Origin of the sequence: Staphylococcus hyicus (assembly GCF_000816085.1) — a bacterium.
Lineage (GTDB): Bacteria > Bacillota > Bacilli > Staphylococcales > Staphylococcaceae > Staphylococcus > Staphylococcus hyicus.
This window is the reverse complement of record NZ_CP008747.1, coordinates 1326446-1441788: the sequence shown is the minus strand read 5'-3', so window position 1 is coordinate 1441788 and position 115343 is coordinate 1326446. Positions and strand designations below refer to the sequence as shown.

General features: G+C 34.5%; 124 protein-coding genes, 1 pseudogene and 1 riboswitch (2 of these 126 running past the window's edge). Of the genes and pseudogenes, 13 read left to right on the top strand and 112 right to left on the bottom strand.

Going from position 1 to position 115343, the window contains the following annotated elements; all coding sequences use genetic code 11:
• The 3 genes in view from SHYC_RS06895 to SHYC_RS06885 are tightly spaced (each overlapping or abutting the next) and all read right to left on the bottom strand, a layout consistent with a single transcriptional unit that may run on beyond the window.
• Positions 1 to 305: the 5' end (the start) of a pseudouridine synthase gene (locus tag SHYC_RS06895; protein ID WP_039645669.1), read on the bottom strand. It extends 436 nt beyond the left edge of the window; only the first 305 of its 741 coding nucleotides appear in the window; the start codon lies at positions 303 to 305; its stop codon lies beyond the left edge, outside the window.
• The gene (gene scpB / locus SHYC_RS06890) at positions 302 to 847 is read right to left on the bottom strand and encodes an SMC-Scp complex subunit ScpB (RefSeq protein ID WP_039645667.1); all 546 of its coding nucleotides are present in this window, start codon (positions 845 to 847) and stop codon (positions 302 to 304) included. Before scpB ends, SHYC_RS06895 begins: the two co-directional genes overlap by 4 nt.
• On the bottom strand, positions 831 to 1565 hold the full coding sequence (locus SHYC_RS06885; protein ID WP_039645665.1) for a segregation and condensation protein A: 735 nt from the start codon (positions 1563 to 1565) through the stop codon (positions 831 to 833). The genes scpB and SHYC_RS06885 overlap by 17 nt, the downstream gene beginning before the upstream one ends.
• 97 nt (positions 1566 to 1662) lie before the next feature.
• On the opposite strand from SHYC_RS06885, the gene SHYC_RS06880 reads away from it, so the two are divergent.
• A complete protein-coding gene (locus tag SHYC_RS06880) occupies positions 1663 to 2166 on the top strand; it encodes a DUF309 domain-containing protein (protein ID WP_052257833.1) in 504 nt (167 codons plus the stop codon).
• A gap of 23 nt (positions 2167 to 2189) precedes the next feature.
• On the opposite strand, the gene xerD is transcribed toward SHYC_RS06880, so the two are convergent.
• The 3 genes from xerD to SHYC_RS06865 form a co-directional block, all read right to left on the bottom strand.
• Positions 2190 to 3077 (bottom strand): site-specific tyrosine recombinase XerD, encoded by an 888-nt coding sequence (xerD, locus tag SHYC_RS06875; RefSeq protein ID WP_039645663.1) that lies wholly within the window; start codon positions 3075 to 3077, stop codon positions 2190 to 2192.
• Positions 3078 to 3114: 37 nt separating this feature from the next.
• Complete coding sequence (gene fur, locus SHYC_RS06870) at positions 3115 to 3567, bottom strand: ferric iron uptake transcriptional regulator (protein ID WP_039645661.1); 453 nt, start codon at positions 3565 to 3567, stop codon at positions 3115 to 3117.
• A gap of 103 nt (positions 3568 to 3670) precedes the next feature.
• Positions 3671 to 4213: an NUDIX hydrolase gene (locus tag SHYC_RS06865; RefSeq protein WP_039645659.1), complete on the bottom strand. Its 543-nt coding sequence runs from the start codon at positions 4211 to 4213 to the stop codon at positions 3671 to 3673.
• Positions 4214 to 4291: 78 nt separating this feature from the next.
• On the opposite strand from SHYC_RS06865, the gene SHYC_RS06860 reads away from it, so the two are divergent.
• Positions 4292 to 5200, top strand: a complete 909-nt coding sequence (locus SHYC_RS06860; RefSeq protein ID WP_039645657.1) for an aldo/keto reductase — start codon at positions 4292 to 4294, stop codon at positions 5198 to 5200.
• A gap of 74 nt (positions 5201 to 5274) precedes the next feature.
• On the opposite strand, the gene SHYC_RS12030 is transcribed toward SHYC_RS06860, so the two are convergent.
• On the bottom strand, positions 5275 to 9609 hold the full coding sequence (locus tag SHYC_RS12030; protein WP_082021540.1) for a Cna B-type domain-containing protein: 4335 nt from the start codon (positions 9607 to 9609) through the stop codon (positions 5275 to 5277).
• Between the two features lie 343 nt (positions 9610 to 9952).
• On the opposite strand from SHYC_RS12030, the gene proC reads away from it, so the two are divergent.
• Positions 9953 to 10780, top strand: a complete 828-nt coding sequence (proC, locus tag SHYC_RS06850; protein WP_039645655.1) for a pyrroline-5-carboxylate reductase — start codon at positions 9953 to 9955, stop codon at positions 10778 to 10780.
• A gap of 223 nt (positions 10781 to 11003) precedes the next feature.
• Here proC and rnz read toward each other — a convergent pair whose 3' ends face one another.
• On the bottom strand, positions 11004 to 11921 hold the full coding sequence (rnz, locus tag SHYC_RS06845; RefSeq protein ID WP_039645653.1) for a ribonuclease Z: 918 nt from the start codon (positions 11919 to 11921) through the stop codon (positions 11004 to 11006).
• Between the two features lie 160 nt (positions 11922 to 12081).
• On the opposite strand from rnz, the gene zwf reads away from it, so the two are divergent.
• Positions 12082 to 13566 carry a glucose-6-phosphate dehydrogenase gene (zwf, locus tag SHYC_RS06840; protein WP_039645651.1) on the top strand — a complete coding sequence of 495 codons (1485 nt, stop codon included), beginning with the start codon at positions 12082 to 12084 and terminating at the stop codon, positions 13564 to 13566.
• Between the two features lie 101 nt (positions 13567 to 13667).
• Entirely contained in the window at positions 13668 to 14525 is an 858-nt protein-coding gene (locus tag SHYC_RS06835) for an effector binding domain-containing protein (protein WP_039645648.1), read from the top strand.
• A 42-nt stretch (positions 14526 to 14567) separates the two neighbouring features.
• Here the strand turns inward: SHYC_RS06835 and gndA are convergent, their stop codons facing one another.
• Positions 14568 to 15971 carry an NADP-dependent phosphogluconate dehydrogenase gene (gene gndA / locus SHYC_RS06830; protein ID WP_039645646.1) on the bottom strand — a complete coding sequence of 468 codons (1404 nt, stop codon included), beginning with the start codon at positions 15969 to 15971 and terminating at the stop codon, positions 14568 to 14570.
• A 77-nt stretch (positions 15972 to 16048) separates the two neighbouring features.
• Positions 16049 to 17161 (bottom strand): M20/M25/M40 family metallo-hydrolase, encoded by a 1113-nt coding sequence (locus SHYC_RS06825; RefSeq protein WP_039645644.1) that lies wholly within the window; start codon positions 17159 to 17161, stop codon positions 16049 to 16051.
• 170 nt (positions 17162 to 17331) lie between these two features.
• Here SHYC_RS06825 and prli42 point away from each other — a divergent pair, with 170 nt between their 5' ends.
• Positions 17332 to 17433: a stressosome-associated protein Prli42 gene (gene prli42, locus SHYC_RS12295; RefSeq protein WP_158260806.1), complete on the top strand. Its 102-nt coding sequence runs from the start codon at positions 17332 to 17334 to the stop codon at positions 17431 to 17433.
• 50 nt (positions 17434 to 17483) lie between these two features.
• Here prli42 and SHYC_RS06820 read toward each other — a convergent pair whose 3' ends face one another.
• From SHYC_RS06820 to SHYC_RS06725, 20 genes are all read right to left on the bottom strand, one after another.
• Positions 17484 to 18461 carry an aromatic acid exporter family protein gene (locus SHYC_RS06820; protein WP_039645642.1) on the bottom strand — a complete coding sequence of 326 codons (978 nt, stop codon included), beginning with the start codon at positions 18459 to 18461 and terminating at the stop codon, positions 17484 to 17486.
• An 11-nt stretch (positions 18462 to 18472) separates the two neighbouring features.
• Entirely contained in the window at positions 18473 to 18910 is a 438-nt protein-coding gene (gene brxB / locus SHYC_RS06815; protein WP_039645640.1) for a bacilliredoxin BrxB, read from the bottom strand.
• A gap of 77 nt (positions 18911 to 18987) precedes the next feature.
• Entirely contained in the window at positions 18988 to 20265 is a 1278-nt protein-coding gene (locus SHYC_RS06810) for a dihydrolipoamide acetyltransferase family protein (protein WP_039645638.1), read from the bottom strand.
• An 11-nt stretch (positions 20266 to 20276) separates the two neighbouring features.
• Positions 20277 to 21260, bottom strand: a complete 984-nt coding sequence (locus tag SHYC_RS06805; protein WP_039645636.1) for an alpha-ketoacid dehydrogenase subunit beta — start codon at positions 21258 to 21260, stop codon at positions 20277 to 20279.
• Positions 21253 to 22251 (bottom strand): thiamine pyrophosphate-dependent dehydrogenase E1 component subunit alpha, encoded by a 999-nt coding sequence (locus tag SHYC_RS06800; protein ID WP_039645634.1) that lies wholly within the window; start codon positions 22249 to 22251, stop codon positions 21253 to 21255. The genes SHYC_RS06805 and SHYC_RS06800 overlap by 8 nt, the downstream gene beginning before the upstream one ends.
• Before the next feature lie 23 nt (positions 22252 to 22274).
• Positions 22275 to 23693, bottom strand: a complete 1419-nt coding sequence (gene lpdA, locus SHYC_RS06795; protein WP_039645632.1) for a dihydrolipoyl dehydrogenase — start codon at positions 23691 to 23693, stop codon at positions 22275 to 22277.
• A gap of 12 nt (positions 23694 to 23705) precedes the next feature.
• A complete protein-coding gene (gene buk / locus SHYC_RS06790; protein WP_039645630.1) occupies positions 23706 to 24764 on the bottom strand; it encodes a butyrate kinase in 1059 nt (352 codons plus the stop codon).
• Positions 24765 to 24816: 52 nt separating this feature from the next.
• Positions 24817 to 25719: a phosphate acyltransferase gene (locus tag SHYC_RS06785; RefSeq protein WP_039645628.1), complete on the bottom strand. Its 903-nt coding sequence runs from the start codon at positions 25717 to 25719 to the stop codon at positions 24817 to 24819.
• Positions 25720 to 25733: 14 nt separating this feature from the next.
• Positions 25734 to 27407: a DNA repair protein RecN gene (gene recN / locus SHYC_RS06780; protein ID WP_039645626.1), complete on the bottom strand. Its 1674-nt coding sequence runs from the start codon at positions 27405 to 27407 to the stop codon at positions 25734 to 25736.
• Positions 27408 to 27419: 12 nt separating this feature from the next.
• Positions 27420 to 27872: a transcriptional regulator AhrC/ArgR gene (gene ahrC / locus SHYC_RS06775; protein ID WP_039645624.1), complete on the bottom strand. Its 453-nt coding sequence runs from the start codon at positions 27870 to 27872 to the stop codon at positions 27420 to 27422.
• A gap of 242 nt (positions 27873 to 28114) precedes the next feature.
• Positions 28115 to 29983, bottom strand: a complete 1869-nt coding sequence (gene dxs, locus SHYC_RS06770) for a 1-deoxy-D-xylulose-5-phosphate synthase (RefSeq protein WP_039645622.1) — start codon at positions 29981 to 29983, stop codon at positions 28115 to 28117.
• 35 nt (positions 29984 to 30018) lie between these two features.
• The gene (locus SHYC_RS06765) at positions 30019 to 30900 is read right to left on the bottom strand and encodes a polyprenyl synthetase family protein (protein ID WP_107633047.1); all 882 of its coding nucleotides are present in this window, start codon (positions 30898 to 30900) and stop codon (positions 30019 to 30021) included.
• The gene (locus tag SHYC_RS06760; RefSeq protein ID WP_039645618.1) at positions 30881 to 31105 is read right to left on the bottom strand and encodes an exodeoxyribonuclease VII small subunit; all 225 of its coding nucleotides are present in this window, start codon (positions 31103 to 31105) and stop codon (positions 30881 to 30883) included. The genes SHYC_RS06765 and SHYC_RS06760 overlap by 20 nt, the downstream gene beginning before the upstream one ends.
• The gene (xseA, locus tag SHYC_RS06755; protein ID WP_039645616.1) at positions 31095 to 32435 is read right to left on the bottom strand and encodes an exodeoxyribonuclease VII large subunit; all 1341 of its coding nucleotides are present in this window, start codon (positions 32433 to 32435) and stop codon (positions 31095 to 31097) included. The genes SHYC_RS06760 and xseA overlap by 11 nt, the downstream gene beginning before the upstream one ends.
• Before the next feature lie 8 nt (positions 32436 to 32443).
• Positions 32444 to 32836 carry a transcription antitermination factor NusB gene (gene nusB, locus SHYC_RS06750; RefSeq protein ID WP_039645614.1) on the bottom strand — a complete coding sequence of 131 codons (393 nt, stop codon included), beginning with the start codon at positions 32834 to 32836 and terminating at the stop codon, positions 32444 to 32446.
• 18 nt (positions 32837 to 32854) lie between these two features.
• Entirely contained in the window at positions 32855 to 33232 is a 378-nt protein-coding gene (locus SHYC_RS06745; protein ID WP_037567708.1) for an Asp23/Gls24 family envelope stress response protein, read from the bottom strand.
• Between the two features lie 21 nt (positions 33233 to 33253).
• Positions 33254 to 34609, bottom strand: a complete 1356-nt coding sequence (gene accC / locus SHYC_RS06740) for an acetyl-CoA carboxylase biotin carboxylase subunit (RefSeq protein ID WP_039645611.1) — start codon at positions 34607 to 34609, stop codon at positions 33254 to 33256.
• A gap of 1 nt (position 34610) precedes the next feature.
• Positions 34611 to 35066, bottom strand: coding sequence for an acetyl-CoA carboxylase biotin carboxyl carrier protein (gene accB, locus SHYC_RS06735; RefSeq protein ID WP_039645610.1), 456 nt, complete (start codon positions 35064 to 35066; stop codon positions 34611 to 34613).
• A 286-nt stretch (positions 35067 to 35352) separates the two neighbouring features.
• Entirely contained in the window at positions 35353 to 35910 is a 558-nt protein-coding gene (gene efp / locus SHYC_RS06730) for an elongation factor P (RefSeq protein ID WP_037567705.1), read from the bottom strand.
• A gap of 28 nt (positions 35911 to 35938) precedes the next feature.
• Entirely contained in the window at positions 35939 to 37000 is a 1062-nt protein-coding gene (locus tag SHYC_RS06725) for a M24 family metallopeptidase (RefSeq protein WP_039645607.1), read from the bottom strand.
• Positions 37001 to 37094: 94 nt separating this feature from the next.
• Here SHYC_RS06725 and SHYC_RS06720 point away from each other — a divergent pair, with 94 nt between their 5' ends.
• Positions 37095 to 37697, top strand: a complete 603-nt coding sequence (locus SHYC_RS06720) for a hypothetical protein (protein ID WP_039645605.1) — start codon at positions 37095 to 37097, stop codon at positions 37695 to 37697.
• Between the two features lie 21 nt (positions 37698 to 37718).
• Positions 37719 to 37934 carry an SA1362 family protein gene (locus tag SHYC_RS06715; RefSeq protein ID WP_039647635.1) on the top strand — a complete coding sequence of 72 codons (216 nt, stop codon included), beginning with the start codon at positions 37719 to 37721 and terminating at the stop codon, positions 37932 to 37934.
• Positions 37935 to 37996: 62 nt separating this feature from the next.
• Here the strand turns inward: SHYC_RS06715 and SHYC_RS06710 are convergent, their stop codons facing one another.
• Positions 37997 to 38827: a lipoate--protein ligase family protein gene (locus SHYC_RS06710; protein ID WP_039645603.1), complete on the bottom strand. Its 831-nt coding sequence runs from the start codon at positions 38825 to 38827 to the stop codon at positions 37997 to 37999.
• A 138-nt stretch (positions 38828 to 38965) separates the two neighbouring features.
• On the opposite strand from SHYC_RS06710, the gene SHYC_RS06705 reads away from it, so the two are divergent.
• Positions 38966 to 39352 (top strand): rhodanese-like domain-containing protein, encoded by a 387-nt coding sequence (locus SHYC_RS06705; protein WP_039645601.1) that lies wholly within the window; start codon positions 38966 to 38968, stop codon positions 39350 to 39352.
• A gap of 135 nt (positions 39353 to 39487) precedes the next feature.
• On the opposite strand, the gene gcvPB is transcribed toward SHYC_RS06705, so the two are convergent.
• The 24 genes from gcvPB to SHYC_RS06585 all read right to left on the bottom strand — a co-directional run bounded on the left by gcvPB (position 39488) and on the right by SHYC_RS06585 (position 59703).
• Positions 39488 to 40963 (bottom strand): aminomethyl-transferring glycine dehydrogenase subunit GcvPB, encoded by a 1476-nt coding sequence (gene gcvPB / locus SHYC_RS06700; protein WP_039645599.1) that lies wholly within the window; start codon positions 40961 to 40963, stop codon positions 39488 to 39490.
• Positions 40953 to 42302, bottom strand: coding sequence for an aminomethyl-transferring glycine dehydrogenase subunit GcvPA (gene gcvPA, locus SHYC_RS06695; protein ID WP_039645597.1), 1350 nt, complete (start codon positions 42300 to 42302; stop codon positions 40953 to 40955). Before gcvPA ends, gcvPB begins: the two co-directional genes overlap by 11 nt.
• Positions 42303 to 42313: 11 nt before the next feature.
• Positions 42314 to 43405, bottom strand: coding sequence for a glycine cleavage system aminomethyltransferase GcvT (gene gcvT / locus SHYC_RS06690; protein WP_039645594.1), 1092 nt, complete (start codon positions 43403 to 43405; stop codon positions 42314 to 42316).
• Between the two features lie 73 nt (positions 43406 to 43478).
• Positions 43479 to 43573, bottom strand: a riboswitch (glycine riboswitch).
• A complete protein-coding gene (locus SHYC_RS06685; protein WP_039645592.1) occupies positions 43560 to 44090 on the bottom strand; it encodes a shikimate kinase in 531 nt (176 codons plus the stop codon). Its footprint overlaps the riboswitch before it by 14 nt.
• Positions 44068 to 44265 carry a hypothetical protein gene (locus SHYC_RS06680; protein WP_039645590.1) on the bottom strand — a complete coding sequence of 66 codons (198 nt, stop codon included), beginning with the start codon at positions 44263 to 44265 and terminating at the stop codon, positions 44068 to 44070. The genes SHYC_RS06685 and SHYC_RS06680 overlap by 23 nt, the downstream gene beginning before the upstream one ends.
• Positions 44249 to 44731, bottom strand: coding sequence for a competence type IV pilus minor pilin ComGF (locus SHYC_RS06675; RefSeq protein ID WP_039645587.1), 483 nt, complete (start codon positions 44729 to 44731; stop codon positions 44249 to 44251). The genes SHYC_RS06680 and SHYC_RS06675 overlap by 17 nt, the downstream gene beginning before the upstream one ends.
• Before the next feature lie 192 nt (positions 44732 to 44923).
• Entirely contained in the window at positions 44924 to 45355 is a 432-nt protein-coding gene (comGD, locus tag SHYC_RS06670) for a competence type IV pilus minor pilin ComGD (protein WP_231912771.1), read from the bottom strand.
• Positions 45345 to 45665, bottom strand: coding sequence for a competence type IV pilus major pilin ComGC (gene comGC, locus SHYC_RS06665; protein WP_039645583.1), 321 nt, complete (start codon positions 45663 to 45665; stop codon positions 45345 to 45347). Before comGC ends, comGD begins: the two co-directional genes overlap by 11 nt.
• A gap of 11 nt (positions 45666 to 45676) precedes the next feature.
• Entirely contained in the window at positions 45677 to 46744 is a 1068-nt protein-coding gene (gene comGB, locus SHYC_RS06660; RefSeq protein WP_039645581.1) for a competence type IV pilus assembly protein ComGB, read from the bottom strand.
• Positions 46713 to 47687 (bottom strand): competence type IV pilus ATPase ComGA, encoded by a 975-nt coding sequence (gene comGA / locus SHYC_RS06655; RefSeq protein ID WP_039645580.1) that lies wholly within the window; start codon positions 47685 to 47687, stop codon positions 46713 to 46715. Before comGA ends, comGB begins: the two co-directional genes overlap by 32 nt.
• Before the next feature lie 55 nt (positions 47688 to 47742).
• Positions 47743 to 48366 (bottom strand): MBL fold metallo-hydrolase, encoded by a 624-nt coding sequence (locus SHYC_RS06650; RefSeq protein WP_039645578.1) that lies wholly within the window; start codon positions 48364 to 48366, stop codon positions 47743 to 47745.
• Between the two features lie 14 nt (positions 48367 to 48380).
• Positions 48381 to 48692, bottom strand: coding sequence for an MTH1187 family thiamine-binding protein (locus SHYC_RS06645; protein ID WP_039645576.1), 312 nt, complete (start codon positions 48690 to 48692; stop codon positions 48381 to 48383).
• A 1-nt stretch (position 48693) separates the two neighbouring features.
• Entirely contained in the window at positions 48694 to 49680 is a 987-nt protein-coding gene (locus SHYC_RS06640; protein WP_039645573.1) for an ROK family glucokinase, read from the bottom strand.
• A complete protein-coding gene (locus tag SHYC_RS06635; RefSeq protein ID WP_039645571.1) occupies positions 49677 to 49880 on the bottom strand; it encodes a YqgQ family protein in 204 nt (67 codons plus the stop codon). The genes SHYC_RS06640 and SHYC_RS06635 overlap by 4 nt, the downstream gene beginning before the upstream one ends.
• A 1-nt stretch (position 49881) precedes the next feature.
• Positions 49882 to 51321 carry a rhomboid family intramembrane serine protease gene (locus SHYC_RS06630; RefSeq protein ID WP_039645569.1) on the bottom strand — a complete coding sequence of 480 codons (1440 nt, stop codon included), beginning with the start codon at positions 51319 to 51321 and terminating at the stop codon, positions 49882 to 49884.
• Between the two features lie 17 nt (positions 51322 to 51338).
• Positions 51339 to 51878, bottom strand: coding sequence for a 5-formyltetrahydrofolate cyclo-ligase (locus tag SHYC_RS06625; protein ID WP_039645567.1), 540 nt, complete (start codon positions 51876 to 51878; stop codon positions 51339 to 51341).
• 112 nt (positions 51879 to 51990) lie between these two features.
• Positions 51991 to 52155 (bottom strand): 50S ribosomal protein L33, encoded by a 165-nt coding sequence (gene rpmG, locus SHYC_RS06620; RefSeq protein ID WP_257053265.1) that lies wholly within the window; start codon positions 52153 to 52155, stop codon positions 51991 to 51993.
• 55 nt (positions 52156 to 52210) lie between these two features.
• Positions 52211 to 52858, bottom strand: a complete 648-nt coding sequence (phoU, locus tag SHYC_RS06615) for a phosphate signaling complex protein PhoU (protein ID WP_039645564.1) — start codon at positions 52856 to 52858, stop codon at positions 52211 to 52213.
• 4 nt (positions 52859 to 52862) lie between these two features.
• Positions 52863 to 53636, bottom strand: coding sequence for a phosphate ABC transporter ATP-binding protein PstB (gene pstB / locus SHYC_RS06610; RefSeq protein WP_218958476.1), 774 nt, complete (start codon positions 53634 to 53636; stop codon positions 52863 to 52865).
• Between the two features lie 128 nt (positions 53637 to 53764).
• Positions 53765 to 54643, bottom strand: coding sequence for a phosphate ABC transporter permease PstA (gene pstA, locus SHYC_RS06605; RefSeq protein WP_039645560.1), 879 nt, complete (start codon positions 54641 to 54643; stop codon positions 53765 to 53767).
• Position 54644: 1 nt separating this feature from the next.
• On the bottom strand, positions 54645 to 55571 hold the full coding sequence (pstC, locus tag SHYC_RS06600) for a phosphate ABC transporter permease subunit PstC (protein ID WP_039645558.1): 927 nt from the start codon (positions 55569 to 55571) through the stop codon (positions 54645 to 54647).
• A gap of 81 nt (positions 55572 to 55652) precedes the next feature.
• Positions 55653 to 56618, bottom strand: coding sequence for a PstS family phosphate ABC transporter substrate-binding protein (locus SHYC_RS06595; RefSeq protein ID WP_039645556.1), 966 nt, complete (start codon positions 56616 to 56618; stop codon positions 55653 to 55655).
• 195 nt (positions 56619 to 56813) lie between these two features.
• Entirely contained in the window at positions 56814 to 58850 is a 2037-nt protein-coding gene (locus tag SHYC_RS06590; RefSeq protein ID WP_039647634.1) for a peptidoglycan D,D-transpeptidase FtsI family protein, read from the bottom strand.
• A gap of 253 nt (positions 58851 to 59103) precedes the next feature.
• The gene (locus SHYC_RS06585) at positions 59104 to 59703 is read right to left on the bottom strand and encodes a superoxide dismutase (RefSeq protein ID WP_039645554.1); all 600 of its coding nucleotides are present in this window, start codon (positions 59701 to 59703) and stop codon (positions 59104 to 59106) included.
• A gap of 392 nt (positions 59704 to 60095) precedes the next feature.
• On the opposite strand from SHYC_RS06585, the gene ispG reads away from it, so the two are divergent.
• Complete coding sequence (gene ispG, locus SHYC_RS06580; protein WP_039645551.1) at positions 60096 to 61202, top strand: flavodoxin-dependent (E)-4-hydroxy-3-methylbut-2-enyl-diphosphate synthase; 1107 nt, start codon at positions 60096 to 60098, stop codon at positions 61200 to 61202.
• Between the two features lie 30 nt (positions 61203 to 61232).
• On the opposite strand, the gene SHYC_RS06575 is transcribed toward ispG, so the two are convergent.
• The 5 genes from SHYC_RS06575 to SHYC_RS06555 form a co-directional block, all read right to left on the bottom strand.
• Positions 61233 to 61643, bottom strand: a complete 411-nt coding sequence (locus tag SHYC_RS06575; protein WP_039645549.1) for a Fur family transcriptional regulator — start codon at positions 61641 to 61643, stop codon at positions 61233 to 61235.
• The gene (locus SHYC_RS06570) at positions 61606 to 62493 is read right to left on the bottom strand and encodes a metal ABC transporter permease (RefSeq protein WP_039645547.1); all 888 of its coding nucleotides are present in this window, start codon (positions 62491 to 62493) and stop codon (positions 61606 to 61608) included. Before SHYC_RS06570 ends, SHYC_RS06575 begins: the two co-directional genes overlap by 38 nt.
• Positions 62490 to 63260, bottom strand: a complete 771-nt coding sequence (locus tag SHYC_RS06565) for a metal ABC transporter ATP-binding protein (protein WP_039645545.1) — start codon at positions 63258 to 63260, stop codon at positions 62490 to 62492. The genes SHYC_RS06570 and SHYC_RS06565 overlap by 4 nt, the downstream gene beginning before the upstream one ends.
• Positions 63261 to 63497: 237 nt before the next feature.
• Positions 63498 to 64391 (bottom strand): deoxyribonuclease IV, encoded by an 894-nt coding sequence (locus SHYC_RS06560; RefSeq protein ID WP_039645542.1) that lies wholly within the window; start codon positions 64389 to 64391, stop codon positions 63498 to 63500.
• A gap of 13 nt (positions 64392 to 64404) precedes the next feature.
• Entirely contained in the window at positions 64405 to 65745 is a 1341-nt protein-coding gene (locus SHYC_RS06555) for a DEAD/DEAH box helicase (RefSeq protein ID WP_039645540.1), read from the bottom strand.
• Between the two features lie 187 nt (positions 65746 to 65932).
• On the opposite strand from SHYC_RS06555, the gene SHYC_RS06550 reads away from it, so the two are divergent.
• A complete protein-coding gene (locus SHYC_RS06550) occupies positions 65933 to 66901 on the top strand; it encodes a 4-hydroxy-3-methylbut-2-enyl diphosphate reductase (RefSeq protein ID WP_039645538.1) in 969 nt (322 codons plus the stop codon).
• An 85-nt stretch (positions 66902 to 66986) separates the two neighbouring features.
• Here the strand turns inward: SHYC_RS06550 and SHYC_RS06545 are convergent, their stop codons facing one another.
• The 6 genes from SHYC_RS06545 to SHYC_RS06520 form a co-directional block, all read right to left on the bottom strand.
• Positions 66987 to 68087 (bottom strand): Nif3-like dinuclear metal center hexameric protein, encoded by a 1101-nt coding sequence (locus tag SHYC_RS06545; protein WP_039645537.1) that lies wholly within the window; start codon positions 68085 to 68087, stop codon positions 66987 to 66989.
• Positions 68077 to 68760, bottom strand: coding sequence for a tRNA (adenine(22)-N(1))-methyltransferase (locus SHYC_RS06540; RefSeq protein ID WP_039645535.1), 684 nt, complete (start codon positions 68758 to 68760; stop codon positions 68077 to 68079). The genes SHYC_RS06545 and SHYC_RS06540 overlap by 11 nt, the downstream gene beginning before the upstream one ends.
• Before the next feature lie 122 nt (positions 68761 to 68882).
• A complete protein-coding gene (gene rpoD / locus SHYC_RS06535; RefSeq protein WP_037565382.1) occupies positions 68883 to 69992 on the bottom strand; it encodes an RNA polymerase sigma factor RpoD in 1110 nt (369 codons plus the stop codon).
• Between the two features lie 17 nt (positions 69993 to 70009).
• Positions 70010 to 71794, bottom strand: a complete 1785-nt coding sequence (gene dnaG, locus SHYC_RS06530; protein WP_039645533.1) for a DNA primase — start codon at positions 71792 to 71794, stop codon at positions 70010 to 70012.
• 63 nt (positions 71795 to 71857) lie between these two features.
• On the bottom strand, positions 71858 to 72688 hold the full coding sequence (locus SHYC_RS06525) for a pyruvate, water dikinase regulatory protein (RefSeq protein WP_039645531.1): 831 nt from the start codon (positions 72686 to 72688) through the stop codon (positions 71858 to 71860).
• Positions 72689 to 72703: 15 nt separating this feature from the next.
• A complete protein-coding gene (locus SHYC_RS06520) occupies positions 72704 to 73327 on the bottom strand; it encodes a transcriptional regulator CcpN (protein WP_107633010.1) in 624 nt (207 codons plus the stop codon).
• Between the two features lie 422 nt (positions 73328 to 73749).
• Here SHYC_RS06520 and SHYC_RS06515 point away from each other — a divergent pair, with 422 nt between their 5' ends.
• Positions 73750 to 75141 carry a glycine--tRNA ligase gene (locus tag SHYC_RS06515; protein WP_039645527.1) on the top strand — a complete coding sequence of 464 codons (1392 nt, stop codon included), beginning with the start codon at positions 73750 to 73752 and terminating at the stop codon, positions 75139 to 75141.
• A gap of 237 nt (positions 75142 to 75378) precedes the next feature.
• On the opposite strand, the gene recO is transcribed toward SHYC_RS06515, so the two are convergent.
• The 19 genes from recO to lepA form a co-directional block, all read right to left on the bottom strand.
• The gene (recO, locus tag SHYC_RS06510; RefSeq protein WP_039645525.1) at positions 75379 to 76152 is read right to left on the bottom strand and encodes a DNA repair protein RecO; all 774 of its coding nucleotides are present in this window, start codon (positions 76150 to 76152) and stop codon (positions 75379 to 75381) included.
• Between the two features lie 20 nt (positions 76153 to 76172).
• On the bottom strand, positions 76173 to 77069 hold the full coding sequence (gene era / locus SHYC_RS06505; protein WP_039645523.1) for a GTPase Era: 897 nt from the start codon (positions 77067 to 77069) through the stop codon (positions 76173 to 76175).
• Position 77070: 1 nt separating this feature from the next.
• Positions 77071 to 77475 carry a cytidine deaminase gene (gene cdd / locus SHYC_RS06500; RefSeq protein ID WP_039645521.1) on the bottom strand — a complete coding sequence of 135 codons (405 nt, stop codon included), beginning with the start codon at positions 77473 to 77475 and terminating at the stop codon, positions 77071 to 77073.
• Between the two features lie 12 nt (positions 77476 to 77487).
• The gene (locus tag SHYC_RS06495; RefSeq protein ID WP_039645519.1) at positions 77488 to 77826 is read right to left on the bottom strand and encodes a diacylglycerol kinase family protein; all 339 of its coding nucleotides are present in this window, start codon (positions 77824 to 77826) and stop codon (positions 77488 to 77490) included.
• The gene (ybeY, locus tag SHYC_RS06490; protein WP_039645517.1) at positions 77823 to 78287 is read right to left on the bottom strand and encodes an rRNA maturation RNase YbeY; all 465 of its coding nucleotides are present in this window, start codon (positions 78285 to 78287) and stop codon (positions 77823 to 77825) included. Before ybeY ends, SHYC_RS06495 begins: the two co-directional genes overlap by 4 nt.
• Positions 78287 to 79234 (bottom strand): PhoH family protein, encoded by a 948-nt coding sequence (locus SHYC_RS06485; protein ID WP_039645514.1) that lies wholly within the window; start codon positions 79232 to 79234, stop codon positions 78287 to 78289. The genes ybeY and SHYC_RS06485 overlap by 1 nt, the downstream gene beginning before the upstream one ends.
• A gap of 243 nt (positions 79235 to 79477) precedes the next feature.
• Positions 79478 to 80098, bottom strand: a complete 621-nt coding sequence (locus tag SHYC_RS06480; RefSeq protein WP_039645512.1) for a hypothetical protein — start codon at positions 80096 to 80098, stop codon at positions 79478 to 79480.
• A 12-nt stretch (positions 80099 to 80110) separates the two neighbouring features.
• A complete protein-coding gene (gene floA / locus SHYC_RS06475) occupies positions 80111 to 81109 on the bottom strand; it encodes a flotillin-like protein FloA (protein WP_039645510.1) in 999 nt (332 codons plus the stop codon).
• Between the two features lie 14 nt (positions 81110 to 81123).
• Positions 81124 to 81837: an NfeD family protein gene (locus tag SHYC_RS06470; protein WP_039645508.1), complete on the bottom strand. Its 714-nt coding sequence runs from the start codon at positions 81835 to 81837 to the stop codon at positions 81124 to 81126.
• Between the two features lie 180 nt (positions 81838 to 82017).
• Positions 82018 to 82194 carry a 30S ribosomal protein S21 gene (rpsU, locus tag SHYC_RS06465; protein ID WP_002471046.1) on the bottom strand — a complete coding sequence of 59 codons (177 nt, stop codon included), beginning with the start codon at positions 82192 to 82194 and terminating at the stop codon, positions 82018 to 82020.
• Between the two features lie 130 nt (positions 82195 to 82324).
• Positions 82325 to 83671, bottom strand: a complete 1347-nt coding sequence (mtaB, locus tag SHYC_RS06460) for a tRNA (N(6)-L-threonylcarbamoyladenosine(37)-C(2))-methylthiotransferase MtaB (protein ID WP_039645505.1) — start codon at positions 83669 to 83671, stop codon at positions 82325 to 82327.
• Between the two features lie 18 nt (positions 83672 to 83689).
• On the bottom strand, positions 83690 to 84439 hold the full coding sequence (locus tag SHYC_RS06455) for a 16S rRNA (uracil(1498)-N(3))-methyltransferase (RefSeq protein WP_039645502.1): 750 nt from the start codon (positions 84437 to 84439) through the stop codon (positions 83690 to 83692).
• Between the two features lie 5 nt (positions 84440 to 84444).
• Positions 84445 to 85374, bottom strand: coding sequence for a 50S ribosomal protein L11 methyltransferase (gene prmA, locus SHYC_RS06450; RefSeq protein WP_039645501.1), 930 nt, complete (start codon positions 85372 to 85374; stop codon positions 84445 to 84447).
• Positions 85375 to 85377: 3 nt separating this feature from the next.
• Entirely contained in the window at positions 85378 to 86508 is a 1131-nt protein-coding gene (gene dnaJ / locus SHYC_RS06445; RefSeq protein WP_039645499.1) for a molecular chaperone DnaJ, read from the bottom strand.
• A gap of 117 nt (positions 86509 to 86625) precedes the next feature.
• Entirely contained in the window at positions 86626 to 88449 is a 1824-nt protein-coding gene (dnaK, locus tag SHYC_RS06440) for a molecular chaperone DnaK (RefSeq protein WP_039645498.1), read from the bottom strand.
• A 64-nt stretch (positions 88450 to 88513) separates the two neighbouring features.
• Complete coding sequence (grpE, locus tag SHYC_RS06435; RefSeq protein ID WP_039645495.1) at positions 88514 to 89143, bottom strand: nucleotide exchange factor GrpE; 630 nt, start codon at positions 89141 to 89143, stop codon at positions 88514 to 88516.
• 36 nt (positions 89144 to 89179) lie between these two features.
• Positions 89180 to 90163, bottom strand: a complete 984-nt coding sequence (gene hrcA / locus SHYC_RS06430) for a heat-inducible transcriptional repressor HrcA (RefSeq protein WP_039645493.1) — start codon at positions 90161 to 90163, stop codon at positions 89180 to 89182.
• A 101-nt stretch (positions 90164 to 90264) separates the two neighbouring features.
• A complete protein-coding gene (hemW, locus tag SHYC_RS06425; protein WP_039645492.1) occupies positions 90265 to 91386 on the bottom strand; it encodes a radical SAM family heme chaperone HemW in 1122 nt (373 codons plus the stop codon).
• 66 nt (positions 91387 to 91452) lie between these two features.
• On the bottom strand, positions 91453 to 93276 hold the full coding sequence (lepA, locus tag SHYC_RS06420; protein ID WP_039645490.1) for a translation elongation factor 4: 1824 nt from the start codon (positions 93274 to 93276) through the stop codon (positions 91453 to 91455).
• 240 nt (positions 93277 to 93516) lie between these two features.
• On the opposite strand from lepA, the gene rpsT reads away from it, so the two are divergent.
• On the top strand, positions 93517 to 93765 hold the full coding sequence (gene rpsT / locus SHYC_RS06415; protein WP_037565423.1) for a 30S ribosomal protein S20: 249 nt from the start codon (positions 93517 to 93519) through the stop codon (positions 93763 to 93765).
• A gap of 149 nt (positions 93766 to 93914) precedes the next feature.
• Here the strand turns inward: rpsT and holA are convergent, their stop codons facing one another.
• The 27 genes and pseudogenes from holA to SHYC_RS06280 all read right to left on the bottom strand — a co-directional run.
• Positions 93915 to 94892, bottom strand: coding sequence for a DNA polymerase III subunit delta (holA, locus tag SHYC_RS06410; protein ID WP_039645487.1), 978 nt, complete (start codon positions 94890 to 94892; stop codon positions 93915 to 93917).
• Positions 94893 to 94969: 77 nt separating this feature from the next.
• Positions 94970 to 97108 (bottom strand): DNA internalization-related competence protein ComEC/Rec2, encoded by a 2139-nt coding sequence (locus tag SHYC_RS06405; RefSeq protein ID WP_158484656.1) that lies wholly within the window; start codon positions 97106 to 97108, stop codon positions 94970 to 94972.
• A gap of 93 nt (positions 97109 to 97201) precedes the next feature.
• Entirely contained in the window at positions 97202 to 97669 is a 468-nt protein-coding gene (locus SHYC_RS06400; RefSeq protein WP_039645485.1) for a ComE operon protein 2, read from the bottom strand.
• Positions 97670 to 97758: 89 nt separating this feature from the next.
• Positions 97759 to 98400, bottom strand: a complete 642-nt coding sequence (locus tag SHYC_RS06395) for a helix-hairpin-helix domain-containing protein (RefSeq protein ID WP_039645484.1) — start codon at positions 98398 to 98400, stop codon at positions 97759 to 97761.
• Between the two features lie 49 nt (positions 98401 to 98449).
• Positions 98450 to 99172 carry a class I SAM-dependent DNA methyltransferase gene (locus SHYC_RS06390; RefSeq protein WP_039645482.1) on the bottom strand — a complete coding sequence of 241 codons (723 nt, stop codon included), beginning with the start codon at positions 99170 to 99172 and terminating at the stop codon, positions 98450 to 98452.
• Complete coding sequence (gene rsfS / locus SHYC_RS06385; protein ID WP_039645480.1) at positions 99172 to 99528, bottom strand: ribosome silencing factor; 357 nt, start codon at positions 99526 to 99528, stop codon at positions 99172 to 99174. The genes SHYC_RS06390 and rsfS overlap by 1 nt, the downstream gene beginning before the upstream one ends.
• Positions 99529 to 100112: pseudogene (gene yqeK, locus SHYC_RS06380) on the bottom strand (bis(5'-nucleosyl)-tetraphosphatase (symmetrical) YqeK).
• Positions 100105 to 100674, bottom strand: a complete 570-nt coding sequence (gene nadD, locus SHYC_RS06375) for a nicotinate (nicotinamide) nucleotide adenylyltransferase (protein WP_039645476.1) — start codon at positions 100672 to 100674, stop codon at positions 100105 to 100107. The pseudogene yqeK and the gene nadD overlap by 8 nt, the downstream one beginning before the upstream one ends.
• 2 nt (positions 100675 to 100676) lie before the next feature.
• Positions 100677 to 100970: a ribosome assembly RNA-binding protein YhbY gene (gene yhbY / locus SHYC_RS06370; RefSeq protein ID WP_039645474.1), complete on the bottom strand. Its 294-nt coding sequence runs from the start codon at positions 100968 to 100970 to the stop codon at positions 100677 to 100679.
• Positions 100971 to 100979: 9 nt separating this feature from the next.
• Positions 100980 to 101786, bottom strand: a complete 807-nt coding sequence (aroE, locus tag SHYC_RS06365; protein ID WP_039645472.1) for a shikimate dehydrogenase — start codon at positions 101784 to 101786, stop codon at positions 100980 to 100982.
• 12 nt (positions 101787 to 101798) lie between these two features.
• The gene (gene yqeH / locus SHYC_RS06360) at positions 101799 to 102899 is read right to left on the bottom strand and encodes a ribosome biogenesis GTPase YqeH (RefSeq protein ID WP_039645470.1); all 1101 of its coding nucleotides are present in this window, start codon (positions 102897 to 102899) and stop codon (positions 101799 to 101801) included.
• A gap of 3 nt (positions 102900 to 102902) precedes the next feature.
• On the bottom strand, positions 102903 to 103427 hold the full coding sequence (locus SHYC_RS06355) for a YqeG family HAD IIIA-type phosphatase (protein ID WP_039645468.1): 525 nt from the start codon (positions 103425 to 103427) through the stop codon (positions 102903 to 102905).
• Positions 103428 to 103493: 66 nt separating this feature from the next.
• Positions 103494 to 104186, bottom strand: a complete 693-nt coding sequence (locus tag SHYC_RS06350) for a 5'-methylthioadenosine/adenosylhomocysteine nucleosidase (RefSeq protein WP_039645465.1) — start codon at positions 104184 to 104186, stop codon at positions 103494 to 103496.
• A 177-nt stretch (positions 104187 to 104363) separates the two neighbouring features.
• Positions 104364 to 105602, bottom strand: a complete 1239-nt coding sequence (locus SHYC_RS06345; RefSeq protein WP_039645463.1) for an NRAMP family divalent metal transporter — start codon at positions 105600 to 105602, stop codon at positions 104364 to 104366.
• A gap of 3 nt (positions 105603 to 105605) precedes the next feature.
• The gene (gene pxpA, locus SHYC_RS06340; RefSeq protein WP_039645461.1) at positions 105606 to 106367 is read right to left on the bottom strand and encodes a 5-oxoprolinase subunit PxpA; all 762 of its coding nucleotides are present in this window, start codon (positions 106365 to 106367) and stop codon (positions 105606 to 105608) included.
• Positions 106360 to 107724, bottom strand: coding sequence for an acetyl-CoA carboxylase biotin carboxylase subunit (locus SHYC_RS06335; protein WP_039645459.1), 1365 nt, complete (start codon positions 107722 to 107724; stop codon positions 106360 to 106362). Before SHYC_RS06335 ends, pxpA begins: the two co-directional genes overlap by 8 nt.
• A 13-nt stretch (positions 107725 to 107737) precedes the next feature.
• Positions 107738 to 108181, bottom strand: coding sequence for an acetyl-CoA carboxylase biotin carboxyl carrier protein (locus SHYC_RS06330; protein WP_039645457.1), 444 nt, complete (start codon positions 108179 to 108181; stop codon positions 107738 to 107740).
• Positions 108172 to 109197, bottom strand: coding sequence for a 5-oxoprolinase subunit C family protein (locus tag SHYC_RS06325; RefSeq protein WP_039645455.1), 1026 nt, complete (start codon positions 109195 to 109197; stop codon positions 108172 to 108174). The genes SHYC_RS06330 and SHYC_RS06325 overlap by 10 nt, the downstream gene beginning before the upstream one ends.
• Complete coding sequence (gene pxpB / locus SHYC_RS06320; RefSeq protein WP_039645453.1) at positions 109187 to 109918, bottom strand: 5-oxoprolinase subunit PxpB; 732 nt, start codon at positions 109916 to 109918, stop codon at positions 109187 to 109189. The genes SHYC_RS06325 and pxpB overlap by 11 nt, the downstream gene beginning before the upstream one ends.
• Before the next feature lie 364 nt (positions 109919 to 110282).
• Positions 110283 to 110759, bottom strand: a complete 477-nt coding sequence (greA, locus tag SHYC_RS06315) for a transcription elongation factor GreA (protein ID WP_039645451.1) — start codon at positions 110757 to 110759, stop codon at positions 110283 to 110285.
• Between the two features lie 27 nt (positions 110760 to 110786).
• Positions 110787 to 111413, bottom strand: a complete 627-nt coding sequence (gene udk, locus SHYC_RS06310) for a uridine kinase (RefSeq protein ID WP_037565447.1) — start codon at positions 111411 to 111413, stop codon at positions 110787 to 110789.
• Positions 111414 to 111417: 4 nt separating this feature from the next.
• A complete protein-coding gene (locus SHYC_RS06305) occupies positions 111418 to 112683 on the bottom strand; it encodes a peptidase U32 family protein (RefSeq protein WP_039645447.1) in 1266 nt (421 codons plus the stop codon).
• 37 nt (positions 112684 to 112720) lie between these two features.
• Positions 112721 to 113650 (bottom strand): peptidase U32 family protein, encoded by a 930-nt coding sequence (locus SHYC_RS06300; protein ID WP_039645445.1) that lies wholly within the window; start codon positions 113648 to 113650, stop codon positions 112721 to 112723.
• Positions 113643 to 114287, bottom strand: a complete 645-nt coding sequence (locus SHYC_RS06295; protein ID WP_039645444.1) for an O-methyltransferase — start codon at positions 114285 to 114287, stop codon at positions 113643 to 113645. Before SHYC_RS06295 ends, SHYC_RS06300 begins: the two co-directional genes overlap by 8 nt.
• A gap of 264 nt (positions 114288 to 114551) precedes the next feature.
• The gene (locus SHYC_RS06290; protein WP_039645442.1) at positions 114552 to 114872 is read right to left on the bottom strand and encodes a DUF1292 domain-containing protein; all 321 of its coding nucleotides are present in this window, start codon (positions 114870 to 114872) and stop codon (positions 114552 to 114554) included.
• A gap of 14 nt (positions 114873 to 114886) precedes the next feature.
• On the bottom strand, positions 114887 to 115315 hold the full coding sequence (ruvX, locus tag SHYC_RS06285; protein WP_039645440.1) for a Holliday junction resolvase RuvX: 429 nt from the start codon (positions 115313 to 115315) through the stop codon (positions 114887 to 114889).
• A protein-coding gene (locus tag SHYC_RS06280) for an IreB family regulatory phosphoprotein (RefSeq protein ID WP_039645438.1) crosses the window boundary here: on the bottom strand, positions 115308 to 115343 show its 3' end. 237 nt of this gene lie beyond the right edge of the window; the window shows 36 of its 273 coding nt (coding positions 238-273); its start codon lies beyond the right edge, outside the window — the gene reads right to left on this strand; it ends in the stop codon at positions 115308 to 115310. The genes ruvX and SHYC_RS06280 overlap by 8 nt, the downstream gene beginning before the upstream one ends.

Here is a 115343-nt window from a genome sequence, read left to right as displayed (position 1 = left end):
CCGACCGGATATATACGCGTTTCTAAATCGTCAAAGTAATCTGTTACAACCCTTCTTCCCCTATCGTCAGAGACGCTTGTTATCACTTGCGTCGGTTTATAAAACAAAATATATAATTTATCTTCAAGTTCTAATGGAATTCCTTCCACACTTACACGGTCTGAAGGTCCAACTTTTGTACCTAATTCTGTGACGACTTTACCGTTTACTTCTACTTTACCTTCTAATATTAATTTTTCGGCTTTTCGTCTTGATGTATAGCCGCTGTTTGCGATGCGTTTTTGTAATCGTTCAAATTGTGTCATTCTGTTGCTCCTTTCTGATTAACGAGCTCACTAAAAAAGTTTTCTATTTCTTCTTCATCTTCGTCCGTCGTTGGAAGTGCTTCTAACGATTGAAGACCAAAGACATTTAAAAATAAATCTGTCGTAAACAACTGTTGACCACGTGTTTCAGGATGCTGTTTCGGTTCGACTAATCCTTTGGCGATTAATGTTTTAACAGGTCCATCGGAATTAATTCCACGGATCATTTCAATATCACTTCTTGTCATCGGTTGATTGTATGCAATAATCGCTAGTACTTCCATTGCTGCTTGTGAAAGTTTTGTTTTCCCTTTATTAACGATGAGTGCTTCTATATATTGTTCTGCTTCTTCAGTTGTTGTTAAAACCAATGTTTCACCAAACTGATGCAACGTTAAACCAGCAATATGAAAGTTTTGAATATATTGTTCTAATTGCGTTTCATCAACTTCTAATATTTCAGCCAATTGTTTACGTTCAATGCCATCTTCGCCGACAGTATAAAGAATGGCTGTCATGATTTCATTATGATTTAAAGTCATAGTTGACTCCTTTTGTAATATTAAAATTGTCAAAGGCTTGTGTTTGTTGAATTTGTATCATTCCCGTTTTTGCCATTTCGAGTAGTGCTAAAAAATGTGTGACTACATGTTCAATGGTTTCATTAAAGGTAAACAAGTCAAAAAATGTGATAGATTGTTGGTGTTGTAATTTGGAATGAATATGCGCTGTAGATTGTTGAATCGTAAATGTCTCTTTTTTGATGTGAACTTTTGTAGGTTTCTTTAAAGCCACCCTTGTTTTCATTTTTTGATATGCCACAATTAACTCGGTTAAATCAATCGTCGTATCTTCAGGCATACGCTCTGATTTTTCATAATGAGACAAATCAGAAGGTGTTTTCGTATAAAAATGAGCACGCGCTTCTTTTTTTGTTTCTAACAGCGAGGCATAGGCTTTAAAATTTTGATATTCAATCAGTTTTTCTACAAGTTCCTCACGAGGATCCTCGTCATCATCATCTGTTTGCGCAATATCGGGTAATAACATACGGCTTTTAATCATTAACAGTTCACTTGCTACAACTAAATATTCACTCGCTACATTTATTTCAAGCTGATTCATGGCATGAATATATTGCATGTATTGTTCTGTTAATGCTTTCATTGGAATATCATATATATCAATTTCAAATTCTTTGATTAAATGGAGTAATAAATCTAAAGGCCCATTAAAGGCTTCTAATTTCACCTCATACATGCGTGTTTTGCCTCATTTCTAATTGCAAGTTGGATGCATTGTATCCCAAAATATTATAGCATGTTTATGAGTAACAATAAATTTTGGAGTGATAATTTTGCATCAACAACTTATAGAATTTTATGTACAGTTTCATCAAAAACAACATTACTTCTTATGTCATGATATATTGGAAGATGCATGGAAAGCGCAAGCCTCGTTTACAAAAGAAGACCCTGTCGTCGCCCTTATTCTTATTGCAACAGGGTGTTATCACCACCGCAGAGGTAATTTTGCTGGCGCACATCGGTCTTATAAAAAAGCTTTAAACACCATTCGCCAACATGATGAAGCAACATATAAAGATTTAGGAGTAAAATATCATCAATTTGAAGTTTTATTAATCCAGTTAATAGCAAGTACTGAACGAAAACAATGCTTTACACCTATCGTCATACCACTCACTCATAAAATGTTAGAAAATATTTTAACCCATTACCCTAACTATCATATACTCACAACAGTAACCGCATCACCTTATATTCTGCATCATCACAAATTACGCAACCGAGATGAAGTCATTGAAGCACGTATGCAAGCATTACAAAATAAAAAACGTTAGCTTAAAATAAATTAAGTTAACGTTTAAGCACGTGGATGGTATTCTTGATACATTTTCCTAATTTGTGTTTTTGAGACATGTGTATATAATTGTGTTGTAGAAATATCAGAGTGTCCTAACATTTCTTGTACCGCCCGTAAATCGGCACCATTTTCAAGTAAATGCGTTGCAAATGAATGTCTTAACGTATGAGGCGTGAGCCGTTTTTGAATACCGGCTTTTTGTCCTGTTAGTTTGATCATTTTCCATATTCCTTGCCTTGTTAAAGGCTTGCCATGCATATTTAAAAATAGCGTGTGTGTTACATGTTTTTTTAATAATTGGGGGCGCACAGTTTCCATATAGTTTCGTAGAAAATCAATGACTGTTTCGCCGAGCGGCACAATGCGCTCTTTATTTCCTTTTCCGAACACTTTCACAAAGCCCATCATCAAGTTAATGTCTTCTACCTCAATACTTATCAGTTCTGATACCCGCATGCCAGTAGCATATAAAAGTTCTAACATTGTTCGGTCACGATAGCCGTTGTTTTTTGAAATGTCAGGCGTACAAAGTAAAACATCAATTTCCTCTACAGATAATACATCCGGTAACTTCCGCTCATATTTAGGCGTTTCAATAAGAACGGTTGGATCGTTAGATGAGAATTTTTCGCGTAAGGCAAATTGATGAAAACTTCTAATAGTCGAAGTGAAACGTGCAATCGATTTCGTTGAACGGCCTTCATCATGCAACACGCCAAACCATTGCTGTAATGTTTGACGGTCAATAAAATCAAGGTGTGTGATTTTGCGCGTTTGTAAATAATTTAAATAATGATTTAAATCTCGACGATATGCTGCAATTGTATTTTCTGACAATCCTTTTTCAAGTTGAATAAATCTTAAATATTCATCGATAGCGTCTTGCATGTAATCACCTTCATTTCATATTAAAAGGTTAAGTGATTTATTTAGCTTTATTATTATTTTGACATGATTCGCAAATGCCATGAAATGTCAAACGGTGATCCAGTATTTTGAAATTAAATTCCCGCTCTACACGCTCTTCTACTTGTGGTAATAAATCTTCATCAATTTCATCAACGCGGCCACACTCCATGCAAACTAAATGATGATGGAAGTGTTCAGATCCTTCTTTACGCAAGTCGAAACGGGCCACGCCATCTCCAAAGCTCACTTTGTCTACAACTTTTAAGTCTGCGAGTAGCTCTAACGTACGGTAAACTGTAGCAAGTCCTATCTCAGGTGCTTTTTCTTTTACCTTTAAGTAAACATCCTCTGCACTTAAATGGTCAGCTTCGTTTTCAATTAATACTCTCACTGTCGCTTCCCTTTGCGGTGTGAGTTTATATGAAGATTGTTGTAATTGTTGCTTCACGCGATTTAATCGTTCTTCCACGGAAGCTTCACCCCTCTACTGAAATTTAAAATCATTTTAATGTGTATGAATTACTTGTATTAAATTAACAGTAATTGAGAAAAAAAGCAACCCTTCCAGCATTTTATTTAGAATGATTATAATGTGATAATAGATACTGGAACGCTATTAATGTTTTAGCATCCTTGATTTCACGGCCTTCAACTGCTTTTTTAACATCGTTCATAGTAAAATAGATTTTCTCAACAAATTCATCTTCATCTAACTGCATCTCCCCTTTTTTCAGATTTTCTGCAAAATAAATTGAGATTAACTCATTGGCAAAACCAGGTGTTCCGTAAACTTCACCTATGAGTTCAAGATCGTCTGCGATGTATCCGGTTTCTTCTTCAAGTTCTCTTTTGGCAGCGGAGATTCGACGTTCACCCGGTTCTAATTTACCAGCTGGAATTTCTAATAATGTATCCTCTAACGCTTTTCGATATTGTTTAACTAAGATAACTTCATTTTCAGGAGTCAAAGCACAAATAGCGACAGCACCGTTGTGTTTAACGACTTCACGGTAGGATGTTGCTTGATTGGGGAGTTCTACTAAATGTTTTTCAACCGTAATGATTTTACCTTCATATATTGTATTTTTTGAAATTGTTTTTTCTTGAAATGACATCTTATGCCTCTCCTTTTCATTTATCCCATAGGTTTGCTAGAATGAATATGATTAAATTTTAACGGAAGGTGTGTACCGATGCAAAAGAATACGTTAAAAAGCGGGCTTCAATTATCTGAAATGGGATTGGGATGTATGAGTCTTGGAATTGATTTTAAACAAGCGCAAGCCATTATAGAGACGGCGTTAGACTCAGGTATCACATATTTTGACACTGCAGATATATATGACAAAGGCATCAACGAGGAAATTGTAGGAAAAGCATTAAAACCCTATCAAAACCGAGACGATATCGTAATTGGTACTAAAGTGGGAAATCATCTAAAAGAGAATGGCGAAACATTTTGGGACCCTTCAAAACAATATATAAAAGAAAACGTCAAACAATCTTTACGGCGCCTCCAACTAGATTATCTGGATTTATATATGCTCCATGGAGGAACGATAGACGACCCATTGGATGAAACGATCAGTGCTTTCGATGAATTAAAAAAAGAAGGTCTGATTAAAGCGTATGGCATATCATCTATTCGGCCAAATGTGATTCAATATTATTTACAACATAGTCAAATTGAAACGATTATGTCCCAATTTAGTTTAATTGATAATAGACCGGAAACGCTTTTAAAAGATATAGAAGCTAAAGGTGTTAAAGTGTTAGCAAGAGGACCTGTGTTTAAAGGACTACTTACAGATAACTATGATAATGTCTTAGCAAAGAAATTTAAAGATGGTATTTTTGATTATTCATACGATGACCTTAAAAAGACTATAGACACCTTATATGAGTACGAACCTCAACTTACCGCATTGTCCTTCAGTTATTTAAAGTCCTTTGATGTGTTAGGGTCAATCATTTCAGGCGCGAGTTCACCCGAACAAATAAGAGAAAATGTGAAACAATATGAGCTGAATATTTCAGAAGATAAAATTCAGCATGCGCGTCAATGCGTTAAAAATATTGAATACGATCAACATTTAAATTAATATACAAAACCCCCGATACGCGATGAGTTGCATATCGGGGGTTTATAATGATTGTCTTAGTTTAATCGTATTGGCTATTTTCTTTTTCTAAAGATGAAGTAAATTCCTAGAACGATACACCCTATTACAACCCATGTTATCCATGATTGCATTAACGCTTTACCTGTGTTTGGTAATTCACTAATGAATTTCGGAATGCCTGGTTTCGGCTGTTCTGATGTTTTAGGATTTTCAGAAGGTGTACCAGGTTCATTTGGTTTCTCTTCTTTTGGATTATTTGGTTCCGATGGTTTTGTAGGGTCAATAAATGTATTTGTAATGATTAAATTCCCCATATCATCGTTATTTACAGATACATGATAATGCTCAAGTTGCGTACGCTCTTTCACAGTATAAGTGATGTTTTTACCTTTCGCTTTTTCTTCAAGATCTTTCCACGTATGTGTCCATTTATTTTTATCATTTAAAGAAACAGTTTCACCAGTAGCTTTACCATCAGCCAGTAACTCCACTTCAATTGATTCAGGACGTTGTTTATTCATATTTTGATGATCTTCCCAATGCTTCGTCACCGTTGCAGAAGTTTTACCAGGTGTATACGAATTTGTAATGGTCGTGCCATCAATTGATGTTGAATAATGATCGACATGATCTTCTGTTACGCTGTAATTGATTTCTTTACCGTTTTCATATTTCGGCAATTGATTAAATGCGTATGTCCAGTCTGAAGTTGCATCCACCGTTGTCGAATCAACTTCTTCACCATTTTTCAATAAATTTACTTTAATTTGATTAGGACGTTTACCATCTTGGTTGTCATTGTCTTTCCATACCTTTTTGCCTTCAACTTTTGTCGTTTCTGGCGTATAAGCATTTGTAATGACTAAGTTTCCAATATTGTCATTGTTAACTGAAGTTTCATATCCTTTAACTGCAGTTGTTTCTTTTACTGTATATTGAATAGTTTTGCCATTTGATTTTTCATCAAGATCTTGCCATGTATGTGTCCAATCATTGTCAGATTCTAACGTTGCAGTTTTACCAGTAGCTTCACCGTTCGCTAAAAGTTCTACATCAATAGACTTCGGTCGATGACCATCTTGGTTATTATGATCTTCCCAATTTTTAGTTACGGTTGCAGACGTCTTACCTGGTGTATATTGATTTGTAATTGTCGTGCCATCGATAGTAGTTGAATAATCTTCAACGTGATCTTCCGTGACAGTATATTGAACTTCTTTTCCATTGTCATATTTTGGTAAATGATCAAATGAATAAGTCCAATTTGAAGAAGCATTTACAGTTTGCGATTCAATTTTTTCTCCGTTTTTGAGTAAATTGATCGTCACTGATTTAGGACGTTTGCCATCTTGATTATCTTTATCATCCCAGACTTTTTTACCTTCTACCTTAGTTAATTCGGGTGTATGTGTATTCGTAAGTATTACATTGCCGATATTGGAATCATCAATTTTAGATGTATATCCTTTTACGTTAGAAAGTTCTTTTACAGTATAAGTGATGTTCTTACCTTGTGTTTTTTCATCAAGATCTTGCCATGTGTGAGTCCAATTGTTACTTTCAGATAATGTAGCTTTTTGACCTGTGGCTTTATCATTTGCGTATAATTCCACTTCGATTGATTCAGGACGATGACCATCTTGATTGTTAGCATCTTCCCAGTTTTTAGTGACCGTAGCAGACGTTTTCCCCGGCGTATACGTGTTCGTAATTGTTGTGCCATCGATAGTCGTTGTGTAATCAGAGACGTGGTCTTCTGTTACTGTATAATCAACCATTTGTCCATTTTCATACTTTGGTAAATCGGAGAATGCATAATGCCAATTAGATGCGGCATTAACATTTTGAGAATCGACTTTTTCACCATTTTTCAATAAATTAACAGTTACAGATTCTGGACGTTTACCATCTTGATTATCTTTATCGTTCCAGACTTTTGTACCGTTTACTTCTGTAGTTTCAGGTGTATAGTGATTCGTAATAATCAAGTTACCCATATTACTATTATCAATAGATGAAGTATACGCATTGACCTTAGAAATTTCTTTCACAGTATAAGTAATCGTTTTACCTTGTGCTTTTTCATCCAGATTTTGCCATGTATACGTCCATTCATTTTCTGAATTTAATGTTACTGTTTTTCCAGTTGGCACGCCATCTGCTAGAAGTTCAACTTGAATGTTAGCTGGGCGCTTGCCATCTTGGTTGTTAGCATCTTCCCAGTTTTTAGTGACCGTAGCAGACGTTTTGCCAGGTGTATATTTGTTTGTAATTGTAGTATCGTTAATCGTAGTCGAATAATTCTCAACATGATCTTCTGTAACTGTATATTCTATCACTTTACCATTTTCATACTTTGGTAAGTTAGTAAATTCATACTTCCAATCGGTATCTTTCGTAACAGTTTTAGACTGTACTTTTTCACCATTCGCAAGTAAATTAACGGCTACAGAATTTGGACGTTTACCGTCTTGATCATTTTTGTCGTCCCATACTTTTTCACCAGTAACTTTAGTTGTTTCAGGTGTGTAATGGTTCGTGATTGTTGTACCTTCAACTGTAGATTTATAACCCTCTACTGCCTTTTCAGATACTTTGTAATCAATGGTTTTTCCATTTTCTTCTTTAGGTAAATCTTTAAATTCATATGTCCACCCATTAGCGGCAGAAGCTTCAGTTGTTTTAATGACTTTTCCGTCTTTAAGTAAATTAATTGTTACAACATCGGGACGTTTGCCGTCTTGATTGTTTTTATCGTCCCACTTCTTTTCACCAGAAATTGAAGTCGTTTCAAGAGGCTTTTCAGTATTTGTGACTGTTAAACCTTCTTCTTTTTTAGTATAGCCCTCTGGTGTAGTGTCGTTACCTTGCGCGTCAACTTCTTTTACAACATAGTCTATAGCTTTACCATCTTTATCTACTTCTGGTAAACCATTCCATGTTACTTCCGTTGTTCCGTTTTCTAATGTTTTAACTTCTGTATTTGGAACAGCTGTTTCTCCACCATTCGTGTCTTTTTGGAATAATTTAAAATAAACAGTCGGATGATTCGCTTTAGTATCTTTCCAAACTTTTTTAGCTGTTACGTCTTTCGTTTTCTCTGCTGCTTTAGAGTTGTCTATTTGAATAAAATAACCTTTAGTATCCGAATCTTTTAATTCAAAAGGATATGTTTGATTTTTATCAAAGGTATAAGGAGCTGGGGCATCAATTTCTTTAATAATATAGCTTCCGCTAGGTAGTTCTTTTATATTTGCTATACCTTTATCGTCAGTTGTTAATTCAATAGACGTTTGTCCATTTTTAATAACACTTCCATCCGATTTTGCTAAGGTAAATTTAACATCTGGAATCGGTAATTTAGTATCTTTATCAACTTTTTGAATTTTTAATTCACCTTTAACGGTACCTTGAATACCAGCATTAGCGCTAATATTCTGAACTGAATAATCAAATGATTGACCCGCTACCTCTGGTTGATTGTGTTCTTGATACCAAGCTTGTGTTTTATTTACAAACTCAGGTTGTGTTTCATTTGTGATTTTTGTTTTATAGCTTACTATAAAGTTGTTTTTTGAAGCATACCCTTGGGGTATAAAAATGTTTATTGTATTATTACTCTCGTCTACTGTTAAATTTGATCCTGGGTATTTTTCTTGAAATTCCTTTATAGCTGTTGGGCCAGTTATATTATTAGGATGAGAGCCTTCCACTTGTATATTTAATGTACTTAAATCAATTTTTTGACCACCTTGTATTTGGTCATGAATCGTTAAATCTTTAATAACATAAGCCTTTTGAGTATTGATATTTAAAAACCATCTAACATAATCAGGCTCACTTGGTTGCATATCTCCCGTTTTATAATAAAAGACTCCTCCTGTTCCCGCTTCACTTTTTGTTACTGATAATTCCGCACTTTTAGTACCAGATGTAATAGACCCGTTTTGGGTATTCTGCTGTGTTGTATTAGTTAGATTACGTCCTTGAACTTCAAATTCAGCAAAACCAGAGACATCTTTTAATTTTTCGACATTTTGATTAAAAGTAATGGTGGCCCCATCAGAGTTTATTAGCACCTGTCCAACCACTTGTTCATTAACAGTTAATGGTAATGATTTAATGTATCCTTCGACTTTTAAATTACCTGTAGTTGGCCATGAAACTGTAATTATATCACCATTTTTGATAGGACCATTTGTGTCACTAAAATCTACCCTTACTTTAGTATTTCCACCATCATTTATTTGCGATGGAGATACAGTTAAACTTGTAACGTTTGTAGAAGAAATGTCACTTGCTGCTGTAACGTTACTACTTTGAAATATTGGTGCTAAAACATTTAATAATAGTACAAAGACCATAAATACCAATATTTTTTTGTTCATCATATTCCCCCCATTTTTCAAAAGATTTAGTAATTCAAATATTACTAACCAAATTATATACTATACCACTAAATAAAGGAATATAATTTTAATGTAAATTTTGTTTGTTTTTAAAGACAAAGTTTTGATGGCACAAAATTGTGGTTGTTAATACTAACTAAAATTTCAACAAACTTGAAAAATTTATACTTTTAATCCCTCAATGATGTTTAATATGCCACTTTAGGGAATGTATTACTATAAGGTTATAAGAGTGGTTTAGATGTTCACCCTCTTTTCATGAGCACAATTTGTTTTATGTTAAAATAAATGTAAACTAATCATTTAGGATGTGACACGCTTTATGAAAATCGTATTTTATGGTGCTGGTAACATGGCAAATGCGATATTTAAAGGAATTATAAATTCAAAACTGATTCCTCCAGAAAATATTTATGTAACTAATCGCTCAAATCAACAGATGTTAGAAGATTATCATCGGGAATTAGGGGTTCATTATAGTTACGATGATGAAGCCTTGTTGAAAGATGCTGACTACGTTTTTTTAGGGGCAAAACCGCATGACTTTGACCAATTGGCTGATAGAATTCGCGGTTATATAGATGAAAAGAACAAATTCATTTCAATTATGGCTGGTTTATCAATCAGTTATTTACGTGAAAAACTGAACCCTCATAACCCTATTGCACGTATTATGCCTAATACGAATGCACAAGTGGGTCATTCAGTAACTGGTGTCAGTTTTTCTCGCAATTTTGGACCGCGTTCAAAAGATGAAGTGTTATCGCTAATTAATGCATTTGGCTCAGCAATTGAAGTTAAAGAAGATCACTTACATCAAGTTACTGCGATTACAGGAAGTGGTCCGGCATTTCTTTACCATGTTTTTGAAAAATATGTGAATGCGGGGACAAAATTAGGACTGGAAAAATCAGAAGTTGAAGAATCGATACGCGAACTTATCATTGGTACAGGTAAAATGATTGAACGTTCAGATTTAAGTTTGGAACAGCTTAGAAAAAACATTACGTCTAAAGGTGGCACTACGCAAGCAGGCTTAAACAAACTATCAGATTATGATATTGAGGGTATTTTTGAAGATTGTTTAAATGCGGCTGTAAATCGAAGTGTTGAATTGTCTGCTAAAGATGATAATGATAGTGAAGGATGACATGAACCATTAGCGTTAAGTACGGAGGCATTTTACTAGTTTGTTTTCTTTAAATTACCATCGTCCTTAAACGAGACTTGTTTGTCGTATTGAAACAACCGTTAGCTAGACGTGTCTATAATGGGATGATCACAGTGTAACGCCCTATGTATTCAAATGAATTTTAGTGATTAATTAAACGTCCACCGATCTAATGTCGGCGGACGTTTTATATTTGTATGCTTTAAAAGCGATAAGTATCATAGTCCTTCACAAATTGAAATGAGCGATTTGTAGTTTCATGAAGTTGTGTTTCTATTTGCGCGATATCATCTAACGTATATCGATTACTTAAATGTGTAAGTAATCCATGTTTGACATTTGCATCATTTAAAAGTTTTAGCACATCCTCTATATGACTGTGGTGATAGTTATTTGCCCGTATTTTATCACCTTCAATATACGTGGATTCATGAACAATGACATCAGCATCTTGTGCTATTTTAATTTGATTCACGCAAGGTTTTGTATCGCCAAAAATCCCAATGACAGGGCCATGTTTGTCTGGGCCCTTAAATGGCGCGGTATCGTATATTTTGCCTTCATATTCAAATGTGTCTTGTGTTTTAATGTTTTGATAAAGTGGGCCAGGTTGTATTCCTAAGGCTTTTAATTTATTTACATCTAATTTACCTGGTGTACTTGGTGCTTCGATTCGAAAACCGTAACACGGTACGCCATGATTTAACGGATAAGCTTTAACTTGAAATTGATTAAAAGTGAGATCAATTTCTTGATTAAGTTCAATAATATGTATGGGATAATTTAAATGTGAATGTGTTAATGCCATATTATATTCGATAAAATCTTTAATCCCTGATGGCCCTACTACCGTTAATGGTTTTGCTTCTCCACCTTGGAAAGAACGACTCGTTAACACACCGGGTAGACCAAAAACATGATCTCCGTGCATATGTGTAATAAAAATATGGCTTACTTTTCCTAGTTTTATTGAATGATGCAAGATTTGATGTTGTGTGGCTTCCCCCACGTCGAATAACCAAACATCAGTATCATACGGTTCCAATGATAAAGCGATTGATTGTGTGTGACGTTCTTTAGTGGGCAACCCAGCACTCGTTCCAAAAAACGTAATTTCCATGGTGTGCGCCTCCTTAGCGTTATAGTATCATAAAAATGTGTTGAAGCGGGACATAAAATATTAGAATATGTATATAAATAATGCAGATTGTATGACCTAAATGTGTTGAATGTTTTATAATAACAAATATGATATAAATTAAGAATTGAGGTTTTGAATCTTGAATAAGTCAAAAAAGCAAATTCCAGCATTGATTACTATCTTCGGGGCGACAGGTGATTTAAGTCACCGCAAATTATTCCCATCCCTATTTCATTTATTTCAACAAGACAACTTAGATGACCGTATTGCGGTTATTGGGATTGGTCGACGTCAATTGACTAATGATGATTTTAGAGCGCAAGTAAAAGCTTCGATTCAAGCTCATGTCCAAGATACGAAACATTTAGATAAGTTCATGCAACATGTTTTTTATCAACCTCACGATGTCAATGATGAAGCAAGCTATGCGGATTTATTACAATTAAGTGAAACACTTGATCAAGAGTTTTCTCTTGAAGGCAATCGCCTCTTCTATTTAGCGATGGCACCTCAATTTTTTGGTACAGTAACCGATTATTTAAAATCTTCTGGTCTTACGCGCACAAAAGGTTTTAAACGCTTGGTCATTGAGAAACCTTTTGGTAGCGATTTAAAATCAGCGGAAGAATTAAATCAGCAAATTCGTCGTTCTTTTAAAGAAGAAGAAATTTTCCGTATTGATCATTACTTAGGTAAAGATATGGTTCAAAATATAGAAGTTTTACGTTTTAGCAATGCTATGTTCGAACCGTTATGGAATAATAAATACATTTCAAATATACAAGTGACTTCATCTGAAATATTAGGTGTAGAAGATCGTGGTGGATATTATGAATCTAGTGGTGCATTAAAAGATATGGTTCAAAACCATATGTTACAGATGGTTGCCTTGCTTGCGATGGAGCCACCGATTAGCCTACATAGTGATGATATTCGTTCGGAAAAAGTTAAAGTTCTAAAATCATTACGTGTACTCCCTACTGAAGACGTTAGGCATCATTTTGTTCGTGGTCAATACGATGCTGGTGAAATTAATGGCCAGGATGTAATAGCATATCGCGATGAAGATAAAGTGGCATCGGATTCGGTGACGCCAACGTTTGTTTCTGGTAAAGTCCTTATCGATAATTTTAGATGGGCAGGTGTTCCATTCTATATCCGTACCGGAAAACGTATGAAACGCAAATCCATTCAAGTAGTGGTAGAATTTAAAGAAGTACCAATGAATTTATATTATCAAAGAGATAAACATTTGGATTCTAATCTTCTTGTGATTAATATACAACCAAATGAAGGTGTATCGATTCATTTAAATGGTAAAAAATACGTCCAAGGCATTGAAACAGAACCCGTTCAATTGTCCTATGCGATGAGTGCACAAGATAAAATGAATACTGTAGATGCATACGAAAATCTTTTATACGATGCATTAAATGGCGATGCGACAAACTTCACACATTGGGAAGAACTCAAATCAACTTGGAAATTTGTTGATTCTATTTCAGATGCTTGGTCTAAATTTGAACCTGAATTTCCGAATTACAAGGCAGGTACGAATGGCCCACTTGAAAGTGATCTACTTTTAAGTCGAGATGGCCTAAAATGGTGGGACGACATTCAATAAATTTTTGAGCTAAGTATGTTTTGAATGCTACTTAGCTCTTTTTGATTTATAATAGAATATTAAGTAATGCTTTTTGTTAAAGTAATTTAGGAGTGACCCTTTTGGACGTTATCAAACACATTCAACAAGCGATTATTTATATTGAAGACCATCTGTATGAATCGTATGATTTACAACATTTAAGTGATTACGTTGAAATGTCACCTTATCACTTATCACAATCTTTTTTAATGATTACCGGACAAACACCGGAAGATTATTATAAAGCGAGACGTTTATCATTAGCTGCAAAAGAATTAAAACAGAGCAATGCACGTTTAATTGATATCGCTAAAAAGTATCATTACACTGATGTGAATGCTTTTGCACATGATTTTAGTGATTATCATGGTGTTTCACCGCTTCAAGTTAAAACGAAATCTGATCAACTAAATATGCAACCACAACTCTATTTAAAGCTAACAACCACAACTAAGCCTACACCACCGTATAGAAATGAACATATCGGTGATTTTGGGATGGTAGGCTATTCACGTTTTATCCCAAGCCAAGATTTAGAGGAGCCATTTTTAGTACCAGATTTTCTCGAAGATTTAAAAGCTGATGGCCGTATAGATGATTTAATTCACTATAATGATTGCAGTCCACATGATTTGTTCGTCGTGAGATGTCCGCTTGAACACGGTCTTGAATTATTTGTGGGTGTCCCGAGTGAGCGTATGCCATCGCATTTAGAATACCGTTATTTAGAGCGTCGCCAATATGCAATGTTTAATTTACAAGGCGAAATGGATTATGCAGTGACTGAGGCGTGGCACTATATTGAAACGACATTACAATTTTCAATACCATATGAGAAAGACACGTTGTATTTAGAAGTGTATCCGTTCGACTTTTCATTCGATCATGAACATACTAAAATACAATTAGGTATACCACTCTTAAATGATGACATATAAAAACACAAGGTCATAATACGTTGACCTTGTGTTTTTTGGTTATTATTCTGTCCATTGAGTATGGAAAACGCCCGCTTTATCTTTGCGTTCATATGTGTGTGCACCGAAATAATCACGTTGTGCTTGAATAAGGTTAGCGGGTAAATCAGCTGTTCGATAACTATCAAAGTAATTGATACTCGATGCAAACCCAGGGATTGCAATGCCATTTTGAACCCCAGTTGCTACAACTACGCGTAATGCATCTTGATATTCATTGACGATTGATTTGAAATAGTCATCTAATAATAAATTTTGTAAGTTGCTATCTTTGTCATAAGCATCTTTAATTTTTTGAAGGAATTGTGCTCTAATGATACAGCCTTCTCTCCAAATCATTGCTAATTCACCTAATTGTAAGTGCCATTCATTTTCTTCACTTGCGGCTTTCATTTGATCAAAACCTTGTGCATAGCAACAAATTTTACTCATATAAAGTGCGCGTCGAATTTGTTCTAAGAAGACATCTTTATCACCATTAAATGATGCTTTTGGACCAGATAATGATTCAGATGCGTGCACGCGTTGTGTTTTTAAAGATGAAATAAAACGAGCGAATACTGACTCTGTTATAATTGTTAACGGCGCGCCAAGTTCTAATGCATTAATTGACGTCCATTTACCTGTTCCTTTTTGGCCAGCTTTATCCATAATTTTTTCAACTAAAGGTTCACCAGATTCATCTAATTTAGTGAAAATGTCACCAGTGATTTCAATTAAATAGCTTTCTAATTCACCAGTATTCCACGATTTGAATGTTTCAGAGATTTCTTCATGTGACATGCCTAAAAGTGATTTCATCATAAAATAACTTTCAGCGATTAACTGCATGTCCGCATATTCAATACCATTGTGAACCATTTTAACATAATGGCCGGCACCATTTGGTCCAATGTATGTGACACAAGGTGTACCGTCTTGTGCTTTTGCAGCAATTGCTTCAAAAATATCTGCCACTTTATCATAAGCATCGCGTTGACCGCCTGGCATCATTGAAGGACCTGTTAATGCGCCAACTTCTCCACCGGATACACCCGTACCGATAAAGTTAATGCCACTTTGTGCAAGCGCTTGATTACGACGCATTGTATCTAAATAATTCGTATTTCCACCGTCAATTAAAATATCGTCGTTATCTAATAACGGTAAAAGGCTTTCAATGGTTTTATCAGTTGCAACACCTGCTTTAACCATAAGTAAGATTTTACGTGGTTTTTCTAAAGAATTTACAAATTCTTCTAATGAATAGGTTGGAACAATGTTTTTACCTTCTGATTCTGCAACCATGATGTCTGTTTTTTCAGATGAGCGGTTATATACAGATACTGTATAGCCTCTTGATTCAATATTCCAAGCCAGGTTTTTACCCATTACCGCTAATCCTACTACACCTATTTGTTGTGTCATTATTATTACCTCTCTCAATATAAATTACGCCCTCATTGTACCATATTATGAAACGATAAACACTTAACGACTTTTATTTAAGCGTTTTCAATGATTTTCAAAACATATCGCGCTAGGTCAACTAATGATTGTTTCGAAATACGTTCTTTCGTCGTATGAATATACTCGTAGCCTACACCTAATATCACTGTTGGAATTCCAAAGCCATTTATAATATTCCCATCAGATCCTCCGCCACCAATGGAGGAATTTGCATTAAAACCTAATGTTAATGATGCTTTTTTTGCGACTTGATAGACTTTTTCATCTTCATCTATTTTAAAACCAGGGTAAGACAACTCAGATTCCACTTCAGCACTTGCGTCATAATTTTCCGCAGCTTCAATAAAGGTTGCTTTCATGTGCTCTGTTTGGGCATCTATTTTTGCTTTTGAATGTGAGCGTGCTTCAGCCCAAATATGTACGAGATCGGTGACCACATTTGTTGGTCCCCCACCATTGAATGAACCGATATTGGCAGTCGTTTCATTGTCAACTTGTCCAAGTTTCATTTGACTGATAGCTTTTGCTGCAATATTAATCGCACTAATTCCTTCTTTTGGTGTACTGGCATGTGCTTTTTTACCATGAATCGTTGCATGCATCTTCATTTGATATGGCGCACCTATAGTAATGTCTCCAACAGGCACAGAAGCATCTAATGCATAACCGTAATCTGCATCTAGAAGTGAGGCATCCAATACTTTGGCACCGACTAAACCAGATTCTTCGCCAACTGTGATTACAAATTGGAGTTGTCCATGAGGGATTTCATTAGTTTGAATCACTTCAAGCACTTCTAAAATAACAGCTAAACCTGCTTTATCATCTGCCCCGAGTACTGTCGTACCGTCAGAATATATATATCCATCTTCTTTGATTATTGGTTTCACATTCTTTCCTGGTTCTACGGTATCCATATGAGATGTGAAATAAATTTTATCGCGGTTTTCATCTGTTGCTTTTAACGTACATATTAAATTATTAGCACCAAAATGAGTCAAAGCTTTGGCATTATCTTCTTTAACATCAAGTCCTAACGCTTTAAATTTCTCTTTTAATATTGGTTGTATTTCATTTTCACGACCAGTTTCTGAATCAATTTGAACGAGTTGTAAAAATGTTTGTATTAAGCGTTGTTGATTTATCATAAAGCACCCTCCCTATAAACGTTATCTTCATTTTATAGTATTTAAAGTACAATGCAAATTGATTGTTTGACGATATTTTGTAATAAAAATAGTGTTGAGATGTGTGTTTTGACAGTGGTATAATTTTCTTTACGAATATTAAACTACGTATCAGTATGGAGGCAAAAGTTGTGTTAAATGAAAAAGTAAGAAAAGTATTACTGATTGTGATGCTTGTTGCGATTGTCATTTCATTAATTTTAACTGGTGTAGCACCAATTTTAAGTATGTAATAAATATAAACACCTTCACGCTCTGATGTTTGAGTGAAGGTGTTTATATTTTATACTTCATGATGCATTTTTAAATTGCCGAACTTAGATTTAATTGTTAAATACTCTTCTGTATCATATAACATCTGAATCATACTTGACCGTGTATGTAACGCTTCGTGTGTTGTAGGTAAAGGCTCTTGATCAATTTCAAGCCTCACTTGATACACCATATGTAAGCGTTGGGCAGTATAGTTATTTTCATTTACATTTTCGGCCATTTCTTTAAAAACGTCTGCGACACGATGTGAAATCGGATCATCAGCATCAATATGTTGAATGTGATGATACATTCGTTTTAAAATCTCAACTTGATTTTCTCTCATGTCAAAATAATGATAATAACTATTTTCATTTCGTACAAAATGGTTTTTAACATCTCTAAAGGCAATTGACTTCGCTTTTTGAATAGAAAGATTGAGCGGTTGAAACGTGATTTTAAGTTGGTTATTATGTGTGGCACAGGCTTTACTATATTGATAGAAAATATCTTTAATCTGATTTTCAATATCGTGCTTATATTTTTTTAAATCGTTATCTAAACTAGGCATAATGGCATTCATTAAAAATGCAATTGTGAGCCCAATGATGATTAATAAGATCTCATTGATGACTAAGTCCAGATTGATGTGAGTTGCATTAAAAAAATGTAATAAGATGACGATACTTGTGACAACGCCCTCTTGCATATTTATAACAACGGTAAGTGGTATAAATAATAGAACAATAAGACCTAAAACGAGCGCGTGTTGGCCAAGTAACGGGAAGATTAATGCACCAAATCCAATTGCGATTATACAAGATACAAAACGCGATATAATGGCATGTACCGAATGCATTTTTGTGTCTTTGATACATAACACAACCAAAATAGCACTAGATGCATAATTATCTAAACCTAATAGCTTAGCAATAATAACGCCTAGTGCCATTCCGACCGCTGTTTTAATCGTTCTAAATCCAATTCGATAGGGATTTAAACGTATCATTTAACGGCTCCTTACTTTTCTTCACAATATTTATCAAATAATCGTTGTAATTGCGTAATAACATCCATAACGTCATGACCTTCTATTTGGTGACGTTCAATCATCTCGGTAATTTTACCATCTTTCATTAATGCGAAAGATGGACTTGATGGTGCATAACCTTCAAAATAATCTCTCGCGCGTTGTGTTGCCTCTTTATCTTGGCCTGCAAATACAGTGACTAGACGATCAGGTAATGCATCATAATGTAACGCATGAGATGCTGCTGGACGCGCAATGCCACCCGCACAACCACATACAGAATTAATCATAACTAAAGTTGTACCCTCTTTTGAAAATACGCTATCTACCTCTTCTGCTGTTGTTAATTGTTCATATCCAGCATTTTCCATTTCTTGACGTGCTTGTTTTAACACATCATTCATATATAAATCGAAATTTAAATCCATATCACCATACCTCCTAAGATAATTTAATTGTACTAAAGCCAGAACTTCAATTCAATAAATCAATTTTTGAAATGAGCTTAATAAATTTGTGTATTTTCAAGTGTGTAACGTTCAATTCGTGATTTTACGTCATTTAAAAATTGTCCAGCCTGTAAACCATCTAGTATACGGTGATCAATCGATAAACAAAGGTTGACCATATCACGAATGGCAATCATATCATTAATTACTACAGGGCGTTTAACGATAGATTCTACTTGCAATATAGCAGCTTGAGGATGATTAATAATTCCCATTGAACTTACTGAACCAAAACTTCCAGTGTTATTTACAGTAAATGTGCCACCTTGCATATCTTCATTTGTCAATTGATTTTGGCGTGCTTTTTTAGCGAGGGTAGCTATTTCTTTCGCAATGCCTTTTATTGATTTTTCATCTGCATTTTTAATGACAGGTACAAATAATTTATCTTCAACTGCTACAGCAATTGATAAATTAATCTCTTTATGCACATGAATTTCATCGTTTTGCCATGAGCTATTTAACATAGGATAGTGATGTAATGCTTCAGCGACCGCTTTAACGAAAAAGGCAAAAAATGTTAAATTATAGCCTTCTTGTGTCTTAAATTGACCTTTATAATGATTACGCGTCTTGGTTAATTCAGTTGCATCGACTTCCATTTTCATCCATGCATGTGGAATCTCATGAACACTTTGCACCATTTTATTCGCAATTTGTTTACGTACACCTTTTACTGGAATAACCGACGCTTGTTCGACAGCTTCCGTTTCATTTTTTGTGACGTGTTGAGAAACTGGTTGCTTTTCAGATGGTGAAGCGGATACTTGAGGTGCTGATTGAAGATGACCAGATGTAATGAATGCTTCTATATCTTTTTTTGTGACCCGACCCTCAAAACCTGTACCAGGAACATCCTCTAAATTAACATTATGCTGAGATGCGATTTTAAACACTACAGGAGAAAAACGCCCATTATTTTTTGGCTGATTTGTGATAGATGCCTGTGTTTCTTTTGTCGATGTTGTCCGTTTTTCTCGTTGTGTAGTGGTATGTGTTTCTTCAGGTGAAGGTGAGGATGCATCTGTATTGACCGTACTTCCTTCTACTTCCATCTCACAAATGACAGAACCGACAGAAACGGTTTCTCCGGCTTCAACGTTGATTTTAGTGATTTTACCTGCATATGACGATGGCACTTCTGCTGTGACTTTATCTGTGATAACTTCGCACAATGGATCGTATTCTTCAACTGTATCACCAACTTGTACTAGCCACTGTTCAATTGTACCTTCGTGGACACTTTCACCTAATTTAGGCATTTTAATTTCCATAATGGTCCTCCTTAAAATGTTGCGAGTTCACGCATTTTATTTTTGATTTTTTCAGGATTAATCATAAACTCATCTTCTAAAGGTGGCGCAAAAGGCATTGCAGGAACATCTGGACCAGCGAGACGCATGATTGGTGCATCTAAATCAAACAGACAGTTTTCAGCAATAATTGCTGAAACTTCTGACATAATACTACCTTCTTTATTGTCTTCAGTAATAAGTAAACATTTTCCAGTCTTTTTCGCTCGTTCAATAATTGTTTCTTGATCTAATGGATAAACAGTTCTTAAGTCTACTACTTCGACATCGATACCTTCTTCTGCTAAAAGGTCAGCAGCTTGAAGTGAATAATTGACTGCTAAACCATATGTGAATACAGTGATATCGCTACCTTCGCGTTTCACATCTGCTTTATATAAAGGGACAGTATAATAGTCTTCAGGAACTTCTTCTTTTAACAAACGATATGCTTTCTTATGTTCAAAGAAGAGCACGGGATCATTTGAATTGATGGCTGACAATAACAATCCTTTAGCATCATAAGGTGTAGATGGGATGACAACTGTTAATCCAGGCGTAGATGCAAACACACTTTCAATACTTTGCGAATGATATAACGCACCATGAATACCTCCGCCAAAAGGTGCGCGAATGGTTAGCGGCACATTCCAATCGTTATTCGAACGGTAACGCATTTTCGCTGCTTCACTCATAATTTGATTGGTAGCAGGTAAAATATATTCAGCAAATTGAATTTCGGCAATTGGTCGTTTACCTACCATCGCAGCACCAATTGCGGAACCGACGATGTTTGATTCAGCTAAAGGTGTATCTAAAACACGGTATAAGCCATACTTTTCTTGGAGTCCGGCTGTTACGCCAAACACACCACCTTTTTTTCCTACGTCTTCACCCAAAATAAAAGTTTGATCGTCTTTTTCAAGAGCTAAATCTAAAGCATTTTTAATCGCATCTAAGTATGTTAATTTAGGCATTTTTTTCACCCTCCTGGTCATAAACATGTGTATATGTCTCTGAAGGATCAGGGTAAGGTGATGCTTCAGCTTGTTTTGTTGCTTCGTGTACACGTTGTTTATTCTCTTTTTCTATTTCTTCAAACCAAGTTGTGTCAATATGTGCTTCATCGATTAAATATTGTTTGAATTGAAGATTACAATCGTGCTTTTTATTAAAAGTTTTTTCATCGTCAGTTCGGTAACGATCATCGTCATCAGATGAATGTGCTGTAAGTCGCGTACACATTGCTTCAATCAATGTGCTACCTTCACCTTTGACACCACGCTCTCGTGCGGTTTTCACCGCCTGATAAACAGCAATAGGATCGTTACCATCTACAGTTTCACCAAACATGCCATATCCTTTAGCACGGTCTGAAAGCTGTTCAGCACCATATTGCAATTCTTTAGATACTGAAATTGCATATTTATTGTTTTCAATTAAACAAATGAATGGTAACTTGTGCACGCCAGCAAAATTGAGGCCTTCATGAAAGTCTCCTTGGTTAGAACTTCCCTCACCTAAAGATGTTAATGAGATTTGTTGTTTGCCATCCATTTTTAGTGACAAAGCAGCACCAACGGCGTGTAACACTTGTGTTGCAACAGAAGAGCCTTGCGACATAATCCCTACTTCTTTTTTACTAAAATGTGAAGGCATTTGCTTTCCACCAGAACTAATATCATCACGTTTCCCAAACGCTGAATTCATTGTTTCTAGTGGTGTCATTCCTAAATACGTTACAAATGCAAGGTCACGATAGTACGGTGCGGTATAATCACCTTTTTCAAGCGCATAGGCTGCACCAATTTGTGTTGCTTCTTGTCCTTGGCAACTAATGACAAAAGGAATTTTACCAGCACGGTTTAATAACCACATGCGTTCATCTAATTTTCGTCCTAAATCCATAGCTGCGTACATATTTTTTAAATCTTCTATTGTGAGATTGGCTTCTCTATAATCTTTCATTGCCTTCTCCTCCTCAAAGGTTACTAGATGTGAATGGATTGGTTTTCAGCTTTCAAACCAAGTTCCATTAATAATTCAGATATTGACGGATGTGCATGTGTTGCATTTCCGAGTTCTAAAGCGGATCCGTCCATGAAGCTAAGTAACGATAACTCATTAATAAGTTCTGTAACGTTCGGACCTATCAGAGCGGCACCTAAAAACGTTCGTATCTCTTTATCGAATACGAGTTCAGCAAAGCCATCTGGATTGTGTTGTGAAACAATTAACGCTTTTCCATTAGCTTTAAATGGTGCTTTTACGATTTTTGTTTCGAATCCTTGATTTTTTGCTGCTTCTGCTGTCAACCCAATTGAAGCCACTTCAGGATGCGTGTATATACAACGTGGCATGTGGTCGTAATCTATGCCCACTGGGTTTTCATTAAACATATGTTCTACAGCAATGACGCCTTCTTTAGCAGCAACATGTGCCAGTTGAAGTTGTCCAATTACATCTCCAGCTGCGTAAATATGTTGATCAGCGGTTTGCATAAATGTATTGGTTTCAATTGTTTTTTTATCAGTTAAAATGACTTTTGTGTTGTTTAATCCTAAATCATCAGTAATCGCTTGACGTCCAACGGCGACTAGCACCTTATCTACGGTTAAAGTATCTTCTAAATCAAACGTTACATTATGATCAGTAATTGTTACAATGTCTTCTGTGACAGCAGTGTTTTCTAATATTGTAATCCCTTGTTTAGACAACTGTTGTTTCATTTGACGACTCAACGTCTCTGATTCATTGATTAAAATGCGTTGAGCTGCTTCAATAATGGTAACTTCTACACCAAATGTGTTTAAAAGACTAGCAAACTCTAATCCTATGACACCGCCACCAATAATTGCCATACGTTTAGGTAATTCTGCTATTTCCATCATATCGTTACTACTTAAAATGACGTTGTGATCAAATGGAAGCATCGGTAGCTCAATTGGTTTAGAACCGGTAGCAATCAACACATAATCATTTGGAAGTAGTTCAGACTCACCATTTTCATATTCTACTGACACTGTCCCACTTTGTGGTGTGAAAATTGATGCTCCCAACAGGCGTCCAGTACCGTGAAATAAATCAATTTTATTTTGTTTTACAAGGTGTTGAATGCCTCGGTACATCGTTTCAACAATTCGTGATTTACGTTCTAAAATACCTTTAAAGTTCACTGCTGCCCCTTCAACGGTTAGGCCAAAGTGGTCTGCATTTTGAATATATTGATAGACTTCAGCTGATTTTAAAAATGATTTTGTTGGGATACAACCACGGTGTAAGCATGTACCGCCAACTTTATCTTTTTCAACTAAAGCAACGGATTTGCCGAGTTGACTGGCACGAATAGCAGCAGAATAACCCGCAATACCGCCACCTAAAACGACTAAATCATATTTTTCTTTTGTCATTGTATGATTCTCCTAACTATAAGTCTTCACAGGAATTTGTTTATGTAAAGCTTGAAATGCATTTTCAGCTAATGCATGCATTTCAAATTCACCAGGATACACAGATACTGGTGATATCCATTCAATATATGGTTTTAATAATTCAATGAACAACGTACTATGACTCATTCCTCCAGTAAACACAATTTGATCCACTTGTCCTTTTAATACAGCGGCGCGTTCACCTATCGCTTTAGCAATTTGAACGGCGAATGCATCAACAATGTGCTGAATGTGTGTATCTTGAGTATATTGATCCATTATCCATTTAAAGTCGGACGAACCCAAATGTGCTTGTAAACCCGTTTGAGATGATAACAACCGTTTCATTTGTTTGGTATCCATTAGATGATCATTTTGATATGCGATAAGTGAATCATTTGGTACAGAACCAGAACGATTTAAAGCCATAGGACCTTCGCCATATAGAGCTTCATTGACATCTATAACTAATCCTTTCTGGTGTGCAGCCACACTTACGCCACCACCCATGTGGATGATAATTAAATTCAAGTCCTCGTATCTTTTTTGAATGTTTTTTGCAAACTGACGTGCTGTCGCTTTATGATTTAAAGCATGAAATACACTTTTTCTTTGTACACCGGGTATTCCTGTAATTCTTACTTCATCAATCAGTTCATCAACAACTACAGGATCAGTGGTGAAAACAGGAATATGCTGCGAAGATCCTAACTCAAAACCTATAATTGCACTTAAATTCGACGCATGTACGCCATACTGGAATGATTTTAAATCGTTATATAATGCACGGTTGACAGTATATGTTCCACCTACAATAGGCTTTAACAATCCGCCTCTACATGCGATTGCATCAATAGAAGAAATTGGAACTTCAATCTCTGTAAGCCATTGCTGAATAAATAACTGGCGTGAGTCTTTTTGTTTAAGTAAATCCAAATGTATGATACTGTCATCGTGAACTAAATTGGTCTTGTGCGTCATTTTTTCGCCATCATAAATGGCTAACTTACTGGACGTACTTCCTAAATTAAGTACTAAAATGCGGACCATCGTATCCTTCCTCTCTTGATTGTTAAGTGATATGTGACTTGAAAGATTCAGGTCACGCGAGTGTTTTTAAAGCAAGTAAAACAGATTTTGTTTTATTGGCCACTGAATCGGCTCTTGATGTGAGAACTATCGGATAAGGTGTACCAATCATGAGACTTGCAACTTTAGCGTGTCCAAAATAAGTTAACGATTTATATAAAGCATTGCCAACATCAAGTTGGGGAACAATAATCACATCAGCATCTCCTGCAACTGGTGATGTGATTCCTTTGAGCATCGCACTTTGCTTGTCAATGGCATTGTCTAAAGCGAATGGTCCATCAACGATAACATTATGCTTATCATCTTGTTGCTTATAGAATTGCTTCAATTGATTAGCTTGAACAGACGATGGTATTTTATCTGAAACGCTTTCGACGGATGAAAGTAATGCTACTTTTAAAGATGTGTAACCCAACTGTTTTGTGAATTGCGCAATATTTTTAATCATTTTTTGATGTTCTTCTATTGTAGGATGAATATTTAAAGCAACATCAGAAATGAATAGTAATTTGTGATATTGTGGGATATCACAACAAGCGATATGATTTAAAAAATATTGTTTTCCATTTGTATGACGTAAATGGCGAAGTACAGCTGAAAGTATTTGGTTTGTAGGTATTAATCCTTTCATTAACACATCAACTTTGTGGTTATCTAAATCTTTTAAACATGCTGCGAGTGCTTCGTGTGTTTCATCAAAAGTATGGATGTGAATACGCTTCAACATTGAGGCTGGTAGTTCAAATGATCGAATCAATTCTGAAACATCCTGAGTATTGTATAACGTGAACGTGGCATTCGTTTGTGCCAATACATCTTGAATAACTTGAACAGAAGATTCATTCACTGCATTGACAATTGCGATATTACCTTTTAAGTCATGTGTATTATGAAATAATGACGAAAATGACAAAGTGACACACCCCTTTATCGTTGATTTTGTTCAATCATTTCCTTTGCATTTTTCAACGTGAGTTCAGTAACTGTTGCACCTGAAATCATTCGGGCTACCTCTTCCACACGTTCATCATCTTTTAATTCTTTTACGTGAGTAGTCGTTCGATCGTCTTTCTCACGTTTTGAAATATATAAGTGATGATCGCTCATTGATGCAACTTGGGGCAAATGTGATATACATATCACTTGAATTACCGAAGCAATTTGTTTCATTTTTTCTGCCATTTTTTGTGCGGCTTGTCCAGACACACCGGAATCCACCTCATCAAAAAGAATTGCTGTTTGTCCTCTCGCATTCACAAAAATACTTTTTAGCGCGAGCATAATCCGAGAAAGTTCCCCACCACTCGCAATTTTATTTAAGCTTTTTAGAGGCTCCCCTTTATTTGGGCTGATTAAAAATTCAACACGTTCTAAGCCATCTTGTTGAGGCGTTTCATACAAAGTAAATGCGATTTCAAGATTTGCATCTTTCATTTGTAAATTTTGTATCTCATCTACTATATGATCTCTTAAAGTTCGTGCGACTTTACGCCGCTCTTGAGATAAGACCTTACCGTCAATTTGAAGTTGTTCTGAGAGCTCAGAAATTTCATTTCTTAATTGTGACGTACTCTCTTCGTAATTTTCTATTTTATTAATTTCATCTTCTATTTTTAATTGATAAGCAATGAGGTCAGGGATATCTTTACCATACTTACGCTTTAAATTATTGAGAAGATTCATACGAGATTCAAGCTCATTTAAATATTGTTCGTCAAATTCAGTTTGGTTAATTTCGTCATACAATTGATGTTTTGCATCTTCTAATGTGTAATAAAATTGATCTACATCTTCTTTAAGTTTTATATACGTATTTGGAAGTATTTGATCTATTGCCTGTAATTGTGTACTAAGCTCATACAAGCGATCTGTAATGGCATGTTCATCTGTTAACGTCGTGTACGCAGCATTTAAAGCATGACTCAGATTTTCCGAATTTTGAATGCGTTTAATATCTGCTTCAAGCTGTTCCATTTCTTCTTCTTGTAAATGGGCATCTTTAAGTTCTTCATACTGAAATTTCATGAGGTCCAATCGCTGTAATAATGCTTGATCAGCGCTTTCAAGTGCTTCAAGTTCTTTTAATTTAGACTTATGTTGTTCAAATGTTTTGTCATATTGACGCAAAGCATCTTCATATGTACCTTCAGCATAACGATCTAAAAGTTCGATGTGATATTTTTGTTTTAACAAAGATTGTGTCTCATGTTGGCCGTGAATGTCTAACAATTGTTGCATCACTTTACGTAAATCTTGAAGTGTGACGGTGGTATTATTAATCCGACACATACTTTTCCCAGAATTAAATATTTCACGCTTGACGATGAGAAAGTCCTCGGATAAATCGATGCCAATGTCTTCTAAAACATAATGTGCATCTTTCGCATTGTCAATGTCAAAAACACCTTCAATAATGGCTTTCTTTTCGCCATGTCGCACAAAATCTGATGACGCACGCATTCCTATCAATTGGCCAATGGCATCAATAATAATAGATTTACCAGCACCAGTTTCACCACTTAATACCGTTAAACCCTCACCAAATTGAATTTCAAGTTCATCTATTATCGCGAATTGTTTAATTGAAAGACTTTGTAACATATCATCTCTTCCTTATAACATATTAAATATACGTGATTTGATTTCTTCAGCGTCTGAGTGTGTACGACATATGATAAGGCAAGTATCATCACCGCAAATCGTGCCTAATACTTCATCCCAATCAATCTGGTCTAAAATCGCACCAATAGACTGTGCATTACCAGGCAACGTTTTTAAAACTAATAGATTGTCAGTACCGTCAATTTTTACAAATGAATCCATGAGGTAACGGCCTAATTTTTCAAGTGGATGATATCTTCTATCGTTAGGTAGGCTGTATACGTATTGACCCGTTGGCGCAGGGACTTTTATTAATTGTAATTCCTTAATATCGCGAGATACAGTTGCTTGTGTGACATTCATTTCATAATCATTTAAACGTTTGACTAATTCATCTTGGGTTTCGATTTGTTCATTTGAAATAATTTCTCTGATTTTAATATGTCTAACAGATTTTTTAGGCATAATGGACACCTCGTAACGAATATTTATACATCGATTTTACCACACTATCATCTATTAACCTAGTTATGACCTATTTCAAATGTTTCATCTCAAGTACTGCAATTGTATAAAAATGATGCTAATTTCTTATAAATTCTAAAATTACAATAAAAATAACCTTCAAAATTCATGAAAGAGATGAACTTTGAAGGTTTTTGAATGGCTTATTTAAATTTAAAATTGTTCAACTAACAATTGGAGTTTCATTTTAAAAGGTTTTCAGCAATTTTAACAATGGGATTTGTCGCTAAATTCAAGTCGTCTAATATACGGTCTACATTACCGTGCTCTATATATTCATCGTCTATACCGATACGTTTAATTGGGTTGTTATAACCATTTTCGATAAGAAACGTTGCAATTTGACTACCTAAACCACCGTTTAACATGCCTTCCTCTGCAACAATGACAGGCTTTTGTGATGCGCCAATTTTGTGTAACAAATCAAAATCCATTGGTTTGATAAAGCGTGCATTAATTACAGATGCAGAGATTCCTTTTTCACTTAGAATTTGAGCAGCTTCTGTCAATGTATGAACTGTAGGCCCGTAGCTAATAAGCGTGATGTCATTTCCAGACTGGAGGGTTTCCCATGATCCAATGTTAAGTAATTTTTTCTCATCTGTTAACGCAACCCCGTAACCATTTCCACGAGGGTAACGGATTGCGAATGGTCCTGAATGCTCTTGCATTGCAGTATAGACTAAATGACGGGCTTCATTTTCGTCTTTTGGCATACTTACTGTAATATTCGGGAATTGAGATAAAAATCCTACATCAAAGACACCTTGGTGTGTTTCTCCATCGGCACCAACTAAGCCAGAGCGATCAATACCAAAAATAACATTTAAATTTTGGCGATCTACATCATGCAAAACTTGATCATAAGCACGTTGTAAAAATGTAGAATAAATGGCAACATAAGGTTTAAATCCTTCTATTGCAAGCCCTGCAGCCATCGTAACAGCATGTTGTTCAGCAATGCCTACATCAAAAAATTGTTCTGGAAGTTCAGATTGAAAGCGTGTTAGTTTAGAGCCTACTGGCATTGCTGGTGTAATGGCAACAACACGTTTATCTTTTTTGGCATAAGACAATATTTCATCACTCATAAATTGACTCCATGATGGCCCAATAGGTTGTCCTTTAATTTGTTCGCCGGTTTCTAATTTATATGGTCCTAAACCATGCCAAGTCCCAATCTTGTCGTTTTCAGCAGGATGATAACCTTTTCCCTTCTTTGTCACTACATGTACGAGAACCGGTTTGTTAATTGAGTCTGCGGTTTGTAATGCATTTTCAAGTTCGTCAAAATTATGACCGTCAACCGGACCAATATAACGAATACCTAATTCTTCAAAAAAAGCACCATCGACAACAAGATATTTAATGCTATCTTTAATACGATCTGCAGATTCTCGTATTTTACTGCCTCCTGGCAAGCGACTCAAAACAGCTTCTGCATCTAATTTGAGTTTATTATAACCTTGGTTCATTCGAATACGACCGAGCATGTTATGCATTGCACCAACATTAGGGGCAATGCTCATTTCATTGTCATTTAAAATAATCGTCATATTCGTTCGATCATGACCGATGTTATTTAAGGCTTCAAGTGCCATCCCCCCTGTAAGGGCACCGTCACCAATAACCGGAATCACATGATGGTTTTGTTTAAGAATGTCACGTGCTTTAGCCATGCCCATTGCTGCTGATAAAGAAGTAGAGCTATGACCTGCTTCCCATACATCATGTTCTGATTCTCTTAATTTAGGAAACCCACATAGTCCTTTATATTGACGTAGCGTATCAAATTGATGCCCTCGTCCAGTTAATATTTTATGTATATAACTTTGATGTCCAACATCCCATAAAATCTTATCCGTAGGGCTGTTATAATGTTTATGAAGCGCGATTGTTAACTCAACAACGCCTAAATTGGCACCGATGTGGCCACCAGTTTTAGCACACGTTTGAATTAAAAATTGTCGGACGTCTTCACTTAATGCTTCTAATTCTTTAACACTCAAATTTTTTAAAAATGAGGGGTCTTTAATTTCACGTACATCCATTTATATCACCCTAGATTAATATATAACCAACACACTTACTTATGGCGTTGGTAAAATAATTTTAATAGTTCGTTTAACTGAGTAACATCATATTCAGAAGCCAATGTATTTAGAATGTCTTCTGCTAGATGAATATGGTTATTGAGCTGTTGTTCAGCTTCAGATTTTCCTAAAAGTGATACATACGTACTTTTATCGTTTAGTATATCACTTCCAACAGGTTTACCTAATGTTTCTTGATCGCCGTACACATCGAGTAAATCATCTTTGATCTGAAAGATTACACCTAAATGAGTTGCAAAATCTGATAACAATTTTTTTACGTGGTGTGGTGCTTCAGCAATAATGCTTGCACCTTCTATTGCAAATTGTATGAGTGCTCCGGTTTTAAGTGTATGAATGGTTTCAAGTTGAGATAAAGTTAAGTGTTGCCCTTCACTTTGCATATCAAGTGTTTGGCCCCCCACCATACCTAAGTGACCACTTGCTTGAGCTAAAGATTGTATCAACTGAATTTGTACTTCAGGTTTTAGTTCTTTTTGTGAAGCAATTAACTCAAATGATTTTGTTAAAAGCGCATCACCAGCTAAAATGGCCAACCATTCTCCATAAACTTTATGGTTAGTAGGTTTACCACGTCTAAAATCATCATTGTCCATAGCAGGTAAGTCATCATGAATTAAGGAATACGTATGAATCATTTCTAAAGCAATTGCAGGTCCAATACCTTTATGATATTCTTCTTGACTTAACATATCTAGCGTAGCGAGTAGTAGTAATGGACGTATACGTTTACCACCAGCCTCTAAAGAATAACGCATACTTTCTTCTAAAGCGGTGCTTGTATGTGACTTAGGAATACTCTTGAATAAGGCCTCATTAAACGTATCTAATAGGTTATTGAGTTTCGGAGTCATCATTAGAAACTTCCTCATTTTCCATTAATTTAGACACTTTTGCTTCTGCTTTTTTTAACGTTTCTTCACATGACTTTGAAAGCGCCATACCTTTTTGATATAAATCCATACTTTCTTCTAAAGAGATTTGATCATTGTCTAATTTATTGACGATAGCTTCAAGCTCTTTCATCATATCTTCAAAGTTTTTATTTTTAGTCGTCATTTTGACACCTTACCTTTTCAATTATTGCCTCGACGCTACCATCTTTCATCAAAATTTCTATCAATTCGCCTTGTTGAAGATGGCGGGGACTTGTAATGATAGCATTATCTTTTTTTACAATTGAATAACCACGCAACATCGTTTGTGTTGGGCTCAATGTATTTAGACTTTCTATTTTTTGGATGAGTTGTTGCTCTTTTTGTTTTAAAGTTGATGACATTAGTTTAGAAAGTTGTATTTTAAATTGTTCCGTGGCATCTTGTTGTGAGATGACATATTGATAAAAATGCTTTAGATGAAACCGTTGTTGAATCATCGTTAAATTTTGGCGTTCGACCATAAAACGTTTTTTCAAAGCCTCATGTAAATAGCGCTCTAATTCGTCTCTTTTTTGAATATGTTGCTCATATAATAGTGTAGGTTGTTTAAATTTATAATACGTTGTGTATTGCGACACATATTGCTTAGCGTGTTTCAAATATTGTTTCATAAAACGCGACATAAAAATACGACTTTGCAAAATTGCTTGCAGCAATTCATGTTGATCGGGCGTCGCTATCATAGCGGCTTGTGTTGGTGTTGCTGCACGTACGTCAGCTACATAGTCACTTAAAGTTGTATCCGTTTCATGACCTACAGCAGAAATTATCGGCGTTTTACAATGGTAAATCGCTTTAACGACATCTTCTTCATTAAAATTCCATAGATCCTCTATTGATCCCCCACCTCGTCCAATAATGATGGTGTCAACATTAAGTGAATCTGCATAGTTTAATTTTTCAATAATATCTGCTTTGGCTGCTGTTCCTTGTACAAGTGTACTGATTTTGATTTGTTCTGCTAATGGATAACGATTTGTAAGTGTATTTTGTATATCACGAATCGCAGCACCAGTTTCCGCTGTTAAAATTGCAATTCGCCCAGGGTATTTAGGAATAGGCTTTTTATGTTCTTCTTTAAAATACCCTTCTTTTGTCAATTTAACTTTTAATTGCTCAAATTTTTGATAAAGATTTCCGATACCATCTAGCTGCATATTTTGAACATAAATTTGATAACTCCCGCGTTGTTCGTATACAGAGACACGTGCTTCAACAAGGACTTGATCGCCTTCTTTGGGTTCGAAATCAAGTTGTGCAGCTTGTGCTTTGAACATCATTGCGTTAATCAAACTATTTTTATCTTTGATTGCGAAGTAAAGATGACCACTACTATGCTTTTTGAAATTTGATAGTTCACCTTTTAACAATACTGATTGAAGATGTGGGTCTTTATCAAATTTATATTTAATATATTTAGTTAATGCAGAGACAGTTAAATATGTTGTCATAATATCACTCAATCTTTATTTATATTACTTAAAACACCATTGATAAAGCGGTAATGATCATCATCACTATATTGCTTGGCAAGTTCAATCGCTTCATTCATAATAACCTTTTTCGGCGTATCACTATGCAACATTTCGAAAGTTGCCATTCTTAATATGATACGATCGGTCTTTAGTAGTCTCGGAATCGTCCAACCTTTGAGGTGCGGTGAAATTGTTTCATCTAAAATCGTTTCGTGATCTTTCACACCTGAAACTAGCCAATAGATAAAATCAAAATCAAGTTCTGGATCTTCTTCTTTAATGAACCGAATGGCTTCTTCAATCGTAAGTTCTGAGTTTTTTGTTTCTAATTGGAATAATGTTTGAAAAGCTTGACTTCTTGCTAGCTTTCTACTCATTTCATCTTCTCCATTTCATCATTTATGCGGTCCGTTATCGCTCATTTCTAAATGAGTAATATGGACGTTAATTTGTTTAGGGGTTAAAGCAGTCATATTTTTAATTGCACTATGGATAGCTTCTTGAATTTTTAAAGCAGTTTGAGAAATTTTTGTACCATATTTAAGTGAGCAATATACATTGAGATAAATTTCATTATCAATGATTTCTACTTTTACACCTTTACTCAAATTTTTTCGTCCCAGTCTTTCTAATGTTTGGTTACGTACATCAGTAAACATTCCACGAACACCATCAACTTCAGACACCGCTATACTTGCGATGACTGAAATAACTTCGGGTACAATTTCTACTGTTCCAAGATTCGGATTAAAATTTTCAACTGATTTAGCCATACGCTATCGCCTCCATAATGATTATGCTTCGTCGTTCATGATATCGTAAATCTCTAAAAACTTAGTGCTAAAAAATCCTTCTTTAAAAACTGGATGGCTTAGAAGTCGAATATGGAATGGAATGGTTGTATCGATACCCATTACTACAAATTCATTAAGTGCACGCAATCCAGCCATAATGGCCTCATCACGTGTAGGTTGATGTACAATTAATTTCGCTACCATTGAATCATAATATGGCGGAATCATATAATTCGTATAACATGCTGACTCAATACGTACCCCGTAACCACCTGGTGTTAAATATTGAGAAATTTTTCCGGGAGAAGGCATGAAATTTTTATAAGGGTTTTCGGCATTAATACGAAATTCAATCGCATGACCATTAATTTTTATATCTTCTTGTTTATAAGGTAACGTTTCGCCCATAGCAACCTTAATTTGTAATTTAACTAAGTCAACACCAGTGACCATTTCGGTAACAGGGTGTTCAACTTGAATACGTGTATTCATCTCCATAAAATAGAATTTATCTTCATCTAAATCATAAATAAATTCAATCGTTCCCGCATTGAAATAATCTACAGCCTTTGCTGCTCTAACAGCTGCGTCACCCATTTCTTTACGCATCGCGTCAGATAAGATTGGAGATGGGGCTTCTTCAACTAGCTTTTGCATACGGCGTTGAATCGTACAATCACGTTCTCCTAAGTGAATTACATTACCATGTTCATCACCCATAATTTGAATTTCAATATGACGGAAGTTTTCTATAAATTTTTCTAAATATAAGCCACCATTACCAAAAGCAGTTTCAGCTTCTTGTTGTGTCATTTTATAGCCATTGATGAGTTCTTCCTCGTTACGTGCAATTCGAATCCCTTTACCACCGCCACCAGCAGTAGCTTTAATAATAACAGGATAGCCGATGGATTTTGCGGTTTCAACAGCACTATCTATACTTTCTACTAACCCATCGCTACCGGGCACAACAGGGACATTCGCACGTTTCATTTCTTCCTTAGCAATATCTTTAATCCCCATTTTTTGAATTGCCTTATAACTAGGACCAATGAATTTTAATTGTACCGCTTCACATAATTCAGCAAAGTCCCCATTTTCTGCTAGAAATCCATAACCAGGGTGAATCGCGTCACAACCTGTTGATGTTGCGATTGACAAGATATTTGGAATATTTAAATATGAATCTTTAGATTGTTTAGGACCGACACAATAGGCTTCATCGGCTAATTGAGTATGTAATGCTTCTTTATCGCCTTCTGAATAAATCGCTACTGTTTGAATCCCTAATTCGTGGCATGCACGGATGATGCGTACAGCAATCTCACCACGGTTCGCAATTAAAATTTTCTTCATATTATTTCACCTTAAATAAAGCTTGGCCATACTCAACCATTTGTCCATCTTCAACAAGAATTTCAACAATTTCCCCTGATACTTCAGCCTGAATTTCATTGAATAATTTCATCGCTTCTAAAATGCATACTGTTGTATTTGCTGAAACTTGGTCTCCCACTTGTACATATGGATTTTCTTCTGGAGAAGGTGATTTATAAAATGTACCTACCATAGGGGCTGTGATGGTTTGAAGATTGTCACTTTGAGAACCCTCGTTATTAGTAGGTGCTGATGCTGGCGCCGCTTCTTGAACTGGTGCGGCAACAGGTGTTTGAGAAACTTGTGCAACCTGATGTGTTACAACTTCTTTCTCTTTTTTTAAGTTAACGATTGTCCCTTTATCTTCAATATTTATTTCAGTTAAATTAGAGCCATCTAAGATTTCAATTAACTCTTTAATCTCTTTAAAATTCATAATGTTTCTCCCTTATGATTGAATTATTTCTATCTTACTATTTTACTTGAGGATATTGACCAATTCAAGCAAATACCTATTTGCAGAATACAGTTAAAAAGGCTGGGACAACTTGTGTCCTAGCCCCTATATGCGATTCATGGACATGCGAAATGACAATGAACTCACAAATGGTTTTGTCACACACGGTGTCACATTATTCTGTTAAACGCACATCATTACTAATGGTGCGTTATGACACATCTTGAATAAAGATTGAATCAACATGTGTGCGTATAATTTGTCATTATGCTCTAGATACATAGCTGCCATCAGTTGTGTTGATGACTAACGTATCGCCTTCATTAACAAACAATGGCACATTTAATGTATAACCTGTTTCAACTGTAGCTGATTTAGTCGCACCAGTTGCCGTATCACCTTTAATACCTGGTTCTGTTTCAGTTACTTCAAGTTCAACTGTTTTTGGAAGTTCTACACCTATTGTTTCACCTTCATATGTTTGAATGTGAACATCCATATTCGCTTTTAAGAATTTTAATTCATATTCTAAATAATCAGTTGTTAATTCTGTTTGTTCGAAAGATTCATTATCCATAAACACATGATTATCACCGTCTGCATATAAGTACTGCATGCGACGGTTTTCAATCATCGCAGGTTCAACTTTTTCGCCTGCACGGAATGTTTTTTCTTGAATTGCACCTGTTCGTAAGTTACGTAATTTAGATCTTACAAATGCAGAACCTTTGCCTGGTTTAACGTGTTGGAATTCAATAACTTTCCAAATGCCATTATCTACTGAAATTGTTAAACCTGTTTTGAAATCATTTACTGAAATCATGAATTTTCCTCCTCAAGTATCACTCTTCTTATAAAATAATAAGGTCTTTTGTACAATTAGTAAAGCGTCTGCCACCATTTTCTGTAATTAATATGTCATCTTCTATTCTAACGCCGCCTAAACCTTCTACATATATACCTGGTTCTATTGTTACAACATGATTAGGTTCCAATATAAAATCGGATTTTTGAGATAAGTTTGGATACTCATGCACATTGAGTCCAACACCGTGACCTAAAGAATGTCCAAAGTGTGCGCCATAACCAGCTTGTTCAATAACATTTCTGGCGATGGTATCAATTTCTTTACCAGATAATCCAGGTTTAATTTGACTTACTGCTGTTGTTTGGCTATTTAAAACAATCTCATAAATTTCTTTCATTTGAGCAATGGGTTCACCTACTGCAAAAGTACGCGTAATATCAGAAGCATAACCATCATAATATGCACCATAATCAAGTGTCACCATATCCCCTTTTTCTATTACCTTATCCGATGCAACTCCATGGGGTAAAGCGCCGCGATATCCAGACGCCACAATTGTGTCAAATGATGTTTTTTCAGAACCGAGATGTAACATTTTACTTTCTAAGTGAGCTTTCACTTCCTTTTCAGTCATCCCAGGTTCAACGATTTTTAAAATGTGATAAAAAGCTTCATCAACAATTTGTGCCGCTTTTTCTATGGCTTTTATTTCGCTTTCATCTTTAACCATTCGTATACGTTCAATTTCATTACCTAAAGATATAAGATCATGTTTCCCTTTATCTAAAGTTAAAAATGTTTCATATGACACGAGATGGCTTTCAAATCCAACATGACATAAACCGGCTTGTTCAATTTGAGAAAGCAAAGCATCGTACAATGGTTGTGTGTGTTGTATAATTTTAAATAATGGCGCTTGTTTAGTGGCTTGCTCAATATATCTGAAATCGGTAATTAAAATATTGTCATTATTTGTAATCAAAAGTGCACCACTTGACCCTTTAAAACCAGAAAGATAACGTCTATTTAAGTCAGAAAGTACGATAATACCATCAAGTTGTTTTTGTTGCATAACTGCTTTAATTTTAGAAATTCTATTTTCCATATTGAAATTCCCCCTTATTTATTTGTGATTACGTCTATGATACCGTAAAATAAATAATTGTATAAAGAAAAACATTGAATTATAGGAGTCGCGTATGAAAAAGGTAGGATTAATATTTATAGCATCATCAATTTTTTTGGCAAGTTGTGGAAGTCAAAACTTATTACCTTTAGAACAAAAAAGTACAAAATTAAGTGATGAAAATCATGATCTCAAATTAGAAAATCAAGAATTAAAAAGTGAAATCTCAAAAAAACAACAAACATTAAAAGCGTTAAATAAAGATAACCAAAATAAGGGGCAAGCACAAAAAAATCAAACGATGTCTAACTATTTAAACGTGTCATCAGAGTATTATAAAGAACTTACTCAACTTATAAATGACTATAATAAGATAGATAGTGATATTTTGAAAAATAAAAAAAATAACGATATTAGTGACCAACTTGATGCTATTATAAGCGACCATGATGACGCAGTTAAGACTTATGAAGACGGTTTAGATGACAAAGCACTCAAAAAAGATAAAGAAATGAAAAAACAGGATGATGCCTTAAAAAAATTACAAAAACAAATCAATTCTGCATTTAGTAAAATTAAATCGGGTTATAATCATAAAGATGAAAATAAAATTAGTGAAGGTCGTCAAACGTTAATACAATTAGAAGTTAATGTGAAACCACCAGAAAATCAATAAAGGAGTAACGAAATGAAGTTAATACAAAATATGATAATCGGCATTGTATTTGCAGTCGCATTGATTGGACTTCTTTTTAATATAGATTCAGTTATTTTTAGTCTTGTTAATACATTACTGATGTTACTTATTATAGTAGGAATCATTTTTGCAATTTACTATTTTTATTTTTTAACACCGGACCAACGAAAATATAAGAAAGCAGTATGGAAAAATAAATGGAAGCGGAGACGCTAATTATATGATTTACCCGTGTAATGTCACTCTGGTCAATTTTATCAGACATTACACGGGTTTCTTTATTTTCTATATAGAAAGTCGTGAGATTTATATTTTTCACACAATGTATCGATTTCTCGATATTGAGCTTCTGTTAATTCTAACGGTTTGAACGTAATATCAAGTCCTTTTTTAAATCCTTCTTTAAAGGCTTCTTCCATGTCGGATATAGTGACATGTTTGTTAGATAAATCATTAATCGCAATTGCTTTTTCTACAAAAGCATCTTTCATTTTATTTTTCAAACGCTCATTTTTAAAGATAAACATATCAAAAAGGTCATCGATATCTACATCTTGGAGGATAGAACCGTGTTGTAATATAACTCCTTTTTGACGCGTTTGTGCACTTCCGGCAATTTTTTTACCTTCCACCACAAGTTCATACCAACTCGGGGCATCAAAACAAACAGAGCTTCGTGGTTGTTTAAGTTTTTCGCGTTCCTCTTTAGACTTTGGTACAGAAAAATAGGCATCAAATCCCAATAGTTTAAACCCTTCTAATAAACCTGTAGATATAATGCGATACGCTTCTGTAACTGTTTTAGGCATGCGTGGATGTGATTCTGGTACGATGACGCTATATGTTAATTCTTTATCATGTAGTACTCCACGGCCACCAGTTTGTCGCCTAACTAATCCATAACCTTTTTCTTCCACTTTAGGAATATTAATTTCTTTTTCAAGTCTTTGGAAATAACCTATTGAGAGTGTAGGTGGATTCCAAGTATAAAAGCGTATAACTGGATCAATCTCACCACGCGAAACGAAATTTAACAAAGCCTCATCAAATGCCATATTATAAAACGGATCGCGTCGTCCTGTATTAATAAAATGCCATGTTTCAGTCATACGTATCTTTCCCCCATTACTTCATATAAAATAAATTTATGAATAGTGATATGCAGTAAAATATATCGTTAAAAAATTTTGATAAATTCCCTCATCACCTTTATAATAATAATATCGGTATTTTAGGGAGGATGCAAGATGAGTAATATTATGACTATTACCATAATCGTCCTTGTAGCTGTCATCGCATGGATGTTATTAAACTTCTTCTTGAATAAAAAAGCGGTTAAAGAACTTAATCAAGATGAGTTTCAACAAGGTTTGCGTAAAGCGCAAGTGATTGATTTACGAGAAAAAGCAGATTATGACTATGGACATATCAATGGTGCACGAAACATCCCGATGACAATGTTTCGTCAACGTTATCAAGGTCTGCGTAAAGACCAACCCATTTATTTAATTGATGCAAATGGGATTGCAAGCTATAGAGCGGCACGTTCATTGAAGAAAAAAGGCTATAAGGATATTTATATGCTTAAAGGCGGCTATAAAAAATGGACGGGGAAAATCAAATCAAAAAAATAAGCTTTAAAACAACGTGAGTATTTATAGGTCTCACGTTGTTTTTATGTAGATGGAATCTTTAAACTTAATTTTCATAGATATGTAAAAAGGACTAGAAGGTTTATATGTGTTCTAGTCCTTTATATTTAATGTGATTTACGCTTTTTCAGCTTTTAAATTTTCAAATTTTAAAATTGGTTTACGTGCTGCTGTTGTTTCATCAAGACGGTCGATAATTGTTGTATGTGGTGCTTCTAACACTTTATCTGGATCTTCTTCTACTTCTTTAGCGATTTGTAATAAAGCATCGCAGAAATAGTCTAAAGTTTCTTTAGATTCCGTTTCAGTAGGCTCGATCATCATACCTTCTTCAACGTTTAATGGGAAATAAACTGTTGGTGGATGTACACCAAAGTCTAATAAACGTTTCGCCATATCTAAAGTACGAACACCAAGTTTTTTCTGTTTAGATCCACTTAAAACAAATTCATGCTTACAGTATTGATCAAATGGAATAATAAATGCATCTTTTAAACGCGCTTTAATATAGTTCGCATTGAGTACAGCTGCTTCAGATACTTCTTTAAGGCCTTTATAACCCATTGTTCGAATATAAGTATACGCACGTAAATAGATACCAAAGTTACCAAAGAATGGTTTGACGCGTCCGATAGAATGTTCAATATCATTGTCATACACAAAACGATCGCCATCTTTTACAACAAGTGGTTTTGGTAAGAATTGGCGTAATTCTTTCTTAACACCGATTGGGCCTGAACCTGGACCACCACCACCATGTGGACCAGTAAATGTTTTGTGTAAGTTAAGGTGAACGGCATCAAAGCCCATATCTCCTGGACGTACTTTATCCATGATAGCATTTAAATTTGCACCATCGTAATATAATAATCCCCCAGCTTCATGGACGATATCACGAATTTCCATAATATTTGTTTCGAAAATACCGAGAGTATTTGGATTTGTTAACATGATGGCTGCTGTTTTCTCACTTACTAATTCTTTTAAGTGATCGATGTCTACTTCGCCTTTTTCATTTGATTTAACCGTAACAGCTTTAAAACCGGCAAAATGTGCTGACGCCGGGTTTGTACCATGAGCAGAGTCAGGGACGATAACTTCGTCACGCTCAGTATCACCATTTTTTATGTGATACGCTTTGAAAATCATGAGTGCTGTCCATTCACCGTGCGCACCAGCCGCAGGTTGAAGTGAAATTTCATCCATACCTGTAATTTCTTTTAATTCTTCTTGTAGACTATAAATGATTTCGAGCGAACCTTGAACTTGATTAACATCTTGTAATGGATGTGATTCAGAAAAGCCTGCTAAACGGGCTACTTTTTCGTTGATTTTAGGATTGTATTTCATCGTACATGAGCCTAATGGATAGAAACCATTATCCACCCCGAAGTTTTTGTTGGATAACTCTGTATAGTGACGAACTAAATCAAGTTCAGACACTTCAGGAAATTCAGCTTTATTTTTACGAATGAATTTTTGATCTAAAATTTTCTCTGCCACACCGTTGTTGATTTCTTTTGGTGGTAATGAATACGCAAATCTTCCTTCTTTAGAGCGTTCGAAAATTAATGGACTTGATTTACTTACCATTGAGCTCACCTGCTTTCTTAACAAATGTATCAATTTCATCTTTAGTACGTAATTCAGTTACGGCTACTAACATATGGTTTTCAAATTGCGCATCTACAACACTTAAATCAAAACCACCGATGAAGCCTTCATCTAATAACTTTTTATTAATTTCTTCAATAGGTTGATTGAATTTAACAACGAACTCGTTGTAAGATGTGCCGTCTAGGACATCAAACCCATTTTGTTTGAATTGGTCTTTGGCATAATTTGCATTTTCAATATTTTGAATTGCTATGTCTTGAAGACCTTGTTTGCCTAAAGCTGACATTGCAATTGAAGAAGCAAGTGCATTTAAAGCTTGGTTAGAACAAATATTTGAAGTCGCAGTTTCACGACGAATATGTTGCTCACGCGCTTGTAATGTTAAAACAAAACCTCTGTTACCATGGTCATCTTGTGTTTGTCCAACTAAACGTCCAGGAATTTTACGCATTAATTTTTTTGTAGTTGCAAAATAACCGCAGTGTGGGCCACCAAATTGAGAAGGAATACCAAATACTTGCGTATCACCCACAACGATATCAGCACCAAATTCACCAGGAGGTGTAAGTAATCCTAAAGCTAAAGGATTCGCATATACAATAAATAATGCTTTTGTTCCTTCAATGAACGATTTTATTTTTTCTAAATCTTCAATTGAGCCATAGAAGTTTGGATATTGTACTGCAACTGCGGCTGTATCTTCATCAACGACTTCTTCTAATTTAGATAGATCAGTGATAGTGCCATCTAAGTCAACTTCAACAACTTCATATTGTTCACGAATGTTAGAATACGTGTGAAGCACTTGTAATGCTTGATAATGCATTCCTTTGGAAACTACAAGCTTTTTCTTTTTGGTTTTATCCCAAGCTAAAATACAAGCTTCAGCAAAACTTGTTATGCCATCATACATAGATGAATTCGCAACATCCATTCCTGTTAATTCGCAAATCATTGTTTGGAATTCAAAAATAGCTTGTAATTCTCCTTGTGAAATTTCGGGTTGATATGGCGTATAAGCAGTATAGAATTCAGAACGAGAAATCATTGCATCTACAACTGATGGTGTATAGTGATCATAAACGCCTGCACCTAAGAAACTTGTGTGCGTTTCTTTAGTGACGTTTTTGTTAGCCACTCTATTTAAACGCTTTAAAAGTTGTGTTTCCGGTTCTGCATCAGCGATATTTAAATCTCTATCAAGATAGACGTTTTTAGGTACGTCTCCAAATAATTCTGAAATAGAATTAACGCCGATGGTATCTAACATTTCTTTTTTGTCTTTTTCAGTTAACGGTATATAACGATGACTCAATGTCTCCACCCCTATTTTTCAATTTGGTTTTTCTTAACAATTTGCGCTTTTACTTTACGTTTACGCACTTGAATAACAAGTTCTTTCCCCATTTCAAACTCGCTACGTTCAATAAGGCCTAATCCAATAGAATGACCTGTTGATGGGGATTGAGTTCCCGATGTAACGACTCCCACTTCTTTTCCTTCTGCATTTAAAATGGTATAACCTGTACGAGGAATACCTTTATCAATCATTCGTAAGCCAACCGTACGTCTAGGTGCCCCATTTTCTTTTTGTTCTTTTAATACTTGTTTGCCCACAAAGTCATCTTCAATAAGTGGTTTCACTGCAAAGGCAATGCCGCCTTCATAAGGTGTAATGTCTTCGGTTAAGTCTTGACCATGTAAAGGAAGGCCGGCTTCTAAACGCAACGTATCACGTGCACCTAATCCACAAGGTGTTACAGATTCTTTTAAAAGTTCTTCCCATAAAGTTGGTGTATCCTCAGCATTACAGTAAATTTCGAAACCATCTTCACCTGTATAACCAGATTGCGAAAGTATCACTTTTTTTCCAAAAAGTTCAATATTTTGTTTAAATTCAAACATCTTCATTTGACTTAAATCTTCAGACACATGTTTTTGAATGATTTCGCGTGCCGTTGGTCCTTGAATCGCTAATTGCCCAAATTGTTCAGAAACATTTTGAACTGTAGCATTGAACTTCGATGCATGTTTTTGAATCCAGTTGAAATCTTTTTCTGTATTTGCTGCATTAACAACGAGTAAATATTTATTGTCAGATAATTTGTAAGCAACTAAATCGTCGATAACGCCACCTTTTTCATTACATAATGTTGTATAATGTGCGTTTTGTGTAGTAAGTAATGTGACATCATTTGTTAATACATATTGAACTAAAGCTTCTGCTTGTTCACCTTCAACTAGAATTTCCCCCATATGACTAACATCAAATAAGCCAGCTGCTGTACGTACAGCATTATGTTCTTCTTTAATACTTGAGAATTGGACAGGCATTGCCCAACCACCAAATTCTACAATTTTCGCACCTGCATCAACATAATGTTGATATAATGGTGTTTGTTTTAAATTTTCCACCATGTTACACCCTCCTCTTAATAATGAAAAAAACAGGGGAGTATAAAACTCCCCTGTTGCGATACCTTCAGGAATGCGTCACAATATTATCCTTTTGCCTGAGAGATTCATAATCCTTGATTACTTGCTCCTTCGGCGATGGTGTAAACCATTCTCTCTAATATTGATCATTCGCAAATAGTGCTTTATTAATTTCATTAAGTATGTCCCTTGAAGTCTTAGCTGTATTGACCTTAATGAATGCGATTTCATTATATCTTGAAATACGACTTGAATACAAGTTTTTTAAATCTGAATACGATTTATTGCGCGCGTTCGGACGATTTTCATCATTTACTATTCTTTCATATAAATTTTCAAAGGATGCGTCTAACCAAATAATTGATGATGTGTATTGTTTTAACATTGTAAAACTTTCATCATGTTCGATAATGCCTCCGCCAGTGGCTATGATTTGAGGAGATGTAAGATGCTTTTTAAGTTGTTCATATTCAAGTTTACGAAATTCTGTTTCACCTGATGTTTCAAATATTTGAGGTATTGTTGAGTGAGTCATTTCAACTATTTTAGCATCAAGATCAACGAATGGCAGATTTAGGCTCTCTGATAATATTTTACCAATCGTTGTTTTGCCCGATCCCATAAAACCTATAAGTAAGATGGGTTTATTTAGAATGCGCAATTTCATTCTTCCTTTCAATGATTAATGTTTTTAATTCTGTATCGTAGTAATCGTTTAATGTATCTAATGCATTTAATTTTAAACCATATATAACCAAATAAAAAGATGTAACTAATAAGTATATACTGAATAATGCAAAAACAATAGGAAGTGTGAACCCTTTTTTATAATATAACTTCATGCGTACGTGTATCATTTCCTTCTTTGAATTTTATTTGCATAATTACGAAGTGATGATTTCTATAAAATTTCATTTGCATTACATGATTAAATATTGTGATATTTCCTTTGCCATTTATAGATTTAACGACTTTAAAGTTGTCAAATGAATACGTGACGGTTTCATTTTTTAGAGGTATAGAAATTTTGTTCGGATGTACGGTTATTGATTGATGTTCCACAGAGTGCACGGTTTGTCCTATTTCTTTAATCATCATCTCGAAGATAAATGATTTATCATTGACCAGTAATGATTTAAATTGTATAAGGATTACAATGCATATTGGCACTAATGAAATAATAAGTGTAAAGATTGAAAAACCAATAAGCGTTTCGATAAGTGTAAACCCTTTATTTCGTGATACAAAAGCTTTTACTAATTTTACTATCAGTAATACAGTACTGTTTCGAAGTTTCTTTAAAGTCATAATGATTAATTCGTAACAACTCCCCTGAAGGTTTATTTTTTATAACGAAAAATAACGTCCGCTTAAGTGTGAGGTTATGAATAGATTGTATATATGTGGTTTCAAGTTGGTGAATAAGTGGAACAAATGAAAAGCAAATTAACATAATAATCATCATGCTAAAAAGAGATTCTAAAAAAATAAATCCTTTATTTAATTTTCGAAAGATATACGATACCTCCCTTGCTCTATATGAAATATCAGCGCAAAATGGGTGTGCTGATATGTAAAGTGCAGTGTTCCAAATTTTGAAATTTGACCTTTCGAATTAAATTGTAAATAGTCTAAATTTGAACGGTTGCTCAAAATGAGTGGTTTGAGTGAGATGAAAATGGGCGTTTTATGACCTATTTGGACTTTCATATCATTATGATAAGGTCTGAATAACAATAAGACAGGTTGCTTTTGTTTAATAGCTAATGATTGATAGAAATCAATTCTACTTGTTAATAATGAAATGTGAGATTCGATATCTGTTGGGTGAAGATTTTCAGTGTGATTCACAACTGTTAAAAAAACGACGAAAGAAATAATTGTGAGTACGAGGATAAATTCAACTAAAGTAAACCCTTGTTTATGAGACAACAGCTTCGCCACCACGAATTGTGATAGTTTCCCCACTTTTACAGTTTTTTTGATTATCTTTAATATATCCTTCTTGAATTAGCTCATCAATTGATGTTGGCTTACGGTTGTATTTTAAAGTGTAAGCTTCAATTTGACTGTCTACGAGTTTAAGTTGTGCCGCGCATCCAGTCTTTTGAATGTGCTCAGATTGTTTGGCTATATTAGGAATTATTAATATTAATAAAACACTAATGATGAGTAAAACCAATAACATTTCGATTAAAGTAAACCCTTTTTTGTTTTTTAATATATTAATGATCTTAAGCATATAGATTCCTCCTAATTTTGTATCGTTTGCATCATATTGAAAATTGGTAACATCATGACTAAATATACAGACAATATTAATAAGCCGATTAATACAAACATAATGGGTTGAATATAACTTATGTGTTTTTTTATGAATTTCTCAATATGGTCCATTAGGAATTCAGAATATATCAAAAGCTCTATATCTAATTTGTCACGTTTTTCCCCTTGCTCAATATAGGAGATGAAGTTCGGTTCAAAACACTTGAATTGGCTCATGACTTCTGAAAGCGTTGCACCATGGTGTAACGCATTTGAAATGCTAGCCCCTAAATATTGAAGAAAATGATTTTTGTTTTGTTGACTATAAATATATACAATTTGATTAAATGTAATGCCATTTTTAAAAAACAATGCAAATTGATTTGTTATTTGGTACGTAGTAAATAATCGATAATATTTATGGAACAATGGGATATGGGATAAAATTTGGATTTGCCTAGAAATTTTCTGTTTGCTTAACCATCTTTTAAATAAGTAATAATTGGTAAGAATAATTATGATAAGAATAATAAAAGCAGTAGGAAAGTATTGTATACTTTTTCTCAATGTATATTGAAGGGCGTCTTCTTTTAAATTCATTGATTGATACATCGATTGAAATTCTGGCATCACTGTTTGATTTAAAATGACGATTAAAATGAGAAATATGCTGAGTAAAATAATAGGATATTGTAGGCTTTTATAAAATTGCTTCATTAATTTTTGATTTTGTTTATAGTAGGTGTGGCATTGTTTCAAAGTATTTGGAAGTGCGCTATATTGTTCGGCGAAATAGAGTTGCATTAAGACGGTTTCTGGAAATCTTAAAAATTTAAATAATTCATAGCAAGTACTGCCTTGCTGGAGTAAGTGGTTGAAACGTGCATTGATATTTATATTTTTAATATTAAGTTGACTGTATAAGAATCGCATTGCTTCGACTAATGTAAAGCCATGTTCAAGTAATGCGTGCAAGCGGATCATTAATGTTAAATGATTTTTTTTAATGTAATACAAGCTTATTTTATTTTTGATATTTTCGTAATGTGACGTCATCTATCTCTCCTTTCTTTTTTAGCTCAGTCAGTTTGTCATTAAGACTTTCAAAGTGTTTAGGTAGTACAAAATTATGGTCCAAAAAGTACCGTATATCATCTTGAGACATTAGTTCATAAACGAGTTTCCTTGAATTGTCATTTGTCGTAATTAAACGCTGATTTACTATAAGATTAAGTGCTTGTAATAAATCTTGTTTCGTAATTCCCATTTCAATAAGGCGTAATAATACGCCTTTGCAATCATTTGCGTGTATAGTCGATAAAACTAAATGGCCACTCAAACTTGCTTGAATGACATCTTTTGCAATTAAACCATCTCTTATTTCACCAATTAAAATTACATCTGGATCACACCGTAATATTGCTTTTAATGAACTTCCATAAGTAATATCAGCTTTTTCATTTACAGATATTTGTGTTACTCCATTTAGCAATTGTTCGACTGGATCTTCTATTGTAATGATATTTAAGTTGAGTTTTTCTTTAGCGTATACCACCATTTGATACATTAATGTACTTTTGCCTGCACCTGTTGGACCACTAAATAATATTAATCCTTGTTTCTTTTCCATGGTTTTTTGTATGTCATAAGCGGTTTGATTAATATCAGTGTGAAACAATTGCGGGGTAATGCGAATGACACAGCTTTCATTGCCTAAATTTAATGGTAGTGTTGAAACACGTAAATAATATAATGTCTCATATTCGTAGATATAACGCCCACTTTGTGCTTTATGTCTAGAAGATACATCAAGTCCAGCTTTGAATTTTAATAATGTTAACATTTTTTGATACGTCTCTAAATTTAATGTGTCAAAAGGTTTTAAATAATCTTTAATTCTTAGCTTTACATCGACTTGTGATGAATTCGGAATAAAATGAATGTCCGACGCTTCATGTGTTATGGCATATTGTACGACATGGTCAATTAATAATTGCATAAAAATCACCTCTCACATGTATACACGTAAGAGGTGGTTGATTTACTTTTAATTTTTAGCCATTTATATATGGATTCATCAGTTCATTTTCAATGGTAGTACTTGGACCGTGTCCTGGATAAATAGTCATCGTTTCATCGAGTTCAAAAAGTTTATCTTTAATAGAATCTATCAATGTTTCGAAATCACCTTTATATAAATCTGTGCGTCCAATACCGTTATTAAAAAGTGTATCACCTACAACTGCAAAATCATTAAAGACGTAAGACAAGCTTCCAGGTGAATGACCAGGGGTAAATAAAACTTTAATATCAAAACCATGTAGTTGCATATGTCCTTCATCTATAAAGTGTGGATTAGCGTGACTAGTGATAATGGGAAGACCCAATTCTTTGAACTTTTTAGAACCATTTTTTTCAGGGTTTGTAAGAAAATCTTGTTCATTTTGATGCATATAAACAGGAACAGGGTGTACATTTAATATATCATCTAATGCTGCAATATGATCAAAGTGTGCGTGTGTCAATAATATGGCCTTAAGCGGTTTATTGATTGATTTTATTTTGTTTAGAATTTTATGAGATTCGCCTGCTGGATCAATAATTAATAATGATTCATCGTTTGTAATGAAATACGTATTTGTACTTACAAACCCTAGTGGTAAATATGAAATCTCCATAATCAAAACTCCTCTTAAGATAAATGTTTTTGTACCGACGTTATTTTGTCATTCATTTTTCGCTTCTTATCACGTCTATCATCAATACGTATATTTGTACAAACACGATCTAAACCTTTATTGAATGGCAATTCATGTATCACTTTAATAACATGTAATAAATCTTCAAGTTCACCCTCAATTAAAGTATTCATAGGTGTAAGTTGATAATCAATCGTACCTTGTTTTTTGAATTTTTCTAAAGCTGTTTGTATTTCTGCGATGTATTGACTTACACTTGGTCCCTCTGTTCCCACTGGAATGACGACAACGTCTACAATTGCCATTTTAAATTCGCTCCTTTTGTATGACATACGTTTTTATTAATCCTGCTGCACCGGTAATACCAGCATCATTACCTAATTCAGCTCGAACAATTTCAGTGTTTTCTTGTGCTGGAGTGAATGTAAGGTGGCGATATTCTGTTTTAATATTTTCCACTAAAATATCTCCAGCTTCAGACATGCCTCCGCCTAATATAATGTACTTAGGGTTTGTTGTTACACTGATTATACTTGCTAAATAGGCGATATGATGCGCGACACGTTCTGTTATAAATATGCAGAATTGATCCCCCTGTTTAGCTGCATCAAAAACTGCTTTGGCAGTGACTTTGTTCTCTTTAATGAGATGTAATATAGATGATTTGAAAGTGAGCTTAGGGTAATAAAAGTTGACTAAATTTACAACACCTGTAGCTGATGCCACTGTCTCAATACATCCTGATTTACCACAATTACATTTAAATCTTTGATCATGATCAACACGAATATGCCCTAATTCAGCACCTGAGCCGTTATGTCCATGTACAATTTTTCCATTAGAGATGATACCGCCACCTAAGCCTGTTCCTAATGTTATTGCGACTACATCATCCGCTTGTTTCCCTGCACCGCAGTGTTTTTCACCTAATGCTGCGACATTTGCATCATTGTCAACATATACAGGGAAATCTACAAATTCAGACATAATCGCATGTACATTGACTTTGCCTGGCCAATTTAAATTCACTGCACCATGAATGATCCCCGTCTCAAACTCTACAGGGCCAGGAATGCCGATGCCCATTCCGATAATACGATTCATGTCAAAATTAAGAGATTCGCATTTTTTCACAAACGCGTTATAAATTTGTTTAAGAAGTTTACGTCCTGTAGGATCTGATATATCTGTTTCTATAGACCATTTTGTGAGACGTTCTAATTGATCACTAAAAATGCCTAACTTACAAGTTGTACCGCCTACATCGGCTGCTAAAATTAAATCTTTTTTCATCCACGTTTCATCCTTCTTTGATTAATTAACAATTTTGATTGCATGAACGTTTCATTGCTGATTAGTCCATGTTTATAAAGCGTTCTAATCTCTTGCTCTATCATCTCTAGCATATCATCTTCATCATCAAAGTAAACAATGAAACCAAATTGTTTTAATAATTGTAAAACATCATAAAATGTCCGGAGGTTTGTCTGCATGTTAATCATCCAGTTCTTTTTTTAAATTACGTGCATTTTTATTTTGGGGATTCACATCTAAAACTTTTTTAATAAATTTCTTAGCGCTTTTGTTATCGCCTAAGGATCGATTTGCAATAGCCATTTGATAATTTAATATTGGTGAATTAGGGAATGCGCGTAACCCTCTTTCCCATTCGGCTATCGCTTCAGCTTTAGAATCTTTTGCTGCAATTACAAAACCAGAAAGATAGTACGTTTCATCGTTTGCATAATCTTTTTTTACAGTTTCTTTAATCATATGCTTAGCTCCCGATAAATTACCATCGTTCATCTGCTTTTGAATGATTTTATTATATATATTCACATCTTCAATTAAAAAGATACGTAATAGTAATCCTATTATTAATACCGCTGTAATAATCACTAATATATTAAAGCCTTTTTTATATGTTTGATAAAAGTGACCGAGATACACAATGAGAGCGCCCGCCAATAAACCGCCTAAATGTGCAACAATATTAACATTACTCATAAATAAAGAAATCACTGCCATAATGACTGTTGCAATAATAATTTGTAGCATCATTTTTTGTGTGAACTGCTTACTAATTAGCATAATTGCTACAATTGAACCCAATAATCCAAAAATCGCCCCACTTGCACCAAGTGATATGTTGTCATTTAAAAATGCAAGTGTAAAGAGGTTGCCTAGAATACCTGAGAAAAAATAAATAACGCCCATTCGCCAACTTCCTACTAAAGATTCAACAATTTTACCGAATATGAAAAGCGTTAACATATTAAATAATAAATGCTCGAAATTTAAGTGTAGGAAAATCGACGAAATTAATCTATATATCTCCCCATGAACAAAATTAAAATGAGATAACGCACCGATGTTAATAACTTCTAAATCGGTCTTGTGGGGAACAAAAAACAGAATAATAAGCCAAATGAGGACATTTATTGCAATTAAACTATAGGTTATAGGCGCGAATTGATACATTGCATGTTCAACCGGATTTTGGTTCAATGTGCGTTGTTTAAAATATGTACTTGTTTTCGTGTCTTTTTGACTCAATTCCCTTTTTAATAAAGGATGTTTTATATTTTTTATAAATGCTTTGCGAGAATCAAAATGGTGAAATTTAATTTTAATAGGATGATGCTCAGTGAAATGTTGCACATCAATATTTTTATCATTAAAGACGTACACATTATAATTTCTTACATTAAAAGATAAAAAAGCGTCAATGTCTTCTTTATGCTCTTTTAATCTCTCGTGAGTAAAACTAAGTTCTTGTGATGTAAACTCACCAAATTTAAAAATAACAACATGTTGTTTTTTATGATTAGCAAGCCAAATTTCATTCTTTTCTTTATCATAATGAACACATTTATAGTTATAATATTTTATCCATAAAAATGTGGCTTTCCATTGAAATTTTTCATCAATCATATCGTGCCTCCAAAGTGCTATGTTTTTGCAATAATAAGTTCTTGTACGGGATAGTCATGAGGCTCAACTGGTATTTGGTCTGATAATTGAATGTCATATACAAGACTAATTGTTTTAGGGTGATATTGAGATAAGAATTGATCAAAATATCCGCCACCATAACCTATTCGATATCCAGCATGATTAAATACTACTCCCGGGACAATGACGAGGTCCAGTTCGTTTTTTATTTGAGTTTCAGTTGGTACATACCGGATTGATTTTTCATCAATTTCAACGTGATTTAAATCTTCTAATTGTTGAAACTGCATTTTGTGCAATTGGTAATTTGTGGAAGGTACAAAAACAGATTTATGATGTTCAAGTGCAAACCGTATTATTGGATCTGTGTGAACTTCGTGAGGCATGGATAAAACAATACCTATGTTTTGTGCATTAACAAATTTTTCATGCTCAATGAGCTGTTGAAACAAAAAATGGTCTGCTTTAGATTTAGCCTTTTTGTTCATTCCACGCATTAAGGCAAGAGTGGTTTTGCGCATTTCATTCTTACTCATTCTCATCCCTCCTCTTAAATCTATGTATATTATAGCGTGCCCAATGACTAATGTCATGAAAATCAAGTTAAAAAAATGGCCAGAACACAATGTGTTCTAGCCCAAGAAAAAACTATTTAGTTTCACGATGTAATGTGTGTTTATTTTCACGAGTACAGAATTTTTTCATTTCGATACGTTCTGGATTCGTTCTTTTGTTTTTAGTAGAAATATAGTTACGATCTCCACATTCTGTACAAGCAAGAGTTACGTTGACACGCATATTAACCCTCCTCATCTTTCTTAAAATACGACTTTATTATCATACCATCTTCGTACGTAAATGGAAAGGGTTAATTATTGTAGGATTCATATCTTTCACCAGTAATAAAATAGTATATATGTTCAGAGATATTTACAATGTGATCGCCAATACGTTCCAAGTACCTTGCCACTAAATGTGCTTGACCTGATACGAATGGATCATTATCTATTAAATAGGTTGAATTTACTATTTGCTTATATAAATCATCAATATCATTGTCTCGATCAATAATTTCTTTTACAAGATCTAAATCATCGTTTTTCGCAGCATCATTTAAATCTTTCAACATTAAAAGTGCCAATCTACCCATAGTTTCTAAACGCATAACTAAATACTTATCTGTAAATTTAGCGCGTGTACGGATTTTAGCAATATTTGCAGCGTTATCAGCCATTCTTTCAAATTCTGAAGCGATTTTTAAAGTAGACATCATTAGCCGTAAATCTTTAGCCATAGGTTGTTGCTTTGTGATTAACATTACTACTTTTTCATTAATATCAAATTCTAATTTATTTATTTTTTTATCGTTATTGATAATTTCTCTAGCATGTGTAATTTGGCTATCTGTTAAAACTCGAATCGACTGATCAATCATTGAATACGTATGAAGGCCGAGTGTGCGAATATCTTTAAATAATTCATTTAACTGACCTTCGTATCTTTTTCTAATTACCATAGTATTAACCAAAACGTCCCGAAATGTAATCTTCAGTTTGTTTATCTGACGGATTAGAAAATATTTTATCTGTATCGTCGTATTCGTTTACATAGCCATTTAAGAAAAATGCAGTTTTATCTGAAACACGTGCAGCTTGTTGCATATTGTGCGTTACGATAATAATAGAATAATCTTTTTTCAAATCTTGAACTAATTCCTCTACTCGTAAAGTCGAAATAGGGTCTAACGCTGATGTTGGTTCATCCATGAGAATTACATCTGGCTCAATTGCGAGGCAACGTGCGATACACACACGTTGTTGTTGTCCGCCTGACAACCCATATGCATTTTGATTTAGTCGATCTTTTAATTCATCCCAAATCGCTGCGCCACGCAGTGATTTTTCAACAATTTCATCTAAGGTTTTCTTATCTTTAATACCATGAATTCTAGGTCCATATGTGATGTTATCATATATAGATTTAGGGAATGGGTTCGGTTGTTGGAATACCATGCCAACATTTGTACGTAATTTTTCTACTGGATAGTTTTTGTCAAAAATATTTTGATCACGATAAAGAATTTTTCCCGATGTTTTAACAGTTGGGACGAGTTCGACCATTCTGTTCAGGGCTTTAACATAAGTTGATTTGCCTGATCCTGAAGGGCCAATAATTGCTGTAACATTTTTTTCTAAAATATCTATATTCACATTTTTTAAAGAATGTTGTTCGCCATACCATAAATCTAAATTTTGTGTAGAATAAACTACACGACGTTGATCATCTTTAATCATGTCTTTTTTCTTAGATTGATCAACGGAAGTATAGTGCGTATGACTATGGTCATTTACTTTCTCAGTGTGCTTTTCAAGTTCTTTAATATTATTCATAAGAAACCCTCTTTTCACTCTCACTACTATAATTAATATTTCTTTGAAAATTTATTTCGAATTAACACGGCAACCGTGTTCAAAATGAGTAGAATTAATAATAAAACAATAATTGCTGCTGATGATAAAGCTTGAAAATCTAAACCTGGTTTACGTGCCCAGTCGTAAATTTGTAAAGGCAATGTTTGAAATGAATCTAATATACTATTAGGTGTACGTAACAGAATTGTAGGTATGCCAATCGCTACTAATGGTGCTGTTTCACCTATCGCACGGGAAATGGCTAAAATTACACCTGTAACAATACCAGGAATTGCGGCAGGTAAGACAACATTTTTTATCGTCTGCCATTTATTTGCACCAAGACCGTATGATGCTTCTTTAACTGAGTTGGGTACTGCGCGAATTGCTTCTTGGCTAGCGACTATAATGACAGGCAATATAAGTAATGCCAATGTTAAAGCTGCAGCAATTACTGAGTTTCCTAATTTTAATAAGCCTACAAATATTGTGGCTCCTAATAACCCGTATACTATAGATGGCACAGACGCTAAATTAGAAATATTAATTTTGACAAATTTCGTAAACGCGTTATCTTTTGCATATTCTTCAAGATATATTGCACTTCCAACACCTAATACTAATGCGATTGGAATGAGTGTCATCATTAACCATAATGTACCTATTAAAGCCCCTTTGATTCCGGCAGTGCTTGCGGAAGAACTTGAAAAATTTGAAAAAAAGTCTGTTGACGTTAAAGGTAACCCTTTTCTTAAAATATCAACGATTAAAATGGTCAATACGATTAAACCAATCAATGTACACATTAAAAACAATGCTTTGAATACTTTATTTTTTGTCATACGACCAGAGAGCTTTTTCTCTACTGCAACTTGATCTATTAAATTCATTTTAATACTCCTCTCTGAAGCGTTTCGTAATCCATTGTGAAATAAAGTTCATTATCAATGTAAAGATAAAGAGTGTAAAACCTACGGCATAGATACTGTAATATAGGTCAGATCCATTCGTAGCATCACCTTGCGACACTTGAACGATATATGCAGTCATTGTTTGAATAGAATGTGTTAAATCTAAATCAAATGACGGGCTTGAACCTGCTGCCAATGAAACAATCATCGTTTCACCAATGGCACGTGAAATGGCAAGAACAATGGATGCCATAATCCCTGACGTAGCAGCTGGTATGATTACCTTAAAAATCATTTCTAATTTTGTAGAACCTAATCCTAATGCGCCTTCGCGAATTTTATTGGGTACAGAGGACATTGCATCTTCACTCATACTTGCAATCATCGGAATAATCATCACACCAACAACTAAACCAGGACTGATTGCGTTAAAGCTTGATATACTTGGAAAGAGTGACCTTAATATTGGCGTTACAAGAGTTAATGCAAAAAAACCATAAACTATAGTGGGAATACCCGCTAGAATTTCAAGAATAGGCTTAATAATTTTTTTAGTGCGTTTTGATGCATACTCACTCAAATAAATGGCTGCACCTAATCCAACAGGAACTGCAAAAATGGTAGCAATTGCTGTAATTTTCAAGGTTCCTAAAATTAATGCCCAAATACCATACTTGGGATTTGAACTGAATGGATTCCAGTCTGTTTCTAAAAAGTATTTAGACATGGGCACTTTTGTAAAAAAGGTGATTGTTTCGGTTAATAGTGTCACTACAATACCGATTGTAGTTAAGATAGAAATAGCTGCAATAGCCGCTAAAATGATCGGCATGATTTTATCACTTTTAGATGACCCAATATTACTTTTATTTTGAATCATTTCACGAACATTATGCTGTGATTTCATACATGTATGCTCCTTTACTTAAAAAAGGGACTTAGAAAATCAAGTCCCTTTCATTCCCTTTAATGCTTATATGCACGTTCATTATTTTTCACTTTTACCTGTAATTTTTTCTAATTTAGAAAGTTGATCTTTATAGTCTTTTTCAGGTAATGCTACATAATCAACGCCCTTAGCTTCGGCAGCTTTACCTTTGTTATCTAAAGTGAATTTGATGAATTCTGCAAATGCTTTATTATCTTTAAGTTTTTTGTTATTAGCATAGATGAATAATGGACGACTTAAAGCGTATGAACCATCTTGAATTGTTTTAGCATCTGGCTCAATTGCTTTACCATCTTTGCCTTTAATCTTAACGGCTTTTAGATTATCTTGATTTTCTTTATAGAAGTTATATGCGAAGAACCCAATACCCTCTTTATTGTCTTGAACCGATTTAACGATTACATCGGTATTTTGGTTTTTCTCAGCTTTGATGTCTTGTTTATTCATTACTTCTTCACTAAAGAAATCATACGTACCATGTGATTGGTCTGGTGAAAAAGCTTTAATCGGTTTTTTTGGATATTTAGGATTTACATCAGACCAGTTTTTTGCTTGTCCAGAGTAAATTTTCTTTAAATCATCTAAAGAAAGTTCTTTAACAAAGTCATTATCTTTATTTACAGCAATTGTTAATCCGTCTTTAGCAATTTCGAATTCTGTATAGTCAATTTTCTTATCTTTTAATTGTTGTTTTTCTTCATCTTTTATAGGTCTAGAGGCATTTGAAAAATCTGTTTTTCCTGCAATAAATTGCTTGAATCCATCCCCTGTACCTGAAGTAACGTTTTCAACTGTCGCTTTATCATATTTTTTTGAGAACTCTTCGTTTAATTTTTCGATAATTGGTGCAACTGTTGATGAGCCATTCCCTTTTACAGTGCCCTCAACATTTGAATTTTCTCCTTTATTCCCACTATCGCTACCTTGTTGTCCAGCGCCTCCGCAGGCTCCTAGTAATAATGATGCACCTACGACTGTAGTACCTAATACTTGCCATTTCTTCATTGAAACATCCTCCTAGTAATAGAAATCACTACTTTTAATTACATTCTTAGCATACTAAGTAATTGTTAACCTCCAATAAATTGAATGTAAATTTTGTGTTAATATTAAGGAATTGTGTATATTTACAAAATGCATAAAAAAACACACACCGATTATTGATGTGTGTTTAAAAAAGGTATTTTAATTAATATATCATTAACCAAAGAAGTAATTAATGACATCACGACCTAAATCACCACCATTAAGCCAAGGTTCTGGTACAGGTTGATTTGTATAAACAATAGAAAATGATAATTTAGGGTTATTAGCTGGTGCATAACCAACATAAGTAGAATTCACTCGTGGTTCACCATCTTGAAATACCTCAGCTGTACCTGTTTTACCTGCTGTACGTACTTTTGTTTTGCTGAAGCTTGCATATCCTGTACCTTTCTCTTTGTTAAATGCCATATCAAATCCATTTTGAACTTGTTTAATTTCTTCGGGAGAGTTATTGATTCGGTTCAATACGCGCCCTTGTATTGTTGTTTTGATTGGTCCTAATGCATCATCTGGAGTTGCGTGTCGTATTTCTTTAGCGATATGTGGTTGAATCCTTACACCATTATTTGCGATTGTTGAAACATACTGTGATAGCTGTAAAGGTGAATACGTATCATATTGACCTATTGCTAAGTCTAAGTAATTTCCTGGATTATCTTTTAAAGGCTCGATTTGCCCAGTTACCTCATTCGGTAAATCTATTCCAGTTTTAACGCCTAAACCAACTTGATTAAGCCCTTTTCTTAATTTTTGACCGGGTAATGTAACATCATTTGGAAGCGCCATGTTATTTGAATATTCTAATCCAGCCATTTTTAAGGCAGTTTTAAACATGTATACGTTTGATGAATGCATTAAAGCTTCGCTATCTGAAATGCGAATTTGATTGTTTTTGTTAAAATAGGAGCGCTTAGTCCCACCATCTTGAAAATGTAACGGTTCATCAATCATCTCTTGACCTACTTTAATAGCATTATTTTGATAACCAGCTAGCAATGTAGCGCCTTTTACTGATGATCCAACCGCATATTGTGTTGTAAATGTGCCGATATCAAAATCTGTTAGCGCACCACTTTTATCGATTTTTTTCCCCACCATAGCTAGAATATCTCCATTACGTGGATCTTGAATCACCATCATTGCACTATCCATATCTTTAGCGCCTTCTGAGCGTAATTTAGAGATTTGTTTTTCTAAATAAGATTCTGCTTTTTTCTGCAAATTAATGTCGATAGTTAATACTAAATCATCACCACGTGCACCGTCTTTAATTACTTTTGAATCAATAACTTCACCGGATTTATCTGTTGTATATTGAATCTCTTTTTTCTCGCCACGTAACACATTTTCATATTGTCGCTCTATATAGGATTTACCGACACGATCATTACGGGAGTAGCCTTTAGATAAATAGTCATCAGTTAATTCTTTAGGTAAGCCCTCTTCAGACGTTGATACTTGTCCAAGTATACCTCTCAATGTACTTCCATATGGATATTTACGATCCCAATCCATAGTGGTATTAATACCAGGAAGATCGGAAAGTTGTTGAGAGACTGCCGCATATTCCTCATCAGATACATTATCTTTTTTTATTGTTCGAGGACTTAATGTTGTGCCTTGTGACATTTCACGATAAATGGCTAAAACTTGCATATCTTCTTTAGAGAGTTGCTTTAAATCTGTATCCGTAAGTTTATGCCTTAAAGTTTCATCATAGGCCTCCTGTGAAATATCCCCACCTTCTAGCATCGTTTGCTCTTTTTTCATAAGTGATTTTACTTTTTCAGGATATTTAATAATCCAATAATCTTTTTTATCACGTTCTGTAATGCGATCTGTTTTCATTGTAATGATCTTTGAAAGTTTTTTCGCAGTGGTTAAAATTTCTTTCTGACTCGTGTTTTTACCGCGGGTATATGTAATGGCTTTTTTCGAAGCATTATCTACAATGACATTGCCATTTCGATCTAAAATTCGACCGCGTGGAGCAGATTCATTCACTGTCACATTCTCACTTTCACGAATCATTTGATTAAAGTGTGCACCTTGGGCAATTTGTAAATAACCTAACCTTAATACTATTAAGACAAATGCTAAAATGATTACAATAAATATAAAATTGATACGATGATCCATTGTTTGGCGCATTTTTTCATCATTTGTTTTTTCTTTTAATCGTTTTAACAACACAACCTACCTCTATTCCGTCATACTACTAAAAATGATATATGAAAATGATGAATTTTGCTAATGTTTTATGAGAGATTGAAGTATGAAATTGTAAGATTAAGCAGTGAATGATTACATCCATAGAATTTAGTATAAGTTACAATCTAAATAACTGTTAAACACATTCATTGAATAAAAAAAGGTCGAGACGTGATAACATCTCGACCGTAGACCATCTTTTAATGAAGTATTTCTTTAATCAAATCGTAGTTTATTTAGCTGCAGCGTAAAATTCGTCAACTTTTTCCCAGTTAACTACATTCCAGAAAGTACTGATATAATCTGGACGTTTATTTTGATATTTCAGGTAATATGCATGTTCCCAAACATCTAGAGCGAGTATTGGTGTCTTACCTTCTGATAATGGGCTATCTTGGTTTGCTGTTGTAACAATTTCTAATTGACCATTATTTACTACAAGCCAAGCCCAGCCAGATCCAAATCGTGCTGCTGCTTTATCTGAGAATTCTTTTTTAAATGCGTCTAAAGAACCCCATTGTTCTTTAATTTTGTCAACAACTTCACCTTTTTCTTCAGATTCTGGGGATAAAAATTGCCAGAATAAAGAATGGTTAAAGTGACCGCCACCATTGTTACGAACCGCAGTCTTTTTATCCTCAGGTAATTGGTCAACATTCGCGATAAGCTCTTCAATAGATTTATCTTCTAACTCTGTACCTTTTACAGCGTCGTTTAATTTTGTTACATAAGTGTTATGATGTTTGCTATGGTGGATTTCCATAGTTTCTTTGTCAATATGTGGTTCTAATGCGTCATAACCATAAGGTAATTTTGGTAATTCAAAAGCCATAAATAATCATCCTCCTAAATTATGTTCGTTTATATTGTAGCAACTAAATGCTAGTAACAACAATGAATTTGCTTGTAAGTATGTTATTAATCAATTCGAATTAATAATACAATAACATAATAATTATTTATCAATATAGAATCCGGCAAGAATAAGAGACTTGCCTTTACCTAATATATTGACGTTTGTAATATTATTAAACATTTAACGTTTTCGCTATGTGATATTTGTTACTTAATTAGACTTAAGCGTGTTTTTATGTGATTGTAACCGAAATTGGTGTGATTGTTTTGAATATGTACGAGATGGTATTGTATAATAGGTTTAGCATTGAAAAACATGATGTTACGTGCGTTTTCAATTAAATTTAGAGTCTAAAGGAGTTTCTATTCATGTCTGAAATTACACATCGTAAAAATACACGACCTGTAAAAGTGGGTAATTTGACAATTGGTGGATCTGATGAAGTTGTTATTCAAAGTATGACCACAACTAAAACATATGACGTTGAGGCAACAGTAGCTGAAATTAAACGCTTAGAAGAAGCTGGATGCCAAATTGTACGTGTTGCTTGTCCGAATGAAGAAGATGCACACGCAATTAAAGATATTAAAGCACAAATTAATATTCCTTTAGTTGTTGACATACATTTTAACTATAAACTAGCATTGATTGCCATTGAAAATGGTGCAGATAAAATACGTATTAATCCAGGAAATATAGGTCGTCGTGAAAAAGTTGAGGCTGTTGTAGAAGCTTGTAAAGCTAAAGGCATTCCAATTCGTATTGGAGTTAATGCGGGTTCACTTGAAAAACACATATTAAAAAAATATGGTTACCCGACAGCTGATGGCATGGTTGAAAGTGCATTACATCATATTAAAATTCTAGAGGATTTAGACTTTCATGACATTATCGTTTCAATGAAAGCAAGTGATGTTAATTTAGCTATTGAAGCATATACGAAAGCCGCGAAAGCATTTGACTACCCTTTACATTTAGGTATTACCGAAAGTGGTACTTTATTCAATGGTACGGTTAAATCATCCGCTGGACTTGGTGCGATTTTAGCCTTAGGAATCGGAAATACATGTCGTATCTCTTTATCTGCGGACCCTGTTGAAGAAGTTAAAGTTGCAAAATCACTTTTAAAGGCTTTTGGTTTAGCAAGTAATGCTGCGACATTAATCGCATGCCCAACATGTGGCCGAATTGAAATAGATTTAATTTCAATTGCAAATGAAGTAGAAGACTATATTGAAAAATTACAAGTTCCTTTGAAGGTTGCCGTTCTTGGTTGTGCAGTGAACGGACCAGGTGAAGCGCGTGAGGCAGATATTGGTATTGCAGGTGCACGTGGTGAAGGACTCTTGTTTATGAAAGGTAAAACAGTCCGAAAAGTACCTGAAGAATCAATGGTAGATGAACTTAAAATGGAAATCGATAAATTAGCAACAGAATGGGAAAAAAATAAAAAAGAAGAAGCAGCAAAATCATAAAAAATGCTACCGGCTTATCGGTAGCATTTTTTATGATTTACAATTTTCACAAACGCCATAAACTTCAAGTTTATGCTTTTCAATATCAACTTCAGGCAAAGCTTTTTTTATTTCGGTCATTGGGCAATAGTCTATCACTTTAGTATCTCCACAAGAAGTACAAATAAAATGATGATGGTGGTGGGACGTACACGCAATACGAAACTTCATTTCACCATCTAATTCTGTACTTTCAATAATACCTAGTGTTTTAAAAAGGTGTAAATTTCGATAAATTGTATCGAAAGATATCCCTGGATAGTCTTTATTCATAAGTTGTTGAATATATTTTGCATTAATATACTTATCTTCTTGAATGAAAATATTGATAATATCTTTGCGCTTATCTGTGTATTTGTGCCCGTTATCCTTCAGAATTCTTATTGCTTCTTGCGTTTTCATTCAGAATCACTCCTTTACCCTTCCCTTTTGTAAACTTTTGTGCAACAAATGTTAAACCAAGTAACATGATTAATATCACTACAATCACGCCACCAGGAGAAATATCTAAATAAAATGCAGTAACTAAACCAGTTATAACAGAAAATTCCCCAATTAAAATACTGAGACCTATAAATTGCTTAAACCCTTTCGTCCATCGCATTGCAATGGCCACAGGCAAAGTGATTAAGGCACTGACAAGTAATATACCAATGACGCGCATTGAAGCTGAAATAACTAGCGCGACAATGACAATGAAAAGAAATGAAATCCATTTTGGAATCCCAATCACCTTACTATATTCTGTATCAAATGACAAAATAAATAACTCTTTATAAAACAATAAAATAAATGCAATTACAAGTATCGCAATTATTAATATAGTGATTAAATCACTATATGCCACAGCACTTATAGATCCAAACAACAATCCAACTAACTCTTGATTAAAACCATCAGCTAAAGAAATAAATATTGCACTTAAACCGATTCCAGAACTCATTAAAATTGGAATTGCTATTTCTTGATAATTGGCAAAAGAGGTTCTAAGTTTTTCAATTAACAATGCACCAATAATTGAAAATAATATCCCAGTCCAAATAGGATTCACAAATGCAAATGTAGTCGAAGCGCTAATTATAAACATTCCAAATGAAATGCCGCTCAATGTTACATGACTTAAGGCATCCGCAATTAGAGATAAGCGCCTAACAACGATAAATGTACCAATTAAAGGTGCAATGAGTCCAATTAAAATACCGCTAATAAAGCTATATCGTATAAAGTCAAAATTTAATATTGCTTCAATCATTTACAACACGCCCTATCATGTTGATGATCAACAAATTTTATTGGGTGACCATAGATTTTAGATATTTCTACCTCATCTAATGATTTAAATTCATTTGTAGTTCCATGAAAGTGTAAGTGCTTATTTAAACATGCTACCTTAGTTGCTGTATCTGCAACTACGCCAATATCATGTGTCACCAATATAATCGTGACCCCTTCTTTTTTTAGATGGTCTAATGTTTCATAAAATTCACCAACATGTTTGGCATCAATACCATTCGTAGGTTCATCTAAAATAAGAACAGATGGATTTGACACTAATGCACGTGCGATGAGAACACGTTGTTGTTGTCCGCCGGAAAGTTCTGATATATTTTTTTCTTTTAAAGTGGTTATATTTAAACGCTTAAGTACTTCATCCACTTTTTGAAGGTCATCTTTATTAAACCATTTAAATAATCTTTTCTTTCGCGTTAATCCACTTAAAATAACTTCCTTAACCGTAGCTGGAAATCCAGCAGTGACTGAGGAAGCTTTTTGAGAAACATAACTTATTTTGTCTGTAGTTAATTTTTTTTGATAAGATGCCCCGTCAACAAAAATTCCTCCATGCTGTATAGGGAGTAAACCTAATATTAATTTTAACAAAGTTGATTTACCTGCACCGTTCGGGCCTACAATAGCCAAAAATTCGCCTTTATTTATTTTAATATTTATATTTTCTAATACTTTTTTATTATCAAAATAAAAATCTATATTTTTAAGTTCAAATACAGGTTGATCCATTCTCTCACCTCAACTAAATATAATACCGTTTTATGAAAGTGATGTAAATAGTAATGTTTACGAAAATGATTTGAGGGTTAAATATCGATTTTACGATAACATAAATGTGACTCTCAAAATGAAGCCATCTTGAGAGCCTTTTATTAAAGTGTACTTAAGAAAATGTTTTATTAAGATAATAAAATGTAACCATGTACTAATGGTTTAAATCGAATATGACTATTAACAACTAAATGCCTAAGTTTGAGCCATAATGATATTTTTCATTTCTGGGTCAAATTTACTTTGTTTTAAAGCCTCAATTTCAAATTTATATGGTGGTTTTTTATTTTTCTTATCCTCACCCACATAAGGTGTTTCTAATATTTTTGGTACATTTTCAAATTGTTTATGATGGACCACGTAATTAAGTGCATCAAAACCAATATGACCAAAACCAATATTTTCATGTCTATCTTTATGTGCCGCTCTAGGGTTTTTACTATCATTTACATGAACAACTTTGATGCGGTCTACACCAATAATTTTATCAAATTCATTAAGTACACCGTCGAAATCATTAACCACATCGTAGCCTGCATCGTGGATATGACACGTGTCAAGACACACCGATAAACGCTCATTATGTGTGACTCCGTCAATAATTTGTGCTATTTCTTCAAATGATCGTCCGACCTCTGAACCTTTTCCTGCCATCGTTTCAAGTGCAATACGAACATCATTTTTATTGTTTAACACTTCATTTAAACCTTCAATAATACGCTTTATCCCAACCTCTGCGCCAGCACCAACATGACTACCTGGATGTAAAACAATATCTTTAGCACCAATTGCTTCGGTACGTTCTATTTCGTTTTGTAAAAAATTCACCCCTAATTCAAAAACTTCGGGTTTACTTGTATTTGCGATGTTAATGATGTAGGGCGCATGAACAACAATGTTCGAAAGACCGAAGTCCTTCATCGCTTTTTGTCCTGCTTCAATATTGAGTTCTTCAATCGCTTTACGGCGTGTGTTTTGTGGTGCCCCCGTATAAATCATGAATGTAGAAGCGCCGTATTTGTGCGCTTCTTCAGCAGAAGCTAGTAACATTTTTTTACCACTCATAGAAACGTGTGATCCAATTAACATTCGTATCCTACCTTTATTTTTTATTTTTACGATCAAGACGTTTTTTACGTCTACTATGTTGTCTTTTTTCTTGGCGTTTTAAATTTTCAACTTCTTGTTTAAATTTCTTTTTATAACCTGGCTTAACTTTTTTCTTATTATTACGTTTTACTTTGTTTTTCACTTGTTGAGTAATATGGTCATCTTGTTTTTGTCTTAAGCGACGTGTATTGTGTGCTTTTATTGGGCGCAACTCACCATCCTTAATATCTACATTTTCAAAATGATAACCTTTTTGTTCGATTTGTTGGATGAGGTACTCTTCATCTGGTTTATAAAGTGTAATCGCAATGCCTTTATAATTCCCTCTACCTGTACGACCTACACGATGTGTAAAGAAATCTATATCTAATGGCACATCATAATTAATAACGTGACTGACACCTTCAATATCAATTCCACGTGAAGCGAGATCACTTGCAATCACATATTGAAAGTCTAAATTACGGATACGTTTCATTTGTTGTTTACGTTCACGCGGAGATAATCCACCATGAATCATGCCAACTTGAATCCCTTTTTGATTCAATTTCTCTGCCAAATCATTTGCATTATCTCGACTATTACAGAAAATGATGCCTAAATATGGATTAATCGTATCTATTAATTCAACTGTTTTATCTAATTTTTCAGTACCACGAGTAGGAATTAAGTAAAATGTAATATTTTTTTTGTTTTTGTGTTCAGTTTTAACTTCAACAAATTCTGGATTTTGAAGATACTTATTTAAGAATGGATGTAATGATTTTGGTATTGTTGCGCTGAATACAGCCATTTTAGCCTCTTTGTCTAAACGAGAAGCAATGTGATCCACTTCTTGAATTAATCCTAAATCAATCATTAAATCTGCTTCATCTATAATTAATTGTTGTGCCAAGTGCACATGTAAAGCATTTGCTTTAGCTAAATCATTTATGCGTGTTGGGGTTCCTATAACAAGTTGTGGTTGTTGTGTTGTTTTTTGTTTATCCTTTTCAAAATCGGTTCCCCCGATAAATAGGCTTACTTTAATCCCCTTTTTATGTTCTGCTAGCTGTAGCGCAGCATGATAAAGCTGAGTAGCTAACTCTCTTGTTGGTGCTAAAATTACTGCTTGTGGTTCATGTATCTCAGCATCTAATAATTGGAAGATCGGTAATAAAAATGAATGAGACTTACCTGTTCCAGTTTGTGATTGCCCGATTAAGTTGACACGTTTTAATAATCTAGGAATGACACGTTGTTGAACGTCTGTCGGTTGTTTAAAGTTTAATTCGTCTATAGCTGCAATTAAACTTGGGTCAAAATTGAAATGACCAAATGGGTGCTTAGGCATGAATGGCCCTCCTTATTCTATCGTCCCTATATTATATAGGAATTTATCGTAAATGAAAACTACTCATCAAGAATCGCGAACCAAACTACAACTGGTGAAATAGTTCTTTAGTGCTATGCGTTCGAATAGTTTAAATTGCGCATTGAAGTTGCTATAATATGAAGTTGAAGGAGGGTACGTGTATATTATGGAAATTATTAAAATAACACCAAGGGGCTATTGTTATGGTGTAGTGGATGCAATGGTCATCGCACGCAATGCTTCTTTGGATCCGAATTTACCGCGTCCTATTTATATTCTAGGGATGATTGTGCATAATAAACATGTGACAGATGCTTTTGAATCGGATGGTATTATTACACTAGACGGACCTAATCGTCTGGATATTTTAGACCAAATTGATTCTGGGACCGTGATTTTTACAGCACATGGTGTCTCACCTGAAGTGAAACGTCGTGCTAAAGAAAAAGGGTTAACATGTATTGATGCAACATGTCCAGATGTTGAAAATACACATGCGCTCATTAGAGCTAAAAAAGCGGAAGGTTATCATATTATTTACATTGGTAAAAAAGGTCATCCTGAACCAGAAGGTGCTGTGGGCGTTGCTCCAGATGTGGTACACTTAGTTGAAACTAAAAATGATGTCGATGCCTTGCCTGAGATGTTACAAGATAAACGTTTAATTGTTACAAATCAAACGACGATGTCACAATGGGATGTATTGCATTTAATGGAAGATTTACAAGAAAAATACCCTCATATCGAACAACATAAAGAAATATGCCAAGCAACCCAAGTACGCCAAGAAGCTGTTGCTGATCAAGCAGGTGCTGCAGACTTATTAATCGTTGTTGGTGATCCTAAAAGTAATAACTCCAATAGACTTGCACAAGTGTCTAAAGACATTGCACACACAAATTCTTATCGTATTGCTGATGTTTCACAATTAAAACTTGAATGGTTAGAGGGCGTTGATACTGTTGCAGTGACGGCAGGTGCTTCTACACCTACACCAATAGTAAAAGAGGTCATTAATTTTCTAAAAGATTTTGATCCATCTAATCCTGAAACACATCATATTCAGTCGAATGTGCCAGTGGATAAAATTCTGCCTAAAATTAAAAAAGCTAAGCCTGTTAAAATTATGGATTAAAAAACATGCCACCATTTTTAATATGCACCCTAAAGTTCAATTTGACGATTAACTTTAGGGTGCATTCTTAATAAGATGACTTGTTTCAATAATACGTATAAGGATCTGTGTTCACAGTAGATGCTAATATTTTGAAAGTGCCTTCTGACTTGAGCCAATGTGACAAAAGTTTAACCAATCCTTCTTTCATAACATATTCGCTATAATGATTGATGTCGATTAAATTGATGCCAGCAATTTTAGCATCAAGTGCTTCATGGTGTTTAATATCTCCTGTAATAAAAACATCTGCACCTTTATGTTGTGCCATTGATTCAAAGCCAATACCTGAGCCCCCTACTATGGCGACATTTTCAATTAATGTATTCTTGTCACCGATATAGCGGATGCTCGGCATATTTAAAACTGTTTTTAAATGGGTAACAAACGTAGACACGGTGTACGATTGATTTAATTGACCAATGACACCAAGTCCTTGGTTAATGTTTTTTTCTAAAGGAATAAAATCGTAAACAGGTGTTTCATATGGATGATATTTTTCTATTAAATGTTCTGTCAAGTTGCGTTGATGGGTTTCAATCATAAATTCGATTTTTAGTTCTTCAACATTTTCAAGTTGATGTAGGTGACCTATCGTAGGATTTGCGTCACCAGTTGGTTTAAATTGTCCAATTCCAGTTGAATTGAAAAACGCATATTCATAATTCCCTTCTTTAGCAATGCCTGCTTCGCTTAACGCATTTTTAAAGCGTTCTCCCGCTTCTTTAGGAATGAAAACTTGTACTTTAAAATATGTTTTGCTGTTGACATTTAAAAGCGCTGGTGTCTTGATGCCGATGCGTTCAGCAAGCATAGCATTCACACCTTGTGGATGAACATCCAGATTTGTATGCAACGCGATTAAATTGATGTTGTTCTTTATTAATGCATACAAAATAGCTCCGTAGCCTTCATTCTCAACGATAGTTTTTACACCTTTAAAAATAAGAGGATGATGGGCTATTATCGTATTACATTGTTGATTAATTGCTTCGTTCACAACATCAATTGTGCAATCTAACGCCGTTAAAATACCATGAACTTCATTTTCTGAATTTCCAATTAATAAGCCAACGTTATCCCATGATTCTGCAGAGTTAAATGGTACATGATGATTAAGTGTTTGAAGTAATGCTTTAATTTTCATTATTTAACACCTCTTTAATTACGGTTTCTTGGTGAATAATATCTTCGTATCGTTCTACGTGTTTATCTGGATTCAATTGTTTCTTTATATCTGACAATGCATCTAATTCTCTTTGCCATTTTTCTTTAAATAAGTCACCATGTTCTGGATGTAAAAAGGGACCGAATTTAAAGTCCAAAGCTGATAAATGCATCTCACCACGCTCGGCAACAATGATTTCATAAATGTGTGCGCGTTCTTTAATTAATGTTTCTGCAATAATTTTATAGCCATTCTGCTGTAGGAAGCGTCTAATAGGTTCTGATTGAATATTTGATTGGAGTACTAGTCGCGGAAAGTTGGGTATATGATGCAATCCATTTTCTAATATACGTGTGATTAATGGGCCACCCATCCCGCATATTGTGACAGTATCAACACAATCCGCTTCTTCTAGAATTGTCAATCCATCACCAAGTCTCACATCAATTTTCGATGTTAAACCGTTCACAGCTACACTTTTTTTGGCTGCAGTAAAAGGTCCCTTTATAACTTCACCTGCTATTGCTGATTGAATTAATCCATTTTGTAGTGCATAAATTGGTAAATACGCGTGGTCAGATCCTATGTCAGCAAGTTTTTTCCCTTTGATATATTCACTCACTTTTAGTAGTCGTCGATTAATCGGAATCATGATGGTGTGCTCCTTTTATATAAAAATAAGGGAGTACAAACAGTTCATCATATGTTTGACCATAGTGATACGACTGATTGCTCCCTTTAAAAATGCGTATAGAAATGATTAACGCATTAAATTTAGTCCATAAAATCTTTGAGTCTTTTACTGCGACTAGGATGTCTTAATTTACGCAGTGCTTTAGCCTCAATCTGACGGATACGTTCACGTGTAACACCGAAAACTTTACCGACTTCTTCTAATGTACGTGTTCGACCATCATCAAGACCGAAGCGTAAACGTAAAACATTTTCTTCACGGTCTGTTAAAGTGTCTAACACATCTTCTAACTGTTCTTTAAGTAATTCATAAGCCGCATGGTCTGATGGACTTTGTGCTTCTTGATCTTCAATGAAATCACCTAAATGACTGTCATCTTCCTCACCAATTGGCGTTTCCAATGATACAGGTTCCTGTGCAATTTTTAGTATTTCACGAACTTTTTCCGGTGGTAAATCCATTTCTTCACCAATTTCTTCTGGTGCTGGATCACGCCCTAAATCTTGTAATAATTGACGTTGAACACGAATTAGTTTATTGATTGTTTCGACCATGTGTACTGGAATACGTATAGTACGTGCTTGGTCAGCAATCGCACGCGTAATTGCTTGCCTAATCCACCATGTTGCATATGTTGAGAATTTAAAACCTTTGCTGAAATCAAATTTTTCAACGGCTTTAATAAGGCCCATATTTCCTTCTTGGATAAGGTCTAAGAAAAGCATTCCTCGACCCACGTACCGTTTAGCGATACTAACAACAAGACGTAAGTTGGCTTCAGCTAATCGTGCTTTTGCTACCTCGTCTCCTTGTTCAATTCTTTTTGCAAGTTCGATTTCTTCTTGCGCGCTTAATAAATCGACACGTCCAATTTCTTTCAAATACATACGAACCGGATCATTAATTTTGACTCCTGGAGGCGCACTTAAATCGCTAGGGTTTAATTTATCATCGGTATCAGAACTATCTTTTTCATTGACAAGTTGAATATCATTATCGTTAATCATGTCAAAAAATTCATCCATTTGATCTGAATCCATGTCAAAATTTTGCAATTTATCTGCAACTTCTTCATGGCTAAGGTGACCTTCTTTTTTCCCTTTTTCAATTAACTGTTTTTTAACATCCTCTAGTGTTAGAGTCGGATCGATAGTCTCTTTTTTAATTACTTTTACCTGATTATCTGACATACAAAGGCCTCCCGATTTTAATCTTGACGCTTCAATCTATTTCTATTTTTATTAACTATCATTTCTAAATAATATTTTTGAGATGCAACATCTTTATTACGTGTGGCTTCACGTAATTTTTCATGAAGTGTATCTATCGAATCTGAATAGCGATGTTCTGTCATCACACGAATATAATCATCAATCTCATTCTCATACGGTTCTCGATTAAGCGGATAGTCTACTAAATATATCAACGCTTCTTTAATTTCATGTTGATGAATATAGGTGATGCATTCACTTATTTCAAATTGTTCATGCTTAGAATAAAAGTCTCGTAAAATATTAAATATACGTTTAAAATACTCATTTGTAAAGTCGGTTTCTTCAATATTTTTATGAAAACTTAGAAAAACATCTTTATCATTTATAAAATGCTTTAAAATTGCGCGTTCAGCAACGGCATATTTATTTAACCGTACTGTTTGTTTTTGAGGCGCAGGATGTGTCATACGCTGTGTTTGTGTTTCCGGAGAAATCTTATCTACTTCATTATTTAGACTATCTGGCGAAACTTTAAACAAGCTTGATGCATCTTGTAACACTTTTTTTCTAATGATATTAGAAGTGATTTTAGAGGCATCGTTGACAAACATTTTATAAAATTTTTCATAAGCTAAATCATTATTTTCAATTTGTGCTTTGTTTTGCAATAATTTAAACAGTACGAACGCTTTTTTTTCGGTATTAACAAAGTCTAAAAACTTATCTTTACCGTATTTTTCAATATATTCATCCGGGTCCATACTTTGTGGTAATTGAACAACATAGCAATTAATCTTTTGGTCTAACAACATTTGCCCAGTTTTTAAAGCAGCTTGAACCCCAGCGAAATCGCCATCAAACAATAAAGTCACATTGTTGCATAATTTTCTTAAAAATTGCATATGATCTTCAGAAATTTGAGTTCCCATACTGGCAACAACATGATGTAAACCTGCTTCATCGGCTTTAATGACATCCATAAAACCTTCAAGAATAATCGTTTCATCATAGGAACGAATGTGTTTACGTGCACGATCTAAATTATATAATAATTTTCGTTTTTGGAAGATTGGAGACTCGGGACTATTTAAATATTTCGGTTCCTGATTTTTATAAGTTCGTCCTGAATACCCTACAATTCGACCTTGCGCATTTGCTAGTGGAAACATGATTCTATCTCTAAAACGATCAAAATAAGTAAAATCATTTTCATTTCTTGATAAAATCCCTGCTTCATAACCTAAATGTAAATCATATCCTTTTTTCTCAAAAAAATCAGTTGCAAAATGCGATGAGTCCGGTGATAAACCAATTTTGCGGTCAATGATTACTTGGTCAGTAAATCCACGTGAATATAAATACTTTAATGCATCTTCTCCTTCAACGGTTTTCATTAATATATAATGATAATAGTCCAATAAAGTTTCATGCATTTGAATCATTTGTAAATCATTTGAAGCAATCTGATGAGATGTATCATTGGTCTGAATATCGACTTGAATATTAATACGATCCCCTAATTTTTTTACCGCTTCAGTAAAGGTTACATTCTCGATCTCTTGAATAAATTGAAAGATATTCCCACCTTTTTTACAACCGAAACAATGACAAATTTGTTTGTCTTCAGACACAGTAAATGAAGGTGTTTTTTCATCATGGAAAGGGCATAAGCCAATATAATTGCGGCCTCTTTTTTCGAGTTTGACATATTCACTAACGACATCTAATATGTCTGTATTCTGTTTGATTTGATCAATGGTTGATTGTGGAATTCTCAAATTTATCACCTTTATTGATTGTTGGATTCCTGCGAAAAAATTGAATGAGTTTCAATATTATACTTACTTTTGATTTGAAAAGAAATTATTATGCTCAATAATTTGTATAATATTATTTGCTGTTTCTTCTATTGCTTTATTTGAAACATCTAAAACTGGACAACCTATGCGCTCAACGATTTTATTGAAATAGTCTAATTCTTCTTCGATACGTGTATCTGTAGCATATCGTGCTGAGTCAGAAAGTCCGAGTTGTTTTAATCTTTCCTTCCGAATAGCATTTAGTTTTTCAGATGTGATTTTTAAAGCAATACATTTTTTGGGGTCGATTTCAAATAACATTTCTGGTGGGTTTACTTCAGGCACAATTGGCACATTCATGACTTTATAACGCTTATGTGCAAGATATTGTGAAATTGGTGTTTTAGAGGTACGAGAAACTCCTATAAGGACAATATCTGCTTTTGGAAGTCCTTTTGGATCTTTGCCATCATCATATTTTACAGCAAATTCCATCGCTTCAATTTTTTTAAAGTAATCTTCGTCAAGTTTATGCACGATACCAGGTTCGTTAATTGGTTGTTGTTGGAATGTCGCTTCCATCATACTCATGATAGGTCCCATAATGTCGACTGATTTTAAATGGTTTTCCTTAATTAAATCTGCCATGTACGCTCTAATATCAGGGCGCACGAGAGTATAAATAATCATAGAATTATTTTCTTTTGCCATTTGAATGATTTCATCTATGTTTTGTTTCGTCTCTATATATGGGTAGCGAATAATGTCGGCTGTACTTTCAACGTTTTTAAATTGAGAAATACAAGCTTTGGCAACGAGTTCTGCTGTTTCGCCTACTGAGTCTGAGGCAATAATAATTTTCACTTTCGTCATGTGTCATTAGCCCTCCTATTGATCGAATAAAGAAACGAAAAGTTTAGTTATTGTAGTTTTAGAAATACGGCCTGTTACAGCATACTTTCCATCATCTTTTGGTTTAACGATTGGAATGGAATCTATTTCTTTAGAAATCATTTGACGTGCTGCATATAAAAGTAGGTCATCTTCTTCTAAAAGAACAATGTTTGGCATTCTTGTCATTATAATATGTACAGGAATGTTATGAATATCTTGTCCAGCCATCGATGCACGTAGTAAATCCTTTCGAGAACATACTCCAACCAAATCATTATCATCATTTACAATAAAAAGTGTCCCTACATCTTCTATGAAAATAGCGCAGATTGCGTCATAAACTGTGACATCACTTTTCAAAATAACAGGATGTGATTGGTAATCCTTAACAATATAATGCTTGAGTTGTTCAGTAAGTAATTGTGAGCTTGATTTACCAGAGTAAAAATAGCCTACACGAGGTCGAGCTTCTAGGTATCCAGCCATCGTTAAAATAGCAAGATCAGGTCTTAAAGTTGCGCGCGTCAGATTAAGTTGTTCAGCAATTTTTTCACCAGTTATAGGTCCTGAATTTTTTACGATATCAACAATGTGTTCTTGACGTTTACTCAGTTCTATAATGATCTCTGCTTATTTAAAACCCAATGGTTATGCTAATTAAATAGCAGAAATGCCTCCTTTAAGATACTAGCATCATATTTATTTTCATATGCAACGTTTGATTTGATGAAGTATTCAAATCAGTATGTTTTTCATACGACTTTCATAAAAACATTCATTTACCATTATAACGGTTTATCTACGTGTAGACAATTATGATTTTGCTTGCGCTTCTGATTAGATTACTTTAAACTTATAGTTAAAGCGAGTTAAGGATGGTGAAAGCTTAACATTACAAATGGCCTATATATACACATGTGAATAAAAGTGAGTGGACACACTAATTTGGGTGGAACCGCGGATTAATACATTAATTCGTCCCAAGGCAAAGTTATTTCTTTGGCTTGGGACTTTTTATATTTTTTAAGGAGTGTTAAATAATGGAAAAAAATATGGATAAAATTGTGCAACTTGCAAAACATAGAGGTTTTGTATTTCCTGGTAGTGAAATTTATGGTGGATTAGCAAATACTTGGGATTATGGTCCATTAGGTGTGGAATTAAAAAATAATGTAAAAAAAGCTTGGTGGAAAAAGTTCATCACACAATCTCCATATAATGTAGGTTTAGATGCTGCGATACTTATGAACCCAAAAACTTGGGAAGCGTCTGGTCACTTGTGCAATTTTAATGACCCTATGATTGATAACAAAGACAGTAAAATCCGTTATCGTGCAGATAAAATTATAGAAGATTATATGCATAACGTTAAAGGTGACGAAAACTTTATTGCTGATGGTTTAAGTTTTGAAGAAATGAAACGTATCATTGATGAAGAAGGCATCACTTGCCCAGTGAGCGGTACCGCTAATTGGACAGATATTCGTCAATTTAATTTAATGTTTAAAACATTCCAAGGTGTAACTGAAGATTCAACAAATGAAATCTTTTTACGTCCTGAAACAGCACAGGGTATTTTCGTAAATTATAAAAATGTACAGCGCTCTATGCGTAAAAAATTACCATTTGGTATAGGTCAAGTTGGTAAATCTTTCCGTAATGAAATTACGCCAGGTAACTTTATTTTCCGTACTCGTGAATTTGAACAAATGGAATTAGAGTTCTTCTGTAAGCCAGGAACTGAGATTGAGTGGCAATCATATTGGAAAGACTACGCTGCAAAATGGCTGACTGATTTGGGGCTTCATAAAGAAAATACACGTTTACGTGACCATGATGAAGATGAATTATCCCATTACTCAAATGCAACGACTGATATTGAATACAAATTCCCATTTGGTTGGGGTGAACTTTGGGGTATTGCGAGTCGTACAGATTTTGACTTAAAGCAACACAGTGAACATTCAGGAGAAGATTTTAAATATCACGATCCAGAAACAAACGAAAAATATATACCATATTGTATCGAACCTTCACTAGGTGCTGACCGTGTGACACTTGCATTTTTGTGCGATGCATATGAAGAAGAAGGTGTAGAAGGAAGTAAAGATGCACGTACTGTTTTACATTTCCACCCTGCGCTCGCACCTTATAAAGCAGCCGTATTACCATTGAGTAAAAAATTGTCCCAAGAAGCGTTAAAAGTATACGAGCTCTTAAGTGAAGACTTTGTTGTAGATTTCGATGAATCACAATCTATCGGTAAACGCTACCGCCGCCAAGATGAAATCGGCACTCCATATTGTATTACTTTTGATTTTGATTCCTTAGAAGATAATCAAGTAACGGTACGTGACCGTGATACGATGGAACAAGTACGTATGTCAATCAACGACCTCAAAGCATTTTTAGCAGAAAAAGTTAAATTTTAAATCAAGCATTTTGTTATATAAGTAAGTCTAAACTTTCGATTAATAAATCTAATTTTTAAAAGCCAATACCATTCATTATTAAATGTTTGGTGTTGGTTTTTTATATGAGTATTTTAATGTACTAGTAACCTTCAATATGTATACATTTATAGGTAAACGTCTGACTCTCCCATTTGTTTTGATAAGAACACAAAAAAGACGCCCTTAATTTAAAGGCGTCACTAAAATAATAGTACATTAATTTGAGTTATTAAATATATTTGCTTCACTACGCTTTAATTGATTTATAAGACGTTGGCTTTTGAAATATAAACCAAGATATTCTTTATAAATCATTAATATGAACGTTGACATTTCTTCTATAATATCTTGGTGAATACGCATTTCATTAATTTGATCGAGCTTCAAGTGTTGTAACGCATGTGTTATATAAATGGTTTTATTAGATAAAGGTAACGCATGTGGGTCTTGATACATCGCATTCTTTGATAGTATGCCGTTAAATGTAAAGCTATATGCTGTGAAATGCTCAATTTGCTTCGATTGCGTAACGACACATTTGTCTAACTGGAGTGTAATACCATGACGAGGTAAACATTTTAACATGACGATATTTGCGATTAATTGTGGAGAAACACCGAGATTTATGCGATCAATCGCAAATGTGAGTAGATGATACATTTGTTTGCTTATTTCATCATGATCCATAGACCGTTCAATAATTTCTAGACAAAGGCTAGCATAACTATTGGCCAATAAATCTATCCTTAAATTATAGTTTGAATCAAGTACATCTACAGACGTTAAAGTTCCCATACCTCGAAATTTATTATAAATAAACAACGCTTTTACAAATGGTTGAGTGTTTGCTTGAAAGCCAGATTTGACTTTTTTTGCACGTCTAACCATGAGAGGGATTTTTGAACCGTGCTCATTCAAAATTGTAATAATACGGTCTGATTCACCGTAATCAATAGATTTAATGATGATTCCAATTTGTTTAACGAGCATGCAACTCCCCCTAGAATCTGTTATTCATCTTCAACATAACCCATTTGTTTAATGAAATTAGATTTATTTCTCCAGTCTTTTTGAACTTTAACCCATAAATCTAAATACACTTTTGATCCAAGCAAATGTTCAATATCTTTTCTTGCACGCTGACCGATGACTTTTAATTTTTTTCCACCTTTACCAATCACAATCCCTTTTTGAGAATCACGTTCAACATAGATTGTTGCCTCGATATGCACACGGTCTTCTGCCTCTTGAACCATGCGTTCTACATTGACACCAATGGAATGTGGTATTTCTTCGGTAGTGGTTTCAAGGATTTTTTCACGAATCAACTCACTTACGACAAATTGTTCAGGGTGATCTGAAATTTGTCCATCTGGATAGTACTGTGGTCCTTCAGGTAAATATGATTTTAAAACTTGAATAAAGTGATCAACGTTTAAGCCCTCTAAAGCTGAAATCGGTATAATTTCGGTAAATTCCATATACTTTTGATATGCTTCAATTTTAGGCATCAATGCATCAGGGTGCACTAAATCAATTTTGTTTAAAACAAGGAAGACAGGTGTTTTGACATTTTTGAGCATTTCCATGATATATTCATCACCACGACCGATGTCTTCATTAACATTTACCATAAACATAACTGCATCAATTTCTGACAATGTATTTTTGGCAACCTTCATCATATAGTCACCGAGTTTATGCTTAGGTTTATGAATACCGGGTGTATCAAGGAAAATAATTTGAGCATCATTAGTTGTCATGACACCTTGAATTTTATTACGTGTTGTTTGAGCTTTGTCAGACATTATTGCAATTTTATGTCCAATCACACGGTTTACAAATGTAGATTTCCCAACATTCGGTCGCCCGATAATTGTTACGAAACCAGATTTATATTGTGTCATATTATGTTAAATCCTTTCCAGAGAATCCAAGTGGGAGTAATTCGTGCACTGTAAGCATTTTCATCTCCCCTGTTTGGTTTGTCATATAAACCGGCATATCGTCATCGCATAATTCTTTTAGTACTTGGCGACATGTCCCACAAGGTGAAGACACCTCTGGACTGTCAACTGTAATTGTAATCGATTCAAAATCACCTGGTTTATAGCCTTGGCTAATCGCAGCAAAAAGTGCTGACCTTTCAGCACAACATGTAGATGGGTAGGCCGCATTTTCTACATTGGCGCCATAAAAAGATTGTCCATCCTTTGTAATTAAATAAGCACCTACTTTAAAGTTACTGTATGGTGCATAAGCACGTTGTTGCGCTTTTCTAACTTCTTTAAAATGTTTTTCTGTATAACTCATAGTATCACGCCCTTATAAAATTTTAGGGATAAAAATAATTAACCCTATAATTACTGCAAAAAAAGATGCGAGCAAGACCGCAAATGCTGCAATATCTTTTGCATGTTTCGCCCAAATATGATATTCAACTGTAGTTAAATCTACAGCATATTCAATCGCAGTATTTAATGCTTCAGTAATGAGAACACTAAAAATAGCGATGCATAAAAACATCCATTCAATAGAGTTTAAGTTAAATAATAAAGCAATACTTAATACAACTATTGCAATACATAAATGAATTAAAAAATTTTTATCTTTTTTTAATAATGTGATGGCGCCGATGAATGCAGGTTTAAACCGTTTAATCATACGTCTCTCGAAAGACCGTACCCGTTTAAAATGTCATCTTGTCGTTGAAACATTTTTTGCTCATCGGCTTCGTTCATATGATCGTAACCTAGTAAATGTAAAAATCCATGTAATGCCAAAAATCCAAGTTCTCGCTCAAAAGAATGATTGTATTGTTCTGCTTGCGCTTTTGCAACATCCATACAAATAATAATATCCCCTAGCACTCTAGGCATTTCCATGCCTTCAAATACAGTTTCATCTTCCTCGAAAGCAAAGGATATAACGTCGGTTACTTTATCTTTGTTTCGGTAATCACGGTTGATTTCTTTGATTTCATCTTTATCTACAAAAGTTACTGATAGTTCAGCATCATCGGTAATGTTTTCTTGATTTTTTGCAAATGTTAATAATGATTCAATATGTTGATACCAGTCGTCATGAACTTTGCCTGTATGATCATTAAAATCAATCGTAAACATTAATTGTCCTCCTCATAGCGTGTGATAATTCGTCCTACTAGTGGGTGGCGGACAACATCCGTGTGGTCTAAATATTGAAAACTCAGGCCTTTGATAGATTTTAGACGTGTCTCAGCCTCTATGAGACCACTTTTCACACCCTTAGGCAAATCAACTTGCGTTTTATCTCCAGTCACAACCATTTTAGAACCAAACCCTAAACGCGTTAAAAACATTTTCATTTGTGCATGCGTCGTATTTTGTGCCTCATCTAATATTACGAACGCATCTTCAAGTGTACGACCACGCATATATGCGAGAGGTGCAATTTCTATAACCCCTCTTTCAATGAGTCGTTCAGTTGCCTCTACACCTAATACTGTATTCAAACCATCATATAGTGGACGTAAGTATGGATCTACCTTCTCTTTTAAATCACCGGGTAAAAATCCTAAAGACTCACCCGCTTCAACAGCAGGTCGCGTTAAAACGATTCGTTTAACTTGACCCATGCGTAACGCTTTAGCAGCGACAACCACGGCTAAAAAGGTTTTTCCTGTACCAGCCGGTCCAATACCAAAAACTAAATCATTATTTTTAATGGCGTGAATATACATTCGTTGTCCCATTGTTTTGGCTCTAATGATTTTACCATGCGCATCTCTAGCAATTTCTTCTTCGTAAAGATCGATGAGTTGATCAATCGTATGATTATGAGCCATTTTAACTGCGGCTTGGACGTCCTTAACAGTTATGGTTGCACCTTGCTCGATCACTTTTAAAAGGTTTTTTAATACGGATTCAGCTTTTGTCACTTCATCGATGCGTTGCCCCTGTACGGCTACTTCTTGCCCTCTAGCGTGAATGACAACATCGAAGGCATCCTCTATAAGGTGGATATACTCATCATTATTACCAAATAGGGCTTGTGCTTGATGAATGTCATCGATTTGAATCATTTCAGGCATATACTAACTCCTTTACAAAATAATGTATGATTAATGTACCAAACATGTCAAAATGCTTACAAAGAAAAACCCAACATGTTTGTTTCTATTATATCATGACGTAATACGATTAAGTCATCTATTTATGACTGGATATTGAAGAATTATATATTGTTTTATTGATGATTTATGTTATATATGAACACAAATTAAAATCAAGGCATATTTGCTTTTAACAGATATGCCTTGATCTATGAAAGTGGGTTAATTTAATTGTTTACGTTTATCAATCACTTCTGCCCAAATGATACCGTTCACAACCTCATTGTCAGAAAACGTTAAATCGCCTTTTGATATATCAGGCTGTTTTGACGATGCTAATAATTGTTTGAGTTTCATTCGTTTGGTTCTCGGAGAAAGATACTTATCATCTATAATTTGACGTGCACGTTGTTCAACGCGATGAATATGTTTTTGGCGTTCTCGATCAAATGTATCATTTAATGAATCGATATCGCTTCGTAACATATCTAATAATTCTTTTTGAACTTGTTGTTGTTCTTGGCGTTGTTTATCTGCACGTTTCCAATCTTGTTGTGCGTTGTTTTTTTGTACCTTTTTAGGTTGTTGCTTTTGTTTGAAAGGCTTTGGCTTAGATTCAGGTTGTGTATCTTTAGGTGATAAAACCTCTTCACCCATTTGGGTGTCAAATTCTCGCTCCCATTCTTTCAATGTTTTTTCTACTTTATCCATGAAAGATTTCGGAGTATTTGGCATTTGAGGTTGCTGTGGAGATTGCTTACGCTTTTCATGACTTTTATCATTAATTGCGGATATAATTGAAATCACAATGGTAATGATAAAAATAATAACTCCAATGCTCATACCCTCACCTCATTAATGTTCGCTTTTATTTTCTTGAGATTTCTGCGAACTTTTATTAATTGCTTCTCTCATTCCAGTATCAGCTTCAATATTTTTTAAATTGTAATAATCTTTGACGCCAATATTTCCAGAACGCAGTGCTTCAGCCATCGCAAGTGGTACCTCTGCTTCAGCTTCAACAACTTTCGCATGCATTTCTTGAACGCGTGCTTTCATTTCTTGTTCTTGTGCTACCGCCATTGCACGACGTTCTTCAGCTTTTGCTTGAGCAATGTTTTTGTCTGCAATTGCTTGTTCGGTTTGTAAATCCGCGCCGATATTTTTACTAATATCAACATCAGCAATATCAATAGATAAAATTTCAAAAGCTGTACCAGAATCTAATCCTTTGCTTAAAACGGTTTTAGAAATGTTATCTGGGTTTTCTAACACTTCTGTATGATGCTTACTGGAACCAATCGTTGAAACAATCCCTTCCCCTACACGGGCGATAATTGTATCTTCACCAGCACCACCGACTAAACGCGAAATATTTGCACGAACCGTAATACGGGCTTTCGCTTTGACTTCGATACCATTCATCGCAACACCGGCAATAAATGGTGTTTCAATTACTTTAGGGTTAACAGACATTTGAACAGCTTCTAATACGTCACGTCCTGCTAAGTCGATTGCAGCACCACGTTCAAATGGTAAATTAATATCAGCGCGTTGTGCAGCAATATTTGCGTCTACAACACGGTCAACATTACCACCAGCTAAGTAGTGTGATTCAAGTTGATTCGTCGTTAATTGTAACCCTGCTTTATGCGCCTTAATTAAAGGACCAATCACTTTTCTAGGAGATACGCGACGCAAACGCATACCGACTAAAGTGCCAATACCTACATGAACGCCGGCAGCTAATGCTGAAATCCATAGTCCAACAGGTACAAATGAAAATAAAATCATCAATGCAACAATAATAAGTACAGCAATTATGATAAAAGAAATAAAACCAGTTGTTAACATTTAAATACTCCTTCTTAAATAGATTTGATTTCACGTACAACGACGCGAGTGCCTTCAACCTCGATTATTTCAACCTTAACGTCTTTACTAATAAAAGACCCCTCTGAAACCGCATCTATGCGTTCATTTTCATAAAGAATTAATCCGGCCGGACGTAGGTCAGTGAGTGTTAATGCAGTTGCACCCACAAGGTATGAACGGTCATTGTGTGACGTGTATCCTGATTCTTTATTTGTTGAATCTTTTAAAACAACATTTTCAAACAAGGATATTTTTTTCTTGAGAAACTTCACTAAAATCACCCATTCGATAATAGATAGTATTAAGGCAACTGATACATTAAGAAGCATTAAAGGCAGATTGTCGCCCATTGTAATTAAACTAAAAACAATCAAGCACATGCCTATAATACCCAGGACAGCGCCAACGACGAATAATTCTATAATAACGAGTATCACACCAATACTAAATATCAAAATGGTGATAAAGGATATGGTTCCCTCTGCTAAATAACCTAAAAAAATTAAAAGTAATGCTAAAATTGCTAGAATACCAGCCCAATTAAATGATTTTGAATAAAGCTGATAAACAAAACCTACAAACAAGACACACACTAAAATTAACGAAAGCCATGGTGACGTGATTAAAGATGATATTTGTGTGAACATATTGTCATTTTGTATAGTTCCGAGTAAATCTAGCATATGTATTGATAGTTGCATAAACATACACCTCACTCTCACTTAGTAGTATACATGAAAATACTAATAACTTATAGTGATAAAGTTTATTTAAAATGTATAAAATCTAAATACAAAAAAGCTTCAAAATCATCCTACAGAAGAACAATTTTGAAGCTTTCTATATATTATTAATTTGAATGTTGAGGGAGTTCAACACATTGATCATTATCTGAATTTACGTTTACGTGCAGCTTCAGATTTCTTTTTACGTTTTACACTTGGTTTTTCATAGAATTCGCGTTTACGAACTTCTTGGATTGTACCGCTTTTAGAAACTGAGCGTTTAAAACGACGTAAAGCATCTTCTAATGATTCGTTTTTACGGACTACTGTTTTAGACATCTGTATTTCCCTCCCTCCAAATATCAAGAAAACTATTATAGATTAATATATGACACATGATTTATGCCATGTAAACATTAGTATAAATTAAATCTCAATTATGGTCAATGTTGAATTATACAATTTCTGTTTAAATTAGGACTTCTTCCTCAGATTTATTCGATGCGTGGTCAACAACTCTTAATAGTTGTCCGTGATTTAATGGATAACCTGCTTGTATTATTTTCACTTTACAAATTTGTCCAATTAAAGAATCATCGCCTTCAAATTCTACTTTCATGTAGTTATCAGCATATCCTACTAGAATCCCCTCTTTAGAACCTTTTTCTTCAGGTATTACTTCAAGAACATCATTTTCAAAGCGTGAGGCATATGTTTTCGCAAGTTGGTCACTTAATTGAATTAATTGATGAACACGCTCGTTTTTTACGTTTTCATCAATTTGATTATCCATTCGAGCTGCTGGTGTACCGATACGTTGTGAGTATGGGAATACATGAAGTTCTGAGAATTGATGATTTACGATAAAATCATATGTTTCTTGAAATTCCTCCGCTGTTTCACCAGGAAATCCTACAATCACATCACTTGTCACAGCCAAACCTGGAAGTGCTGCATATAATTTTGTAATTCTTTCACTAAAATGAGCCATTGAATATTTACGTCTCATACGTTTTAAAACCGTGTCTGAACCAGACTGTAATGGTACGTGTAAATGACGAACGACTTTATTTGATTGTTGCAATACTTCAATGACTTCATCCGTCAATTGACTCGCCTCAATTGAAGAAATGCGAATGCGTTCTAATCCATCTATTGTCTCTAAATCACGTAATAATTGTGCTAAATTATAATTTTTTAAATCTTGGCCATAACCACCAGTATGAATACCTGTTAAAACAATTTCTTTATAACCAGAGTTAACGAGTGTTGTAGCTTGTTCAACAACCTTCTCAGGATCGCGTGATCGCATTAAACCGCGTGCCCAAGGTATAATACAGAATGTACAAAAGTTATTACAGCCTTCTTGGATTTTTAAAGAAGCACGCGTGCGATCTGTGAAATAAGGTACATCTAATTCTTCATAGGTACGATTTTTCATTATGTTACTTACACCGTTAATCGGTTGACGTTCACCTTTAAAAGTATCGATATACTCTAATAATTTATGACGGTCTTGTGTCCCTACGACAATATCCACACCAGGAATTTCCATAATTTCTGCTGAAGATGTTTGCGCATAACAGCCTGTCACACAGATAATAGCATCTGGATTTTTACGAATCGCACGACGAATCACTTGGCGACTCTTCTTATCACCAGTGTTTGTAACTGTACAAGTGTTAATTACAAATACGTCAGCATTTTGTTCAAAGTCAACACGCTCATAAGATGCTTCTTTGAATAGTTGCCATATTGCCTCGGTTTCATAGTGGTTTACTTTACAACCTAAAGTATGAAATGCAACTGTTGACATAAATTCACCTCATTGTATCTAATTTAATTCTAATTGGTAACTTATGGCACTTAAGGCGTATAAGGGTGCTGTTTCTGCACGTAAAATACGTGGTCCTAAGCCTACACATTTGACTTTGTTTTGTAAAGCAGTTACCTCATCTTGAGAAAATCCACCTTCGGGACCGAATAAAAATAAAATTTTCGCACCAGGAAATAAGGTTTGGATGCTATCTTTAAAAAGAGAACGCTCACCTTCTTTTGCTGATTCTTCATATGCCATAAGTACATAATCATATTGATTAATCATATCATATATGGACTTGAAATTCGATATAAATTCTACTTTAGGTACAACTTGGCGATAACTTTGTTCTGACGCTTCTTTAACAATTTTTTGCCAACGTAGCACTTTTTTATCAGCTTTTTGTGTATTGAGTTTGACTATCGAGCGATCCATATGTGTCGCAATAAAGTGTCGGGCACCAAGTTCCGTAGCTTTTTGAAGTAACCATTCATATTTATCGCTCTTTATCAACCCGCTACAAATGGTAACATCAACGGGCAATTCGGAACGCACGTCGACACGTCTCACCGTTTCAACTTCAATGCTATCTTTCAGTATGGTTTGTATATGTGATTCATACGTATGCTGATGATTAAAATTAATTATAATGGAATCTCCTTCACCCAAACGCATTACGTTATGAATGTGATGAATATCATCTTCATTTGTTATAAAAAAACGCTGATGTAACTCAGCGTTTTCATTTAAAAAGTACCGTTGCATCTATCTCACACCTTTTGAGCAGTTATACAGACCCAACCATTATCCTGTTGTGTCTCGATAATGGAAAATCCTGTTTCTTTCATTTGATTGATAAGTGTTTCTGCTTTATCATCAATAATTCCTGAAGCAATAAAAAATCCATCTTGATTCAATGTTTGATATGCATCTTCAACCATAAGTGTAATCACGTGTGCAAGAATATTTGCGATGACTACATCGTAATGGTCGTGCTCATCTGTTAATAGATTACCTGTAGTGGTTTGAATGTGAGACTCACAATGATTTTTCTTGAAATTTTCTCTTGCAACTTGAACTGCCATTTCATCCAAGTCCAATGCTTTGACATGTTGGGCACCTAACAAATGGGATGCAATGCTCAAAATGCCTGAACCTGTACCCACGTCAATCACACGGTGGTGAGGTTGAACTATTTTTTCAATCGCTTTCAAACACATACTCGTTGTTGGATGATCGCCCGTGCCGAACGCCATTCCTGGATCTAGTTCAATGTACAAATGTTGTGCATCTTTTTGAACAGTTTCCCAACTTGGCACAATAAAAAATCTTTCAGATGCCTTAAATGGATGAAAATAGTTTTTCCATTCGTTTTCCCAATCAGATTCTTCAATGTCCTGATGTGTCATTTTGAAAACGTCATGATTTAAAATGTCTAGTTTTAGTATATTAGACTCAATGGATTCAAGTAAGGTACGCGTAAATTGTGATTCATTGTAATACGCTTTAATAATCATGTGATTTTCGGGATAATCTTGAGGATTTAACGCAAAAATCTCACCAAATCGATCTTCTCTCTCGCGATGTAATTCATTCGAATCTTCTATTGCCACCCCATTAGAACCTGCATTTTGTAGTATTTCAGTGACACTTTCTTCTGCTTCATTATTCACCACTACAGATAATTCTATCCATTTCATTTATTATTCTCCTTTGAAGAAACGACGTGCTTTATCTTTAAAATTAGAAGGTTGTTCAGAAATAGATTCGCCACTTTCCTCAGCAAATGCTTTTAATAATTCACGTTGTTTATCGGTTAGATTTGTAGGTGTTGCAACAACTATATTTACAAATAAATCACCATGGCCATAACCATGTACGTTTTTAACGCCTTTACCTTTTAAACGGAACTGCTTACCTGATTGCGTTCCAGCTGGAATTGTTAACATGACTTGACCATTTAATGTTGGTACTTTAATTTCATCACCTAGCGCAGCTTGCGCGATACTAATATTCTGTTTGAATAATATATCATCGCCATCACGCGTAAACTTATCAGATGGTTTTACTCTAAATACAACAAATAAATCGCCTGCTGGTCCGCCATTTTCACCAGGCGCACCTTCACCCGCTAAGCGGATTTGTTGATCATTATCGACACCTTCTGGAACCGTGACTTCGAGTTTAACATTTTTAGTTTCTGTACCGCGTCCGTGACAAGTTGGACAAGATTCTTCAAATTCTTCCCCAGAACCATTACATTGTGGACATACTTTTTCAGTTCTAACACGCCCTAATATAGTGTTCTGCTCAACTGAAACGTGACCTGAACCTTTACAATATGAACATGTTTTCTTTTTCGTGCCAGGTTTAGCACCATTACCATTACATGTGTGACATGTAACTTCTTTACGGATTGATATTTCTTTTTTCGTACCAAATACGGCTTCTTCAAACGTGATCGTCATTGTATATTGAAGATCATCACCTTTACGTGGCGCGTTAGGGTCTCTTTGGCGTTGGCCACCGAAGAAAGAGCTAAAGATATCTTCAAAGCCAGAGCCACCAAACCCTGAAAAGTCTTGACCACCAAAACCTTGACTAAACCCACCTTGCGCACCGGCATGACCGAACTGATCGTATTGTTGGCGCTTTTGATCATCGCTTAATATTTCGTAAGCTTCACTGATTTCTTTGAACTTCGCATCAGAGCCCTCTTCTTTATTAATGTCTGGATGGTACTTTTTTGATAATTTACGATATGCCTTTTTGATTTCATCTTTAGATGCACTTTTACTTACGCCCAGGACTTCATAATAGTCTCGTTTTGCCAATGCTATCGCTCCCTTTTTTACATCTTATGAATAAAAAGAGGCTGGGACGATGCTGTCCTAGCCCCTCTATTTCATATATTGATAGACTATTGATACGTGTTTAGTGTAACACAAATATTATTTATTATCGTCGTCTTTCACTTCTTTGAATTCTGCATCTTCAACAGTATCATCTTGCTTTGAAGTTTGACCTTGTTGGCTTTGAGCTTGTTGTGCTTGCTCATAAACTTTCATTGATAATTGTTGAATCACTTGTTCAAGTGCTTCTTTTTTAGATTTAATCTCTTCAAGATCAGTACCTTCAAGTGCGGATTTTAAGTCGTCTTTTTTCGCTTCAGCTTCTTTTTTATCATCTTCTGAGACATTTTCACCTAAATCTGATAACATTTTGTCAACTTGGAATACAAGTTGATCTGCATCATTACGTAAATCCACTTCTTCACGACGTTTTTTATCTGCTTCCGCATTTTCTTCAGCGTCTTTTACCATACGTTCGATTTCATCGTCTGATAATGCTGATGAAGATTCGATTGTAATTTTTTGTTCTTTGTTCGTACCTAAATCTTTAGCTGTAACATTTACAATACCGTTTTTATCAATGTCAAATGTTACTTCGATTTGAGGAATACCACGTGGTGCTGGCGGAATGTCTGTTAATTGGAAACGACCTAATGTCTTGTTGTCTGATGCCATAGGACGCTCACCTTGAAGCACATGAATATCTACTGATGGCTGGTTATCAGCAGCAGTTGAATAAACTTGTGATTTTGAAGTAGGGATTGTCGTATTACGTTCGATTAACGTATTCATACGTCCGCCCATTATTTCAATTCCTAATGATAATGGCGTTACATCGAGTAATACAACATCTTTTACATCACCAGTGATGACACCACCTTGAATTGCAGCACCCATTGCAACAACTTCGTCTGGGTTAACGCCTTTATTTGGCTCTTTTCCAATTTCTTTTTTAATTGCTTCTTGTACAGCTGGAATACGAGTTGAACCACCTACTAAAATAACTTCATCGATATCTGAAGTAGATAAACCTGCATCACTAAGCGCTTGACGTGTTGGAGCCATTGTTTTCGCAATTAAGCTATCTGCAAGCTCTTCGAATTTAGCACGAGATAAAGTTGTTTCTAAGTGTAGCGGACCTGCTTCTCCTGCTGAAATGAATGGTAAAGAAATTTGAGTTGAAGATACACCTGATAAATCTTTTTTCGCTTTTTCAGCAGCATCTTTTAAACGTTGTAATGCCATTTTATCTTTTGATAAATCAACACCATTTTCTGATTTGAACTCTTTAACTAAATAATCAATGATTACTTGGTCAAAGTCATCCCCACCTAAACGGTTGTCACCTGCAGTAGCTAATACTTCGAATACGCCGTCGCCTAGCTCTAAAATTGAAACGTCAAACGTACCGCCACCAAGGTCAAATACTAAAACTTTTTCATCTTTGTCAGTTTTATCTAAACCGTAAGCTAACGCTGCTGCAGTCGGTTCGTTGATAATACGTTCAACTTCTAAGCCGGCAATTTTACCAGCATCTTTCGTTGCTTGACGTTCACTATCGTTAAAGTAAGCAGGAACAGTAATTACTGCTTTCTCAACTTTTTCACCTAAATAGCTTTCAGCTGTGTTTTTTAAATTTTGTAAAATCATTGCTGAAATTTCTTGAGGTGTGTATGATTTGCCATCAATATTTTCTTTATAGTCTGTACCCATATGACGTTTAATAGATTGAATCGTATTAGGGTTCGTGATTGCTTGACGTTTTGCAACTTCACCAACTTGTGTTTCACCATTTTTAAATGCTACAACTGATGGTGTCGTACGTGCACCTTCAGGATTTTGAATCACTTTAGGCTCGTCACCTTCTAATACAGATACACAAGAGTTTGTTGTTCCTAAGTCAATACCAATTACTTTACTCATAATCAAATTCCTCCTAATTTTCAAACATAATTATTTTTACATAAACTGGTAACTTTCGTCAAAATTATTGATTTACTTTTACCATTGAAGGTCTTAACACACGATCTTTCAATTTATACCCTTTTTGTAATTCCTCTGTAATTTGTCCAGATTCAAAATCAGGATTATCATCTTGGACGACTGCTTGATGGAAGTTAGGGTCGAATGTCTCGCCTTCCGCTTGAATTGTTTCAAGCCCATTGTTTTCGAGCGCATTGATTAAGCTACTATGAACCATTTCAACACCTTTTTTTAGTGCGTTGAAGGATTCATCATCACCTTCAATTTTTAATGCACGTTCGAAATTATCTAAAGCCGGTAAAATGTCGTTTAAAACAACTTGAGATTGATATTTTCTTTGCGTGTCATTTTCTTTCTGTATGCGTCTTTTATAGTTTTCAAATTCAGCGTATAATCGCAAATATTTTTCTTCTTCTTTTTCTACTTGAGCTTTTAAAGATGCAATTTCTTCATCTTTAGGATCTACTGTTTCTTCTTCAACATTTTCATGAATTGCTTCATTAGTGTCATTGTTCGCTTCATTTGTTGAATTTACTTCACTATTTTCAGCTGTATTAGAAGATTGCTCTGATGTATCAACATCTGTCTTGTCTTCATTTTTATCTTGTGTAGTAAAATCTTTTTCTTCAGACATTTTGAAACCTCCATACTCTATTTCGTTAATCGTATATTAAGAAATTCTACTAAGCAATTGAATCACATTTTGATAATGCATTGCTGTAGGACCAATAACGGCTACATAACCGTTCAGCGTGTGATCAATATGATATCGTCGTGTAAGAATTGCAATGTCTTCAATATCTTTTTCAATTTCTCGACCAATTTTAATATTAATTGCTGAATCAATATGGTCATTCAATAAACCGGTGATTTGATTCGACTCAATATATTTTAAAATTGGTTGAATGGCTGAAACATTATCCTCGTTTAATCCATCAATCAATTGGTGTTTACCACCTAAATAAATGCGAGAAGATTCACTTAATAATTGGTGATGAATCATAGTATAAATTTGATGTAATATCTCATATTCAATCGGTGTGAATTGAAGCGCATCAAAATGTAACGATTGAAATGTTTCATTAGAACCGTAGCGTGTTTGCTCAGATATATAATTTGACATTTTAATTACAGAAGATCGAGATATCGGTTGATGTGACGATAAGTGTAACTGTTTAATATGTCCAGTTTCATAAATCATCACAATGACAATATGGTGATCATGAACTTTTAGTAATTTGATATCTAATAATGCCACCTTAGAATGATCTGGACCTACGACAAGTGTTGTGTAATGTGATTGATTAGAAAATACTTTCGCAAAATGATCGAGTGTAGAAGAAATATCAAAATGATGTTTCATATACATATCATTTATATTAATATAATTTTGCCTATTTTCCTCAATCGGTTCATTTAATAACCGATTCGCATATAATCTGAAACCAGCTTCTGAAGGTTTACGCCCTGAGGATGAATGTGTTTTTTCAATTAGATTTTTTGACTCTAATAATTTCATCTCATTACGTATAGTAGCTGGGCTCACATTTACATCATGTCGCTCAAGTATTGTTTTTGATCCAATAGGTTGGCCAAGTTCAACATAATCCTCAACAATTGCATTTAAAATACTAAATTGTCTTTTTGTAATCATGTTTCCACCTCGTTAGCACTCTTTTGTTCCAAGTGCTAATTATAATTTATCAAATTGGTCAAAGTAAGTCAACGTTAAAGCTCTGGAATTACAAATTATTTTTAAATGCGAATAAATGCTTCAAAAACGTCGTTACCAACGATACGACCATTATCTGTTAAAGAAATATAATAGTCTGTATTATGAATTAAGTTCTTCTTAACTAAGTTTGCAATTTCTGTTTCATAAATATTATCGATACTTTCACCATACTTCGCATAAAATTGTTGTTTATCAACACCTTGATTCATGCGAAGCCCAAGGAACATTTCTTCTTCTATTTTCTCATTCAATGTTGGAAAATGTTGTTCTAATATAGGTTTTTTATGTTGTTGAACTTGTTTAATATAGTGATTTACAGGTTTGACATTCGTATAGCGACATCCATCCACATACCCGCTTGCGCCGGCACCAAAACCATAATAACTTCCATTTTTCCAATAAACTTTATTATGCTCGGATTCATGGCCATCTTTAGCAAAATTAGATATTTCGTATTGATGCAAGGATGAGTTTTTTATTTTATCCATCAGCACTTGATACATTTCAGCACCAAGTGTATTACTCGGAAGGTTTAATTTACCTTTACGATACAGATTATAAAATTGTGTTTGAGGTTCTAATATTAATCCGTAACTCGAAATATGATCGATGTCTAACGATAATGCTTGATCTAAACTATTTTCAAATTGTGCTAAAGTTTGAGTTGGCAAATGATACATTAAATCAAGGCTAATTGAAGGAATGTTATGCTTTCTCGAATATGCAACCGCATTATAAATATCGCTAGTTTGATGGCTTCTACCTAATAATTTAAGCAATGAGGAATCAAACGTTTGAACCCCCATTGATAATCGATTCACCCCGTAGTTTTTAAGTAAGCGAATTTTTTCTTCAGTCAATTCGTCAGGGTTAGCCTCAAATGTGTATTCACCTCGAATGGTAAATTTTTGTTGAATAGCTATTAATAAACGTTCTAATTGCTTTAATGTTAAAGCTGTAGGTGTACCTCCTCCAACAAATATCGTATCTAATTTCGTTTCGTTGGCATTATTCATTTCTTGAATTAAACAATCGAGATAAGTGTCGACGGGTTGATTTTGTATGAAATATTTATTGAAATCACAATACGTACAAATTTTGACACAAAACGGTATGTGAATGTATGCGCTTTTAACAGTCATATTTTTCCTTCCCTTCAACAATAAAACTCCCAATCACAATGCAAGCGCTGTAATTGGGAGTAACTTTTACTCTTCGTCCATTTTTAATACGGCTAAAAAGGCATCTTGTGGAATTTCTACATTTCCTACAGCCTTCATTTTTGCTTTACCGGCTTTTTGTTTTTCTAACAATTTACGTTTACGACTGATATCGCCACCATAACACTTAGAAAGGACGTTTTTACCCATTGATTTAATATTAGTACGTGCAACAATTTTATGACCAACAGCCGCTTGTACTGGTACTTCAAATTGTTGGCGAGGTATTAATGTTTTAAGTTTCTCGACGAGCGCCTTGCCACGTTCATAAGCAAAATCTCTGTGCACAATAAAACTTAAAGCATCTACTTTATCTCCGTTTAAGAGAATATCCATTTTAACAAGGTTACTTTCTTTGTTTTCTATAAACTCATAATCAAATGAAGCATAACCTTTTGTATTTGATTTTAACTGATCGAAAAAGTCAAATACCACTTCAGATAGCGGTAATTCATACACAATACTTACGCGAATGTCATCAAGGTAATCCATATTAATAAATTGACCTCTTTTACGTTGACACAACTCCATTACTGCGCCTACATAATCATTTGGTACCATCATCGTAGCACGTACATAGGGTTCGAAAACTTTTTCGATTTTATCACGATCTGGCATTTGTGCAGGATTATCCACTTGAATCGTATCACCATTTCTAAGTACTACTGAATAAATTACTGATGGTGCAGTTGCAATCAGTTCTATACCAAATTCACGTTCTATACGCTCTTGAATAATCTCCATATGGAGCATCCCAAGAAAACCTGTACGATAACCAAATCCTAATGCTTTAGATGATTCGGGTTCGAATTCTAAAGAGGCATCATTAAGTTGGAGTTTTTCAAGCGCTTCTCTTAAATCATTATAATCTTTATTATCAATTGGGAACAAACCGCAATAAACCATTGGGTTCATTTTCTTATACCCTTTTAAAGGTGTATCGGCAGGTCGATCAAAGTGTGTAATTGTATCACCTACACGAGAATCGTCAACATTTTTAATACTTGCAATAATATAACCAACATCACCAACAGTTAACTCATCCACTGGTAATTGTTTAGGTGTATTGATACCAACTTCTGTCACTTCAAATGATTTACCTGTAGCCATCATTTTAATTTTATCTCCAGGTTTAACTACCCCATCTACAACCCGAATAGATGAAATTACACCACGATAAGGATCGTATTCTGAATCGAAAATTAACGCTTTTAATGGCGCTTCTGGATCACCTTCTGGAGGGGGTACCATTTCAACTATTTTCTCTAGAATTTCATCGATACCTATATTAGATTTAGCACTTGCTAATACCGCATCATCTTTATCTAGGCCAATTACATCTTCAACTTCTTGCTTAACACGCTCAGGTTCAGCGGCTGGCAAATCTATTTTATTAATGACTGGGATTAATTCTAAATCATTATCTAATGCAAGATAAACGTTTGCTAATGTTTGCGCCTCTATACCTTGAGCAGCATCAACAACAAGTATTGCACCTTCGCAGGCTGCTAAAGAGCGTGACACTTCATAAGTAAAATCGACGTGTCCAGGTGTATCAATGAGGTGAAAAGTGTATGTTTCACCATCATTTGCTTCATATTTCAAACGAACTGCGTTTAATTTAATCGTGATACCACGTTCACGCTCTAAATCCATAGAATCTAGTAATTGAGATTGCATCTCACGCGCTTCAACGGATTTGGTGTTTTCAAGTATTCTATCAGCTAATGTCGATTTTCCATGATCAATGTGGGCAATGATTGAAAAGTTTCTAATATATTTTTGGCGATTCAAACGCGCTTTATTATTCATTGTATCCTTCTCACTTTCTCGTTCTTCCAAATTATGTATCGCATCTTTGATATGATAACGTTTTTAACCTATAATTGCAACTTAAGAATCAGCAGTTAAGTATTGTTACAAAATGAAATATTACGCTAAAAATGCATGATTCGTTCTAATTAATGATTGCACAATGATTTGAGTTTTGATAGAATAAATTTTGTTGTAATCAAAACCTTTTGATCATCATGTTTTTAGGAGGTGCTCTATATGCCAAATATCAAATCTGCAATTAAACGTGTGAAAACAACGCACACAGCTGAAAGCAAAAACATTTCACAGAAAAACGATATGCGTACAGCGGTTAAACGCGCGAAAACAGCTATCGAAACGAATGCTGATAATAAACAAGAATTAGTGAACAGTGCTATCAAAAAAATTGATAAAGCTGCACAAAGTAATTTAATCCACTCTAATAAAGCGGACAGAATGAAATCTAAATTAATGTCAGCTAAATAATGTCACGCGTCGAAAACACGCGTCATTTTAAAGGCAAGCCTACTTTGAATTAAGTTAGGTTTGCCTTTTTTTAGTTAGAAAAAATGCGTCGATACGACAATTAATGTCTACACGACGCTACTATATCTACATATTCAAGCTACTACTTATTATAATTTTAATATAAACAATTCAAGGATTAATACTTTATCCATATATGATGATTTAAGTTGATAATCTGTTTCCACGCAAATGTTCATTTTTTCAAGTAAAGACTCTAACGTATACTTTCTTGCATGTCTTAAAGCGAGTTTTACACGATATGGGTGCGCACCTACAGTTTTAGCTATTTGTTGTTCTGAATACCCTTTTTGGTTTAAAATCAAGCTTTGATAATAAAGTCGATAATTACTTGTTATTAAAGCGAGTAATTTTATCGGTTCCTCTTTTAACTGGATTAAATCTCGCATTAACGTGACTGCCTTTTGCTTTTGACCGTTTTGTATATATTCTGTTAATAGAAATACATTTTGTTCCAAACTTCGATTTACAATCGTTTTAACATCTTCCAAATTGATTGTTGTTTTATCACCAATATAAAGTAATAATTTGTCAAGTTCTTGATTGATTAATTGATAGTGGATACCTGTCAATGTTAAAAACTGGTCTAATGCGTCTTGTTTAATGTCTTTAAAATTTTGATTTAAGTACGATTGGATCCATTGCTTCATTTCAACTTCAGACATTTGTTCTACTTTTTTTATCTTTGCATGTTTCTTTAACGTTTTAACCATTTTCTTCCGTTCGTCAAGTTTCGATGCGAAAACTTGAAAGATAACGAGTGAATCCCCATTATATTTTTCTATAAATTCGATAACAGCATGCGCATCAATTGTATGGTCTTTTGATATTTTTTCTCCTGTAAAAATAAATGTATTTTGAACGAGGATCACTTTTTTATCAGAAAAAAAAGGCATCGTCATCGCTTCTTCAATAATTTGATTAAAATTCGTTTCATATAAGTTGAATTTTATATAGTTAAAGTCGTCTTTAGGTTCGCCGTCCAAATAACTATCAATAATTTGGTTTATTTCTTTGTCGATTAATTCAGGAATTTCTCCATACACAGTATAGATTGGCGTAGACATTAAAAACTTCCTCTCTTAAAACAATTAGCCCTATTATAACATGTTAATTTGCAATATACATGACTCACTAAAGTCTTTTAGTTCTTTTGTTTATATATTTTGAATTGCTTTGGTCGATTTTTGTCAAACCGAATGGAGAGCGTATCCGTATTTGCGGTATTAAAAGTAATAACATTGTAGTGGTGTAAACGTTTCAAGATAGTTGGATGAGGAAGTCGATATAAATTGTTTTTACCGCTCGATATAAGCGCGTATTGAGGCTTGACATAATTCAAGAAAGGTTCTGATGTACTTGTTATGCTGCCATGATGACCTACTTTTAAGATGTTTATTGGCGGTAATGACACTTTTTTAAGCAACTCTTTTTCATTTTCGACTGTTGCATCACCCATGAGTAAAATGTTGGATTGACGTATAGTAGCTAATGTTATTACCGAATGATCATTGGGATTTTGACTATTCGAGATAGTTGCATTTATAAACTGAAATTTAAAGTCCCCTAATGTTAAGGATTTAAGTTTAAAAGCTGAGCGTAATTTTATATTGTGATGTTTCGCTACAGTATAGATTTCATTTAGCTTATTATGTTCAAAATGATGTGGATTGAAAATGATATTGCGAATATTCACGGTTTGAGACAAAGATTTAAGCTCTCCCATATGATCTGAATGCGCATGCGTTATTAATACATAATCAATACTTCGAATGCCTTTTTGTTTTAAAGTCGGAAAAAGTTTTCTTTCAGTAATATTAAATTTACTTTTATATTTTAAAGAGTCAATTTGACCCCCTGTATCAATAAGTAGCGTTTGACCCTTTCGTGATTTAAATAATATGGCATCTCCTTGCCCCACATTAATCATTGTCATTTCATCCTGACCATCAGTTAATGTCAATATAGATAAACCTATACAACATATTGAAAAGCAAACATATTTTTTATACGCTTTAATAGCAATTAAGTACACACTGACAAAACAAATAAAAGATAACGTTAAATACCCAATTTCTCCATATTCCGGTATAATCCAGTGATATTGTGCTAGTGGTGCACTTAACCATAATAAAAAATCTTGGAAAATGAATAACGGGTTAATAATTGGAGTTAGATATGACAATATTGATGGAAATAATACCGCAAAAAAGATTGTTAGCATTGATATTGGGATAATTATAAGGCCATAAAGTGGAAGAAAATAAATATTCGTTATTAAAGATTGCCATTGTATTTCATTGAAATGCTGGTAACTAATAGGGATACTACCGTAAAAAGAAATGAAACTAGTCAATAACAAGGTAATTATAAATGGTTTATGCATGTATGTGTTTTGCATCATTAATAACAAAAAGCATATCGCAAAAGAAAATTGAAAACCCAGATGATAATGTATATTAGGATCATTTAATGAAAGGATAATATAACTCAATGCTAAAAAAGTGATGCCTTTTTTACTTATATATTTGGAGAAAATGAATAACAGAATCGTCATTAAAACAGCTCTTTGTGCACTGGGGCCTTCACCAGCAAAAACTAAATAGCATGGTAATATTAATACTAATATGATTTTAATAACACATATTGGTATCGGTAAGCGTTTGAGGATTTGATACAACAATCCAATGAATATTGCTACATGTGTTCCGCTTACAGCAAATAAATGAGAAATCCCTAATTGTCGAATTAAAGTGAGTTGCTTACTATTTATAAATTGCACATCACCAGTTGCTAAGGCAATGAGTTTGTCTTTTCCATGAATTTGACTAGAACGCATTTGACTAATGTAGGTGTTTCTTATAAGTCTAATACGATCTGTCCATGAAGGATGATCTAGTTTACAATTATTAAATTGTAATTGTTTTACAGTTAAATGTGCGAGTTGTCCGGAACGAGCGGAAGGTTTATATTTCCCTTTCACGTAGCATGAATGTGTGGCATAAAAATCAAGCTTTGGTAAAGAGGCTTTGGGGATTTGATAGGATTTCAAATGCAGTTTTTCATTATTTTTTGTTTGGACGAGTGCAGTGATTTCATCGTTTAGCAATATAGGTGGTGTAAGATATTTAACTTCGACAATGATATCTTTTGTAGGAGAATGTGAGTCATATATCGTACCATTTACTAAGGTAGAAACCAATTGTACTTCTATAATATAGCCTAGGCTACATGCGCATAGGCTTAAAACTAGTGTGAAAAATGATTTGACTTTAATCACCATACTGCATGCAACAATGATAATGAACAAGCATGCAGTGTATTGGTGATGGGCAAATATTTGTCCGATGATAAAACATAAAAGTATATAAGGCATTTAATTTTCTGTGCCTAGGATATATTTAGCGATATCTTGAGGATGAAATGGGACGCGCTCAAATGTGACCCCAGATTGCTCTAGCAATTGAATCGCATATGGATGGTTGCGATAATTTTCAGCATAATAAATGGTCTTAATGCCAGCTTGAATAATTGATTTAGTACAATTTAAACACGGAAAATGCGTTACATATATCGTAGCATTTTCAGTAGAAACACCTTGTTTAGCACATTGCAGTAGCGCATTCATTTCAGCATGTATCGTTCGTATACAATGCCCCTCCTCGATTAAACATCCTTCATCAATACAGTGTACTTCACCTGCCACTGAACCATTGTATCCACCTGCAATGATTCGATTGTCTTTAATAATTGTAGCACCTACTGATAAACGTGTACATGTTGAGCGTAACGCTAGTAAATGTGATTGGGCCATGAAATATTCATCCCATTGTATCCGTTCCATAAAGTCACCTCTTTAATTGAATTATGACATTTCTGTAATTTAATTATAAACGAAATTTACTTCGATAGTAAAAGCCGGTTTTTAATATGTTAAACGACGAAGTATGGTTTTAATTTTTCGAATGTTTTTTCTCCAATGCCGTTGATTTCTTTTAATTCATCAACAGATTTAAAGGCACCTTTTTCTTCCCTATATTTTAAAATTGTTTCAGCTTTAGAAGGACCTATCCCAGGAATTTTAGTTAAGTCTGACGTTTCTGCTAAGTTAAGATTAACGGGTTGAATATCATTACCTGTTTCAGTAGTCGTTCCACCTTGAGTTAAATGAGGAGATGTTTTTTCACCTTTTGAAGGAATATATATCATTTTCTGATCTATTAATTTTTCTGCTAAGTTAATTTGTGACAAATCAGCATGTTTAAGTACACCGGCTTTTTCAAGTAAATCATTCACGCGTTGATTTGATTTCATCGTATACGTTTTTGGATGTGCAACAGCACCTTTTACATCAACAACGATATCAGAAATCGGAGGCGTCTCTTGTTTGTTTGAGCTGTTCTCATCTATTGATGACGCATTATGAGACATTTCAGATTCGGGCGGCATCTCGTTCTTATCTTCATGTATTTGCGAGGTTAAATAGACTAATATTATCATCCCTAAGACCGTTAATATGACTAATGGTAATAAATATTTTGGTTGCTTTAAAGAATGTAGAATATGATCAAACATAAAAAAACCCCTTTCATAACTAATACACGTATGAATGAGGGGTATTACTTTATTTAGTTGCAACAAAAAATAGCCGATCACTTTCAAACGATTGGTTTTGTACATCAAAGTCATAAAATGATTGTATGTTTTTAAATCCAATAGAATTTAACATAGCTTCATATTGTTCTTTTTCCAAAGTACGTTGATATTGTGTTTCGTCTAATCGACAATAGGTTCCATCGTCATTCCGACTAAAAAATGTTAAATCATGCCACACACTTAGTGGATCTTCGCCTGGTGTTGTTTGCCACATTAATGTGAGCGTCTCTCTGTCGTCAATGTATGTTTGGTGATTAAATTGTGTATGCATTTTGTATGCAGTATGAACATCAAACATAAAAAGTCCGGTGTCATTAAGATGATGATAAACGTGATTAAACGTGTGCATCACATCTTCTTCAGTTCCTAAATAATTGAGTGAGTCACAACAAATGGTAACCACATCAAATTTATTTTCTAAATTGAAATCAGACATATCGCCTTCTAACCAAGTTACTTTATCCGATTTCTGTTTGGCTTTTTCAATCATTTCTTTACTCAAGTCCAAGCCAGTTACATTCGGGGCGATTGAGGTAAATAAACACGTCAACGTACCAGTGCCACATCCAATATCTAATAAATGCTTTACATGCATCGATGAAGTAAAATGTTGTAATACTTTAACCCAGGATTGATAAGGTTGGTCGTCTGTCAGTATATCGTAAAACGCACTTAAACGATGATAAGCCATTATACATTAACAACCTCATCATATCGATACATTTCTGCATCATGATACAATTTTTCAAGATTGTAATGTAAACGTTCATCACGATAAAAGACATGAACAACGACATCTCCTAAATCTACCAGTATCCATTTTGCTTCGTGATATCCTTCCATGCGTTTGACAGGAATATTGTGGACGTCAGCAACGTCTTTTACAGCTTTTGCAATCGCTTGCACTTGTCTTTCATTGTTACCATGACAAACAACAAAGTAATCAGTGATATCTGAGATTTCTTGCATATTCAAAGCTATTATATTTTCTGCTTTTTTATCACCAGCTGCTTCTACAGCATAAGTTAAAAGTTCATAAGCGTTCATTTAATCATCCTTTATTTTGAATCGTTAAAATTATAATAATTCAAGCAATCAATTGTTGCTTGATATACATTAACATCTTTTTCAACAAGATATAAAACAGTACGTTTAGAAATTTCATAAATCGTTTTATCTAAACCTTTACCATTAAAGACCATTTCACGAATCTCATCTACACCTTTAGTTGTTCGTCCAGGTTCGATGTAATCCGCGATAAAAACTAATTTTTCATTCTTGGTCATTTGTTGGCGACCGGTCGTATGGTTTGCAATGGCTAGTAATACATCTTCATCATTGAGGTGATATTGATGTTTCATGATTGCTGCACATACAGGACCATGTAAGATTTCAGATCCGTAACTTAATAGCATCGGATCTAATTCATATTGCGTGACCTTTTGATACATTGAACCCAAGTCATCATATTTACAGAAATCATGTAAAATCCCTGCCAATTCAGCTTTTTTTGCATCGCCTTCGTAACATTCAGCTAATTTAACTGCAGTTTCAGCAACACGCATGGAATGTTCATAACGCTTTTTTGGTAACTTTTGTTCAACTAATTCAATTGCGAAAGATTTATCCATATAAATCCTCCTTCATAATATAATCTTCTACATTTAATGGTACCCACATATGAATCGTCAAGCCTTGTTTTCGTCTCTCACGTATTTCAGTGGAACTGATTGCCATTTCTGGAATATTAACATGCATCACACTGTCGTCTTGTGTCGTCTTCTCATTTGTTCGTCGATTAACAACAATAAATGTTACAAATGAACGCAAAGCATTAATTTGATGCCAACGAGAAAGTTGAGCATGTTGATCCGTGCCGATAATAAAATAAAGTTGTGCGTCTGGATGTTCTTTTTGAATGACTTTTAAAGTGTCATAGGTATAACTTTCACCTTTACGTTCAATTTCATCATACCTGATTGTACCGAAACCTAAGTTTTTGATAACACACTTAATCATTTCAATGCGATGTTCAACATCTATGATATCGACATGTTTTTTTAAAGGCGATTTATAACTCGGTAAAAAATAAAATATATCTGGTGCTATCGCTTCATTCACCATGGTTGCAACCATCTCATGCGCACTATGAATTGGATTAAATTGGCCCCCATAAATGACGATTTTTTTCATAGTTAAGGCAACTCGATTGTCTTATGGTTGACAGAAGTTTTGTATAAAACAATCATAGAACCAATTTGTTGTACTAAATGGCTATTTGTGGCGTTACTTAATGTTTGTGCAAGATCACTCTTATCTTCAAAATTATTTTGTAAAATATGAACTTTTATTAATTCACGTTTTTCTAACGCCTCATTAATTTGTTCAATCATATTTGCGTTAATACCAGATTTTCCGATTTGAAAAATGGGGTCTATATGGTGTGCTTCACTTCTTAAAAATCGTTTTTGTTTTCCTGTTAATGTCATAAAAGCCTCCTATTTTGTATCGAGTTTTGTCAATACTGCTGATTTCATAACCTCTATATTTGCTTGTCTGCCAGTCCAAATATTAAAACTTTCTGCGCCTTGATATACAAACATGTCGAGCCCATTATAAATATCATATCCATTTTGGCGTGCTTTTGCCAAAAAAGGTGTCATAAGTGGTGTATAAATGATATCGGCCACAAGTGTTTCATTTTTCAAACGGTTGAAAGTAAGAATACTTTCTTTAGATTGTCCCATGCCAAGTGGAGTCGTGTTAATAATAATATCAAATTGGGGTGATATTAGTTCGACTTCATCTAAGTGAACGGCATTTATTTCAAATGACCATGAGTTAAATCGACTCATTGTACGATTAGCAACATAAATTGGGTGTTTTGTCTTTTGTTTTAATTGATATGCTATACCCTTGCTTGCACCACCCGCACCTAAAATTAATATTTTAGCATTTTGCAATGTACCATAATAAGATTCAAGTCCTTTTACAAAACCAATTCCATCTGTATTATAGCCCATCCATTTGCCATCCTTAACGACAACTGTATTGACAGCACCCATCTCCTTCGCTTCATCAGACAACGTATCTAAATAAGGAATAATACGCTCTTTATGCGGAATCGTTACATTAAATCCATCGAGTTGACGTGAACGAATAATATCTTTAATATGATGGAAATGCGCTTCTGGTATATCAATTGCTTCATATTCTGCATCAAAGCTAAGTGCTTTAAAATTTGCATGATGCATTAATGGTGATAAAGAGTGTTGAATGGGATGCCCTATAACTGCAAATTTCATATTTTACACTTCCTACATAATTGATGGACGCAATGTAACGTCAACAGATTTGGGTACAGTTACATTAAAAGTAGCACCTTGATCAATCGTAATAAATCCTAATCCTGAAATCATCACATCTTGTTTTTCTGTTTTCGTTGATAATGCAACCGTTTTTAATTCATTCAAATCAAATTTTGTAATATCAGATGGTGGTGTAAGAAGAACGCCTAATTTTTCACGCCATAATCGATCTGCATTTAAAGTTTTTGTACGGTGAATGTTTAGCTCATTTGAAAAATAACATATCAACGGCCGTTTGCCACCTTTCACATAATCAATTCGTGCCAATCCACCAAAAAACAATGTTTGACCTTCATTAAGTTGATACACACGTTGTTTTATTTCTTTTTTAGGCATAATGATATTTAATTCTTTAGGTGTTGCTAAATGCGTCATTTGATGTGCTTGGATAATTCCAGGAGTATCGTACATGTCACTATGTTCGTCTATGGGAATATCAATCATATCGAGTGTTGTACCTGGAATACGAGATGTTGTGACCACATCTTTTTCGCCAACGCTATGCTCAATTAACTTATTAATTAAAGTAGACTTTCCAACGTTTGTTGTACCAACAATGTATACATCTTGTCCTTGACGGTGTTTTTCAATTGATTCCATCAAGTCCTCTATACCATAATTTTTAATTGCTGATATTAATACCACCTCATCAGCAAATAATCCGTAATTTTTGGCAGATTGTCTTAACCACTCTGTCACACGGCGCTTATTAATTTGTTTTGGCAATAAGTCTATTTTATTAGCGACTAAAATAATTTTTTTATTACCTACAATACGTTTAATTGCGTGTATAAAAGACCCTTCTAAGTCAAAAACATCGACCAAGTTCACAACAATACCTTTTTTGTCAGATAATTTATTTAATAAGGTTAAAAAATCATCACTATCCATACCAACATCTTGTACTTCATTATAATGCTTTAATCTAAAGCATCGTCGGCATATCACATCTTCTTTAAAAAGGCTTGACTCAGGTACATAACCTGGCTTGGTTTTATCTTCTGATTGTAACGTGGCCCCACAGCCAATACATTTTAAATCATCAGTCAAATGTTATTCCTCCCAGTTAATATAACCTTTTCTTTTAAAATAATTTAACAAACGACGTTCTATCATTCTGTTAAGTTTTGTTGCAAAACCATCAGAATTTTTGACAGGAACGACCATTATGGTATATAAACCATTATGATTTCCACCAAATACATCTGTAAGCATTTGATCACCAATAATAACAACTTCTTCTTTTTTAAGGCCCATTTGGTTTGTGGCTTTTACAAGTGATTTACCTAATGGTTTACGTGCTTTAAAAATGTAGTCCACATCTAAATTTTTGGCGAAAGATTTCACACGTGCTTCATTATTATTTGAAACGATTGTAACTTGAATGTTGTGATCGCTAAGATTTTTGAACCAAGTTTCTACCCCAGGTGTAGGATCCGCTTCATCCCAACCTACAAGTGTATTATCTAAATCAGTAATCACGCCTTTAATGTTTCTTTCTTTTAATTTATCGAAATCAATTTCATAAATTGATTTAACATATTGATTTGGTAAAAATAAGCGTCTCATTATACCCATAGTGATCCTCCCAAATTAAATTCATTCGTACAATTATAGCACAATTTTGCATTAAATGAATATGCATTATTTATTGAGTTTATGAATTAAAGCTGTAACCATTTGACTTGAGGATTTTGAAGCAACTTTTAAAAACGACTCAAAAGTCATTCCTGCGTTTCCATCAGCCAAATCAGATATTGCACGAGTAACGATAAATGGTACTTTGAATTGATAACATGTTTGCGCAATTGCTGCCGCTTCCATTTCAGCAGCTAACGCATTTGGAAAATGTTCTAAGATGGTTGCACGTTGTTTGTTGGTTCCTATAAAGCTATCACCTGAGACAATCATACCTTCACGTACAGGTTGGTTTAGTGTATTAAGAACCTCATTCACGTGTTGAATTAACGTTTTATCTGCTTGATATGTTGCAGGCATTCCTGGTATTTGCCCAATCGCATATCCAAATGCACGTGCGTCTGCATCATGATAACTAACTTCTGTGCTTACCACAACGTCACCTAAAGATAAACCGGGTTGCAGCCCCCCCGCAGAACCGGTATTGATGATCAGTTCGGGATTAAATTGTTGAATGAGTAATGTTGTAGAAATAGCCACATTGACTTTACCAATACCACTCTGAATTAAAACAACGTCTGAATGATGTAACTTTCCTTTATAAAAGATGGTGTGTGCGATTTTTAACGTTTCAACATCATTCATTTGCGATTTTAATATGGCAACCTCTTCTTCCATTGCTCCAATAATTCCTATCATACTTTTCCTCCTAGATGTTCTTTATATTCGATGTCAATTTTATCATAACGATAGTGGTATTGAGAATAAAATAAGTGGCTGTGGATCTATTTACCTAATTAAAAAACTCTTTAAAGTAATTTGTGTTTTTTACTTTAAAGAGTGTCAAAATTCATATTTAAAATTAATACTTTGATTTTATTTCCCAATTAACTCTAATAAGCCTTGGAAAGAATATAATCCAGTAAATATTGTGACGAGAACAGCAATAATACCAAATATAAGCATCCATGTAGGGTGGTGATAGTCACCGATAATACGTTTCTTTTTAGATGCAATTAAAATAGTAGTTAACACAATTGGTAGTATGAGCCCGTTGAAGGCACCAGCAACAATTAATAACGTCACAGGTTTTCCTAAAAATAAGAATATGACGGTTGAAACAACAATAAAAGCAATGACAACGTAATTATCATGTTTATTTATCTTATGATGTAATGTTTTTAAAAATGTTGTGCTTGTATATGCCGAGCCAATAACAGATGACATTGCAGCTGCAAATAATACAACACCGAAAATATTTTTACCAATTGGGCCTAACGCATGTTCGAAAACAGAGGCAGGCGGGTTTTCAGGGTTTAAAATAACACCCGTAACTACCACGCCCAATACAGCTAAGAAAAGTAACCCGCGCATTACCCCAGTAGTTAAAATACCCGCAATTGCAGAACGGTTAACGAAAGGTAAATAGTTTTTACCTTTAATTTCGGCATCTAAAAGGCGATGCGCACCTGCAAAGGTAATATATCCTCCGACAGTACCGCCAACTAACGTAATTATTGGTAACACAAGCGCAACAGGATTTTCAGGAACAATCATTCTTCCAGCCGCTTCTAAATATGGAGGATTCGTTTTAATCATTACAAAAGCAACGATGGCAATCATCACGATACCTAAAATAAGCGTGACAACATCCATAATTTTTTGACCGTTTTTAGATACGAATACTAAAATCGCGATAATTGCAGTGATTGCTGCACCAAATCTAACATCAATGCCAAATATTGCGTTTAATCCAAGCCCTGCACCAGCAATATTTCCTATATTAAATGCGAGACCACCTAATCCTATTAATATTGATATTACTGTGCCTAATCCTTTGACTACTTCATTAGCGACTTCTTGTCCACGTAATCCTGTGACAACTAAAATGCGCCATATATTAATTTGGGCACCAATATCAATGATTATTGAGAGTAAAATGGCAAATGCAAAACTTGCTAGAAATTGTTGTGTAAAAACAGCAGTTTGCGTTAAGAATGCAGGTCCTATCGCAGAAGTTGCCATTAAAAAAACTGACCCTAATAATAAACGTTTATGCGTTTTAGTAAATTCAAATTGATCCGAATGATTGTATTGTTTTGATTCATGTTTCATTAATTATCCCCCTAGTTTAACGATGTTTACACCGACTTTCGACAACGCATCACGGATTTGCTTTACAAATTCCAATGCATGTGCCCCATCACCATGCACACAAATCGTATCTGCTTTAATATGAATGTCTTCTCCATTTGTGGCCGTCACAGTTCCTTGTGTAACCATTTTGACAACTTGTGAAATTGCTTCCTCTGTATCTTCAATAACTGCATGATTATGCTTCCGGCTAACAAGTTGGCCATTTGCTTCATATCGTCGGTCCGCAAATACTTCTGACGCCGTTTGAAGACCTACTTTTTGTGCTTCTTCTATGAGATAAGATTGTGATAAACCAACAAAAATTAAGTTTGGGTCGATATCAAAAACTGCTTGTGCAATAACTCGAGCGATAGCACGGTCTTTTGCCCCCATTTGATACAATGCGCCGTGAGGTTTAACGTGGTTTAATGGTACATCATGAAGGTTACAAAAAGCACGAACTGCACCGATTTGATAGATCAACATACTATAGATATCATCATGCGTCATATCTAAGCTTCTTCTACCAAACCCTTGCAAATCTGGGAAACCAGGATGCGCACCCACACTTACTTCATTCTCTTTAGCAAGATGCACGGTTTTTTGAATCACCATTGGATCACCTGCATGAAACCCACAAGCAACGTTGGCAGAAGTTATCAATGGAATAACTTTATAGTCATTGCCAATCGTGTAGTTACCAAAACTTTCACCTAAGTCACAATTTAAATCAACTTTACGCATATTCTGCCTCCTCAAAAATAGGGTGACGTTCTAAAAACTTAATGTCAACATCTTTCGCATCACCTTTATAATATGGTGGATATGAAAGCACTGCATATAAAAAGTCTGCAGTCGTTGTAAAGCCATCAATGACCATTTCATCTAATGTGACTTTCAACTTTTCTATGGCATGCATCCGATTTTCGCCTTTAACAATAACTTTCGCTACTAAAGAGTCATAATAAGAGGAGACTGTATAGCCGCTATACAGTAATGAATCTACGCGAACGTTAAATCCTTGAGGAAGATGTAGACGTTCAACCGTTCCTGGTGTGGGTCTAAAACCCTTCTCTGGATTTTCAGCATTGATTCGCGCCTCAATGACATGACCTTGAAACAGGATATCATCTTGTGTTAATTTCAATTCATTATCTCTCATAATTAATAATTGTTGACGCACAAGATCAATGTTTGTTCTCATTTCTGTAACGGTATGCTCGACTTGAATCCTTGCATTCATTTCAATAAAATAATATGCATCTTCCGTTACTAAAAATTCAATTGTACCCGCACTGCGATATTTTGAAGCTTGTGCAACTTTTACAGCATCTGCACACATTTGCGCTCTTTTTTCATCTGTTAAAGCACTGCAAGGTGATTCCTCGATTAATTTTTGGTTTTTACGTTGGACTGAACAATCACGTTCACCAAGATGAATGTAATTTGATTTACCATCACCTAAAACTTGTACTTCTACGTGTTTTGCAACAGGAATAAATGCCTCTACATAAACGCGATCATCGTTAAAATATTTATTCCCTTCACTTTTCGCTTCTTTAAATAGGCGTTCAATCTCATCTTCTTGCTTAACAATACGAATACCTTTTCCGCCACCACCACTAGCTGCTTTCAAAACAATAGGATAACCTAGTTTTTCCGCTAACGTTTTTACTTCATCAATAGATTCAACTGAAGTGTGGGACCCTGGAATAACTGGCACACCCGCTTGTTTCACAGTTTGACGTGCTGTGATTTTATCACCCATCAGTTCCATTGTGCGCTTTTTAGGACCGATAAAGTAAAGTCCTTCTTGCTCTACTTTTTCTGCAAAAGCAGGACTTTCAGATAAGAAACCATAACCTGGATGAATTGCGTTTGCTTCAGTCATTTCAGCAGCTGCTAATATGTTTCTCATATTTAAATAACTATCTAATGGGTTAGCTTCTCCGATACAGACAGCATGATCAGCAAGTTTAACGTGTAAGCTGTTTTCATCTCCAACCGCATAAATAGCAACAGACTCCATATTCATTTCTCTTAGTGCGCGAATAATTCGTACAGCAATTTCACCGCGATTGGCTACTAACACTCGATACATGTATATCCCCCCTTTATCTCAATTTCACAATGATTTGATTGTGTTCAATATTCTCCCCATGTTCTACTAAAATCTCTGTAATTTCACCTGATGTGTCTGAAGTCACTTCGTTCATCACCTTCATTGCTTCAACATAACCGATAATATCACCCTGGCTAATTTTATCCCCAACTTTAATCACCGGTTTTGTAAGTTCTTTTTCATCTTGTAAATAAAACGTACCTATCATTTGCGAGCGAATGACTTTTTCATCATCAGTTGATTCAATTGTTGACTTTTCAGCCTTTGAGATTTGACTCGGGATCTGTACTTGGTTATTTGGTTTTATATGGTCCCCTTGTTGTGTTTGAACTGCTAAATCTAATTCTAGCTCTATATCATCATCTTTATATTTAAAATGTTTAGCGCCGTATGCTCTTAGTAAATTTAATGTTTGGTCAATTTGTTTTAAATCCATGGTTTACAATCTCCTTTTAATACACTTTTAATTTTTGATTGTGATGGCCTAATATGATTTAAATATCGTTTTGGTTGATTTTGTATTTGGACAATCGCTTGTTGAAGCTTTCTATTTTTTCGGTCAAGTATTTCATTTGCCTCGTTAAAAGTCACCCATTCAAATTGAATGACTTCTCCGGGCCTCTTTTGGATAACATCGACAATATCACAATCAATGACTGTGGCAATTTTTGTATAGCCACCTACCGTTTGTCTGTCATTTAATAAAATGATAGGATTGCCATCATTAGGTACTTGTATACTCCCTAAAGCAACAGGTTCTGAAATAATGTCAGCCGAATCAGAAGGCTTGATAGACGCGCCTCTTAATCTATATCCCATGCGGTCTGAACTATCAGACACTTTAAATTCTATATTTTCAATTTCTTTAATTGTACGTTTAGAAAATGCATGAAGTTGTGGCCCGTCCATGATGCCGATAGGTACATGACTTCTAGGGCTAAAGCTTTGATAATCTGTTGAGCGACCTATTAATCCGTAGTCTAAGTTATAATTGTGAGTCGGTAAAATATCTTTTGCCTTTAATAGACGTCCTTTATAGCCTCCAATAGATGTTCGTGTATGTGTCGCGGCGCTGCCTTCTATCAATGGGATATTGAGCGTATTTGCAAATCCTATGTATGCACGCATACCATTCTTTGCAGTACCCATTTCTAAAATATCACCTTGATCGGCTTTAATAACCGTTTGATGTGGTATTGGATTCCCGTTTAATTTCATATCGAAAGGCGCACCGGTTACAGCAAATAAATTTTGTTTTAAAAATTGAATCGTTGGGCCTACCAATGTTATTTCTAATGTTGGCTGATTCGTCGTATTAAGTAGTGCATTTGCAATTTCAAAACTGGGACGATCCATAACGCCTGCTGGTGAAAATCCTTCTTCTTGATGGCCAAAACGTCCTAAGTCTTGCACAGTAGTGAATAAACCTGGTTTTATTATCTTAATGCTCATCCTCTATCACCACCCAGTCTTTATAATCAATGAGGCCATTTTGAGTATATTTTTTGATGTGTTTAAATTGTTCTTCATTAATAGCATAAAATTTAATTTTATCACCTGGTTGATATAAAATTTTAGGATCTCGATGTATATCGAAAACTTTGATTGGTGTTTGTCCGATTATTTGCCAACCTCCCGGTGAATCTGCAGGATAAAGTCCTGTTTGATTGTTTGCGATACCTACTGATCCTGCTGGGATGTTGAGTCTTGGTTCAGATTTGCGAGGTGTATGTATACTTTTATCAAGTCCACCTAGAAACGGAAATCCTGGCATAAACCCAATCATATACACAAGATAGTAACCTTCAGTATGCGTTTGCACTACTTGGTCAGCGGTCAATGTGTTGTGATGGGCCACAATTTCTAAGTCTGGACCCCATTTCCCTCCATATAAAACAGGTAAATTTACAATTCTACGTCGCTGTTTCGTTGATATTTGGTTAAATGTAAATGATTTTAATTTAAGATCTTCTAATAGCGACTCATACTTAATAGACACGCCATTGAAGTACACTAATAATGCACGATAAGAAGGTACAATTTCTTTAATGTCTGGATGTTCTAATGATTCAATATAATTTTTTACCGCATGTACCTGATTAAATGTTCTTTCATCAATCTTTGGATTAAAATAAATCATAAACGCCTGTTCACTAATCTGTCGAAAATTCATTTTGAGTTCCCCCTTTCTGAAACCCTTTACAAAGTGCCATTTTATCACGATGGAATTAAGCTTAAAATTCAGATTGGAATAATAACATATGTAGCGTACATATCATCTCCAATCAAAATATCATTTTTTCAACTGTGACTATAATTTATAAGTATAAAAAAGTATTTTCACATCCTAAATTATAACAACAAGATAATAAATCATTGTCATTTACCTTATAACATCGCTTTTATCTCATCAACGATAGGATTTGTCTAAAAACCATCACATAAAATAACATTATCATAACATAATTTATAGGACAAAAAATAGAGGTTAAGTTATTCCCGTTTTTAGGGAAACTTAACCTCTATTTCACAAACACCTATTTAATATTAACAATCTTTACATTTATTTCTCCACCATTAGGAAGTGGTACACGAACTTCATCATTTAGTTTTTTGCCTATTAAAGATTTTGCCATTGGAGATTCATTTGAAATTTTACCGTTAAATGCATCGGCTTCAGCTGAACCTACAATTTGGTAGCTCTCTTCTTCGTCTCCAGGTAATTCAACAAATGTAACAGTTTTACCAATTTGAACAACATGGTTATCACCTGTATCTTCGATAATCAAAGCATGGCGAAGCATTGTTTCTATACGTTGAATATCTTGTTCAATAAACCCTTGTTCATCTTTTGCAGCATCGTACTCTGAGTTCTCAGATAAATCTCCAAAACTACGCGCTACTTTAATTTTTTCAACGACCTCAGGACGTTTAACGGTTTTTAATTCTTCTAATTCTTGTTCTAGTTTTTCAAATCCTTCTTGAGTCATTGGATATTGTTTTTGATTTTCCATTTTTGCATCTTCCTTTTACATTAAAAATTAGTCTTGTTTTTGAACTAAGGCTTGAATTTTTGTCGTCATAATATCAATGGCAACTTTATTGCTTCCACCTTCTGGTATGATAATGTCTGCAAATTTTTTAGTAGGTTCAATAAATTGATTGTGCATTGGACGTACAACATTCAAATATTGCTCAACTACAGATTCCATTGTACGATCTCGTTCTTTCGTATCTCTAATTAAACGACGTAAAATACGCAAATCAGCATCTGTATCAACGTATATTTTGACATCCATCATATCACGAAGCGTTTCATTTTCAAGCGCAAATATACCTTCTACGATAATAACATCTTTAGGTTCAAATGCAATTTTTTTATCACTTCGAGTATGAATCGTGTAATCATAAGTCGGTACTTCTACAGATTTTCCAGCTTTTAAATCTTTTAAATTTTGAATTAATAAATCGTTGTCAAAGGCAAAAGGATGATCATAGTTTGTTTGTAAGCGTTCCTCAAAAGTAAGGTGTGATTGATCTTTATAATAAAAATCTTGTTCTATCAATGCAACACTATGACCATCTAAATTTTTCATAATTTTGTTTGTAACAGATGTTTTACCTGAGCCAGAACCACCAGCTATACCAATAATCGTAGTTGAGGACATGCTATTAAACTTCCTTTCGCATCATGTTGTTTTTATAGATGGGTTGATTCACCTTAATTTGAATGATTTGTAATGGATGACGTGCAGCGTCTAATTCATTTCCCTCTTCATCATAAATAACGTCAATAACTTGCTTAAACGTATCGATTTCAGGTCCGAAGAACTCTACTTCTTGACCAGGTTTAAAATGATTGCGCTGTTGAATTGTTGCGAGTTGTGTCTTTTCATCATAGGCAAGTACAAGTCCTATAAAATCAAATGGGGACTTTTTCGCTGACTCATTCCCGAACATTTGTTCTTCGTAGCCTGGCGTTCCTTTGAAGAATGCTGGGGCGGTGTCACGATTCGCACACTTGTCTAATTCAATTAACCATTCAGGCTTAATTTTAAAGTTTTCAGGATCATTAGCATAGGCATCGATAACTTTTCGGTAAACGGAAACAACGGTTGCTATATAATGAATTGACTTCATACGTCCTTCAATTTTTAAAGAATCGATTCCTAAATCCATCATTTTTGGAATGGATTCTATTAATTTTAAGTCTCGAGGACTCATGGCAAATGGTACAGATTGACTATCATCAAAATATAAGTCTAACTCACCATCTTGATCTACAGTTAATAAATCATAATCCCATCGACAACTTTGGCAGCATCCACCTCGGTTAGAATCACGGGCAGTCATATGATTACTTAACGTACAGCGTCCTGAATATGCAATACACATGGCACCATGAATAAAGGCTTCAATTTCAATATCTACTTTATCCTTGATTTCTTGCATTTCCATTGCACCTGTTTCTCGTGCAAGTACAACACGGTCAAGTCCTTCTTCTTTCCAAAATTCAACTGCTTTATAGTTACTTAATGATTGTTGAGTTGATAAATGAATTTCTAATTGAGGCGCAACACGTTTGCACGTTTCGATAATGAGTGGATCAGCTACAATAATTCCTGTTGCACCTGTAGATTCTAGTTGCTTTAAATACGTATCTAATCCTTCTATGTTTTCGTCATGGGCGATGATATTCGTTGTAATATAGACTTTTGCACCATATTGATTCGCGAAATCAACACCTTCTTTTATTTCTTCTATGGTAAAGTTATCCGCATTGGAGCGTAGACCGTATTCTTGACCTCCAATAAATACAGCGTCAGCTCCATAATGTATTGCTATTTTTAATTTTTCTAAATTGCCAGCAGGTGCCAATAATTCTGGTTTTTTAACTTTGGGTGTGGTATTGGGTCGAACAGCCTCCATCACCTTCATCTTCATCTCTCCTATAATCAATTATTATCTTAATGTATTAATACACAGTTTGTTTGTAGAAGAAACCTTCATCAAACGGACGGTGTTCTGGTTGTATCTCTTCAATTGCATCTACAAGCATAAATTTCTCATCTTCATAATCTTCAGGTGATGATGCATAAAAATCTATTGCTTTGCGGTACTGTTTCGTTACGAGTGTAATATAAGCTTCATCATGTAACAATCCGTCAATTTTGAAGCTATCTATACCTGCCTCGAATAACGGTTCAAGCGCTTCAATTAAGCAAATATCATTCGGTGACATAATGTGCGTTCCATTATAATCTTCAAATACAGGATACTTATTGTCACGTTCTTCATCATATAACAACAACTGCGCATCATTATCACGATGTGCTCTTTCGATTTTCATTTGACGCTCTTGGAAGGTGTAGTAATTACCAAGCAACATACGTTTAGATTGAAACATGCATGTCATACCATGAACTTGGACTTCTATTTCAACGTCACTATTCGATTTAATACTTATTATTTCATCCAAACTTAGTTCTCTTGCTAATACAGCTCGTGTTGCACCTCTTTTTCCCCAATAATTACATTGAAAATGATTCGTAACCAATGTTTCAGCATTCCAATGTAACGGAATAGGATCGTTTTGTTGTTTTACTATCATTACAACTGCTGGATCACCAAATATAATGCGATCGACACGTAATTCATGCAAAAATTGTATATAGTCTTCTAGTGCTGGTATATGATAGTTATGGAATATGCCATTAACGGCAACATACACTTTTTTACCAGCAGCGTGTATTTTATGTGTTGCTGCAGTTAAATCTTCTTTATTAAATTCACCTGCAAGTCTTAAGCCAAACTTTTCTTCACCAATAACAAAGGCGTCTGCGCCATTATCGATTAACGTATCTATATGACTTAATGATTTAGGTGTTACTAATAACTCAGTCATGATTATACTCCTTTATAGAAATTGCCAGGCCATCATCCATATTTACAAAATTAGTTTTATAATCCTTTTGTTGAACGAGCCATTGGTTAAATTTTTGAACCTTTTTCACCATTTGTTTTACATTGCGACTGCGGACTACGTCTATATCTGAAACAAAACCATGGTACAGTACATTATCAGTAATGATGATGCCGGTACTTGATAATAAATCTTGATAAAGTTCAAAGAATTTTTGTGATTGTGCTTTTGCTGCATCGATAAAAATCATATCATATTGTCGATCATTCACTGCAGAATATGCTTCTAATGCATCATCTTCAATCAAACGAATTTGTTTTTCATATTGAAATGTTTCGAAATTTTTTCTTGCTAAAGCAATCATTTCTGGATTTCGTTCGATAGTTGTAACATGAATCGATGAATTTACCGAGGCAAAATGCATACTACTATACCCTATTGCACATCCTATTTCTAAAATGTTTTTTGGCTGTTTAATACGTATCAGCTGTAAAATTAAATCTAATGATAATTGATCGACGATAGGTACTTTATGTTTTACTGCATAATCGCGCAATGTGTTTAATTTCGAATCATGAGATTGTATTTTTAAAAAATAATCCTGATTTTTATCAAGCATTACAAGTTCATCCTTTACATTAAGATGCATACATCAAAAAATAAACCAGCCATAGCGACTGATTTTCATTATTGTAACTATACATGAGGTGCATATGTCAGATTGTTATATAATGTTACTTTTAAACATACACCAGTAAAATACTTCTTAAAATTATATCATAACTCATAACATTTTTTAACACTGAATTCTTGTTTAAATGCCATTTTACAAAAAAGATGAGACTGTAATCTATTAAGATTAACAAGCCCCATCTTTTTATATTTATTCTTCTGCTTCATCCAAGTTTGTGTTGACGACTTCTTCAATCATATCCCATTCTTCATCTGATTCTACTGGTAAGAATTTTCCGCCTTCACCAGTTTCATCAGGTTGATTAATCATCGGAATAAGCTCAATCAAATCTTCATCATCTGCTTGAGCGCCTTCTTCTGCGAGAATCACATAATCTTTTTTAAAGCCAGGATGATAGAATTCTAACATTTTTCTATATAAGACTTCATTACCTTCTTCGTCAAATAGCGTTAATAATTCTTCATCATTTTTAATTTCGATTTCTTCGTTATTATGGTTTATATTTGTCATAATTTGCTCTCTCCTTAGTTTAATGAGTCTAAATACCCTTGTAAAATAAATACAGCGGCCATTTTATCAATTACCTTTTTACGTTTAGCTCTTGAAACATCCGCCTCTAAAAGAGAACGTTCTGCTGCCATTGTACTTAACCTTTCATCCCACATCACAATTTCTAATTGTGGCATTGCTGTTTGAAGTGCTTCTTTGTATTTTAAAGATGCTTCACCGCGAAATCCAATTGAATTATTCATGTTTTTGGGAAGTCCTATAACAACAGTACCTACGTTTTCTTTTTTAATAATTTGAATTAAGGTATCTATTCCGAGCTGATTGTCTTGTTCGTTAATATGGAGTGTGTCTAAACCTTGCGCTGTCCATCCCATCAAATCACTAATGGCAACGCCAACAGTTTTACTGCCTACATCGAGTCCGATAATTTTATGTTTAAGCATCTGAATCCTTTTGATGATGTTTTAAATA

Excerpts from the sequence above, each read along its gene's own strand:
- scpB (WP_039645667.1), bottom strand. The coding sequence starts at position 847 with ATGACTTTAAATCATAATGAAATCATGACAGCCATTCTTTATACTGTC.
- SHYC_RS06885 (WP_039645665.1), bottom strand. The coding sequence starts at position 1,565 with ATGTATGAGGTGAAATTAGAAGCCTTTAATGGGCCTTTAGATTTATTA.
- xerD (WP_039645663.1), bottom strand. The coding sequence starts at position 3,077 with ATGCAAGACGCTATCGATGAATATTTAAGATTTATTCAACTTGAAAAA.
- SHYC_RS06865 (WP_039645659.1), bottom strand. The coding sequence starts at position 4,213 with ATGTCATTTCAAGAAAAAACAATTTCAAAAAATACAATATATGAAGGT.
- SHYC_RS06860 (WP_039645657.1), top strand. The coding sequence starts at position 4,292 with ATGCAAAAGAATACGTTAAAAAGCGGGCTTCAATTATCTGAAATGGGA.
- SHYC_RS12030 (WP_082021540.1), bottom strand. The coding sequence starts at position 9,609 with ATGAACAAAAAAATATTGGTATTTATGGTCTTTGTACTATTATTAAAT.
- proC (WP_039645655.1), top strand. The coding sequence starts at position 9,953 with ATGAAAATCGTATTTTATGGTGCTGGTAACATGGCAAATGCGATATTT.
- rnz (WP_039645653.1), bottom strand. The coding sequence starts at position 11,921 with ATGGAAATTACGTTTTTTGGAACGAGTGCTGGGTTGCCCACTAAAGAA.
- gndA (WP_039645646.1), bottom strand. The coding sequence starts at position 15,971 with ATGACACAACAAATAGGTGTAGTAGGATTAGCGGTAATGGGTAAAAAC.
- SHYC_RS06825 (WP_039645644.1), bottom strand. The coding sequence starts at position 17,161 with ATGATAAATCAACAACGCTTAATACAAACATTTTTACAACTCGTTCAA.
- SHYC_RS06820 (WP_039645642.1), bottom strand. The coding sequence starts at position 18,461 with ATGATACGTTTAAATCCCTATCGAATTGGATTTAGAACGATTAAAACA.
- brxB (WP_039645640.1), bottom strand. The coding sequence starts at position 18,910 with ATGGATTTAAATTTCGATTTATATATGAATGATGTGTTAAAACAAGCA.
- SHYC_RS06810 (WP_039645638.1), bottom strand. The coding sequence starts at position 20,265 with ATGGAAATTAAAATGCCTAAATTAGGTGAAAGTGTCCACGAAGGTACA.
- SHYC_RS06805 (WP_039645636.1), bottom strand. The coding sequence starts at position 21,260 with ATGCCTAAATTAACATACTTAGATGCGATTAAAAATGCTTTAGATTTA.
- SHYC_RS06800 (WP_039645634.1), bottom strand. The coding sequence starts at position 22,251 with ATGAAAGATTATAGAGAAGCCAATCTCACAATAGAAGATTTAAAAAAT.
- lpdA (WP_039645632.1), bottom strand. The coding sequence starts at position 23,693 with ATGACAAAAGAAAAATATGATTTAGTCGTTTTAGGTGGCGGTATTGCG.
- buk (WP_039645630.1), bottom strand. The coding sequence starts at position 24,764 with ATGGTCCGCATTTTAGTACTTAATTTAGGAAGTACGTCCAGTAAGTTA.
- recN (WP_039645626.1), bottom strand. The coding sequence starts at position 27,407 with ATGTTACAAAGTCTTTCAATTAAACAATTCGCGATAATAGATGAACTT.
- ahrC (WP_039645624.1), bottom strand. The coding sequence starts at position 27,872 with ATGCCTAAAAAATCTGTTAGACATATTAAAATCAGAGAAATTATTTCA.
- dxs (WP_039645622.1), bottom strand. The coding sequence starts at position 29,983 with ATGGATGTACGTGAAATTAAAGACCCCTCATTTTTAAAAAATTTGAGT.
- SHYC_RS06765 (WP_107633047.1), bottom strand. The coding sequence starts at position 30,900 with ATGACTCCGAAACTCAATAACCTATTAGATACGTTTAATGAGGCCTTA.
- SHYC_RS06760 (WP_039645618.1), bottom strand. The coding sequence starts at position 31,105 with ATGACGACTAAAAATAAAAACTTTGAAGATATGATGAAAGAGCTTGAA.
- xseA (WP_039645616.1), bottom strand. The coding sequence starts at position 32,435 with ATGACAACATATTTAACTGTCTCTGCATTAACTAAATATATTAAATAT.
- nusB (WP_039645614.1), bottom strand. The coding sequence starts at position 32,836 with ATGAGTAGAAAGCTAGCAAGAAGTCAAGCTTTTCAAACATTATTCCAA.
- SHYC_RS06745 (WP_037567708.1), bottom strand. The coding sequence starts at position 33,232 with ATGGCTAAATCAGTTGAAAATTTTAATCCGAATCTTGGAACAGTAGAA.
- accC (WP_039645611.1), bottom strand. The coding sequence starts at position 34,609 with ATGAAGAAAATTTTAATTGCGAACCGTGGTGAGATTGCTGTACGCATC.
- accB (WP_039645610.1), bottom strand. The coding sequence starts at position 35,066 with ATGAATTTTAAAGAGATTAAAGAGTTAATTGAAATCTTAGATGGCTCT.
- efp (WP_037567705.1), bottom strand. The coding sequence starts at position 35,910 with ATGATTTCAGTAAATGATTTCAAAACAGGTTTAACAATTTCAGTAGAT.
- SHYC_RS06725 (WP_039645607.1), bottom strand. The coding sequence starts at position 37,000 with ATGGAAAATAGAATTTCTAAAATTAAAGCAGTTATGCAACAAAAACAA.
- SHYC_RS06720 (WP_039645605.1), top strand. The coding sequence starts at position 37,095 with ATGAAAAAGGTAGGATTAATATTTATAGCATCATCAATTTTTTTGGCA.
- SHYC_RS06710 (WP_039645603.1), bottom strand. The coding sequence starts at position 38,827 with ATGACTGAAACATGGCATTTTATTAATACAGGACGACGCGATCCGTTT.
- SHYC_RS06705 (WP_039645601.1), top strand. The coding sequence starts at position 38,966 with ATGAGTAATATTATGACTATTACCATAATCGTCCTTGTAGCTGTCATC.
- gcvPB (WP_039645599.1), bottom strand. The coding sequence starts at position 40,963 with ATGGTAAGTAAATCAAGTCCATTAATTTTCGAACGCTCTAAAGAAGGA.
- gcvT (WP_039645594.1), bottom strand. The coding sequence starts at position 43,405 with ATGGTGGAAAATTTAAAACAAACACCATTATATCAACATTATGTTGAT.
- SHYC_RS06685 (WP_039645592.1), bottom strand. The coding sequence starts at position 44,090 with ATGAAATTGCGCATTCTAAATAAACCCATCTTACTTATAGGTTTTATG.
- SHYC_RS06680 (WP_039645590.1), bottom strand. The coding sequence starts at position 44,265 with ATGAAGTTATATTATAAAAAAGGGTTCACACTTCCTATTGTTTTTGCA.
- SHYC_RS06675 (WP_039645587.1), bottom strand. The coding sequence starts at position 44,731 with ATGACTTTAAAGAAACTTCGAAACAGTACTGTATTACTGATAGTAAAA.
- comGC (WP_039645583.1), bottom strand. The coding sequence starts at position 45,665 with ATGCTTAAGATCATTAATATATTAAAAAACAAAAAAGGGTTTACTTTA.
- comGB (WP_039645581.1), bottom strand. The coding sequence starts at position 46,744 with ATGACGTCACATTACGAAAATATCAAAAATAAAATAAGCTTGTATTAC.
- comGA (WP_039645580.1), bottom strand. The coding sequence starts at position 47,687 with ATGCAATTATTAATTGACCATGTCGTACAATATGCCATAACACATGAA.
- SHYC_RS06650 (WP_039645578.1), bottom strand. The coding sequence starts at position 48,366 with ATGGAGATTTCATATTTACCACTAGGGTTTGTAAGTACAAATACGTAT.
- SHYC_RS06645 (WP_039645576.1), bottom strand. The coding sequence starts at position 48,692 with ATGGCAATTGTAGACGTTGTCGTCATTCCAGTGGGAACAGAGGGACCA.
- SHYC_RS06640 (WP_039645573.1), bottom strand. The coding sequence starts at position 49,680 with ATGAAAAAAGATTTAATTTTAGCAGCCGATGTAGGCGGTACAACTTGT.
- SHYC_RS06635 (WP_039645571.1), bottom strand. The coding sequence starts at position 49,880 with ATGCAGACAAACCTCCGGACATTTTATGATGTTTTACAATTATTAAAA.
- SHYC_RS06630 (WP_039645569.1), bottom strand. The coding sequence starts at position 51,321 with ATGATTGATGAAAAATTTCAATGGAAAGCCACATTTTTATGGATAAAA.
- SHYC_RS06625 (WP_039645567.1), bottom strand. The coding sequence starts at position 51,878 with ATGAGTAAGAATGAAATGCGCAAAACCACTCTTGCCTTAATGCGTGGA.
- rpmG (WP_257053265.1), bottom strand. The coding sequence starts at position 52,155 with ATGAGGAGGGTTAATATGCGTGTCAACGTAACTCTTGCTTGTACAGAA.
- phoU (WP_039645564.1), bottom strand. The coding sequence starts at position 52,858 with ATGGTAATTAGAAAAAGATACGAAGGTCAGTTAAATGAATTATTTAAA.
- pstB (WP_218958476.1), bottom strand. The coding sequence starts at position 53,636 with ATGATTAAAGATGATCAACGTCGTGTAGTTTATTCTACACAAAATTTA.
- pstA (WP_039645560.1), bottom strand. The coding sequence starts at position 54,643 with ATGAATTTAATAGATCAAGTTGCAGTAGAGAAAAAGCTCTCTGGTCGT.
- pstC (WP_039645558.1), bottom strand. The coding sequence starts at position 55,571 with ATGAAATCACAGCATAATGTTCGTGAAATGATTCAAAATAAAAGTAAT.
- SHYC_RS06595 (WP_039645556.1), bottom strand. The coding sequence starts at position 56,618 with ATGAAGAAATGGCAAGTATTAGGTACTACAGTCGTAGGTGCATCATTA.
- SHYC_RS06585 (WP_039645554.1), bottom strand. The coding sequence starts at position 59,703 with ATGGCTTTTGAATTACCAAAATTACCTTATGGTTATGACGCATTAGAA.
- ispG (WP_039645551.1), top strand. The coding sequence starts at position 60,096 with ATGTCTGAAATTACACATCGTAAAAATACACGACCTGTAAAAGTGGGT.
- SHYC_RS06575 (WP_039645549.1), bottom strand. The coding sequence starts at position 61,643 with ATGAAAACGCAAGAAGCAATAAGAATTCTGAAGGATAACGGGCACAAA.
- SHYC_RS06570 (WP_039645547.1), bottom strand. The coding sequence starts at position 62,493 with ATGATTGAAGCAATATTAAATTTTGACTTTATACGATATAGCTTTATT.
- SHYC_RS06565 (WP_039645545.1), bottom strand. The coding sequence starts at position 63,260 with ATGGATCAACCTGTATTTGAACTTAAAAATATAGATTTTTATTTTGAT.
- SHYC_RS06560 (WP_039645542.1), bottom strand. The coding sequence starts at position 64,391 with ATGTTAATTGGATCACACGTTTCTATGAGTGGTAAAAAAATGTTACTA.
- SHYC_RS06555 (WP_039645540.1), bottom strand. The coding sequence starts at position 65,745 with ATGCCTAAGCACCCATTTGGTCATTTCAATTTTGACCCAAGTTTAATT.
- SHYC_RS06550 (WP_039645538.1), top strand. The coding sequence starts at position 65,933 with ATGGAAATTATTAAAATAACACCAAGGGGCTATTGTTATGGTGTAGTG.
- SHYC_RS06545 (WP_039645537.1), bottom strand. The coding sequence starts at position 68,087 with ATGAAAATTAAAGCATTACTTCAAACACTTAATCATCATGTACCATTT.
- SHYC_RS06540 (WP_039645535.1), bottom strand. The coding sequence starts at position 68,760 with ATGATTCCGATTAATCGACGACTACTAAAAGTGAGTGAATATATCAAA.
- rpoD (WP_037565382.1), bottom strand. The coding sequence starts at position 69,992 with ATGTCAGATAATCAGGTAAAAGTAATTAAAAAAGAGACTATCGATCCG.
- SHYC_RS06525 (WP_039645531.1), bottom strand. The coding sequence starts at position 72,688 with ATGACGAAAGTGAAAATTATTATTGCCTCAGACTCAGTAGGCGAAACA.
- SHYC_RS06515 (WP_039645527.1), top strand. The coding sequence starts at position 73,750 with ATGGAAAAAAATATGGATAAAATTGTGCAACTTGCAAAACATAGAGGT.
- recO (WP_039645525.1), bottom strand. The coding sequence starts at position 76,152 with ATGCTCGTTAAACAAATTGGAATCATCATTAAATCTATTGATTACGGT.
- era (WP_039645523.1), bottom strand. The coding sequence starts at position 77,069 with ATGACACAATATAAATCTGGTTTCGTAACAATTATCGGGCGACCGAAT.
- cdd (WP_039645521.1), bottom strand. The coding sequence starts at position 77,475 with ATGAGTTATACAGAAAAACATTTTAAAGAAGTTAGAAAAGCGCAACAA.
- SHYC_RS06495 (WP_039645519.1), bottom strand. The coding sequence starts at position 77,826 with ATGATTAAACGGTTTAAACCTGCATTCATCGGCGCCATCACATTATTA.
- ybeY (WP_039645517.1), bottom strand. The coding sequence starts at position 78,287 with ATGTTTACGATTGATTTTAATGATCATACAGGCAAAGTTCATGACGAC.
- SHYC_RS06485 (WP_039645514.1), bottom strand. The coding sequence starts at position 79,234 with ATGCCTGAAATGATTCAAATCGATGACATTCATCAAGCACAAGCCCTA.
- SHYC_RS06480 (WP_039645512.1), bottom strand. The coding sequence starts at position 80,098 with ATGAGCATTGGAGTTATTATTTTTATCATTACCATTGTGATTTCAATT.
- floA (WP_039645510.1), bottom strand. The coding sequence starts at position 81,109 with ATGTTAACAACTGGTTTTATTTCTTTTATCATAATTGCTGTACTTATT.
- SHYC_RS06470 (WP_039645508.1), bottom strand. The coding sequence starts at position 81,837 with ATGTTTATGCAACTATCAATACATATGCTAGATTTACTCGGAACTATA.
- rpsU (WP_002471046.1), bottom strand. The coding sequence starts at position 82,194 with ATGTCTAAAACAGTAGTCCGTAAAAACGAATCATTAGAAGATGCTTTA.
- mtaB (WP_039645505.1), bottom strand. The coding sequence starts at position 83,671 with ATGTCAACAGTTGCATTTCATACTTTAGGTTGTAAAGTAAACCACTAT.
- SHYC_RS06455 (WP_039645502.1), bottom strand. The coding sequence starts at position 84,439 with ATGCAACGGTACTTTTTAAATGAAAACGCTGAGTTACATCAGCGTTTT.
- prmA (WP_039645501.1), bottom strand. The coding sequence starts at position 85,374 with ATGAAATGGATAGAATTATCTGTAGTGGTGAATAATGAAGCAGAAGAA.
- dnaK (WP_039645498.1), bottom strand. The coding sequence starts at position 88,449 with ATGAGTAAAGTAATTGGTATTGACTTAGGAACAACAAACTCTTGTGTA.
- grpE (WP_039645495.1), bottom strand. The coding sequence starts at position 89,143 with ATGTCTGAAGAAAAAGATTTTACTACACAAGATAAAAATGAAGACAAG.
- hrcA (WP_039645493.1), bottom strand. The coding sequence starts at position 90,163 with ATGATTACAAAAAGACAATTTAGTATTTTAAATGCAATTGTTGAGGAT.
- hemW (WP_039645492.1), bottom strand. The coding sequence starts at position 91,386 with ATGACTGTTAAAAGCGCATACATTCACATACCGTTTTGTGTCAAAATT.
- lepA (WP_039645490.1), bottom strand. The coding sequence starts at position 93,276 with ATGAATAATAAAGCGCGTTTGAATCGCCAAAAATATATTAGAAACTTT.
- rpsT (WP_037565423.1), top strand. The coding sequence starts at position 93,517 with ATGCCAAATATCAAATCTGCAATTAAACGTGTGAAAACAACGCACACA.
- holA (WP_039645487.1), bottom strand. The coding sequence starts at position 94,892 with ATGTCTACGCCAATCTATACTGTGTATGGAGAAATTCCTGAATTAATC.
- SHYC_RS06405 (WP_158484656.1), bottom strand. The coding sequence starts at position 97,108 with ATGGTGATTAAAGTCAAATCATTTTTCACACTAGTTTTAAGCCTATGC.
- SHYC_RS06400 (WP_039645485.1), bottom strand. The coding sequence starts at position 97,669 with ATGGAACGGATACAATGGGATGAATATTTCATGGCCCAATCACATTTA.
- SHYC_RS06395 (WP_039645484.1), bottom strand. The coding sequence starts at position 98,400 with ATGTTTGATCATATTCTACATTCTTTAAAGCAACCAAAATATTTATTA.
- SHYC_RS06390 (WP_039645482.1), bottom strand. The coding sequence starts at position 99,172 with ATGGCTTATCATCGTTTAAGTGCGTTTTACGATATACTGACAGACGAC.
- rsfS (WP_039645480.1), bottom strand. The coding sequence starts at position 99,528 with ATGAACGCTTATGAACTTTTAACTTATGCTGTAGAAGCAGCTGGTGAT.
- nadD (WP_039645476.1), bottom strand. The coding sequence starts at position 100,674 with ATGAAAAAAATCGTCATTTATGGGGGCCAATTTAATCCAATTCATAGT.
- yhbY (WP_039645474.1), bottom strand. The coding sequence starts at position 100,970 with ATGACATTAACAGGAAAACAAAAACGATTTTTAAGAAGTGAAGCACAC.
- aroE (WP_039645472.1), bottom strand. The coding sequence starts at position 101,786 with ATGAAATTTGCAGTTATAGGGCATCCCATTCAACACTCTTTATCACCA.
- SHYC_RS06355 (WP_039645468.1), bottom strand. The coding sequence starts at position 103,427 with ATGGGTATAATGAGACGCTTATTTTTACCAAATCAATATGTTAAATCA.
- SHYC_RS06350 (WP_039645465.1), bottom strand. The coding sequence starts at position 104,186 with ATGATAGGAATTATTGGAGCAATGGAAGAAGAGGTTGCCATATTAAAA.
- SHYC_RS06345 (WP_039645463.1), bottom strand. The coding sequence starts at position 105,602 with ATGAAACATGAATCAAAACAATACAATCATTCGGATCAATTTGAATTT.
- pxpA (WP_039645461.1), bottom strand. The coding sequence starts at position 106,367 with ATGCGTAAAGTTGATTTAAATTGTGACTTAGGTGAAAGTTTTGGTAAC.
- SHYC_RS06335 (WP_039645459.1), bottom strand. The coding sequence starts at position 107,724 with ATGTATCGAGTGTTAGTAGCCAATCGCGGTGAAATTGCTGTACGAATT.
- SHYC_RS06330 (WP_039645457.1), bottom strand. The coding sequence starts at position 108,181 with ATGGATTTAAAACAAATTGACCAAACATTAAATTTACTAAGAGCATAC.
- SHYC_RS06325 (WP_039645455.1), bottom strand. The coding sequence starts at position 109,197 with ATGAGCATTAAGATAATAAAACCAGGTTTATTCACTACTGTGCAAGAC.
- pxpB (WP_039645453.1), bottom strand. The coding sequence starts at position 109,918 with ATGAATTTTCGACAGATTAGTGAACAGGCGTTTATGATTTATTTTAAT.
- greA (WP_039645451.1), bottom strand. The coding sequence starts at position 110,759 with ATGGAAAATCAAAAACAATATCCAATGACTCAAGAAGGATTTGAAAAA.
- udk (WP_037565447.1), bottom strand. The coding sequence starts at position 111,413 with ATGTCCTCAACTACGATTATTGGTATAGCTGGTGGTTCTGGCTCAGGT.
- SHYC_RS06305 (WP_039645447.1), bottom strand. The coding sequence starts at position 112,683 with ATGAAGGTGATGGAGGCTGTTCGACCCAATACCACACCCAAAGTTAAA.
- SHYC_RS06300 (WP_039645445.1), bottom strand. The coding sequence starts at position 113,650 with ATGACTGAGTTATTAGTAACACCTAAATCATTAAGTCATATAGATACG.
- SHYC_RS06295 (WP_039645444.1), bottom strand. The coding sequence starts at position 114,287 with ATGCTTGATAAAAATCAGGATTATTTTTTAAAAATACAATCTCATGAT.
- SHYC_RS06290 (WP_039645442.1), bottom strand. The coding sequence starts at position 114,872 with ATGACAAATATAAACCATAATAACGAAGAAATCGAAATTAAAAATGAT.
- ruvX (WP_039645440.1), bottom strand. The coding sequence starts at position 115,315 with ATGCTTAAACATAAAATTATCGGACTCGATGTAGGCAGTAAAACTGTT.